The sequence below is a fragment of the Pseudomonas sp. NPDC090208 genome, from assembly GCF_044746785.1.
GTDB lineage: Bacteria > Pseudomonadota > Gammaproteobacteria > Pseudomonadales > Pseudomonadaceae > Aquipseudomonas.
Genome location: NZ_JBIVCU010000023.1, coordinates 1 through 94,960, shown reverse-complemented (window position 1 = coordinate 94,960; position 94,960 = coordinate 1). Strand labels below are relative to the sequence as shown.

Below are 94,960 nucleotides of genomic sequence, written 5' to 3'. Positions count from 1 at the left end.
TAGGCGAGGCACCGTATGGCGGGGATAAGAGCCCTTGGTTACTTGGGGCTTTTCCAAGTAACTCGCCGTCAGGCGAAACAAGGCTGCGTTAGCAGCTACAGCAATCAGTCAGACACACCGCAGGCACAGGTTTTACGACGAGTGCCTCGCCGCTCGCAGGGCAAGCCAGCTCCTACAACAAATGCGTTAGGCACAAAAAATCCCGCCGGCCGAATCATCGGCGGGCGGGATCTTCTGTGGCGTAGCGACTCAGTTCAGACCGAGCTTGCCACGCATCTGCGACAGGTCTTCAGCCAAGGTGTTGACCGGGCCAGTGAGAGCCTTGCGGTCGTTTTCCTTGACCTTGTCATAGGTCTCGAAACCACCATCCTTGGTCTTGTACTTGGCCAGAATCTTGTCCACGGTGGCGAAGTTCTTGTCGACCTTGGCCACGAACGCCTTGTCCGACTTCTCCAACTGCGGCTTGAACAGATCGACGATCTTCTTCGCGCCGTCAACGTTGCCCTGGAAGTCATACAGGTCAGTGTGGCTGTAACGGTCTTCTTCACCGGAAATCTTGGTCGCTGCGACCTCTTCCAGCAGCGCGGCTGCACCGCCAACCACTTTCTCTGGCGGGAAGGTCAGGCCGGCAATGCGGCCCTGCAGGTCTTTGACGTCAGCCATCAGCTTGTCGGCCAGCGCGCCCTGATCCTTGGTGGTGTTCTTTTCGAACAGCGCATGCTCCAGACGGTGGAAGCCGGTGAAGTCTTCGGCATCGACGCCTTGCTCGTGGTCGTCCACGCGGGAGTCGATCGACTTGTCCAGATCGTCGAACAGCTCGGCGATCGGCTCGATGGCCTCATAGGCCACGCGCGTGGTCGGGTACAGCTTCTTGGCAGTCGCCAGGTCGCCCTTCTTGATGGCGTCGGTGAACTTCTGCGTGTCGGCAGCCAGTTTGTCGACGTTTTCAGTGACGTAGATCTTGTAGTCGGAAACCGGGGTCACCAGATCCAGTGGCGCGGTGGTCGCGAACACGGACGGGGTCTGCAACAAGCCAAGGGTAACCAACAGCGCGAGAGGCGACTTTTTCATGGAGCTCTTCCTGTGAGGTAAGGGTTGTCAGGCAGTTTTTGTTTTTACAGCTGATGCAGCGGCCAGCAGCGAACGGCCGATGTAATCGTTGTTGTCCACGACACCCGGCAGGGTGAAGAAGTACCCGCCGCCAATCGGCTTGAGGTATTCCTCCAGCGGCTCGCCATTGAGGCGGGTCTGCACGGTGATAAAGCCTTTTTCCAGGTCGGCCTGGTAGCAGATGAACAGCAGGCCCATGTCCAGCTGGCCGTTCTTGTTGACCCCGTTGGAGTAGTTGAACGGCCGGCGCAGGATCAGGTTCTTCTGGCTGTCCGCCGTGCGCGGGTTGGCCAGGCGGATGTGCGAGTCGAGCTTGGTGATCTTGCCTTCCGGGTCTTTCTTGTAGTCCGGTACGTCGGTCTCGGTCTTGCCGTCCATGGGCGCGCCGGTGGTCTTGACGCGGCCGAAGATCGCTTCCTGTTCCTGCAACGGCGTGCGGTCCCAGCGTTCGACGAAGTTGCGAATGATCCGCACCGCCTGATAGCTGCCGTTGGCCGCCCAGGCCGGCTCATCGCTGCCCGGCTGAACCCAGACCAGCTCGTTCATGGTCTTCTGGTTGTTGGAATCCGGGTTGGCCGAACCGTCGCGGAAACCGAGGAAGTTGCGCGCGCTTTCCGGCTGCTGACCCGGCTTGAGCGGGGCCTGCGCCGGTACGGTGCCTTCCTGTTTCCAGCGCACCAGCAGCAGGTCCGGCAGGTTCTTGACGATGTCACGCAGGGCGTGAATGTTGCTGTCCGGTGCGTTGGAGCAGAACTGGATGCTCAGGTCGCCGTGGCAGCAGTCGGCCTCCAGCGCGTCGTTGGGGAAACCGACCATGCGTTGCAGACGCTTGGGTTTGACGTGCTCCAGGCCGAAGCGCTCGTCGAACAGCGAGTCGCCCACCGACACGGTGATGGTCAGGTTGTCCGGGGTCACCACCGGGCCGAGGATGCCGGAGTCCAGTGGCGGCAGTTTCGGGTCGACCTGAGGCACGGCACCGCCGGTCATCAGGAACGCGATGCGCTCGTTGAGAGTGCGGAACAGACGCTCCAGGTCGTCGCGGTCCTGGGCCAGCACGTCGAACGAAACCATCATGCCGGCGGTCGGGCGAGGGGTGACGATGCCGCTCTGGTGAGTGCCATGGAACTCGTTGTGGTCTTGGGTCTTCTCGCTTTTCGGCGCTTCGGTGACTTGCGCCGGAGCCGTGGCAGCCAGGGCATTGCCGCTCAGGCTGGCGCCGGCAATCGCGGCGCCGGCGGCGCCCAGGCCGAGCAGGACACGGCGACGTTCGGCGGAAATCGGGGCGTTGGACGAATCTTTCATGTGAATACTTTTCTTCGCTCGGGTTTCAAGGCCGGGCGGGCGCAACGGCACCCGCCTGGGCACGCTTACAGGCCGGTGAGGCCCAGGGCCGGATCGATTCCATCGAGTGCTTCGGCCAGTACCTTGGCCTTGTCTGCAATCTGTTTTTTCTGCTCGGCGCCGACCTGGTCATACGGTTTGAAACCGTCGGCGGTCTTGAGCATCAGCAACTGATCGTCGAGTGCGGTGGTCGCGTCGTCGATCTTCTTCAGCACGTCGCCCCAGTTTCTCGCCAGCAGCGGACGCAGCAGTTCGACCACCTTGCGCGTGCCTTCCAGGTTGGCGGCAAAGCCGGCGACATCGACGTGGCTGTAGCGCTCTTCTTCGCCATTGCTGCGGATGTCGGCCAGGCTGCGCATGTTGCGCACGACCATGCTCGCCAGTTGTTCCGGCGCGATGCTCTGGGCCAGCAGTTGCTGTTTCAGGCTGGCGATGTCGGCTTGCAGCTTCTCGGCGACCGGGGCCAGACCGTCCAGCGATTTCTGCGCGAACAGGCCGTATTCGATGCGGTGGAAACCGCCGAATGCCGGGTCCTGCTCGCGCTTTTCGTAGTAGTCGGCGCGGGCGTTGATGGCGTTGTCCAGCTCGGCCAGACGTTGCGCCGCCGGAGCGATCCGCTGATAGGCCGCACGGGCCGGTGCGTAGGCTTGCTGGGCCTTGCTCAGGTCACCGTCGGTGATGGCCTGTTGCAGGTCGGTCATGGCACGGATCAGCGCGCTGCTCTGGGTGCTCAGGTAGACGCGGTATTCCGACAGCGGGCCGATGAAGGCGACCATCGACGGACGCGCCTTGGCAGCGGCTTCGGACTCGGCGGTCGGGGTCACGTGCAGGGTGCCGCGCGGGTTGCTCAGCAGGCCGCAGGTGATCGCGTAGTCGCCCGGTTGCAGGTTGGCGTTGATGATCTGGCTCAGGCCCGGAACGATGTTTTCACGCTCCTCGACCACCAGCACGCCGTCGAGAATTTCCCATTCCACGGCACGCTCGGAGGCGTTGACGATGCGGAAGGCGTTTTTCCCGGCCGGCACGGTGATCGCGTTCGGCTCGCAGTTTTTCGCGTGGATGGTCACCACGGTTTCATTGCCACCGTTGGCGACGCGCTTCTTGTGTGCCGCCTGGGACGCGTAATAGAACAGGCCACCGGCCGCGAGCATCAGAATGACCGAACCGGCGACGGCAAACTGCAGGGCGCGTGGGGGCTTGGCTTTCTGTGGAGGAAGGCCGTTGGGACTGCTGGTCATGGTTGCCCTTACTTGTTCGTAACTGAAGTGGACTGGCCGTGTTCATGGGCCGGGCGGGTGGGCAGGCTCGCCACCCGCGCTTGCGGCTTGAAGAACAGGCACAGTGCGAAAACCAGATAGGCGAGGTACGCCACCAGCACGCTCACCGACGGCGCGTCCTGATAGCCGAACATGCCGGCCAGCACCGAGCCGGTCGGGCCGTCCATCGGCAGGATCGCGCTGATATCGAAGACCACGTCCTGGAAGTAGTTCCACACTCCGGCCTCATGCAGCGAACGTACGGAGTTGGAGAGAATGCCGGCGGCCACCACCAGAATGAACAGCCCGGTGTAGCGGAAGAATCGCGCCAGGTTCAGGCGCAGGCTGCCTTTATAGATGGCGACGCCGATGCACACCGCAATGATCAGGCCAAACAGGGCGCCGAGTGGCCCCGAGGCGCCTTCGCTCTGCTGGAACACGGCGAGCAGGAAGAACACGGTTTCCAGACTTTCCCGGGCGACGGCGAAGAACACCATGGCAATCAGGGCGTAGGTCTGGTTTTTCGAGCCGGCGAGGGCGGCATCGAGGGATTCATGCAGGTCGTGCTTGACCGAACGCGCGACCTTGCGCATCCACACCACCATGGAGCTGAGAATGACCACGGCCAGCAGGCCGACCAGGCCTTCGAACAGTTCCTGTTGCTTCTGCGGGAATTCGGCGCTGACCATTTCCAGGCCACCACCGACGAACAGCGCCAGGGCGGCGGCGAGAAACACGCCGATCCACACCGCAGGCATCCACTCGCCGCGGCCGGTCTGTCTCAGGTAACTGGCGATGATGCCAACGATAAGCGCGGCTTCAATCCCTTCGCGCAACATGATCAAAAAAGGAACGAGCATTTATCACCGGTGTAAATCTGATAAAGTGTGCAGCTTGAAGCGACTTGCAACGCATTCGCATTCAGCCAGTTTGTAACATAATGATACTCATTATTGAATGTTCAAACTTGTTTTTTTCTGAATTCAGGCATTCGAAAAGTCATTCAGGTGGCGTTCAGCCATACGCCGTTCACCCCTGTAGGAGCTGGCTTGTCCTGCGACCGGCTGCGCAGCAGTCGTAAATCCATGCCCATTGGCCATGTCAGGCAAAACTCGTTCACTGGTTTTACGACGACTCCGTCGCCGGTCGCAGGGCAAGCCAGTTCCTACAAGGGGGCGGTGCTTTTCAACATCTCGACAAACCGCTCTGCCGCAGGGCTCAAGCCGAACCCTGTGCGGGTGATCAGGCCGATTTCCCGCTCCACGCCCGCATGTTCAATCCGCACCTGCACCAGATCGTCGCGACCCTCGTCGGCGGATTCCGGCAGCAAGGTCATGCCCAGCCCCTGGCGCACCAGCGCCATCACCGTCGACATGTAATTGGCCTCCAGCCCCGGCGTCAGGGCCAGGCCTTCTTCGGCGAATAGCTGCTCCACGCGCTCGCGCACGCTGCTGTCGCGACCGGTGAGGATGATCGGCTGGCCGGCCAGTTCCCTCAATTGAATGGATCGGCGCTTCGCCAGCGCATGGCCCGCCGGCACGAACAGGCTCAGCCGGTCGACCATGACCACCTGAAAATCCAGGCCATGACCCATGCGCGCCCGGACGCCGAGGCCGAAATCCACGTCACCTTCGCGCACCAGCGCATCGATGCGCTGTGCCACCACGTCACGCAGGCGGATTTCCACGCCGGGGAACTGTTCACGGAAGGCTTTCAGCAGGGGCGGCAGCAGGCTGGAACACAGCGAGGGCAGGGCGGCGACAGTGACCACACCCCGGCGCAGGGCGGCCAGATCGCGGGAGCCACTGACGATGTTGTCGAGGTCCAGCAGCAGCTTTTCCATGGCGCCCAGATTGCTCTGCCCGGCAGCCGTGAGGCTGACCTGGCGCGGGCTGCGTTCGAGCAGGGTGACGCCCAGCCATTCCTCCAGTTGCTGGATCTGCACGGTCAGCGCCGAAGGCGACAGGTTCAGTTCGACGGCGGCCTTGGCGAAGCTGCCGCTGTTGGCCACGGCGAGAAACGCGCGGATGTGCTGGATCGAGTTTTTCATGGGCGTGTTCCTGCAAAGTGTTGGCTCGCCGTCCGTAGGAGCGCGCTTGCCCGCGATGGCGATCTCCCGAGCGTCAATGCCGGCATCGGAACGCCGCCCGACCGGACTGCTACGGGCATACTGTCTTTATTCTGTTTTTCCGAACGCAAGGCGCTGAACATTTCAATTTACAAAGCTTACCCCCGTTTCGATACTCGGCCAAAACAACAACAGCTCGTCCCGCTGGCATCAGACAGGGGCGACAAAAGAGGCCGTCCATGCTCGCCACTCTCGGTGTCATCACCATTCTCTGTTTGCTCGCCGCCGTCATGAGCAAGCGTCTGTCCCCTCTGGTCGCTCTGATCGCCTTGCCGATCATCGCCGCGTTGCTCGGCGGTTTCGGTCTGCAGACCAGCGGCTTCATCATCACCGGTATCAAGAACGTCGCGCCCGTGGTCGGCATGTTTGTCTTTGCCATTCTGTTTTTCGGGGTGATGACCGACGCCGGCATGCTCGACCCGATCATTGACCGCATTCTGCGCACCGTTGGCACGCGACCGACGCGGATCGTGGTCGGCACCGCGCTGCTGGCGTTGCTGGTGCACCTGGACGGTTCCGGCGCGGTGACCTTTCTGGTGACGGTGCCGGCGATGCTGCCGCTGTACACGCGGCTGGGCATCGACCGGCGCATTCTGGCCTGTGTCGCGGCGATGGCGGCGGGGGTGAATTTCCTGCCGTGGACCGGTCCGGTCCTGCGTTCGTCGGCAGCGCTGCATGTGCCGGTCTCGGAGCTGTTCCAGCCGCTGATCCCGGTGCAGGTGGTCGGCCTGGTTTTCGTCTTCGTCAGCGCCTGGTTGTTGGGGCGGCGTGAGGAAAAACGCCTCGGCCTCGGCGCGGGTGTGGCCGTGGACGTGGTGCCGCAACGGGTCTTGAGTGAGCAGGAAGAAGTGCTGCGCCGCCCGCGTCTGTTCTGGCTCAACCTGCTGCTGACCGTGGTGGTGATGGCGGTGATGATCGCCGGCTGGGTCGATCCGGTGGTGATGTTCATGGTCGGCACCGTGCTGGCGCTGTGCATCAACTACCCGAACGTCGACGCCCAGCGGGCGCGCATCGATGCCCACGCCAAGACCGCGCTGACCATGGCCAGCATCCTTCTGGCCGCCGGGGTGTTCACCGGCATCATGCAGGGCACCGGCATGCTCAAGGCCATGGCCGAAGTGGCGGTGGCGCAGATTCCTGCCGGTCACGGCAAGCTGATTCCGATGGTGGTGGGCTTCCTGTCCATGCCGTTGAGCCTGCTGTTCGACCCGGACTCCTTCTATTTCGGTGTGATGCCGGTGATTGCCGAGGTCGGCCGCGCGCTGGGCGTCGACCCGCTGCAAGTGGCCCAGGCTTCGCTGCTTGGCGTACACACCACCGGTTTCCCGGTCAGCCCGCTGACCCCGGCGACCTTCCTGCTGGTGGGCCTGTGCAAGATCGAACTGGCCGATCACCAGCGTTTCACCATTCCGTTTCTGTTCGGCGCATCGGTGCTGATGACCCTGACCGCATTGCTGCTGGGAGTGTTTTGAATGAAGACTTTGCGTATCGGCTCCGGCGCCGGCTATTCCGGCGACCGTATCGAGCCGGCGGTGGAGCTGGCCGATCAGGGCGAGCTGGATTATCTGGTGTTCGAGTGCCTGGCCGAGCGCACCATCGCCCTGGCGCAGCAGGCCCGTTTGAGCGACCCGAATGGCGGCTTCGACCCGCTGCTGGGCGAACGCATGCGCCGTGTGCTGCCGTTTGTGGGCCGGGGGCGGCAGAACGGCCAGCGGCGTCTGCGCATCATCAGCAACATGGGCGCGGCCAATCCGCTGGCGGCGGCGGCCGAAGTGCGGCGCATCGCCGCTGAGCTGGGGCTGCACGGCCTCAAGGTCGCGGCGGTGACCGGGGACGATGTGCTGGCGGCACTGCGCGCCGATCCGTCGCAACGGCTGGACAACGGTTCGACGGTTGCAGCGCTGGGCCAGCGGCTGGTGTCGGCCAATGCGTACATGGGCGTCGACGGCATTGTCGAGGCGCTGCGAGCCGACGCCGATGTGGTGATCACCGGGCGCGTGGCTGATCCGTCGTTGTTCCTGGCTCCGCAGCTGTTCGAGTTCGGCTGGGCGCAGGATGACTGGACGCGACTGGGGCGCGGCACGCTGATCGGCCATCTTCTGGAATGCGCCGGGCAGATTACTGGCGGCTATTTTGCCGATCCGGGGTTCAAGGACGTGACGGATCTGGCGCGCCTGGGCTTTCCGCTGGCCGAGGTCGATTCGGAAGGCCGTGCGCTGATCAGCAAAGTCGCAGGCTCGGGCGGATGCATCGATGTGGCGACCTGCACCGAGCAGATGATTTATGAGGTGCACGACCCGGCGGCGTACCTGACCCCGGATGTCACAGCGGATTTCTCCGGTGTGTCATTTCAGGTGGTGGCGACCGATCAAGTGGCGGCCGAGGGCGCGGCAGGGCGCGAGCGTCCGCACACGCTGAAAGTCTCGGTCGGTTATCTGGATGGCTGGATCGGCGAAGGGCAGATGTCCTACGGCGGCCCGGGCGCACTGGCCCGTGCGCAACTGGCCCGCGAGGTGGTGCTGGAGCGCCTGCGCCTGACCGGCGTGGCTTGCGAGGAAGTGCGAGCCGATCTGATCGGCGTCGACTCGCTGCACGGCGAAGCGCTGGGCGCGCGGGCCAGCGGCGAGCCGTGGGAAGTGCGCCTGCGAGTGGCCGCGCGCTGCGCCGACAAGGCTGAAGCGGTGCGTATCGGCAACGAAGTGGAAACCCTCTATACCAACGGCCCGTATGGCGGCGGCGGGGCGAGCAAGAGCGTGCGGCAGGTAGTGGCGGTGGCCTCGTTGCTGTTGCCGCGCGATGCCGTGCAGGCGCAAGTGCATCTGGAGACGGTGAAATGAGCACGATCAAATTGCGTGAGCTGGCCCATTCGCGGACCGGCGACAAGGGCGACACCTCGAACATCTCGGTGATTGCCTTCAAGGCCGAGGATTACCCGCGCTTGTGTCAGGCGCTGACGGTGGAGCGGGTGACGGCGCATTTTGCCGGTCTGCTGGACCCGGCGGCGGGGCCGTTGCGGCGTTATGAGTTGCCGAATGTACACGCGCTGAATTTCGTCCTGCCCGGCATCCTCAAAGGCGGCGTCACCCGCTCCCTGGCGCTGGACGCCCACGGCAAGGCGCTGGGTGCGGCGTTGCTGGATCTGGAGATCGCGTGAACGCCCCCGTTGATCGGGGAATCGCCTGTTTCGCGGGCGCTGTAGATCAACTGTGGGAGGGAGCTCTGCTCGCGATGACTTCAGGCCAGACACTGCAATATGGACTGATCCACCGCTATCGCGAGCAGAGCTCCCTCCCACATGAGAATTGTGTCGGGAGGCAAACTCGGTCGTGCCGGTGGAACCGTTCACTCACCGCCCATTCTGCAAAAACACCACATACCCACGAAACAACGGGCTGTCTTGCAGAAACCCCGGCGCCTGCCAGTCGCCGCCCTGAATCAGGCCGACCTTGAACGGTACGCCCAGCCGATCGAGGCGCGGCAGGTACGCGGCATAGTCGGCAATGCTGTGACGGCCCTGATAGGTCTGCACCACCACCTCATCGATCACCCCCTTGAGCGCGGCGATGGCCTGCGGGTCGGCGTGGCTGGTCCAGTCCATCAGCCCGGTGATGCTCAGTTTGAGTTCTGCCGGCAGGCGCTGGCGCAGGTCCTTGAGGAAGTCCACGTACCCCTGCAGGTAGCGGGTGCGGGCGTCGAAGTCGATCTGCACACCGACGACCGCGCTGCCGCTTTGCTGCCAGCGACTCAACTGACCGAGCATCTGCGTGTAGACCGCCTCCGGCCAGTGCAGGGTGTGGGCGCGGTAGACAATCCACACCTGCGGCTGCGGCAACCGGGTGACGCCCATGCCCTGGGCGATCAGCGCGACCGCCTGACGATCACGCCGTGGCGCGCTGATCTGGCCTTGCAGCACGTACAGGGTTTTCGCCTGTTTCAGCACCGGCTGCGCGGCAACACCGCTCCACAGCCAGAACGTATCGTGATCTTCGGCGTTGACCGCCGCCAGCGCCGATCCACTGCCCAGCAGGCAGATCAGCCAGGCGGCCAGCAGCCTCGACATCACCAGTAGTACTGCAACGACTGACCCCAAGGGGTGCTGGCGTAGGTGGTTTTCAGCTGCCTGAACCAGCCCTTGCGTACCGCCGGTGCGACGTCTTCGCCGCCGCAACTGTTGTAGCCCGACGGTGCGTAGCAGTTGATCGCGCGGAACAGCGCATAGGCCTTGTCGTCACGCAGGGCCTTGTTGTCGGCGATTACCGTCTTGTAGCCGTTCAGGCGCGAGAACACCTCGCCCTGAAAGCCCGGCGTGCCGCCGCCCAGTTGCCCGGCGCCGCTCGGCTGGTCCAGCGGCATGCTGTCCAGGCCGTTGCGCAGAATGAACTCGCCGAGGCAGATCAGGCCCTTGGCATCCTTGCCGTTGGCTTGCAGCAGCGCGGCGGTGTCGCCGATGTTCGGGCAGGCATAACCGGAGTCGACCTTTTCACCGCTCCAGCGGAACAGTTGCAGGCTCTGACCGTCGCCATAGACGTAACCCAGGCTGGCGCTCAGCTTGTCGGCGGCGGGCTTCTCGGGCAGCGTCTTGAGGTCGTCGGTGAAGGCAGCGTACTGGCTGCGCAGCAGGTCCTTGTACAGCAGGACGAACTGCGCGGTGGCTTTCTCGACCGGGCTGATGCCTTGCTGGATCTGCTGGCGCAGCAACGGCGCATCGGCAACCTTGTTCAGCAGAATCAGACGCACCTGCGCCGACTGGATCGGCGAATCGCCGGCAAAGACGCGGGCCAACTGGCCGCTGCGCTCGTAGTTCATCGCCAGCGCCAGTTCCAGCTGCTCACGTTGCAGCGGCTGCTTCGCCAGCGGGATCAGGCTCAGCCACAGTTTTTCCGCAGTAGCCAGGTCATTGCCGGCTTCCAGCACCAGCCCGCGCAGGGTCTGCTGGCTGAAAGCGAGGTAGTCGAGGTTGGCGGGGGTGTCGTTCGGCAGCAGTTTGAGCGCCTGAGCCGGATCATTGTCGAGGTAGAAGGCGAACACCGCCTGCAAGTAATCGAACAGCGCCGGCTGGCTGGCGAACAGGTCTTTTTGCGCCAGCAAGGCATTGCGGGTCAGCTTCAACTGGGCGTCCGGGCGCATCAGCATCAGGTCGCTGGTGGCGGTCATCAGCGCCGAGGAGGTGGCCTCGGTCATGCCGGTCAGCAGTTTGTTGTCGGTTTCCTGGATCAGCGCATCGGGTGTGCTGTCCCGCTGTTCGGCGGTGGCCTGGGTCAGCTGCCAGGTGTAATCGTCAGCGAGGCTGGCCTGATCGTCGGCCAGCCAGTGGACCCGGCGCATCAGGCCACGGGCGGAAAGGGTGTAGGTGTTGTTCGGGTAGGTGTCGAGGTAAGCCTTGAAGGCCTCGGCGATCTTGCCGGCGATGGCCGGCTCGATGCGTTGCTTGAGGCTGCCGTACTCGTCGAACGCATCCTGCTGCGCGGCGTTGAGGCGGGTGCGCGCGATCATGTACAGCGACACTTCCTTTAGCCACGGCTGGGTGCTGGTGCTGAGCTGAGTGAAGCCGGTTTCGGCCTGCGCGAAGCGGCCGCTGTAGAAGTCCGCCGCAGCCTGCAAGTACGCCAGAAACGCCTGGCCTTCAGGCGATTGAATGCTGCCCGGCAGCAAGGCGGCCTGTTTGTCGCCTTCCCAGGTGCAGCTGTCGAGCAACAGCAGGCGGCTGCGCGCCAGCGCCTGGCGTTCGTTGTCGGGCAAGGCCGCAGTGTCGAGCAACTGGCCGATGAACTGCGCGGCGCTGTCGTCGCGGTTGCTGCGGCAGCGGCTGCCTTCGCCCTGCAGAAAGGCCTGGCCGGCGCTGTCGGTGCTGTCGCGCTTGATGCCGAGCTTGCCCAGCAGATCGCCCAGCGCGGCCTGTCCGGACTCTTCGCTGGCGTCGCCCTCGCTGGCTTCACCGTCGAGCCGGGTCAGGGCAAACGGCACCGGGCCGAAGCCTTCGGCGATTTCATCCTCGCTGAGCGGCGCAGGGTTGAGCGGCAGCGCCTTGCGGTCGGCGAGCAACAGCCGCAGGTTGACCCGGCTGTCGTTGCCGGGGCTCAGGAAGGGCAGGTTGTTGCACGCGTCCAGCGAGCCTTTGGCGATGATCCAGTCGGGGTAGCAGGCTTCGTCGCTGCTGGCCTGGGCCGGGCCGCCGATAAGCGCGCCGATGATCAAGGCCAGAGGGGAAAGAAGGCGGATACGCATGAACAATCCTTGATTTCGCACGTAGGAGGTGGGGCGATGATACAGCGGGTTGCACACCTGTAGGAGCCGGCTTGCTGGCGAACCGGGCGTGTCAGCAACCTCGATGGCGGCTGACACATCGCGTTCGCCAGCAAGCCGGCTCCTACACAGGACGCCATCACCATCCAGCCGTGCACATGACCTGTGGGAGGGAGCCCTGCTCGCGAAGGCGGTGTATCAGACCCCGGTGATGTGGCAGCCCGACCGGTTCGCCAGCAAGCCGGCTCCCACAGAAGCGTGCAAGGTGCAGGACAATCGCCCGGCAGTTTCTCTCGGAAAATTATTTTCAAAAAACAGGTGAGGTAAACCCCGTTGGCCTCCGTGTAGTGAGAATCAGATTCGTTTGGCAACGGATCTCTCACTCACCGCCCGCTCAGGTTTATCCGTTCATGACAGCTCAATCCGGTTCTCGTGTGCCTGTTTTTCCCGCTTTTCGTCCCGCCGCATTGGGCGTGTGTTCGGCCACGGCGCTGCTGTGTTCGCTGGGCATGAGTCCTTTGGTTCAGGCGCAGGAAATGCAACTGGACGCAGTCAATATCGACGCGCAGTCCCAGGCCGATCTCAGCGAAACCGAGCACAGCCGCACCAGTTATCAGGCGCGCAAGGCGTCGGTCGCGACCCGTACCGAAGCGCCGCTGGTGGAAGTGCCGCAGACCGTCAACGTGGTGACCAACCGGGTGCTCGAAGACCGTCAGCCAAGCAGTCTGGACGAGGCGATCAACGCGGTCAGCGGGGTCAAGCAGGGCAACACGCTGGGCGGCACCCAGGACGCGATCCAGAAGCGCGGCTTCGGCACCAACCGTGACAACTCGATCATGCGCGACGGCATGCAGTCGGTGCAGGCGCGCAACTTCACCCCGACCACCGAGCGCATCGAAGTGCTCAAGGGCCCGGCGTCGATGCTGTACGGCGTGCAGGACCCGGGCGGGGTGATCAACGTGGTGACGAAAAAACCGCAACTGGTCGAAGCCCGTTCGGTGTCGGTATTCGGCAGCAGTTTCGGTGGCGGCGGTGAACAGATCGACCTGACCGGGCCGCTGGGCAGCAACGGCTTGGCCTACCGCTTTATCGCCGACAAGCAGAATGTCGACTACTGGCGCAATTTCGGCAGCATCGACCAGTCGGTGATCGCGCCGTCGCTGGCCTGGTATGGCGACGACACCACGGTGTCGGTGGCCTACGAGCACATGGAATATTCGGTGCCGTTCGACCGTGGCACGCAGATCAACACCAAGACCGGCAAGGTGCTGGACATCCCGCGCAACCGGCGTCTGGACGAGCCGTTCAATGTCACCACCGGCCGTTCCGATTCGCTGGATCTGCGCATGGACCATCGCCTTAATGACACCTGGACCCTGCGCACCGGCTACGCTTACAGCCGCAACTACTACAACGACTACCAGTCGCGCTTCATCTCGGCCAATTACAACACGGGTCTGGTCACTCGCCGTGGCGACGCCACCCGCGATGCCGTGCAGTTCGCCCACACCGCGACGGTCAACATGCTCGGCAATCTGTACTGGGGCGACGTACGCCACGAAGTGCTGTTCGGCGCCGATTACATGAAGAACGAGCGCGATCTGGGCGACCTGTTCCGCAGCGCCAACAAGGCCGATTTCAACTACAACGCGCCGGTCTATGGCGTGACGCCGCAACCGAGCACGGTCAGCGCACCGAACAGCGACCAGAGCGACCACTTGCGCACCCATGCGTTCTTCGTGCAGGACGCCATGCACCTGGGCGACCAGTGGATTGTCCAGGCGGGCCTGCGTTACGACGCGTTCGACGAAATCACCGGCAAGGGCCGGCCATTCGTGGTCGGTGCCGACGTCAAGGACAGCAAGGTGGTACCGCGTGTCGGTCTGGTTTACCTGATCCAGCCGGACTGGTCGGTGTACGGCAGCTACACCGAGTCGTTTCGCCCGAACACCTCGATTGCCGCGCCGATTGGCGATTTGCCGCCGGAGGAGGGCAAGGCCTACGAGATCGGCACCAAGTTCCAGAACGACCGTATCACCGCCACCGTGGCCCTGTTCAACATCAACAAGAAAAACGTGCAGACCAGCGAGCCGTGCGGCACCGAGACCTGCACGCGGGTGTCCGGCGAGGTGCGTTCCCGTGGGCTGGAAGCCGACATCACCGGGCAACTGGATGAGTTCTGGAGCGTGACGGCGAGCTATGCCTACACCGACACCAAGGTCCTCGAAGACCCGGTGCTCAAGGGCGAGCCGCTGGACGGCGTGTCGAAACACACCGGCGCGCTGTACCTGACCCGCGACTTCGGCCAGGTCGGCATCGGCAACCTGCGCGCCGGTGCCGGTGCGCGCTTCGCCAGCCGCTGGGGCGTCAACGACGGCGCGGGGACCGAGTACTACCTGCCATCCTCGAAAGTCGCCGACGCCTTCGTCGCCTACAAGATGAAGCTCGACGAGCGTGACCTGACCCTGCAGCTGAACCTGAAAAACATGTTCGACGAGAAGTACTACACCTCCGCCAGCGGTTTGGGTTCGCCAGCGATTTCCATCGGCGAACCACGACAACTCGTGGCGCGGGCGAAGCTGGAGTTTTAAACCCGGCAAACCGGGCGAAAGCGGTGTGTCAGGCCAACCGCTTTCGCGACCCTCGCAAACTCGGATCCCTCCCACAGGGGAACTGTGTTAGCCAGCAGGCAGCGCGGTTGCCCTGAAATCTCGCAGACTATCTAAATCCGGCAGACCACCGAAATCCTGTGGGAGGGAGCCCTGCTCGCGAAGGCGGTGTGTCAGACCCTGGTGATGTCGCAGGCCCAACCGGTTCGCCAGCAAGCCGGCTCCTACACAGGGCACCCTCGCCAACCAGCCGTACACATGACCCGTGGGAGGGAGCCCTGCTCGCGAAGGCGGTGTGTCAGACCCTGGTGATGTGGCAGGCCCGACCGGTTCGCCAGCAAGCCGGCTCCTACAGCGATCTGGCAGACCATCTAAATCCGGAAGACCACCCAAATCCTGTGGGAGGGAGCTCTGCTCGCGATGACGTCAGGCCAGTCACTGCAGCATTGACTGACCCAGCGCTATCGCGAGCAGGGCTCCTTCCACAAAACGATCGGCGGGGGATGCGGCTTACTTCACACTCGCCGGCAATTTCAGCTCTGCACACAACCCGCCGCCCTCGCGGTTGGACAGGGTCAGTGCGCCGCCCAATGCCATTGCCAGTTGCTGGGAAATCGCCAGCCCCAGGCCGGTGCCGCCGGTGTCGCGGTTTCGCGAGCTTTCCACGCGGTAGAACGGTTTGAGCACTTCCGGCAGCTCCGCCTCGGCAATCCCCGGACCACGGTCCAGCACCTGGATCGACAGGCCCTTGTCGGCATTGGGCTGCACCTTGATCTCCGCCGCGCCAGCAAATTTCAGGGCGTTGTCGGTAAGGTTCACCAGCACCCGGCGCAGGGCGTGCGGGCGGGTGTCGATCACCGAGCCGGTCTTGCCGCACAGCTGCACGGCCTTTTCCATGTCCTGGTAGTCGAACACCAGGCTGTCGAGGAACGAATCCACATCGACCCGCCGCGCCGCTTCGGTCGAGGTGTCCATGCTGCGCGCATAGGCCACGCCTTCCTGCACCAGATGCTGCATCTCGCTGAGGTCGTTCCACAGCTTGTCTTTCTCGATGCCTTCATCCATGAACTCGGCGCGCAGTTTCATTCGCGTGATCGGCGTCTGCAGGTCATGGGAAATCGCCGCGAGCAACTGCATGCGCTCCTTGATATAGGTCGAAATGCGCTGCTGCATGGTGTTGAACGCCACCGCCGCATAGGCCACTTCGGTCGGGCCGGTTTCGTCCAGGCGGATGCCGTCGCCGTTCGGGTCGAGATTGTCCACCGCCTCGGACAGCCGGGTCAGCGGACGGATCGCCGTGCGCACCGCCAGCCAGGTGCAACTCACCAGCAGGATCAATTGACCGATCAGCAACACCGGCAGCCACGGCGACAGCGGGGTGATCGCCGGGCGCACGTCGATGGTCAGCGGCATGCCGTCGTGCAGGGTCAGGTGCGCCTGATAGTGCGGGCGGGTATCGGCGATGTCATTGAAGGTCAGCGTGTAGTCGCTGCCGATGGTGGCCTGCATGGACTTCACGGAGACCGGCGAATGGCTCATGTCCATGGCCGTGCCGGGCTGGCCGGTGCCGACCATGTAACTGTAATTCGGCCGGCTGAGGCGCGACGCCCAGGCCTCGCGCTCATCGGCCGGCAGGCGCTCGAGCACAGCGATGGAGTTGCTCAGGTCCTGTTCGAAGTTGCCCAGCATCAGCGTCATCGCGCTCTGATAGCGTTCGTAGAACTGCAAGCCGAACGACATGCCATGGGCCAGCACCAGACTGATCAGGAAGATCAGCGACAGGCGCGATGCCAGCGTGCGTGGCCAGCCAAAGCTGAATTTCATGCGTCGTCCCCAAGGATTTCCACCGGATAGGTGAAGACATAACCCTCGCTGCGCACGGTCTTGATGTAGGCCGGGTCGCGGGCGTCGTCCTGCAGGCGCTGACGCAGGCGGCTGACCAAGAGATCGATGGAACGGTCGAACAGATCGGCGTCACGGCCCTGGGTCAGGTTCAGTAACTGGTCGCGGCTGAGTACCCGCTGCGGGTGATCGAGGAAGGTGCGCAGCAGGCGGTATTCCGCGCCGCTGAGGGCGACCACGGTGCCTTGGGCGTCGAGCAGATGGCGGGCGGTGGTGTCCAGGCGCCATTTGCCGAAGGCCAGCAGACGGCCGGCTTCGCTGACCACCAGATTCGGCGGCAGCATCCGCGTGCGCCGCAGCACGGCGTTGATCCGCGCCAGCAATTCACGGGCGGCGAAGGGCTTGACCAGATAGTCGTCGGCGCCCATTTCCAGGCCGATGATGCGGTCGGTTTCGTCGCTGCGCGCGGTGAGCATCAGCACCGGGGTGTTCTTGTGCTTGCCCGAACGCAGTTCGCGGCACAGCAACAGGCCGTCGTCCCCGGGCATCATGATGTCCAGCACGATCAGATCGACCTGATTGGATTCCAGGAAGGAGCGCATCTGCCGGCCGTCGGCGACCACCGTTGAGCGCAGGCCATTCTTCTTCAGGTAGTTGCCTACCAGCTCCCGAATTTCCCGATCGTCATCGACAATCAAAATGTGATCAACGTGTTCCATCGACTCGACTCCCCGTTCTGTATGACCTGTGGCGCATCTTAACCAGCTCTGGCGTGCTTGCCTGCCGGCCTTTGTATTGCACTGTATCTGTGCGTCGGACAAATACATGCAGATGCAAAAAGCGGATTTTTTCACTGCGAATGTAGGCCGTGTCGTCGGGATGCGCTATGACACACAGGTATTACATGGCCGGGTAAATCCCGGATACGCGCACGTCCGTATCGCCAAACACATCCTGTGGGAGGGAGCTCTGCTCGCGATAGCGCTGGATCAGTCGACATCGTTGTGTCTGCACGGGCGCTATCGCGAGCAGAGCTCCCTCCCACGGGCCGGCGTCGTTCTACGGACCACATACATCGGCATTTACGTGGTATTTGCCCTATCATCTGCCTCCAATGCGTTCCCCGGATGACTGCCCGCCCATGAGTGACACCGCCCCCTTCGCGCCACCGCCGTCCCTGTTTCTGCCGCTCAGCGAAGACGTGGCCAGGGCGCTGGTGGCGGGTGAATCACCGGATGAGTTTTTCGACCGAGCCAGCCGCGCCGAACTGGCCGCGCTGATGCTGCTGCTCAACCTCAAGTCGCTGGTCGCCCACGCCACCCCGGTGGAAAAACTCGAACGCATGCTCGACGACGTCATGCGTGCCGGTCAGTCGATGGAGGAGGCCGGGGGGCGTCTGGCCGACCTGGTGCGCGCGCGCTTCAATGCCGGGCAACTGGCCGAAGGGCTGACGGCGCTGGAGATGGCCGGCATCGGTCTGCTGGAAGATCACGAAGTCGAAGATCGCCACTATCTCGACGAGGAACGGCAGTGGGATTTCGACTTCGGCCGTCGTCAGCGGGAAAAGCTCGAACCGCTGACCCGCGAGGTGCAATTGCCGTCCGGCGAGCGCGTGCGCCTGAGCGACCAGCAGAGCCGAATTTTCGATGAGTTCCGTGGCTGTCAGGACGAGTCGTTTCACCTGCAGGCCTATGCCGGGGTGGGCAAGACCTTTCTGCTGGCGCAGTTCTTCGAAGTGCTGGACCCGCGCACCACGCTGCTGATGGCGACCTTTCCGGCCCAGGTGGCGGCGTTGCGCGCACGGGTTCGCCAGGCCGGCCCGGACATGCCGCTCAACGCCTGTACCTTCGGCCACATGGCCAACCTGCTGCTCAACCGCGACCTGACCTCCCGTGGCTGGCGCAACACCGACATGCAGCGGACCGGTGCCAGCTCGCTGGTGGATGACGGGCAGATCGCGCAATGGCTGAACCTGCCGGCGGTGGGGCCGTTACACCCAAGACAGGTGGCGTGGATATGCCGCAACACCGTGCACAGCTACTGCCTGTCGCCACTGGCCGAAATCTCCAGCCGTCATCTGCCGTCACTCGGCTACAGCGCCAGCCCCGCCGACATTGCCGTGCTGCTGCAATGCAGCCGGCGTCTGTGGGACGAGACGGTGCGCCCGTCGGCGCCGCATATCCGCCTGCCGATCCGCAACAGCCACCGCATCAAGTTTCTGTCGCTGACGTCCGAGGTCATTCCCGAGGACTACCACCACATCATCATCGATGAAAGCCACGAGCTGACCGCGCCGATGGTGCAGATCCTCGACCGCAGCCCGCAGGCGGTGATCACCCTGGGTGATGACTTCCAGCAGCTCAGCGGCCGTGCGCCGCGCCATGGTGGCTTCATTCGTCAGCGTTTCATGACCCAGTCGATCCGCGCCGGCAAACAGATGGCCGAGGTGCTCGATCCGTTGATCCAGAAGCACCCCAGCGATACCAAGGAAGGTTTTGTCGGCCGAGCGCCGTATCCGACGCGGATCATCGGCCATGGCGTAATGCCGATCCCGGACAAGCCGACGACGATTCTGGTTGCCAACGAGTGGGGCCTGTTCGCCTGGTTCCGTCGCCTGAGCGAGGCAGGCACCGGTTTTCAGTTGCCGGCGCGCACGCTGGAGCACCTGACCCTGTTCGTCAAAGGGGTCGACTTGCTGTACCACGAGGATTTGCGTCCGCAGCATCGCCTGATTTTCCGTTACGCCTATTGGGATGCGCTGGCCAGTGCCATGGGTGGCAGTCACGAATTCAAGGCCATTCACGAATGGCTGGGGCAGGGCAATCGCCTGCAGGATTTTCTCGACACCGTGCAGCGGGTCTGTGTGCCGTCCCGTACCGGCATCGTTCTGGCGCGGGTGGAGGACGTGAAAAACCAGGAGTTCGACGCGGTGCTGCTGTCTCGCGACCTGATGCGCCCACCGCGCGAAGGTTCGTCGCACTCGCTGGCCAGTGTCTGTTCGCTGCTCTACACCGCCAGCTCCCGCGCCCGCCACGAACTGCTGCTGCCGGGCAATATGAGTGACTGGTTGCAGGATATCGGGCGCCCGTAGGACCATGCACGATTCCTGTAGGAGCTGGCTTGCCCTGCGACCGGCGACGGAGTCGTCGTAAAACCTGTACATGCGGTGTGTCATTTTGATTGCTGAGTCTGCTAACGCAGCCCTGTTTCGCCTGGCGGCGAGTTACACGGATAACTGTAGGAGCGTGGCTTGCCCGCGATCGGCGACGAAGTCGTCGTAAATCCTGTACATGCGGTGTGTCTGGCTGACCGCTTTAGCTGCTAACGCAGCTTGGTTTCGCCTGGCGGCGAGTTACTTGGAAAAGCCCTAAGTAACCAAGGGCTTTTTACCCCGCCATACGGCACCTCGCTAATGCTCGGCATACCCTCACTCCGGCGATGCTCCGTGGGCCCGCCGCGAATGGGCCATCCATGGCCCACGCGGCTCTCGCGACATCCTGTCGCTCGGCCCACTGCGCATCGCCTGCGTTTGGCCTTCTGGGACGGGGCCCCAAGATCAAAATCAAAATCTCGCCGAGGCGACCGGCCGGTCGGCCTGGCTCTGGATGTGCGCGCTTTGTCTGACAGAGCGCGATTTTCCGTAGGAGCGGGCTCGCCCGCGATGGCGGTGGCTCAGTCGATACGGTGTTGTCTGCGCTGATGCTTTCGCGAGCAGAGCTCCCTCCCACAGATTTGAGGGTGTCTGATGAGTTTCGGTATGACGCAAGATCTGTAGGAGCTGGCTTGCCCTGCGACCGGCGACGAAGTCGTCGTAAATCCTGTGCATGCGGTGTGTCTGGATGATCGCTGTAGCTGCTAACGCAGCTTGGTTTCGCCTGGCGGCGAGTTACTTGGAAAAGCCCCAAGTAACCAAGGGCTTTTTACCCCGCCATACGGCACCTCGCTAATGCTCGGTGTACCCTCACTCCGGCGACGCTCCGTGGGCCCGCCGCGAATGGGCCATCCATGGCCCACGCGGCTCTCGCGACATCCTGTCGCTCGGCCCACTGCGCATCGCCTGCGTTTGGCCTTCTGGGACGGGGCCCCAGATCAAAATCAAAAGCCAGATCAAAGGCCAGATCAAAAGCCGGCGAAACACACACACATTCCCTGTGGGAGCGGGCTCGCCCGCGAAGGCGTCGTCAAGATCGCCACCGCCGGCAAGCCGGACTGCTACGGGTTTTGGCGGTGTACTGATATCTACCAGACACGCTGAAAACTTGTGGGAGCGAATTCATTCGCGAAAGGTCTTCCGGCCGAAACAGATTCATCGTGTGGAACACCGTATCGCGAATGAATTCGCTCCCACCGTTTTCTCGTGGTGTCCGGCAAATGTCGGCATGCCGTCAAACCCAGCGCATGCAAGAGTGCGCGCCAGCCCTACCTTTGTTAAATTCCCCTTCGGCGTGATGTTCTGCGACATCGTGCCTGTCCCCATGCGTTGAATCCGGAACCCTTCATGCCGAAAAAACCAGGCAGAGCCGCCAGTAGCTCGTTGTCCGAGCCGAAAAAGGCCGCCAGTCTTACTCTGATCGATGTTGCCAAGGTCGCGGGCGTGTCGCCGATGACGGTGTCGCGGGCGTTGCATCGTCCGGATCTGGTCAGCGAGGACACCCGCGAGAAGGTGCGCGAAGCGGTGCGCAAGACCGGTTATGTGCCGAACATGATGGCCGGCAGTCTGGCGAGCAACAAAAGCCGTTTGGTGGCGATCTTTTTGCCGACCATCGCCAACTCGATCTTTGCCGATACGGTGCAGGCGTTGATGGACCGTCTGACCCAGGCCGGTTATCAGACGCTGCTGGGCCTGACCGGCTACGACGCCGAGCAGGAAGAGAAACTGCTGGAAGCAGTGCTGGGCCGACGTCCCGACGGCATCGTGCTGACTGGTACGCTGCACACCGAGTCGAGCCGTACGCGGCTGGCTCAGGCGGGGATTCCAGTGGTCGAGGCGTGGGACTTGAGTGAAGAGCCCATCGACATGCTGGTGGGTTTCTCTCATGAAAAAGTCGGCGAGGAAACCGCCCGCCATCTGCTGAGCAAGGGCTACAAACGCTTTTCCGTGGTGGCCATCGGCGACCCGCGTGGTCTGCGTCGGTGCAATAGCCTGATTGCCGAACTCAAAAATCACGGCATCGAAGACGTACCGATGGAAGTGCTGGCGCCGCCGGCAACGCTGCAAGTGGGCCGGGAGGGGCTGGCCGGTCTGCTTGAGCGCGGGGTGTCCACCGACGTGGTGGTGTGCAGCTCCGACACCGTCGCCCAGGGTGTGCTGGCCGAGGCGGCGAGTCGCGGCCTGCGTGTGCCGGAGGATCTGGCGGTGATGGGCTTTGGCGATCTTTCCAGCGCTGCGCAGGTGCATCCGGCGCTGTCGACCGTGCGCGTCGACGGTAGCCGTATCGGCCTGCAGGTCGCCCAGGCGTTGCTGGACCGTTTTCATGAACACACCTCCAGCGCCACCCCCGTGCGGGTCGACACCGGCTTTACTCTGATCGACCGCGCCAGTACCTGATTCCCTACACTGACCACCTGACCCTGTGGGAGCGGGCTTGCCCGCGAAGAGGTCAGTACATCCGCAATATCTCTACCGGCAAACACGAACCCTGTGGGAGGTCTCTCTCCCACATCTCTCATCTGCCCACTTGCCCAGCCGTATCGGCAAACAAGCCATGAAGTCACCGATCGCTTCTGATCGGAATTTCTCGTCAGCCGACAAACGCAGTCTTGAATGATTGCGCAATCAGTGTAAGATCCGTGGCCATGGTGATCGCTTTTTCAGGTCGATCACCTTTTTTAGTGATTCGAATGATTGCGCAATCATGTGCGCGTCGACGGACTTCAGCAAAACAGATCAGGGGCGCCTGCCAATGCTCGAACAACAACAAAACATCACGTCTTCCGATAACGATCGCATTGCCTGGGTCAAGGTGTCGTCGGTCTTTCTGCCACTGGCCAACCCGATCAGTGACGCCAAGGTGCTGACCGGCCGGCAGAAGCCGATGACCGAAATCGCCATCCTGTTCGCCGAGATCGAAACCGTCGATGGTCATCGCGGTCTGGGTTTCAGCTATTCGAAACGCGCCGGCGGCCCCGGTCAGTTTGCCCACGCCAAGGAAATTGCTCCGGCGTTGATCGGCGAGAACCCCAGCGACATCGCCAAGCTCTGGACCAAGCTGTGCTGGGCCGGTGCCTCGGTAGGCCGCAGCGGTCTGTCGACCCAGGCTATCGGCGCTTTCGACGTGGCACTCTGGGATCTCAAGGCCAAGCGCGCCAACCTGTCACTGGCGCGCTTGCTCGGTTCGCACCGTGATTCGGTGCGCTGCTACAACACTTCCGGCGGCTTCCTGCACACGCCGCTGGATCAACTGCTGCACAACACCGACATGTCGCGGGAGAAAGGCATCGGCGGGATCAAGCTGAAAGTCGGCCAGCCAGACTGCGCCGTCGATCTGCACCGCGTCGCCACCGTGCGCAAGCACCTGGGCGAGAACTTCCCGCTGATGGTTGACGCCAACCAGCAATGGGACCGGCCGACCGCGCAGCGCATGTGCCGTCGCTTCGAAGAATTCAACCTGATCTGGATCGAAGAACCGCTGGATTGCTACGACGCCGAAGGCCACGCCGCGCTGGCCCAGCAGTTCGACACGCCGATCGCCACCGGTGAAATGCTCACCAGCGTTGCCGAGCACGCCGAGTTCATCAACCGCCGTGGCGCCGACTTCCTGATGCCGGATGCGCCACGGGTCGGCGGTATCACGCCGTACCTGAAAGTCGCGGCTATGGCCGAACAAGCCGGGCTGATGCTGGCGCCGCATTTCGCCATGGAATTGCACGTACACCTGGCCGCCGCCTATCCGACCGAACCGTGGGTCGAGCATTTCGAGTGGCTGGAGCCGCTGTTCAACGAGCGTCTGGAAACCCGCGACGGCCGCATGCTGGTGCCGACCCGTCCGGGTCTGGGCCTGTCGCTGAGCGAGCAGGTCAAGCCGTGGACCGCACAAGTGGCGGAGGTCGGCACGCGTCCCTGAGCCGCTCCCCGTTTCACGTACATGACTGCAGGCGCCTCCGCCGGGGGCGCTCTGGCTGGCCGATCTATAAAAACAAGATGAGGGCTTTCATGTGGAACACTCCAACACCGCCAGCGCAGCCGCCCCGGCTGCCGCTTCCGCCACCGCCGTACGCAGCAAGGTGCGCTACGGCATCCTCGCCATGCTGTTCATCGTCACCGCGATCAACGTCGGCGACCGCGCCACGCTGTCCATCACCGGTTCCGCACTGACTGAAGTGCTGGGCATCAACTCGGTGACCCTCGGCTACATGTTTTCCGCGTTCGCCTGGGCCTATGTGCTCGGCCAGTTGCCTGGCGGCTGGCTGCTGGACAAGTTCGGTTCGGTGCGGGTCTACGGCCTGTCGCTGTTTCTCTGGTCCACCATCACCGTGGCGCAGGGCATGATCGGCTTCTTCTCGGTGCCGGTGGCCATCGGCACGCTGTTCGTGTTGCGTTTCCTGCTGGGCCTGATCGAGGCGCCGGTGTACCCGGCCAACAGCCGCATCGTCGCGGCCTGGTTTCCGTTGCAGGAACGCGGTCTGGCGACGGTGATCTTCAACTCGTCGATGTACATGTCAGTGGTGCTGTTGGCGCCGGCCATGGGCTTCGTCGCCCACCGTTACGGCTGGGAGCATGTCTACTGGTTCATGGGCGGGCTTGGCATTGTGGTCAGTCTGGTGTGGTTCAAGCTGGTCAAGCCGCCGACCGAACACCCGCTAGTCAACCGCGCCGAGCTGGAACATTTGCGTGAAGGCGGCGCACAGGTCGACATGGACAAACCCAAGGACAAGGGCAGCTTCGTGCCGCGCTTCTCCGACCTGAAAGTGCTGCTGAAAAGCCCGATGATGTGGTCGATCTACCTGGGCAAATACTGCGACACCTCGCTGCAGTATTTCTTCCTGACCTGGTTCCCGGTGTATCTGGTCAAGGGCCGTGGCCTGAACATCATGGAAGCCGGTGCCATTGCTGCGATCCCCGGCATCTGCGGGCTGCTCGGTGCGTTGTGTGGCGGCGCGGTGTGCGATTACCTGATCCGCAAAGGCTTCTCGCTGTCGCTGGCACGCAAGATCCCGCTGGTCTGCGGCATGACCATGGGCGCGACCCTGGTGTTCTGCAACTTCACCGAGTCGATGTGGGTGGTGACGCTGCTGATGTCGCTGGCGATCTTCGGTAAAGGCGTGGTGGCGGTGGACTGGACCCTGGTGTCGGACACCTCGCCGAAGGAAATCACCGGCATGGCCGGCGGGCTGTTCAACATGTTCGGCAACCTGTCCGGCATCTTCACCCCGATCGTGATCGGCTACATCGTGCAGTCGACCGGCTCGTTCGAGGGCGCGATGTACGTGGTCGCCGGGCATGCGCTGCTGGGAGCGCTGGCGTTCCTGAGCATGGGCAGCCTGCGGCGGCTGGAGTTGCAGCGTCGGTAGCCGTCCGGTTTAGCGCTGAACCTGTAGGAGCTGGCTTGTCCTGCGAGCGGCGACGGAGTCGTCGTAAAACCGGTGCACGCGGTGTGTCAGAACTGCATAGTCGTCAGGGTTTACGACTGCTTCGCAGCCGCTCGCAGGACAAGCCAGCTCCTACAGGTGACGGTGGTGGGAAAACAAGATAGGCAAGGCGGTTCAGGGCTGCGCGCTGCGCCACTGCTTCGGACTCAAGCCGAACCAGCGTTTGAACGCCCGGGAAAACGCGCTGGTTTCCGAGTAGCCGAGCAGGGCGGCGAGTTGGGTGACGCTGAGGTTCTGTTGCTTGAGGTGGGCCATGGCCGATTCCTGACGGATCTGGTCCACCAGTTGCGTGAAGCTCAGGCCCTGATCACGCAGTTTGCGTTGCAGCGCCCATTCCGACAGGCCGAGGTTATGGGCGATTTCTTCCAGCACCGGCTCGCCCAGATGCAGGGTCGTGAGGATGGTCTGCCGCGCGCGATCAAGCAGGGTGGCTTCGTTGCCGTTGTCACCCAGCTGGCGAATGGCGTCCTTGATCAGCATCAGCAGGATCGGGTCGCTGCCGGGCATGGTCTTGCCGATGATGTCGCGCTTGGGCACCAGCAGCGAATTGCAGGCCTGACCGAAGCACACGTCGGCCTTGAAGGCGTCACGGTGTTCATGCCAGTCCTGTGGGCGGGTGTGTTCGAAGGCTACCTGACGCGGCGCCCAGTCGGGGCCCAGCACATGGCGTACCAGATTCAGCGCCATGCCCATGGTCAGCTCGGCGTCCTGGCGGCGTTCGCAGATCGCGCCGTGACGCACCTGATAGTCGAAGCGGTAACACTCGCCCTGATCCACCAGTTCGATCAGCGTGCTGTGCTGATGAAAGGGGAACGCCTGGGAAAAGTTGATCAGCGCGTCTTCCAGCGTCGCCGAGCACAGGCCGATGTAGCCCAGCAGGCCGAGCGCCTGGGGCTGAAACTGCTGGCCGTAACGCAGGCCGAAATTGTCGCAACCGGTCTGCCGCGCCGCTTCCTCCAGCACCTTGCAGTAATTGGGCAGCGGCAGACTGAGGGTCGGGTGCAGCAGTTGCTCGGGGTCGATGCCGGAGCGGCCGAACACCTGATCCAGATCGCCACCGTGCTGCAGGATGAAACCGTCCAGCCCGTTGGCGGCAGCCGACAGCACGCCGCGATTGCTGGCGGCGGTTGAGGTCGGTGCGGCGGCGGAGAGGAAATTCTGCAGCATTGAGCGGTCTTCACGGTCTGTATGAATTTCATTCAAGCAAATGTCGTACCTTGTTACATGTACGCGGTCCGTTGCTTGCCATGCGCGGGCTATTTGCGGGCCATTTGTAGGAGCTGGCTTGCCCTGCGACCGGCGACGAAGTCGTCGTAAAACCGGTGAACGCGGTGTGTCAGGTATGCATAGTCGTCAGGATTCACGACTGCTGCGCAGCCGGTCGCAGGGCAAGCCAGCTCCTACAAAAGGGTTGCGTCTGCTCGGCAACTGCTACCCATCGACCCATAAAACTGTGTCGTAGGGTGGCAGCCGCCGTTCATTTTTGACCCGTAATAAGGCACGCAGCCCAATCCGCGCGCCGCCTTGGCGCACCTCGGCAAAACCGCCGGAAAACTTGACAGCACAGGACAAAACCCGCGTTTTGCGGTCAAGCCTTGGCCGTTGCTCTGTGGCTATTCTGGCTGCCGGACACATTCCGTCGCCTGGCTACCGGGGTAAACACACATGACTGCAACTCAACTCAAACCGACATTGGGAACCCTGCACCTGTGGGGTCTGGCCGTGGGCCTGGTGATTTCCGGCGAGTATTTCGGCTGGAGCTACGGCTGGGGCACCGCCGGCACGCTGGGCTTTCTGGTCACCACGCTGATGGTGGCGGTGATGTACACCTGCTTCATTTTCAGCTTCACCGAACTGACCACCGCGATTCCCCATGCGGGCGGCCCGTTCGCCTACAGCCTGCGTGCCTTCGGCGTCACCGGTGGGATGATTGCCGGCCTCGCCACGCTGATCGAATTCGTCTTCGCGCCACCGGCGATTGCCATGGCCATCGGCGCCTATCTCAACGTGCAGTATCCGTCCCTGGACCCGAGAGTGGCGGCCATCGGCGCCTACATCGTGTTCATGACCCTGAACATCCTCGGTGTCAGCATCGCCGCCACCTTCGAACTGGTGGTCACCGTGCTGGCAGTCGCCGAGTTGCTGGTGTTCATGGGCGTGGTCGCGCCGGGCTTCAGCTTCAGCAACTTCGTGCTGGGCGGCTGGGCCGGCTCCGACACCTTCAGCCTGCCGGCGATCAGCGGGATCTTCGCGGCGATTCCGTTCGCCATCTGGTTCTTCCTCGCCATCGAAGGCGCGGCCATGGCCGCGGAAGAAGCCAAAGACCCGAAACGCACCATTCCGCGTGCCTATGTCGGCGGCATTCTGACCCTGGTCGCGCTGGCCATCGGCGTGATGATCTTCGCTGGCGGCGTGGGTGACTGGCGTGCCCTGTCGAACATCAACGACCCACTGCCGCAGGCGATGAAAGCGGTGGTCGGCAACAACTCGACGTGGATGCACATGCTGGTCTGGATCGGCCTGTTCGGTCTGGTCGCCAGCTTCCACGGCATCATCCTCGGCTACTCGCGGCAGTTTTTCGCCCTGGCCCGCGCCGGCTTCCTGCCGCCGAGCCTGGCCAAGCTGTCGCGCTTCCAGACCCCGCACCGCGCCATCATCGCTGGCGGCGTGATCGGTATCGCCGCGATCCTCAGCGACGGTCTGGTCAACCTGCAGGGCATGACCCTGACCGCCGCGATGATCACCATGTCGGTGTTCGGCGCTATCGTGATGTACATCATCAGCATGCTCAGCCTGTTCAAGCTGCGCCGCAGCGAACCGAACCTGGAACGCACCTTCCGGGCGCCGGGCTACCCGATCGTGCCGGGCATCGCGCTGGTGCTGGCGGTGGTCTGCCTGATCGCCATGGTCTGGTTCAACGCGGTAATCTGCGGCATCTTCATCTGCCTGATGGCGGTGGGGGCGCTGTTCTGCAAAGTGGTACGCGGTCGCGACACGGTTGCGGCTGTCGCCGGCTAATCCGTGAATCTGTATCAGTAGAAGGAAGGGTGTCATGAGCTTTTCCCACAGCATCGGTGGCATGGTCTGGCGCTTCGACAGCCTGCGGGAGCTCATGGCCAAGGCCAGCCCCGCACGCTCCGGCGACTACCTGGCGGAAGTTGCCGCCAGCAGCGATGCCGAACGTGCGGCGGCACAGATGGCCCTGGCCAACGTGCCACTCAAGCGCTTCCTCAACGAAGCGCTGATCCCCTACGAGCAAGACGAAGTCACCCGCCTGATCATGGACAGCCATGATCGCGCGGCCTTTGCCCCGGTCAGCCACCTGACCGTCGGCGGCTTCCGCGACTGGCTGCTCGGCGATGACGCTACCGAAGCCAGCCTGCGGGCGCTGGCGCCGGGGCTGACCCCGGAAATGGCCGCCGCCGTGTCGAAGATCATGCGCGTGCAGGATCTGGTGCTGGTGGCGCAGAAAATCCGCGTGGTCACGCGCTTTCGCAACACCGTCGGCCTGCGCGGGCGCATGTCGACCCGCCTGCAACCCAACCACCCGACGGACGATCCGGCCGGCATCGCCGCCAGCGTCCTCGACGGCCTGCTGTACGGCAACGGCGACGCCATGATCGGCATCAACCCGGCCACCGACAGCATCGGTGCCATCAGCGAACTGCTGAAAATGCTCGACGGCGTCATCCGTCACTATGAGATTCCCACCCAGTCCTGCGTGCTGACCCACGTCACCTCGTCGGTGGCGGCCATTGAAAAGGGTGTGCCGCTGGATCTGGTGTTCCAGTCCATCGCTGGCACCGAAGCGGCCAACAGCAGCTTCGGCATCAGCCTGGAGATTCTGCGCGAAGGTTACGAAGCGGGCTTGAGCCTCAAGCGCGGCACCCTGGGCGACAACCTGATGTACTTCGAAACCGGGCAGGGTAGCGCGCTCTCGGCCAACGCCCATCATGGCGTCGACCAACAGACCTGCGAGGCACGCGCCTATGCGGTAGCCCGGCATTTCAAGCCGTTTCTGGTCAACACCGTGGTCGGTTTCATCGGCCCGGAATACCTGTACAACGGCAAGCAGATCATCCGCGCCGGCCTCGAAGACCACTTCTGCGGCAAGCTGCTGGGCGTGCCGATGGGCTGTGACATCTGCTACACCAACCATGCCGAAGCCGATCAGGACGACATGGATGTGCTGCTGACCCTGCTCGGCACTGCCGGGATCAACTTCATCATGGGCATTCCCGGCTCCGACGACGTGATGCTCAACTACCAGACCACCTCGTTCCACGACGCCTTGTATGCACGCAAGACCCTCGGCCTGCGTCCGGCGCCGGAGTTCGAAGCGTGGCTGACGCGCATGGACATCCTGCGTCAGGATGACGGCGGCGTGCGGCTGGGGCAGGGCGTGCCGCCGCTGTTTCGTCAGGCCCTTGCGCAACTCAAATAGGGCGCAACTCAAGCAAGTCGTCATTGAAATAAGGAGTGGCCATGCGTGATGACCACAGCAAGACCCCGGCCCAGGCCGATGCCTGGCAGCAGTTGCGCTCGCTGACCTCGGCGCGGATTGCTCTGGGCCATGCGGGCACCAGTCTGCCGACTGCAGCGCAGCTGGATTTTCAGTTTGCCCACGCCCAGGCGCGGGATGCCGTGCATCTGCCGTTCGATCACGCCGCCGTGAGCGACAAACTGCAGGCCCGTCAGCGCGAGGTGCTGACCGTGCACAGCTCGGCGGCGGACCGCAACATCTACCTGCAACGGCCTGATCTGGGGCGGCGTCTGTCGGCGGACTCGGCCGGGCAATTGCGCAGTTATGCCGAGCAGCATCCTCAAGGTTTTGATCTGGCGCTGGTGGTGGCCGATGGTTTGTCGTCACTGGCGGTGCAGCGTCACAGCCTGCCGATGCTGGAGCGCATCGACGAATTGGCCGCCGCCGAAGGCTGGAGCCTGGCCCCGGTGGTGCTGGTGGAGCAGGGGCGAGTAGCGGTGGCCGACGAGATCGGCGAACTGCTCAAGGCGCGGATGGTGGTGATCCTCATCGGCGAACGCCCCGGCCTCAGCTCGCCGGACAGCCTCGGTCTGTATTTCACCTGGGCGCCCCGGGTCGGCCTCAACGACGCGGCGCGCAACTGCATTTCCAACGTGCGCCTGGAGGGCATGAGCTACGCCATGGCCGCGCACAAGTTGCTGTACCTGATGCGCGAGGCCTGCCGCCGGCAATTGTCCGGGGTCAACCTGAAAGACGAAGCCCAGGTGCCGGTGCTGGAAGCCGGCGAAGGCGCACGGCCGGGGAATTTTTTGATCGGTGGCTGATGTTTTGGCCTACACGAATCTCGTGATTGATGCCGAACCTGTAGGAGCTGGCTTGTCCTGCGACCGGCGAGGCACTCGTCGTAAAACCTATGCACTCGGTTTATCTGGTCTGACGCTTTAGCTGCTAACGCAGCTTGGTTTCGCCTGACGGCGAGTTACTTGGAAAAGCCCCCCTCTCTGTTTCAAGAGCAGCCAAGGGCTCTTCACCCCGCCATACGGCACCTCGCTAATGCTCGGTGTACCCTCACTCCGGCAATGCTCCGTGGGCACGCCGCGAATGGGCCATCCATGGCCCACGCGGCTCTCGCGACATCCTGTCGCTCGACCCACTGCGCATCGCCTGCGTTCGGCCTTCTGGGACGGGGCCCCAAGATCAAAATCAAAAACCAGATCAAAAGCCGGCGAAACACACACTCCCTGTAGGAGCTGGCTTGCCCTGCGACCGGCGACGTAGTCGTCGTAAAACCTGTGCACTCGGTTTGTCTGGCGGATTGCATGGTCTGCTAACGCAGCCTTGTTTCGCCTGGCGGCGAGTTACTTGGAAAAGCCCCAAGTAACCAAAGGCTCTCTATCCCGCCATACGGCACCTCGCTAATGCTCGGCATTCCCGCACTCCGGCAATGCTCCGTGGGCCCGCCGCGAATGGGCCATCCATGGCCCACGCGGCTCTCGCGGCATCCATGCCGCTCGGCCCGCTGCGCATCGCCTGCGTTCGGCCTTCTGGGACGGGGCCCCAAGATCAAAAGCCAGATCAAAAGCCGGCGAAACACAGACTCCCTGTGGGAGCAGGCTCGCCCGCGAAGGCGTCTGGGAAATCGCTACCGCCGGCAAGCCGGACTGCTACGGATATTCCGCATTGTCAGCGCGGCAACACCCAGATCCGCGACAGCACTCATCCCCGTCTACATGACACCCCTGAAAATGCCGGATATCGCTTTCCTGTAGGAGCTGGCTTGCCCTGCGACCGGCTGCGCAGCAGTCGTAAACCCTGACGACTATGCGGTTCTGACACACTGCGTGCACAGGTTTTACGACGGGTTCCCCGCCGGTCGCAGGACAAGCCAGCTCCTACAAGGGGGGTGTCAGGACTGGCGCTGCAACACCCAGATCCGCGACAGCACTCATCCCCGTCCACATGACACCCCTGAAAATGCCGGATATCGCTTTCCTGTAGGAGCTGGCTTGTCCTGCGACCGGCGACGAAGTCGTCGTAAACCCTGACGACTATGCGGTTCTGACACACCGCGTGCACAGGTTTTACGACGGGTTCCCCGCCGGTCGCAGGACAAGCCAGCTCCTACAAGGGGCGTATCAGGACTGGCGCTGCAACACCCAAATCCGCGACAGCAGTTCATCCCGATCCACATAGCAGCCCTGAAAATGCCGCGCACCGCTGGCGGGGTCGAAGGCGTCGCGGGCGTGGAGGGTGCGGCGGTTGTCGAAGCACCATAATTGGCCGGCTTCGAGGCGCTGACGAAACTGGAAGCGCGTCTGCCGGGTCATTTCGATGAACAGCCGATAGGCGCGGTAGAACGGTTGCATCAACGCCGGCTCAAGGTTGAACGGCCCGCGCAGAAAATTCGCCAGCCGCACTTCCGCCACTTCGCCACGGGCGTCCAGGGCAATCACCGGCGCGAGAAAACGGTAGTCGCTGCGACGGTCCTTGTTGCGGAATTCCACCGGCGTCTCGCACAGCAACCGGTACGCCTGCGGGTCTTCCCGCCGCATCACCTCGGCGATGGCAAAACCGTCGACGAAACGGCTGCCACCCCCCACCGCGTCGTTGACCAGGCAATGCAGAAATTGCAGGCCCGGCTGCAACTCGCGAGTCGGCAGGTCGGTGTGCAGCGGCAGGTTGAAGGCGGTGTAGGCGTTGCTGTCGGCGTCGGCCTTGGACTGCACGTTGAACAGCACGCCGAAATTGGTCTGGCGAACGAAGGCAATCCGCTCGGCCACCTGGGTCAGCGAGCCGGGCGCAGTAGGCACGCCACGCACCTGGGTCAGACCGATGTCGCGCACCGCCAGCAGCCAGTCGAGCAAGGCGCGGTCGTCGTGCATGATCGCTTCGAACTCAAACACCGGCAGACTCAGATCGCTCAGCCAGCGTTGTTTTTGTGGCCGCGCCGCCTCTTGTTCCGCCCGCGAGGCGTCGTCATAGGCGTGGGCGCGCAGCCAGCCAGGGTCGAAGCGGCTGTGATGGCCGTCCTGCCAGTGCACCGCCAGTGCACCCTGTTCATCGACCTCGACGCTGACCGCCTGCAGGTCCAGTGCGACATCGGCGATCTCGAACACCTGTTCACGGGTGACGTTGTACACGCACTGCGGGCAGGGGCAGTTGTCGCGCAGCCAGAGAAAATGGAACGGGCTGCGGCGCTGATCGGCCCAGGTCACTTCGATCAGATCCGGTTGCAGGCGGGCGTCGAGCAGCGGGCTGATCAGCGGATAGCGGCGATAGTCGGCGATGGCGTTCACGGGCGATGGCTCCTTGCGGGTATCGATGGGATGAATGGCAGATGGTGATCAAGGGGTGGCGGTGCAGGCCGCACCGTCGCGCTGTGGCCCCAGAATGATCCGCACCGAACAGGCGGTACCGAACAGGATCAGACTCAGGCCGAGGGTTTCGGCGAGGCTCGGCAGGCGACCGTTGAAGGCCAGCCCGAGCACGGTGGCGAAGAACGATTCCAGGGCGATCAACTGCCCGGACAAGACCATCGGCAGCCGCCGCGACGCCAGATTCCACGCCCCTGCGCCAATCACCGAGGACATCAACGCGATCAGCAACGCCCAGCCATACAGGTGCAGAGCGGCGGGCGTGGCGATACCGATGCTTGGCAGGCGCAGCAGGTCCAGATGCCAGGCCAGCGGGGTCAGCAGCACCGCCGAGAGCCCGGCGCCGATCATCATCAGGCAGGTCCAGGCGGCGGTGGCGCCAGTGTGCAGATGCTCCATGGCGGCCTGATTGACCACGCTGAAGGACAGCCAGATCAGCACCGCACCCAGGGAAAATGTCAGGCCGATCCACAGCGAGGCGCCGCTGGCCGGTGGCAGTTGCAGCACTTGCAGGTTGATCAGTACCAGACCCAGACACAGCGCACCAATCGGCAACACCAGTTGTGCCCAGCGCAGCGAGCGTTGGCGGGCGTTGCCGAGCAGGGCCTGGAGCACCGGCACCGCACCGACGAACGCGGCGATCAGCAATGGCCCGCCGTAGATCACGCCGCCGGCGATGCAACTGCTGTAGGCCAGGTAGCCGGTCACGCCAAGGCCCATGCCGGTCAACCACTGACTCACTCGCAGGCCGCGCAGTTGTGCACGGTAGAACGGCAGGATCAGCAGCCCCATCAACCCGGCCATGGCGAAGCGCACCAGCATGAAGTCATGGATGCTGTAGCCCTGCAGCACATACGGCGCGATGAAATTGCAGGCCCAGCTCAACGTGGCGACCACCGCCAGAAGCACGCCTTGCATGAGGGTCGAGCGGGATCGGTCCATAGATTCTCCGGGGGCGCGATGTGGATGCGCTGGCGTGTCGCGATCACATGTAGGAGCTGGCTTGCCCTGCGAGCGGCGAGGAACTCGTCGTAAAACCTGCGCATGCGGTTTGTCTGGCACACCGCGTTTACCGGATTTACGACTGCTGCGGTCGAGCGCGACCCCGGTCCGCTCGCAGGGCAAGCCAGCTCCTACCTGTGTTCGCAGGGCAGGCCAGCATCTATCGGTGGGGGAATCTTGCTGCGGCGCAGGGCTGTGCTACAAATGATGTCTTCGTCTCGATGCATTACGGAAAATTATGAATAGGCTGGGTAAATCGTTGCCGCCACTGGCCAGTCTGCTGCCGTTCGAAGCAGCGGCTCGCTTGCAGAGTTTTTCCCGGGCGGCCGATGAGCTGAACCTGACCCAGGCGGCGGTCAGCCGGCAGATTCGGGCGCTGGAGGAGAACCTCGGCATCCGCCTGTTTCAGCGGCGCAACCGAGCGGTGTTCCTGACCGACGCCGGGCGTGAATTCAGCGTTACCCTGAGTAATGCATTACGCGAGGTCGCCGATACCGCTGACCGCCTGCGCGGCGTGGCCGGGAACAATGAGGTGGTGTTGCTCTGTCAGCCCAGCGAGGCGTTTCACTGGCTGATGCCGCGACTGGCGGATTTTCACCAGCAGTACCCGGAAATCGAACTGAAGATGGTCACCTGGGCCAGTCCGCTGACCGAGTTTCAGGGCTATTTCGACGTGGCGATGCAGAGCAGCAACCGCGACCACGGTCTGCATCCGTTGCTGTTCAGTGCCTCGGACGAAGTCTTCCCGGTGTGCAGCCCGCGTTATCTGCAAGGGCGCGACACGCCGATCGCGCTGGATCAACTGCAGCGACACACGCTGCTGCACCACGACGCGCTGCCGGCCTATCAACTGGAGTGGGACACCTGGCTGGCGACGTTTGCCGTGGAGTTGCCGCAGCGGCACCGACGGCTGGCCTTCGACAGCTATTCACTGATGCTGCACGCGGCGGTCGAGGGCCACGGTCTGGCCATGGGCTGGCGGCGTACGGCGCAACGCATGCTCGACAGCGGCGTGTTGGTCGCGCCCTGTGCCGAAAGCGTGCATCTGCTCGAGGCCCTGTCGGTCTATCGTCGCCACGGGCAGGCCCGCCGGGAGGAGGCGAACCTGCTGATCGCGTGGTTGAAGGCCGAGTTGCTGGGTTAGCCGATCATCAGGTCGAGGTTCTGCACCGCAGCACCGGCGGCGCCTTTGCCGAGGTTGTCGAAGATCGCGGCCAGCAGCACATGGCCGGCGTTCTCGAAGACTATCAGGCGCAGGTTGTCGGTGCCGTTCATGACCCGTGGATCGAGGCCGGCGAGTTCCCGCGCGGCGTCCATCGGCACCACATCGACGTACGGGCTGTCGGCGTAATGCCGGGCCAGGCAGTCGTGCAACTGCGCGCCGCTGACACCGGTCGGGAGCAGGCGCAATTGCAGTGGCACGGTGACCACGATGCCCTGGCGGAACGAACCGTACGACGGCACGAACACCGGCCGCTCGCTCAAACCGCTGAACTGCTGAATCTCTGGCACATGCTTGTGCGCCAGGCCCAGGCCGTAGATTTGGAACGGCGTGGCGTGGGCGGCCTCCGGGCCTTCGAACTCGTCGACGCCGGCACGGCCCTTGCCCGAATAGCCCGACACCGCATTGATGTTGATCGGGTAGTCACGCGGCACCAGCCCGGCATCCAGCAGCGGACGCAGCAGGCCGATAGCGCCGGTCGGGTAGCAGCCGGGATTGCTCACCCGTTTGGCCTGAATGATCGCCTGCTTCTGCTGTTCGCCGATCTGCGCGAAACCGTAGACCCAGTCCGGGTGCGTGCGGTGGGCGGAGCTGGCGTCGATGACCCGCACGTTCGGGTTTTCGATACTGGCCACCGCTTCACGAGCGGCATCGTCCGGCAGACACAGCACGGCAATGTCACAGGCGTTGATGGCGGCGGCGCGCTGACGGGCGTCCTTGCGCTGATGGGCGGGCAGGGTGACCAGTTGCAGATCGGTGCGGCCTTGCAGGCGCTGATGGATCTGCAGGCCGGTGGTGCCCTGGTCGCCGTCGATAAATACAACTGGAAGATTCATGGTCTGCCCTCACGGCATGGTTCATCTGATGGCGATCATCTTCGGCGCGGGCGTAAGATAGGGAAAGTTGAATTTTCTAACAGTGATGTTCATTTTTTCTGAATGTTGATTTTATCTGAACGTGAGGACAGCCCATGCGCGAACTCAGTCTGGACCGCCTGCGCACGCTGGTGATGATTGTCGACTCGGGCTCGTTCGCCGAAGCGGCACGTCTGCTCAACCTGGCGCCGCCGACGGTCAGCCTGCACATTGCCGATCTCGAAGCGCGGGTCGGCGGCAGCCTGCTGACCCGCACCCGTGGTCGGGTGCTGCCCACCGCCATTGGCGAAACCCTGGTCGAACGGGCGCGGCGGCTGCTGGCCGATGTCGAGCAGGCGCTGGAAGACGTCGAGCGGCAGGTGCAGGGGCTGGCCGGGCGTGTGCGGTTGGGCGCGTCCACCGGGGTCATCGCCCAGTTGATTCCGCAGGCGCTGGAAACGTTGGGGCAGGCGCATCCGGGCATCGACGTGCAGGTGGCGGTGCTGACCTCGCAGCAGACCTTGCAGAAACTGCTCGACGGTAGCCTGGATATCGGTGTGATCGCCTTGCCCCAGGCGCCGGTCAAGGGGCTGCACATCAAGCCGTGGCGGCACGACCCGGTGATGGCGTTTCTGCCGGCCCGCTGGGACTGTCCGGACGAGATCAGCCCGGCGTGGCTGGCGACTCAGTCGCTGATCCTCAACGACAACACCACCCGCCTGGCGCGACAGGTCAGCGAGTGGTTTGCCGGTGCTGGCCCGCAACCGACGCCGCGCATCCAGCTCAACTACAACGACGCGATCAAGAGCCTGGTCGCCGCCGGCTACGGTGCCACCCTGTTGCCCCACGAAGCCTCGACCCCTGCGCCCGAGCCACGCATCACCATGCGCCCGCTCAACCCGCCGCTGTGGCGAACCCTCGGCATCGCCCACCGCGACGGCGACATCGAACGCTCGACCGGGCATGTGTTGCAGGTGCTGTGGGGGTTGGAGGCGTTGTAGCGGGGCGCAATCGAACACTGTGGGAGCGAATTCATTCGCGAGACGTCTGTCCGGACGACACGGATTTATCGTCTGGGACATTGCATCGCGAATGAATTCGCTCCCACCGGATCATTTTTTGCGGTGAAATCGGGCTCAAGGCGCGCCGAACACCATCGTCCAGTAAATCCCCAGATCGCTGCGGGTATTGGTTGCATAGGCCGCGCCGACCTGGGTGAACATCGGGTTCATCAGATTGGCGCAGTGGCCCGGACTGGCCAGCCAGCTTTGCATCGCCTGGCTCGGCGAGCCTTGCCCGGCGGCGATGTTCTCGCCGACCTGACGCCCGCGAAAACCGGCGGAGCGGGCGCGGTCGTAGGGCGTGTCACCGTCAGGGTCCTGGTGGGCGAAGTAGTTCTGGTTGGCCATCGCCCGGCTGTGGCCCATGGCGGCGTTGCCCAGCGTTCCGCTCCAACTCAAGGGGCGCGCCGCCGGGAAACGCCGGTAGCCGCACATTCGCGGGGTCGCCCGAGCGGCGTTGACTTGTGCCAGCAGGGTCTTGTCTGCCGTGCGATTGTCCGGCAGGTGCTTGTCCACCAACGGCTGCGCCAGCACCAGCTGCCAGCGGCTGCCCGCGCGGCTGATGCCGATGTCCGCCGCCTGGCTGTCGAGCAGCGAGTCACAGTACTCGCGCTGCAACATCGCGAACGCGGCCGTGGCATCGCCAGCACCGACCAGTTGAATGGCCTCCACGGTCTTGGCCTGGTAGCCCGCCGCCTGCAAGCCCTGGCGCAAGCTGCCGCCGTAGCCTACGGGCAGGGTCACGCTGGACTTCAACGACAATGGCGCCATGGCCGACGCGACCCGGCCCTCGCAACGCTGTGGGTGCGAGCGATAGGCGTTGATCGCCGCCGCCAGTTGGCGTTCGCCGTCGGCATGGGCGGGGGGAGCGATGAGGTAAAGGAGCGAGGCACAGCACAGCGCAGCAAGACGGGACGAGCGAACAGATACACGCATGGGGCGAACGGCTCAGAAGATCGAACGAGAGGGAGAGTGCTTTGAATGCGCCGGGTACGACCGACCGGTTTCGCTCCCTGTGAACCGGACGGACGAGAATCAGGGCGCCGATAGGACTGCGCGATTACAGGCAAGTTGCACGGGGGGATGGAAAAAATCGTCTTGAAACAGAGACATATCCATGCAGCACCGCCTGGCCCCTGTAGGAGCTGGCTTGTCCTGCGACCGGCGGGGAACCCGTCGTAAAATCTGGCGACTATGCATTCCTGACCCACCGCGATTGCCGGATTTACGACTGCTTCGCAGCCGGTCGCAGGGCAAGCCAGCTCCTACAGGGGGCAGCGAACGCTCAGGCAAAAAAAACCGGCCACGATCGTCATCGTGGCCGGCGGCTGTAACGTCGCCTTAAAGATCGTTGGCGAATGGCATCAACGGTCCATCGGTGGTGCGGCGGCCAGTGGCGCCGATCGGCAGGAGCATGATTTCCTGGTCCTTGGCCCGTGGCGTGGTGGAGCTGGCGTCGGTCGGACGGGCTGTCACGTTGTTTTCGTCACCCACTTCACCTTGCGGAATGGTCAGCGAAGGGTGGTCGAACGGTGCGCGTTCCCAGGCAACCCGTGGGTCGGTCAGGCTGACTTCCATGAATTTGACCAGCGAATCGATTTCGCTCGGGGTCAGGTTCAGGTTGGTCATGTCCGGATCGAGGTTGGAGTTGTTGTGCTGGTTGACGCTCGGGTGATCGAAGCCGCTGGTGTTATTGGCGTCTTCACCTCGACGGTCACCGCCACGGTTGTAGAACTCGACCACTTGTTTGAGCGTCGAGCGGCTGCCGTTGTGGAAGTATGGACCGGTCAGCGCGATGTTGCGCAGGGTCGGGGTCTTGAACGCGCCGTCCACCGAGTCGCGGAAGCCGACATTCGGCTTGAGCGTGGCGTCGCACGGAATGGCCGGGCTCAGCGGTTCTTCGAACTTGCACACATCGACTTCGAACGGATCGGGCACATTCTGCCCTTGCAGCATGCTGTTGTACTGACGGGTGAAGGACAGCGGGTTGCCCCACGGGTCGTTGCCACCCACGGCCAGGTCTTCTGCGGTCGGCCGTACGCCGGTGTTGTAGAAGCCGTTGTCGTACAGGGTGATCAGGCCGTCGGCCATGCGCATCCGTTCGATGCGTTCACGCGGTTCCAGACGCAGGCGGGTGGCGGCGTTGGTCAGTTCCGGGCCGGCGTGGCAGGCCACGCATTTGCCCTTGCCGGTGAACAGGTTCATGCCTTCGATCTGCTGCGCGTCCATGGCCTGGGTGTTGCCTTGCAGATAAGCGTCCAGCGGGGTCTGGTCGGAGACCAGGGTGGACTCATACATCTGGATGGCGAGGCCGAAGAACAGCGAGAAGTTGGCTTCGATCTGCGCATAGCTGACGTCGCCCAGGGTCACGGGTTGGGTGGCGTTCCACAGCCGTGGATGGAAGGCCGCCTTGACCAGGTCGCGGTAGGTCGGACGACGCACGGCCATTGCCGACAATACCGAATCGTTGGTGGCGATGCGTTGGTGGCTCAAGACCAGCGAGTCGAGCATGCGCCGGCCAATGTCCGCGAAGGTGCGACCGCCGCAGGACATTTCCACCGGGCTGCCGGGCGGGCCAACGGCCTGAGACGCGGCAGACGCATCGTTGAGCGCCAGTTTGACCTTGCTCGCCACGCCGGCACTGCGCTCGGTGGTGACGAATATGCCGGCGTCGGGGTCGCGGTTGCCGAACGGCGAGAAGCCGTTGAACACGTTGTTGGCCCGGCCGTCCCAGAAGTTGCGCACGTTGAACGCGGCGTTGATCACGGTCGGTGCGTTACGCCCGGTGCTGCGCCGCACGGCGATCTTGTTGATCATGAACAGCGGGTCGGTCTGCGGTGTGCAGCGGTCGAAACGCGATTGCCGCGGCCGCACGTAGTTGGCATCGAACACGCCCTGTGAGCCGACCACGTCGTCGGTGGAATAGACGATCGCCGAGTTGCGGTCCAGCGGATCGGCCAGCACGTGGGTCGGGAAGTCGGTTTTCTTCAGGGTGTAGTTCGGGCCGCCCTTGCCACCGGACAGCGTGGCGTAGGAGGGCACATCGCCCGGGATGTTCGGCGCAATGAACGGCTTGTTGAACAGTGTGGTGGCGTTGGCATTGGTGTTGGCCGCGCCGGGGTTGAGCTGGTTGGTGATGCGGTGATCGACCCCGGCATGGTAGTGGCAGGTGGCACAGGCGGTGAGGCCGTCACTGCCGATGTCCTGGTCCCAGAACAGGGCCTTGCCCAGGCGGATGGCGGCGTCGCGGTTGAGCACGAAGTCGCCCATCAGGTCGACCTTGCGGCCGCCTTCGGTGCCGGACGGGTCGGGCGGCACCACGCCGCGCAGGGTGGCCAGGGTGGGAATGTCGGCGGCGGCGGGGTCTACGACCTCCACCGGAGTGGCGGCGCCGGCAAACGGTGCGCACATCAGGCTGGCCGAAAGGGCGCAGCTCAAACGCAGGATTCGAAAGCTGATCAGGTTGTTCATGATAACGGCACTCTGAATGAGGGGTTACCGGCGTTGTTCTTGTGGTTGTAAAACTTGGCGCAATAAAACCCCGTCCGCGTAAAGACACGTTGGCTGTAACAGGCGGGTGGGTGGCGGGTGGCATATATCGACTGTTTACGTGTCGGTACTGCGCCTGGCAAAAAGACAGGGGGCCGCTGAGAGTGAATGTAGCGCCGCCAGAAAAAAATGGAAGATATATTTGGTAATATTTTTTTCAGTGCCGATGATCGGTTGAAAAGTGCGTAAAACACTCGTTTTTGGTGGTGCTCCCCCCACAGTTGGGTGGGTGTTTTTATGGATTTCAGTGATGCGTTTGGAATTTTTTATCAAGCATAATCAACAGGTTATGCGATTTTTTGATGAGCGTCTAAGGGTTGGCAATGAAATTGCTATGTACAGGAGAACGGATGTCTACAGGTAGGGTGTTGTATGTAGCGTTTATTGGATGAGCGGTCAGGGTTTATCAGGCTCGGTGTCGAGAGTTTGAGGATCTGTTTATCTTGAAGTTGTAGGTGGTGCGTGTAAGCGCAGCGCCAATTTTGTATTTGGTCGGATATTGTTATTCAAGTTTGTCGTGCTAGTAAGTGGATAGCTTGATAAGTAACGCTGATAACTTTTCCAGTTGAAAATAACCACGCCGTCTCTGACTTGATGCTGCCCCTCTGTGGCAGTTCGGCTTGCCGGCGTCAGCGTTTCAAGGAGGCCACCGCTGGCAAGCCAGCCTGCTGCGGGGTCGGTATTGGCCGTTGTGGGGAACCCATGACGCCCCCGTCACGAATCGCTGCTTTACTGGAAGGCTCGATGTCGGAGCCATCGCCGGTGCTTCGACACGCCGAAACCGTCGAAGAGGAAAGCGCCCATGACCCGCCTGACTGCCAAGGATTTCTCCCCCGAGTTGCTCGAACTGTACGACTTCTATGTACACGGCAGGATCAACCGCCGGGAGTTTCTCGACCGTGCCGCCGTGTTCGCCCTCGGCAGCATGACCGCCACCTCGATCCTGGCGTCGCTGAGCCCGGACTACGCGCTGGCCGAGCAGGTGCAATTCACCGACCCGGACATCGTTGCCGAGTACATCACCTACGATTCGCCCAAGGGCAACGGCACGGTGCGCGGTTATCTGGTGCGTCCGGCCAAGGCCAGCGGCAAGGTGCCGACGGTGCTGGTGGTACACGAGAACCGTGGTCTGAATCCCTACATCGAAGACGTGGCCCGGCGCCTGGCCAAGGCCGGTTTTGTCGCCCTGGCACCGGATGGGCTGTCATCGGTCGGCGGCTATCCGGGCAACGATGACAAGGGCCGCGAACTGCAGCAAAAGGTCGATCCGGAAAAACTGATGAACGACTTTTTCGCCGGCATCGAATGGCTGATCGCCCATCCGGCTTCTACCGGCAAGGTCGGCATCACCGGCTTCTGCTACGGCGGCGGAGTGTCCAATGCTGCTGCCGTGGCCTATCCGGAACTGGCCGCCGCCGTGCCGTTCTACGGACGTCAGCCGAAAGCCGAAGACGTTGCGCGGATCAAGGCGCCGCTGCTGTTGCACTACGCCGAACTGGACAAGCCGATCACCGACGGCTGGCCCGCTTATGAACAGGCGTTGAAGGCGGCGGGCAAGACCTATCAGGCTTACATCTACCCCGGTGTGAATCACGGTTTTCACAACGATTCGACGCCGCGTTACGACGATGCGGCAGCGCGCCTGGCGTGGGACAGGACGCTGGAATGGTTCCACCGTTATTTGGCGTGACAGCGAGTGTTGTCTGACGACAGGGTTGCGTCATCGGTCGATATCGGGGAGTCTGCCCGGTCCTCGAACATGGGTGATGCGTGACATGACGAAAGCGGTTTTGGGCAGCAAGCGCGGTTTCTTCCGGGGCGTTGCGGTGGTCGGGCTGGGGCTGGTGGCGGTGGCCGGGTTCTTCGGCTGGCAGCATTTCTATCCGGTCCAGGCCACCAGCGGCTGGGATTACCGGGTGGCTTACAGCGACATTCGCAAGGCCGCCGCGCTGGGTATCGACGAGCACGGCAACATTCTGGTCAGCGAAGAATTGCGCAACAGTCAGGGCACGCTGTGGCGCATCGCCCCGGACGGCCAGCGCACGCTGCTGGTCGACAAGCTGACCAAACCCGACGGCCTGACCCCGTTCCTCGGCGGCCATGCCTTCAGCCAGGAAACCGCCAATGCGCCGGTGTCGCTGCTCAAGGACGGCAAGGTCACGCCGTTGTTCATCGGCCAGGACGTGCAGGGGCTCAAGGCCGACGGGCCGCTGCTCTACGCCATCGAAGACCGCAAGGGCGATGGCCGGCTACTGCGCTATGACTCGCGTACCCAGGCGCTGGAAGTGGTGCGCAGCGGTTTGAGCGAATCCGAATCGGTCGAACTGTGCGGCGACAAGATGCTCTACACGGTCAAGGAGCAGGGCGTGGTTCGGCAGGTGTCGGCCAACGGCGATGACCCGGTACACGTCGAAGGGCTCAAGGAACCGACCTTTCTGCTGTGCGACGAGCGCGGCCTGTGGATCACCGAAGACCAGACTCACCAGGCCCGTCTGTGGCTGCTGGACAACAGCGGCAAGCTGCGGGTGATCCTCTCCAACCTGCGCGCACCGCAAGAGTTGCTGCGCACCGGCGATGGTCAATATCTGCTGGCTGAAGGTGGCCGTGACCGGGTGCTGGAATTGAAGGTGCAGCCGTAGGTTTCGTAGGAGCGCGCTTGCCCGCGATGGCGGTGTGTCAGACCCGGAGATATCGACTGACACACTGTCATCGCGGGCAAGCGCGCTCCTACGGATACGTGCGATTAAGCTCCTACAGATACATGCGATTAACCTGTGGGAGCGAATTCATTCGCGATGGCCTGTCCATTCAATATCAAGTGTCTGACTGCAACAGTGCGCCCCAAACGAATACCCTCGCGCTTCGATGAACTTGCTTAAACCCGACTACACTTTGTCCTGTCACCGAAGTTAAATAATTCACTGAATTTTCGCGACAGCAAAAGCTGCCGATAAGTTCAATCCTTTACATTTGCTCGCGACGAAAGCACACTCTGGCTCACTCCATGGCGTCGAGCATCATCCCCTCCGTACACGACAAAACCCTTGATTGACCGTGATTTTCGGCGAAAGTTTAAACTCGAAAAACTTGTACAAGTTGTTGTAAAACCTTTTGCATCACGGTTTTTATCTGCTAATAATTTTTGCTGTTTCGGGTGCATGGAGTGCTCTCTCGTCACAGTGAAGTGAACATCGTGAAGTGAATAGCCACGTTACGTTGCGATTTCTGCCCGTTGATAAAAACAACCTGCCAGTGATTCGAATGCTTGTAATTCGAAGACTCTGTAGTGCGGCGCATGTCAGATGCGCGGGAGGGAATGAATGGGTAGTGAACGTTCAAGGCTTAAAGTCCTTTCGATTTTTGGTACGCGTCCGGAAGCCATCAAGATGGCACCGCTGGTCAAGGCACTGGCGGCAGAACCGGACATCGACTCGCAGGTCTGCATCACCGGACAGCACCAGAGCATGCTCACGCAGGTGCTGGACATGTTCGACATCCGCGCCGATTACCGCCTCGATGTGATGACGCCGGGGCAGAGTCTCAACACCCTGACCGCCGCCCTGTACGCGGCCATCGACCCGGTGCTGGAACAGGCGCAACCCGACCGCGTGCTGGTGCACGGCGACACCACGTCGGCCATGGTCGCGGCGATGTCGGCGTTTCACCGGCGCATTCCGGTGGCCCACGTCGAAGCCGGGCTGCGCACCGGCGACATCCATCAGCCGTGGCCGGAAGAGATGAACCGGCGCAGCATCGATCTGGTCGCCGAGCACCTGTTCACACCGACCGCGCAGTCGCGCTTCAACGTGCTGGGTGAGCGCCTGCAGGGCAAGTCCATCGTCACCGGCAACACCGTCATCGATGCCCTGCAGATGACCGCCGAGCGCATCGAACGCAATCGCCAGCTGCGTGCGGCGCTGGACCGCCAGTTCGGCTTTCTCGATCCGCAACGCAAGCTGCTGCTGGTCACCGGCCATCGCCGGGAGAATTTCGGCGACGGCTTCCTCGACATCTGCAAGGCCCTGCGTACCCTGGCCAGCCGCGACGATCTGCAGATCGTCTACCCCGTACACCTCAACCCCAATGTGCTGGGGCCGGTCACCGAGCATCTCGGCGAGCTGCCCAACGTACACCTGATCAAGCCGCTGGATTACCTGTCGTTCGTGCGCCTGATGCAGCGCGCCCATGTGGTGCTCACCGACTCCGGCGGCGTGCAGGAGGAAGCGCCATCGCTGGGCAAACCGGTGCTGGTCATGCGCGATGTCACCGAGCGCCCGGAAGCGGTGGCCGCTGGCACCGTGCGCCTGGTCGGCACCGATCCGGACAGCATCGTGCGCGGCGTGTGCGCGTTGTTCGACGACGAGCAACTGTGGCGGCGCACCTCGCAGATTGCCAACCCCTACGGCGACGGCAAGGCCTGCGGACGCATCGTCGATGCGCTGCTCGGGCGCCCGGTGCAGGAGTTCGTTGCCGAGCTGCCGAACGGCTTCAGCGAGGAAGGCCAGCAGCGCCCGGTACAACTGCGTTCGGTGTCCAGTCTGCATTAGCGACGGCACGAAATGCCCGCCATGCAGCCTGAGCTGCGTGAGCCGCCGAATGCCTGCCCTGTGGAAGCGGACTCATCCGCGATGACGCGCTCCCGGGCCGCCACAACCGATTCGCCTTGATCGAGAACCGACCGAATGACGTCTACCGTTTCCGTGCCTGCGGGCGCGTTGCATGCCCTTGCCTGTGGCGTTTGCCTGCTGGCCGCCACGCCCGCCGTGCTGGCCGCCGAAAGCCCGTTGAGCCAGGCGATCAGCCGCCTGAATGCCGATACCCGCCAGCAACGGGTGATCGAGCTGAAGGACCTGGGCATCGACCGCCCGATCATCCTCAATGCCAGCGACAGCCGCCGCGAGCTGTACCTGCCGGTGCCCGCCGATGTGCCGCTGACCGACGCCACGCTGTATTTCGACGCCAGTTACCTGAACGGCGAAGCCGGGCGCAATACGCTGCTGTTGTCGCTGGACGGTTATCCGGTGCGGGCGTTGGGCCTCAGTCAGGCCGAGGGCGATGCCAGCGCGGTGCTGGGCGTCGACAAGTCGCCACGGGAAACCGGCTCGCTGCGCCTGGGCATCGGTTGGTCGTCGATCGTCTCGCGCCTGCAGTGTGAAGACGAGCGCACCATCGGCAACGTGCTGCGCATCGATCCGCACAGCCGGCTGAGCTACAGCTACGACGCCAGCCAGTTGCAGGACGTCGGCGCGGCGTGGAATGCGCTGCCGGGCAAACCGGGCATTCTGGTGGCGCCGGGCAGCCTGTCGACAGCCAGTTACGACGCCGCATGGCGGCTCGGTGTGGCGCTGGAGCGCATCGGCAAACAGGCGCGGATCCTGCCGCTGCCAGCGGTCGGCAGCAGTCTCGATTTGAACGGGCTGAACATTCCCGCCGAACTGAAAGCCATTCCGGCATTTGCCAGCCTCGACGGCAAGGGCCTGCACACCCTCGACGATCCGGCGCAGATCGGCGCCTTGCTGATGCTCGGTCAGGCACCGGGTTTCGACGCCGATCTGGCGGTCAGCGATCCAGCCTTGCTCAAGGCCGTCAACGACGCCTTCGACGCCCTGCAACGGCAGATTCAGGGGCTCGACGCCGGTGCCGGCAACGCCTTTGCGCAATGGCGCCAGCGCCATGCCGGTGCAGCGCTGCAAGGCTCTGACAATGTGCGCCTGGCGTTGCTCGGCAATCGCCCGCTGCTGATGATCGATCAGAACGCCGCGCCCCAGGCCATCGGCCTGTTCAGCGCCGCCTGGAACAAGTTGGCGCGAACCCGGCAATTGACCGTAGGCGAGGAGGGCAACCTGCCGCTCAGCGACGACGGTCGCGTGGCGCTGAGTCGGCTGGGCGGTAAACCCGGCAGTATCGACGTGCTGGCGAAGACCGACTGGAGCGCCAGTTTCCCCCTCGGCAGCATCGCCTACGACGGCCGCACCCCGGTCAACGCGACCATCGACCTGGCCGCGGCGCCCGGCGCGTCCGGCACGCCACCGGTGGCCAGCGTGTTCTTCAACGATTACCTGATCGGCGCCGCGCAACTCAACGCCGATGGCGAGAAAGAACGCATCGAGGCACGTATTCCGCGTTATGCGCTGGCCGCGCAGAACACCTTGCGCGTGTCGTTCCAGCGTCAGCCGGTCAGCGACCTGTGCCGAGAAACCCCGCAGGCGTTCCCGGTAGCGGTGTTGCCGAGCAGCCATGTAACCCTTGAAAAACGCGCGCTGGACGATGACTTCTCCGGCATGGCGGCACGCTTCGCCAGCGGCGCGCAGGTGCTGGTGCCCCAGGGCTATCTGCAACGCCCGGCGAGCAGCCTGGCGCAGGTGATTCGCGTCGCCAGCGCCAGCGGCGTGTCGCCGTTGCGGGCCGAACTCAAGGTCAGCGAAGACGGCAGCGCAGTGTCGGCGGACAAGGCGTTTCTGGCTTTCGAGCTGCCGGTCAAGGGCAGTGACGATGCGCTGCAGGTCGATGCCGACGGCCATCTGCTGATCCGCCACCAGCAACAGAACCTGCTGGACGTCAAATCGCTGAACCACCTGGCGGCCTTGCAGGTGGTCGAATCCGGCAGCCAGCACGGCATGCTCTATCGCACCCTCGGCGGGCAGGCCCCGGACTTCACCCGGCCGCTGCTGCTGCTGGAGCGCGGCAACGTGACGGTTCTGGCCGGCAACGGCCCGCTGACCACTTTCGACGCCAAAGACCCCAGCGGCAGCCAGATGATCGACGACGAGGAGCCCAAGGGCTTCGATGCCTGGCGCACGCCGTCGGCGCTGTGGCTGATTCCGGCCGGGGTGATCGCCTTCCTCGTGCTGTTGCTGGCCGGCCGTCGCGCCCGCCGCAACCGTCAGTGACGGGCGCCGCGATGACCGCGCTTTATTGGCCCTACTGGCTGGCCCATTACTACAGCGGCCTGGAAATCGCGACCATCGTGGTGGCCGCGATCATTCTGGTGTCGAGCCTGGACGATCTGCTCATCGACCTGTGGTACTGGGCGCGGCGGCTGTATCGCAAGTTCACCGCCGAGCGCCGTTACCGGCCGTTGACCGCCGACCAGTTGATCGCCCGCGACGAGCAGCCGCTGGCGATCATGGTCCCGGCGTGGCTGGAGTACGACGTCATCGCGCCGATGATCGAGAACATGGTCTCGACCCTGGACTACCAGAACTACATGGTCTTCGTCGGCACCTACGTCAACGACCAGCGCACCATCGATGAAGTCGAGCGCATGCGTCGGCGCTACAAGCAGTTGCACCGGGTCGAAGTGCCCCATGCCGGGCCGACCTGCAAGGCCGACTGCCTGAACTGGGTGATCCAGGCGATTTTCCTGCACGAGCAGACCCACGGCGTGACCTTCGCCGGGGTGGTGCTGCACGACAGCGAAGACGTGCTGCACCCGCTTGAGCTGCGCCTGTTCAACTACCTGCTGCCGCGCAAGGACATGATCCAGCTGCCGGTGGTGTCGCTGGAGCGCAACTGGTACGAGTGGGTCGCCGGCACCTACATGGACGAGTTCGCCGAGTGGCACGGCAAGGATCTGGTGGTGCGCGAAAGCATGAGCGACAGCGTGCCCTCGGCCGGCGTCGGCACCTGCTTCTCGCGGCGAGCATTGCAGGTGCTGGCCGATGAAACCCGGAACCAGCCGTTCAACACCGACAGCCTGACCGAGGACTACGACGTCGGCGCGCGGCTGGCCCGTTACGGCATGAGCGCGATCTTCGTGCGCTTCCCGGTGCAGTACCGCATCCTGCGCAAATCCTGGTTCCGCCCGCCTTACGAATCGACCCTGGAAATGCCGCTGTGCGTGCGCGAGTTCTTCCCCGACACCTTTCGCACCGCGTTCCGCCAGAAAGCCCGCTGGACCCTCGGCATCGGCCTGCAAGGCTGGGAACAGATGGGCTGGAGCGGCTCGTTGGCCAACCGTTATCTGCTGTTTCGCGACCGCAAGGGCGTGGTCACCTCGTTCGTCAGCATCATCGCCTACGTGATCCTCGCCCAGTTGCTGGCATTGATCGTGCTGCGCGCCAGCGGCCTGTGGAACACCAGCTTTCCGACGCCGTTCGACACTGATGGCCTGGTCGGCGACCTGCTGATCGCCAACGGCATCGCCTTGCTCTGGCGCATGGCCCACCGTTGCTACTTCACCACGGCGATCTATGGCTGGCAGCACGGCTTGCTGTCGATGCCGCGCATGGTGGTCGGCAACTTCGTCAATTTCATGGCCGCGGCCCGCGCCTGGCGCCTGTTCCTGCTGGGCAAGCTGCTCAACCGCAAGCTGGTGTGGGACAAGACCATGCACGACTTTCCGTCCACCGACCTGGTGGCGCGGGCGCCGCGCAAGCTGGGCAGCGTGCTGGTGTCGTGGCAGGCGATCAACGACGAAAAACTCGAAGCGGCGCTGGCCGAACAGCAGACCCGGCAGGTGCCGCTGGGGCGCATCCTGCTCAGCCATGGCTGGCTCGACGACGAAACCCTGGCCGAAGCCATCGCCTTTCAGAACGACCTGCCGCGGGTGTTCAACGTGGCGGACAAAGTGCAGAGCGCATCACGTCTGGCCGACGAGTTCTGCCTGCGCTGGCGCGTGGTGCCGCTGGCGCTGGACATCCAGGGTCGCCCGGAAATCGCCGTGGCCAGCCCGCTGCCGGAGGAGGGTCTGCGCCAGCTCACTGAACAGCTGGGCGTCGAGCCGGTGCAACTGATCGCCCGCGAAAGCGAAATCGTCGCGCAACTGCGCAGGCTTGATGCGGTGGCCGGTCAGTCGTTGCCGGTGGCGACGCCGTTGCTCGGCGATCTGCTGATCGAACAGGGCTGGCTCGACCGGCAGACCTTCGACCGCGCCATGCTCGACTACCGCCCCCATGTACACGGGCGCATCGGCGACTACCTGGTCGACAGCGGCGTGCTCTCACGGGACACCATCGAACAGGCGGTGGCGCGGCAGCAGCGCCCTGCATCAACGGACGATCAGACGGAGCAGCCTTCATGAAACGACGGATACTGTTGGGCCTGAGTGTCCTGCCGGCGTTGTGTCAGGCCGAGTTCAGCAGCAGCACGCAGCCGCAGATCCTGCCGCTGGCGTTGACCGGCCCGGCCTATGAAATCGCCAATCAGGCCTATGCCGCCTACAACGCCAGAGACTACGATCTGGCGATTGCCAGAGCCCAGGAGGCGCTGCGTCAGCGCAGTGATGTCGACCGCCTGCGCAAGCTGATCCTGCTCGCCGAGCGCGACAAGGACCGCCGTGATCACCCCGAGCGCTACCCCGATGCCCGGCGCAAACCGGGCTATCTGAGTGGCGATCGCTCGCTGCGTGCCTACGCCAACGGCGACTACGACCGCGCTGCCGAGTTCGCGCGCAAGGCCATCAGCGAATCACCGAAGAACCCGGATTACCGGATGATGCTGATCGAAGCGCTGCAGCGGCAGCAGCATCTGCAAGAGGCAGAACGGGCAGTCAACGATGCCGTGGCGGTGCTCGGACCGCTGCCGCAGCTGACCCGACGGCTGGATTCGATTCACGAACAGCAGGCGGTCAACGTCGCCGCTGCCGGTTACGCGGCGCTGGCCCGGGGCGACAACGACGAGGCGGTAAGTTACGCCCGCGACGTGGTACGGCGCTTCCCGCAGGAGATCGCTTACCGGCGCTTGTTGGTCAGCGCCTTGATCGCCCAGGAGCAATACGCCGAGGCCCGTTCGGCGGCGACCGAAGCCTTGGCGCTGAAGGGCAATGACCCGACGCTGTTGGCCCAGCGCGGGCAGATGCGCATGCGCCTGGGTGACAAACGCGGTGCGCAGCAGGACTTCGCCCAGGCCCTGGCCGTCGGCACCTTGCCGCTGCGTGAGCAGGCCTCGCTGCACGCCGCGCTCGGGCATCCCAAGGAAGCGCTGGCGCTGATGCAACAGGCGCGGGCCAAAGGTCAGTTGAAGACGGGCGACGAGGTGCAGATTGCCTATTTCCTCAGCCAGGCCGGAGACGATAAAGCCGCCATGGAGGAGTTCCGCCGCGTCGACCGCAGCAGCGGTCTTTCGCCCAAAGAGACCCAGGACGCCGCCTACAGCGCCATGCGCGCACCGGACGACGTGCAGGCCATCGCCTGGTTCCACCGGGTGCTGGATTACCAGCAGACCGGCGACCTGCACATGCCTGATCAACAGGTGTTCGACACCCGCCGCGCGGTGTCCGACCTGTCCCGCGAATGGGGCGTGACCAACACCACGACGTACCGGGGCGCCAGCACCAGCAGCGGTTTGAGCGGCGCGCCGAACCGCAGCAACGACAGCGTGCAGAACAGCACCGAGGTGTTCTGGCGGCCCGAGGGCTATCGCGATGCGCGTTTCGTCGAGCTGTACGGCCGCGTCACCGACACCCTGTGGAACAAGGAAAGCGGCAACGACAAAGGCCTGGATGCCTTGCAGGGTGCGGTCGGCGTGCGCATCAAGCCGTTCACCGAATACAACGTGATGGCCGCGTTCGAGCGCACCTTTCCGCTGGCCGGTTCCAATGTCGACGGCGACTGGCTGGTGCGGCTGGGGTACGGATCGAGCATCGGCACCGATCTGCGGGTCGATGTGCCGAGCTGGTGGACCTCGCAGTTCTACGCCGAAGGCGGGCGCTACCTGCGTGACAAGCGCAACTACTTCAACAGCGAGTGGCAACTGGGCCGCAGCATCCGCCTGGACAGCATCAGCCCGCGGCTGGTGATCTTTCCCCATGTGGTCGCAGCGGCCGATTACGACTCGAAGATGCACAGCGAGGTCGACAGCTTCGGACGTAGCCGCACCTCGTCGGACAAGGCTGGCGGCGCCGGGGTCGGCATTGGCGTGCGTTACTGGTTCCGTGAAACCCGGCACAAGGCGCCGCAGTCGTACATTGACCTGTCCGTGCAATACCGGGAGAAAGTCTTTGGCGACGACAGCGCCCAAGGGGTGTTCGCCCGGTTGACCTATTCATGGTGAGGCCGCTGTGAAAGATTTTTCCCGCGTGCTGCAAGCGACCGTCGCTGCCTTGTTGATCGGCAGCCTCGGTGTGGCCGTCTATGCGCTGTATGAGTTGGGCCAGCGCGTGCGCCCGGACATCGCCGGTATTGTCTGGCAGCCGGACAACGCCACGGTCGGCATTCAGGGGGAGTGGGACAAGCTCGGTGCGCACGAATTGCTGGTGCAGTGGACGGCGGTGGACGGGCAGGCGTTCGTGCCTGGCTCCGGACTGCCGGAGGTGCCGGTGCTGCCCGACTGGCAACGGATCGCCCGTGAGCCGTGGGCGCGGGAGGTGATCGTCGGGTTGGCCGGATTCTTCAGCGAAAATCGTTCGCGGGACAATATCGAAGAGCTGGCGACATTGTCCGAGCGCATGGCTCAGGTGAAGACGCCGTTGAACGTGACGGGCTGGTATTTCCCCGCCGAAGTCGACCCCAGCTGGAGCCGCGCCCGCGAACTGCCGGCGCTGCTGGCGAAGTTGCCGAGGCCCTTGTGGATCAGCGTCTACGACGGCGCCAACATCGGCCCGCAGGCGACGGCCGAGTGGCTGGCCGAGTGGCTGCCCGGTGACATCGGCGTGTTCTTTCAGGACGGCGTCGGCGTCTACGCCCGCACCGCGCCAGTGGCCCGCACCTACGCCGACGCTCTGCGTGAACGGCTCGGCAGCCAGCGCGTGAAAATTATCGCCGAAGCCTTCCGCCCGCAAGTCGGCGGCGGCTTCCGTCCGGCGACCCTGGAAGAACTCAAACCGCAACTCAACGCCTACGCCGGCTACCCCATCTACCTGTTCGACGGCCCGCACTACGTCACCCCGGAGCTGGTGCATGGCTTGGCACCCTAGCAGTCCGGCTTGCCGACGGTAGCGACCTCAAGTACGCCGCCGCTGGCAAGCCATGCTGCTACCGGTTGAGGGGCATGGCGATTTTCATCAGACACCACATTACCTGTGGGAGGGAGCTCTGCTCGCGATGGCGTCAATCCAAACAATGTTGTGCTGGCTGACACACCGCAATCGCGAGCAGAGCTCCCTCCCACTGGACTGCGGCGCAAGCAGAATCCCGGCACGACGCCATTCCCGTAGGAGCGCGCTTGCCCGCGATAGCGTCAGACCAGGCACATCAATGGCGACTGATCTGACGCCTTCGCGAGCAGGGCTCCCTCCCACAGAAACTGCGGTGCCTGCAGAATCCCGGCACGACGCCGAACCCGTAGCAGTCCGGCTTGCCGGCGACAGCGACCTCAAGCACGCCGCCGCTGGCAAGCCATGCTGCTACGGTCTTGAGGTGTTCATCGGAGATGCGGCACATGCAAATCCTGTGGGAGCGGGCTTGCCCGCGAAAGCGGTGTGTCAGGCAGGCCTGTAGCGTCGGAGCTGGCGTATCGCGGGCAAGCCACGCTCCCACAAAACTCCTGCCGTCGGCCAGAATCAAAATGACGCAGGCAAGGCACCAAAACCTTGCGCCCATGCTTCATTTGCGGGCATCGACTACCCGCCACATCCCCGATGCCCCCCGGTTTTCAGGGCCTTCACCGGTATGGTCCGACCTTTGCTTTGTGTGAATCCAAACTTGGATACAAGATGGAATCCCGCAATGCACAACGCCCAACACCCTTGCCTTGGCTGGACCGTTAACGAATGGCTCAGCGCCTATCAGTCCGCTGAACTGACCCCGGATGTGCTGCTGACGCTGCTGGCCCAATACCCGCAAAACGACCCTGCATGGATCGTCCGGGTCAGCCCGGCGCAACTGTTGGCCCAACTGGCGCAACTGCAAGAACGCCTGACCGCCGCCAATGGCGATATCGGCAAGCTGCCGCTGTACGGCGTGCCGTTCGCGATCAAGGACAACATCGACGCTGCCGGCTGGCCGACTACTGCTGCCTGCCCGGAATTTGCGTACACCGCCGAGTCCGACGCCACCGTGGTCGCGCAACTGCGTGCCGCCGGGGCGATTCTGATGGGCAAGACCAACCTCGATCAGTTCGCCACCGGTCTGGTCGGCACCCGTTCGCCCTACGGCGCGGTGCCCAACAGCTTCAACGCCGACTACGTCAGCGGCGGCTCCAGCTCCGGTTCGGCCTCGGTGGTCGCCCGCGGTCTGGTGGCGTTTTCCTTGGGCACCGACACCGCCGGCTCCGGGCGCGTACCGGCCGGTTTCAACAACATCGTCGGCCTGAAACCAAGCAAGGGCCGCCTGTCCAATACCGGTCTGGTGCCAGCCTGCCGCACCCTGGATTGCATTTCGATCTTCGCCCTCACCGTGGCGGACGCCGAAGCCGTGGCCGCCGTCGCCGAAGGGTATGACGCCAGCGACGCCTATTCTCGGCGCAACCCCGGCACCGCGCCGGTGGGCTTCCGTCAGGCGATCAAACTGGCCGTGCCGAGTCAGCCGGAATTCTTCGGCGACGTGCAGAATCAGGCCGTCTACGAGCAGGCCCTGCGCGCGCTGAAGGAAATGGGCGCCGACATCGTCCCTATCGACTTCGCACCGTTTCAAGCCCTGGCCGAGCAGCTGTACTACGGCTCCTGGGTCGCCGAACGCACGGTGGCACTGGCGCCGATGTTCGACAACAACGCGCAGGCCATCGAGCCGGTGGTGCGCGGTATCGTCGAAAAAGGCTTTGGCTACAGCGCCTGCGATGCCTATCGCGCCGAGTACCTGCGGGCGACGTTGAGCCGACAGATCAACGACGCGTTGGCTGGTTTCGACGCGCTGGTGGTACCGACCTCGGCGACCATTCGCACCCTTGCCGAGATGGCCGAAGAGCCGGTGCTCTACAACTCGCAGTTCGGCCTCTACACCAACTTCACCAACCTCGCCGATCTGTCGGCGTTGGCGCTGCCTGCCGGCCTGCGTGAAGACGGCCTGCCTGCCGGTATCACCCTGATTGCCCCCGCCTGGCACGATGCCGCGCTGGCGAGCTTCGGCAAGCGCTGGCAGGCGCAACTGGATTTGCCGCTGGGCGCAACCGGTCGTGGACTGCCCACCGTTCAAGCGGACAGACAACCGCACAACAGCGTACGGGTCGCCGTGGTCGGCGCGCACCTGACCGGCATGCCGCTGAACTTCCAGCTGACCAGCCGCGACGCGGTGTTCGTCGAACAGACCCTGACCGCCGCCGATTATCGCCTGTACGCCTTGCCCGGCACGGTGCCGCCGAAACCCGGTCTGGCCCGCAGCGCAGGCGGCGAATCGATCATCGTCGAGCTGTGGGACGTGCCGCTGGCGCACTTCGGCGAGTTCGTCGCGGAGATTCCGGCGCCGCTGGGCATCGGCAATCTGCAACTGGTCGATGGCCGCAGCGTCAAGGGCTTCATCTGCGAGCCCTGGGCACTGGCCGAAGCGACGGAGATCACCGCGTTCGGCGGCTGGCGTTCCTACATTGCCAGCCTGAAAAAAGCCTGAACCGGGAGCGCACCATGCAGATCGCCCATTCGCCGAAAAGCACCGAGCGCCCGGACAACCTCGTCGAGCGCATCTACCAACGGCTCAAGGACGACATCTTCGAATTTCGCCTGTTGCCGGGCGACCGCTTCAGCGAAAGCGAAGTCGCCGAGCGGGTCCAGGCCAGTCGCACGCCGGTGCGTCAGGCGCTGTACCGGCTGGAGCGCGAGGGCTATCTGCTGGTGCATTTTCGCAGCGGCTGGCAGGTGCGCGCCTTCGACTTCGAGTATTTCGAAGAGCTCTACGACCTGCGCATCGTGCTGGAGAGCGCGGCGCTGGAGCGGCTGGCGCAGATGGACCTCGATGCCAGCCCGGTAATGCAGGCGCTCAAGGCCACCTGGCAAATCGAGCCTGCGTACTGGCTGGAGGATGCGCAGCAGGTGTCGGCGCTGGATGAGCGTTTCCACTGCGCGCTGCTGGAGGCGGCGGGCAACGGTGAAATGGCGCGGGTGCACGGTGAGATCACCGAGAAGATCCGCATCATCCGCCGTCTGGATTTCACCGAGGCGCCGCGTATCGAAGCGACCTATCGCGAACACGCCGAAATACTGGACGCGATCTTTCAGCGACGCAGCGAACACGCCCGGCAATTGCTGAAAAGCCACATCGAACTGAGCAAGCAGGCGGTGCGCAGCATCACCTTGCACCGCTTGCATGTGGCTCGCCAGCGGCTGCAGCAGGGTAGCTGAACAGCAGCAGTTGAACTCGGCAGCGCTCAGTCGACGGCTTCGATCAGCGGCGTTTCGCTTGCAGCGCCTGTCTGGGCGGGTTTCATCGCCTTGAGCAGGCGCCGTGCGTTGTCGGCGCAGCCCATGCCTTCGGGGCGGTTCTCGATGCTGTCGATGGTCGCCAGCAACTGCGCCTTGCTCTGCTGCAGGCGCGTTTGCAACTCCTCGATTTCCGCCACTTTGCGCTTGAGCGCATCGAGCAACTGATCGTGCTGCCAGTCGTCCAGATCGGTCGGCAGCAGGTGGCGGATTTCTTCCAGGGTGAAACCGGCTTTTTGCGCCCGCAGAATGAGGATCAGGCTCAGCTCGGCCTGCTCCGAATACTCGCGATAGCCGTTGCCGCTGCGCTTGACGGCGCTGATCAGCCCTTCGGTTTCATAAAAGCGGATACGCGAGGCGGCAAGGCCGGTGCGTTTCGCCAGTTCTCCAATTCTCACGATTCACCTCTTGAAGGGGGCTTGACCTTAAAGTTGACTTTAAGCTTAGGGTGGCAGCCAGGTCAATTTGAGAGGTTGCGATGAACATTTTCGAATCGTTGGTGTTGCCCGGTGGCTCGCGCATCGGCAACCGTATCGCCAAGGCGGCGATGGAAGAAAACATGGCCGATGCCGATCAGGCGCCGTCCGCCGAGCTGTTGCGGTTGTATCAGGCCTGGGCGGATGGCGGCGCCGGTTTGCTGATTTCAGGCAACGTGATGATCGACGGCCGCGCCATGACCGGCCCCGGCGGCGTGGTGCTGGAAGATGATCATCATCTGCAACGTTTCCAGCAATGGGCCCGGGTTGGCCGCTCGCGGGGCGCGCAGTTCTGGTTGCAGATCAACCATCCTGGCCGGCAGATGCAGGCCAATCTCGGTCAGCCGACCTGGGCGCCGTCGGCGGTGCCGATGGCATTGGGCTCGATGTCGAAAATGTTCGATACGCCACGGGAAATGACCGAGGAGGTCATCCTGGAGGTGATCCGCCGTTTCGCCCACACTGCGCAACTGGCCGAGCAGGCCGGTTTCAGCGGCGTGCAGATCCACGCGGCCCACGGCTACCTGCTCAGCCAGTTCCTCTCGCCACTGAGCAACAAACGCAACGACGCCTGGGGCGGTCCGCTGGAAAACCGTGCCCGTCTGTTGCTGGAGGTGATCAAGGCCGTGCGCGCCGTGGTGTCGCCGCAATTCGTGGTGGCGGTCAAGCTCAACTCGGCCGACTTCCAGCGTGGCGGCTTCAGCCCGGACGAAGCGAAACAGGTGGTGCTGTGGCTCAACGAGCAGGCGGTGGACTTGGTCGAACTGTCCGGCGGCAGCTACGAAGCGCCGGCCATGCAGGGCCAGTCCCGCGACGACCGCACACTGGCGCGGGAAGCCTATTTCCTCGAATTCGCCCGTGAGATCCGCCAAGTGGCGAAGATGCCGCTGATGCTCACCGGCGGTATTCGCCGACGCAGCGTCGCCGAACAGGTGGTTGCCGAAGGCGTCGACATGGTCGGCATGGGCACCGCGTTGGCCCTCGAACCGGACCTGCCTCGGCACTGGCGCGAAGCCCGGCCACAAGTGCCGGAACTGCCGCCGATCACCTGGAAAAACAAGGCGCTGGCCTCGGTGGCGAACATGGCAGTGGTCAAGTACCAGCTGCGCCGGCTGAGCAAGGGGCGGACGTCGATACCGTCGGTGTCACCGTTCAAGGCGCTGCTGCTGCAACAGCTGGCGATGGCTGTGCGCACGCGCCGTTATCGTCGTTGGGTCAGCGCCCGCAAGGCGGCGTGACGATCAGCCGTTCTGGTTGTGGCAGTTGTCTTCGGCGGTCAGGTAGTCGAGCACGTGGCGCTCGCCTTTGGCGTCCAGGTAGGTGAGGTGATTGCTGACCAGGCCGCAGACGTCGGTCGCTTCGTGGCTGGACGACAGCACTTTCTGGATGTCCGGCTGCGCGGCTTCGGCGCGGGCGGCGAAGGTGCAGACGTTCAGGGCGGCGAACAGCAGGGCGGCGAAAGTCAGTTTCGAGTTCATGTCAGGCTCCTCAAGGTTGGGCAAAGATGGTCTTCGGTGGAGGCGTCTGTGTGTTGCCTCGATGGAAGCCATTTGAACCTTGCGAGGTATCCCTGATGTGTCGGCGCAACCCCCCGGCTGCATCGCTACGTGTCGCTGTCGGGTGCAGATACACAGCGATACATATCCCCGCGAAATGGCCATCGGCGAGGGTGCGGGTGAAAGCTGCCAGTACTTTGTAAGCCACTGTATCGACGACGCTTTCTGCTACATCCAGACGCAAAACCGGGCGTCGCCGGACATCGCGCAGATACATCGGTTTTCCACCATCCCGCGACAGGGGTCGTATCCGGCCCGTTATCCACGGGAGAGGTTATGAAAGCCGTAGTGATGCGTTCGTTTGGAGGGCCAGAGGTCATGGCCGTGGAAGATGTCCGGCTGGCCGAACCAGGGCCGGGGGAGGCGCTGGTGCAGGTGATGGCGGCCGGGGTGAACTTCATGGACACCGGTGTGCGCCGGGGAATCCCGGGTCAGCCCACCTTGCCGATGACACCCGGCGTTGAAGGGGCAGGGGTGGTACAGGCGGTCGGCGCCGGCGTGGTGGACGTGCGCCCCGGTGACCGGGTGGCCTGGTATTACATCGGCGGCAGCTACGCGAAACAGCTGGTGGCGCCGGTCAGCCAACTGGTGCCGCTGCCCGAGCCGATCAGCTTCGACCAGGCTGCCAGCCTGATGATGCAGGGTTTGACGGCGAGCAATCTGGTCTCCGACGTTTACGCGATCAAACCCGGTGACGTTGCGCTGGTGCATGCCGCGGCCGGCGGGGTGGGGTTACTGCTGGTGCAGATGATCAAACGCCTCGGCGGCAAGGTGATCGGACGGGTGTCCCATGCCGACAAGGTCGACGTGGTGCTACAGGCTGGCGCCGATTATGCGGTCATCGGCCGCGCCGGCAACATCGCCGGGCAGGTCCTGCGCCTGACCGAAGGACGCCTGCTGGACGTGGTTTACGACGGCACCGGGGCTGAAGGGTTTGAAGAATCGGTGCGCCTGCTCGAACACTTCGGCACGCTGGCGCTGTACGGCCCGCTGATGGACCCGATTGCCCCTGTCGACATTTTCAGCCTGCCGCGCAGCATCAAACTGACCTACCCGGTGGTCATGCACCACGTCCGCACCCGCGAAGCGCTGCTCGAACGCTCCCGCCAACTGTTCGACGCCGTGACCGCCGGCCAACTGCGCACCACCATAGGCAAACGCTACCCCCTGTCCCAAGCCGCCCAGGCCCACCGCGACCTGGAATCGCGCAACAGCACTGGCAAACTGATCATTCGCCCGCAGGCGGATGAGCGTGTGGTGGTTTGAAGCCATGCCGGTGTTTGGGCGTGAGTGTGGTGCGTCAGACGGCACGGCGCTGTCCGGGCTGACGCCTTCGCGAGCAGGGCTCCCTCCCACGGATGTGTGGTGTTTGGTGAGTCTTGGTCAGCCATCACAATCTGCAAAGCCAACACAAAACCCTGTGGGAGGGATCCGAGGTTACGAGGGTCGCGAAGGCGGTCTGCCTGATCCACCGCATTCGTCGGCAGCCAACTCCCACGGCCTTTGGCCAGAAGCAGGAGCGCAGGTGTTCGCCGATCCGTAGCAGCCCGGCTTGCCGGCGGTAGCGATCCCAAGGACATACCGCCGGCAAGCCGGACTGCTACGGAGGGTGTGAAACACAAGGCGGGGATTACCACACATCTATGTGGGAGGGAGCTCTGCTCGCGATAGCGGTGGGTCAGTCAGCACAGCATTGGCAGCGCTGACGCCATCGCGAGCAGAGCTCCCTCCCACGGATGTGTGGTGTTTGTGGTATCTCGGCACGGCAGTGCAATCTGCAGAGCAGCCGCCAAATCCTGTGGGAGGGATCCGAGGTTACGAGGGTCGCGAAGGCGATTTGCCTGATCCACCGCATTCGTCGGCAAGCCAACTCCCACGGCCTTTGGCCAGAATCAAAAGCGCTGATGTTCGCCGATTCGTAGCAGTCCGGCTTGCCGGCGGTGGCGATTTCAAGAGCGCCTTCGCGGGCGAGCCCGCTCCCACAGGGAGTGTGTGTTTCGCCAGCTTTTGATCTGGCTTTTGATTTGGCTTTTGATTTTTGGGGCCCCGTCCCAGAAGGCCGAACGCAGGTGATGCGCAGTGGGCCGAGCGACAGGATGTCGCGAGAGCCGCGTGGGCCATGGATGGCCCATTCGCGGCGGGCCCACGGAGCATTGCCGGAGTGCGGGTATGCCGAGCCTAGGCGAGGCACCGTATGGCGGGGATAAGAGCCCTTGGTTACTTGGGGCTTTTCCAAGTAACTCGCCGCCAGGCGAAACAGGCTGCGTTAGCAGACTCGGCGGAATAACAGAAACACCGCGTGCGCGGGTTTTACGACGACTTTGTCGCCGGTCGCAGGACAAGCCAGCTCCTACAAGAGTCCGCGTAACTCGCCGTCAGGCGAAACAAGGCTGCGTTAGCAGCTAAAGCGTCAGGCCAGACACACCGCGTGCGCAGGTTTTACGACGACTTCGTCGCCGCTCGCAGGGCAAGCCAGCTCCTACAATCAGCAGCCAAGGCGATCACCCCACCGCCACCTGCCGATACGCCTCCCGCGCCGGCTTGAGCAGCGGGGTGATGCACAGCATCAACACCAGCACCGCAAACAACATTTCATACGCTGGCGCATAACTCCCGCTGACATCCCGCAAGGCACCAAAACCGAGTGGGCCGAGCGCCGCGACCAGGTAGCCGACGAACAGCGTGAACACCGTCCACGCCCCGGCCTGTTCAGGCGAGCCGGCATTGTCCAGCGGCAGCGTCATGCTCAAGGTAAAGCTCATGCCCAGACCCACCGCAGCCAACACTACATACACAATCGGCGCCACGAACGGCGCGAACGCCAGCCCGGCAATGCCCAGCGTTGCCAAGGCGGTGGACACCGCCAACAGACCGCGACGGTCATCCGCCTTGCCGGGCAGCATGCCTGCCCCGACGCTGGCTACCGCGAACACCGCCGTGAACAGCCCCAGCAGAATCCCCGGCGGCAAGGTACTCATCGCCGTTTCGATGGCCGACGGCGCGAGCCAGGCAAACAACGCATAGACCACGAACTGACTGGCGCCGAAGTTGATCGCCACCAGCCATGCCTGCGGGTTGCCCCACGGCAGCGCAGCGCGAGGTGCCGCGGCCTTCGCCGGGGTGGTCGTTCTGGCAAAGCGGCGGGCCATCCACAGCCAGCTGACGATGGCCGTCACGCACAGCACCGCCCAGATCCCGGCACCGACGCGCCAGTCCTGGGTCAGCTCGGTAATCGGTGCGGTAAACACCGCCGCCAGGGTCGCACCGCCACTCAGGCCGGCGGCATAGATGCCCATGAAAAACGCCGCCTTGTGCGGGAAGTGCGCCTTGATCCAGCCGCCGATCAGCGCCCCGGCAATGGCGATGCCGACGCTGACCAGAAAAGTGCTGCCCAGCAGAAACAACGGCCCCTGGGACAGCGCCCGCAGCAGCGTTGCCACGCCCAGCAGGCTCAATGCCGCCACCACGCAACGGTCGGTGCCGAAGCGTCGGGTCAGGTTCGGCGCCAGCAGGGCCAGCACACCCATGCAGACGTCCGGAATCGACGTCAGCAGCGCCGCCTGGGTGAAGCTCAGTTGGAAGTGCTGTTGAATCAGTAACAGGATCGGCCCGATGGAGACGATGGCCGGACGCAAGGCGATGGAAAGGACCAGCAGGCCGATCACGGCGGCCACGCTGTGTTTGCTGTCGAGCGCAATACGGGAGTCAGTCATGGGGCAAGCCCTCGGTGAGTGAACGAATTGAGGGCGATGCTAACAACGCGTCAGAAATGGCAAATGCCAGATTTTGTCGAGAAAGTGACAAATCTGCTTGACGGCCCGCGCCAATCACGGCGACATGGCAACTGCCGCCCGCCCGACGCCGGATTGCCCATGAGCCGAACCCATAAAGCCGCAGCCGACCCACAGACGGCCCGTAGCATCGATTACCAGGATTATCAGAGCGTGCAGCGCCTGATGACCGTGCTGGTGCGTGATCAGCAGACCGGCGAATACAACGAACCGCACACCCACCGTCACGGCCAACTGCTGTACGCCGCCAGTGGGGTGATGCGCGCCGCCACGCCGCAAGGACTATGGCTGTTGCCGCCACGGCGGGGTCTGTGGATACCGCCGGGGGTGGTGCATGACCAGTTGATGCTCAGCCCGGTGCAGATGCGTTCGGTGTATGTCGAGCCCGAGGCGGCGAGCGCCATGGGCGACAGCTGCAAGGTGGTGGAGGTATCGGTGCTGCTGCGCGAGCTGATCCTGGCGCTGGCCGGGCAGCCCATCGAATACGCCGCAGAAGGGCGCAACGCGCACATCGTCGCGTTGCTGCTCAGCGAGCTGGAAGCCTCGCGTACCTTGCCCCTGCAGATTCCCTGGCCCACCGACCGACGCTTGCTGGGCGTCTGCGAGGCGATTCTGCAGATCCCGGAAAACGCCCGTACCGTCGAGTTCTGGGCCGATCACATCGGCGCCAGCTCGCGCACGTTCATTCGCCTGTTCATCAAGGAAACCGGGCTGACCTTTCGCCACTGGGTGCAGCAGGTGCGGCTGGCCACGGCCATCGATCGACTGGAACAGGGGCAGGCGGTGGGGCGCATCGCCCGTGAACTGGGGTATGCCAGCCAGAGCGCATTCAGCGCAATGTTCCGGCGGGTGATGGGCGAGTCGCCGAGGGACTTTTTGCAGCACAAGTAGGTGTCGACTCAAACACGCGTCGGCCCACGTCGGCAGCAGCACAGATAATGCCTGCCGTGGTTGGGATTTTTGTATGCCAACGTATCCACTCCCGGCAACGCTACACAACGATGCAAATCGGCCGCTTTTCGAGACACCGGCGATACATGGCCTGCTTAACGTGGAGGCTCATTCCGCCGCTATCAGAAAAGGAGGCCGCTCATGCAGTGGGCCCGTACCGGTTTACTTGCCACCCTGATCAGTACCGCCGCACTGGGTGGCGCTGCCGCCGTGTTTGCCGATGAGGCACCTTCCAAAGCGTCGCCGATCTATGGCGTGACCATCCCCGACGGTTACCGTCAGTGGCAGTTCATCGCCCCGGCCACCGAAGGCGCGCCGCTCAACGAGATCCGCGCGGTACTGGGCAACGACATCGCGATCAAGGCTTACAAGGAAGGCACGCTGCCGTTTCCCGACGGCACCATCCTGACCAAGCTGGCGTGGAAGCACGTACAGTCGCCGGAATTCGATCCGGCGGGGATTCCGGGCGCGGCCACCACCGTGCAGTTCATGGTCAAGGATTCGGTCAAGTACAAGGACTCCGGCGGCTGGGGCTTCGGTCGTTTCGTCAACGGCCAGCCGGTCGACGAGAAGCAGCACCAGACCTGCCTTGGCTGCCATTCGGCGCGGGTGAAGGACCACGACCTGGTGTTCACTCGCTGGGCGCCGTGAAGCAGGTCTGCTCCGTAAAAATAAAGCGCATCTGATCGGCGACGCCTGCAAGCGGGCGGCGCAGGATCGGGTGCACACTGTCTTCAATCTTCCATACAGAGCAACGCCCATGTCCGATAACAAAACGAAGGGTGGTATCCAGTGGTTCCGGCAGATCGCGCGCCTGATGGTGGGCATGCCGGACTACGAAAATTACGTGGCCCTGCGCAAGGCCAACCATCCTGACGAACCGGTGATGAGCTATCAGGAATTCTTCCGCGAGCGGCAAGAGGCGCGCTACGGCAAGCGCCAGTGCAATACGCGCTGCTGCTGAACGCGTCATGGAAAAAAGCCCGGCGAACATGCCGGGCTTTTTTTGCTGCCAAGTCCCTGTAGGAGCGCGCTTGCCCGCGATCGGCGAGGGACTCGTCGTAAAACCTGCGCATGCGGTCTGTCTGATTCACCGCTATGTCTGCTAACGCAGCCGTTGTTTCGCCTTCGGCGAGTTACTTGGAAAAGCCCCCCTTTCTGTTTCAAAAGGCAGCCAAAGGCCTTTGCTCCTGGTTGGGCCCGACTGCGTCGGGTTCCCGCACTCCGACGACGCTCCGTGGGCCCGCCGTGAAGGGCCATCCATGACCCAGCACGGCTCTCGCGGCATCTATGCCGCTCGACCCACTCCACGTCGCCTGCGTTTGGCCTGCACCCAAGTCGCGATTTGTGTCGCCTGGGAAATCGCGCAGGAAAATCAACGGCAGAAACGATGCACGCGGTCCCCTGTAGGAGCTGGCTTGTCCTGCGACCGACGAGGGACTCGTCGTAAAACCTGTGCATGCGGTCTGTCTGACTCACTGCGTTCGCCGGATTTGCTGCCGCTTCGCGGCAGGTCGCAGGACAAGCCAGCTCCTACAGGTGCGTGGTGTGTCCGCAATGTCATGACCACACCAAATCCGTGGGAGATGTGATGTTTGCAGGCAACTTCGCAGCGTCTGGCTCGCCGCGGCTCTGTAGCAGTCCGGCTTGCCGGCGGTAGCGATCTCAATGATGCCAACGCCGGCAAGCCGGACTGCTACACAGATCACAGCGTTAAAGCAATTTCGCCAGCAACCGGATCAACTGCTCGCGCGCCTGATCGTCGATCGGCAGCACCGGCAGGCGTGGCTCGCCCACCTCCAGCCCGGTCAGGCCCAGGCCGGCCTTGATCGTCGCTGGCAGCCCGCCCTTGAGGATGAAATCCAGCACCGGCAACTGCCGATAGAACGACTCGCGGGCACCGGCCAGGTCGCCTTCCAGCACCGCGTGGTACAGGTCCAGGTTAAGTGCCGGAATCAGGTTCGGCGCCGCCGTGCACCAGCCTTTCGCCCCGGCGACGAACGCCTCCAGCGCCAGCGGGTTGCAGCCGTTGTAGAACGGCACTTGACCTTCGCCCTGCAGATACAGCTTGTGCATGCGCTGAATGTCGCCGGTACTTTCCTTGACCATGGTCACGTTGTCGACGCCGCGCACGATCTTCAGGATCAATTCCACCGACATGTCGATGCCGCTGGTGGCAGGGTTGTTGTAGAGCATGACCGGCGTGCCGATGCTGTCGCCGATGGTCTGGTAATGCTGGAAGATTTCCTTCTCGTTGAGCTTCCAGTACGACGCCGGCAGCAGCATCACCGCATCGGCGCCACGGGCTTCGGCAAAACGCGCGCGTTGCACGGCCTTGGCGGTGGTCAGGTCGGAGACGCTGACGATCACCGGCACGCGTTTGTTGACGTAAGCGGTGCTGAACTCGGCCACTTCCTGCCATTCGCTGTCGCTCAGGTAGGCGCCTTCGCCGGTACTGCCCAGCGGCGCGATGGCGTGTACGCCGCCGTCGATCAGGCGGTCGATGGATTTGCCCAGTGCAGCCAGATCGAGGCCTTTGCCGTCGGCGCTGAACGGGGTGATGGTGTAGCCGATGATGCCGTGGATTTCGGTGGACATGGGGCGTTCTCCAGAGACGGTGGGCGGGTCAGGCGAGGCAGTCGACGTGCTCGCGCAGGGTGCGGCGCACGTAATAGTTGAAGGCGGCCGCGTGGCGCTTTGGCCGGGAAATCCAGTCGTGGGCTTCGCTGCCGAGCTGCGGCGGAATCGGTTTGATTTCGCCGGCGGACATGGCCAGCAACTGCAACTTGGCGGCGCGTTCGATCAACACCGAAATCACGCAGGCTTCTTCCACGGTGCTGCCGGTGGACAGCTGGCCATGGTGGGAAAGCAGCACGGCACGCTTGTCGCCCAGCGCGGCGGAAATGATTTCGCCTTCCTCGTTGCCGACCGGCACGCCCGGCCAGTCCTTGAGAAACGCGCAGTCGTCATACAGCGGGCAGAGGTCCATGTGCGACACCGCCAGCGGTACTTCGAGCATCGACAGCGCGGCGATGTTCAGCGGGTGCGTGTGGATGATGCACTGCACGTCCGGGCGGGCGCGGTACACCCAAGTGTGGAAACGGTTGGCCGGATTGGGCATGCCATGGCCTTCCAGCACCTCAAGGTCTTCGTTGACCAGCAGCAGGTTGCTGGCGGTGATCTCGTCGAAGCCCAGGCCCAGTTGCTGGGTGTAGAAGGTGCCCGGTTGTTCGCCGCGCGCGGTGGTCTGCCCGGCCAGGCCCGAGTCATGGCCGTTGTCGAAGAGGATGCGGCAGGTCAGCGCCAGCTTTTGTCGACGGGTCCAGGTGTTGTCTTTTAACGTAGTATCCATCTGCGCGTTGGAGCGCGAGATCAGGTGGTCTTTCGAGAGTTCCAGTGTCGTGGCCATTGCAGGGTCCTCGGCAGAGTCGTTCAGTGGCAATCGTGCAGGTCGTGAGCTGACCTGCGGGGTTGTCTATGACACAAAACAATCCTAATGACACAAAGTGTCATTGGCAATGCATAATTTCGCCGTCTGACGGAAACGTTTTTATCCATGTCCATTCGTTTGAAGCTGCTGCGCAAGAAAATGGGGGTCACGCTCGAAGCGCTGGCCGAGCGTTCAGGGATGACCAAGAGCTACCTGTCCAAGGTCGAACGTGGTCTCAACACGCCGTCGATTGCCGCCGCCCTGAAACTGGCCAAGGCGCTGCACGTCAACGTCGAAGAGCTGTTCAGCGAAACCGAGGCGAACCTCGACAGCTACAGCCTGGTACGCCAGGACCAGCGTCATCTGCTGACCAACAGCGAGCAGGGTTCCAGCTACGCAGTGCTGGCCCATCAGGTCAGCGATCGCAATCTCTTGCCGTTCATGCTGTTTCCTCCGGCCGAATTCGCCGGCACCACGTTCAAGGAGCACGTCGGCGAAGAGTTTCTGTTCGTTCACGAAGGCCGGGTCGAGGTCGACTTCATGAACGAGCGGGTCATTCTGGAAAAGGGTGATGCGCTGCACTTCAACGCGCAGAAGCCCCACCGCTTGCGTTCGGTAGGCGAGGTGCAGGCGCAACTGCTGGTGGTCGTACACAGCGAACAGGATGCCGAGCACGACCACTGAGCACGATCGCTGAGTACGGCGCTTATCGGCGGTTGAGGCGCTCGGCGACTTCCGCCAGCACCGCCAGGTCCATGTCGCCCTCACCGTGGTCGACGGCCTCTTGCAGGTTGGCGCGGATCAGGTCGGCGCTGGGCATCTGCACCTCGACCTGCTGCGCGGCGGCGAGAATCAGGTCGACGTCCTTGAGCCCGAGCACGGCCTTGAACGCAGCGGGTTCATAGCGTCGTTCGCCGATCAGTGCGCCGTAACCGGAGTAGACGGGGCCGGTGAAGATGGTCGAGGACACCAGGTCCACCAGATCGGCGGACTTGAGTCCGTGGCGGGTGACCAGCACGGCCGCTTCGCTCATGGCTTCCACTGCTGACACCAGCAGGAAGTTGGTGGCCAGTTTCATGGCGTTGGCGGCCGAGGCTTTTTCGCCCAGGCGCCAGGTCTTGCGGCCGATCAGGTCGAGCAGCGGCTGGACCTTGTCGAGAGCTGCCTGCGGGCCGGCGGCGAGAATATTCAACTGCGCGGCGGCGGCGACGTTGGGGCGGCCCATGACCGGCGCGGCGATGTAGTCGATGCCCTGGGCCCGATGCAAGGCGGCCAGTTCATCGGCAAAAGTCACGGCGATGGTCGCCAGGTTGACGTGAATCAGCGGCGCCTTCAGTTGCCCGAGCAGGCCGGAATCCAGCAGCACCGCGCGCAGCGCCTTGTCGTCGGCGAGCATGCTGAACACCACATCGGCGGCGAAGGCCTGCGCCGGTTCGCTGACTGCGGTGGCACCCAGTTCGACCAGCGGCACGGTGGCCTGTGGCGAGCGGTTCCACACCAGCAGCTCGTGGTTGCCTTTCAACAGATTGCCGGCAATGGCCTGCCCCATGGCGCCAAGACCTAAAAAGCCGATTTTCATGCGGATGTTCTCCTGTGCCGATGAGGGTTGCGTGGCTACTCTAGCACCGTGATTCTTCAGTGGCGGTTGTACCAAGGTGTCAGCCGGGTGCAGCGCCTTTGCAGGAGCGCGCTTGCCCGTGATGGCGCCAACTCTGCCGACACGGATGTGCCTGAGCCACCGCCATCGCGAGCAGAGCTCACTCCTACAGTGAATTTGCGCCTGTAGCAGTCCGGCTTGCCGGCGGCAGCGGTTTCAGGATCGCTACCGTCAGCCAGCCATGCCGCTGCCACAAGGATTGCTGCAATCAATAACGCTGGTACTGCGAACCGAATTCGGAGCGTACTTCGGCCACGGCGTTGGTGGTCTTGAAGTCGATGACCTGGGCGGTGCGGTAGGCCTTCAGGTAGTCGGCGCCGTCGGACGCCAGGCGGTTCTGGCCGACGTGTTCCGAGCCGTTCTCTGCGACCTGATACTGTTTCAGGTGTTCGGCGCCATCGGCGGCGAAGACGTTGCCGGCGAGGATCGAGAAGGCGACGCTCAGAAGGATCTTGGTTTTCATGCTGTTTGACTCCTGCGGTAATGACTTGGGCTTTAGGGTTTGGGCAGCACCGCCGTTGGTGGTGGGCTGCGCTGTTCGACGTGCCTAGTAGACCCCGCAGGTGTATCTCGTCTGTGTCGCTAGCGGCCGTGTTTGCCAGTGGATGTATCGTCGGCGCCGCTGTACACAGAGCGATACAAAACGCCTGGCTTGCAGAAGCGCCAACAGTGGCCGAACGGATCGGCGACAGAATAGAGAAAAAGGCATTACTCATTTAACGCTCTGCCGGTTACTACAGTTCATACCCCATGTAACAAATGCCCTTTGATCAAGCGCTGTGGGCGCCGGGCGGATTAGTGCGTGTTTTGAAAAAACTGTTTATCCAAAACTTCGCTGTTTGCCCTGTAACCCCTCACCTAGGCTTGCCACCCCGCGCGCAATGCCGGGCAGGGCGTGCGCTGCCGATCACCCTTGGTCGGTTGTTCCGGCGTCCTGACGTTTCCGCACTAGTGTTTGACCAGTATTAAAAAGCACACCGCTGTACCTAAAAAAATAATCTCGGTTGTATCTGCTGCAAGTAGCACTATCAGAGCGAAGAAAATAATGAACAAGCAAACCAGAGTTCCCGCCCGCTTGATGCTGACCACTGTGGCGCTGGGAGCGGCGCAAGTGGCCAATGCCGGCTTTGTCGAAGACAGCAAGCTGACCGTCAACGCGCGCAACTACTACTACAACGTCGATAACCACGAAGGCGGCAACGATCAGCGGGAGTGGGCGCAAGCCTTCAAGATCGATTACCTGTCGGGCTTCACCGAAGGCACCGTGGGCTTCGGTCTCGATTTGCAGGGCCTGGTCGGTATCCATCTGGACGGCGGCAAGGGCCATCACCCGGACAACAATACCTTCACCCCGAGCGACAGCGACGGTTCGGCGCCTCACGAATGGAGCAGCGGCGGCGCCACCGCCAAGATGCGTTTCTCCAAGACCGAACTGCGCTACGGCAACACCCTGTCGCCGAACCTGCCAATTCTGGTGGCCAACGAAAGCCGCCTGCTGCCGCAGACTTTCGGCGGCTTCATGTTCACCTCGAAGGAAATCGACAATCTGACCCTCAACGGCGGGCAGATCGAAAGCGCACGCGGCCGCGCCTCGACCAACAGCTCGGGCCTGTCGGTGGCCGGCGCAACGCGTGACAGCAACAAGTTCCGCTTTGTCGGCGGTGACTGGAAAGCCACCAAGAACCTGACCTTGCAGTACTACTACGCCAACCTGGAAGACTTCTACAAACAGCACTTCTTCGGTCTGCAACACGTCTTGCCGATCAGCGAAGGGCAGAGCTTCAAGACCGACCTGCGCTACTTCAAAAGCACCTCGGACGGCGCCAACGGTGATGTCGGTTACCGCTTCAACAACAACGGCGGCTACGCGAAGAACCCGGGCGAGGTGGACAACGACACCGGCATCGCCACCTTCACCTATACTCTCGGCGGTCACAGCGTGAGCCTGGGTTATCAGCACGTGTCCAGTGACGGCGGTTTCGTCTGGGCCAACCAGGCCAACGTGGTCGACGGCCGTGGCCGCAACGATGGCGAGGGCGGGGCGTCTTTCTATTCGTGGACGGACGCGGTGGTCGGCAACTTCTCCCGTGCCGGCGAAAACACCAGCATGGCGCAGTACGCGTATGACTTCTCCACGGCAGGCGTGCCGGGTCTGAAGACCTCGGTGATCTACCTGCGCGGTGAAGACGCCAAGGCCGCCAATGGCATCGGGCCTGATACCCATGAGTGGGAAACCGACATGCGCGTGGATTACGTCGTGCCGTCCGGTCCGCTGAAGGGCTTTGGCACCACCCTGCGTCACGGCATCTACCGTGGCGGCGGCAGCCCGATCGTCGACACCAACCAGACCCGTCTGATCTTCAACTACACCTACGCGTTTTTCTGATCGCTGAGTCGAGCACAAAGAGGCCCCGCATCTGCGGGGCCTTTGTGTTTGTGGCGAATCACAGTGGTTCGTCGCTGCCGAAGGTGTAGACGCAGGTCCAGACCGCCACCAGCACCGGCACCGCCAGACACCACAAACCGATCGCCAGATACAGCAGCGCTGCGCCAATACAACCGACGGTGAAGCCCAGCAGGTTCAGTGCCACCGGCTTGAGCCGCTGTTTGATCGCCGCCCGTTGTTCGGCATCGCGCAGGCCGATCAGGGTGAACACGTCGATGGCGCCCTGAGTGACGTTGCCGGTCATCAGAGTGGTCGGCGGTGCGCCCTTGAGGTGCTGGCGGGAAATGGTGTTCTGGATTGCCATGGCCGCAACGCCGGTCATGCCGGTGAGCAGGGCCGTGGCGCTGTCACCATCGGTGAACGGCCCGAGCCAGATGGCAAACACGCCGAACACGGCCAGCAGCACGGTGTGCAGGATCAGCAGCGGACGCAGCGGCACCAGGCCGCGACGATTGATCGACACCGCCGCCAGGTGGCTCAGCCCGACCACGATGGCAAACACCGGCAAGGCCAGCAGCTTCGCCAGTGCACCGGATGTGCCATGCACGATGCTCACGCCGAGGGTGACAAAGTTGCCGGTGACGTGGGCGGTGAACAGCCCCTGCAGGGCGAGAAAGCCGATGGTGTCGACGAAACCGCCGTTGAAACTCAGGGCTGGCGCGGTGGAGCGGTGGATGGTGGACATGGGAAATTCCTTCTGAACAGGCCATGTAACTCAGGACATCTGTAGGAGCGTGGCTTGTCCCGCGACCGGCGGGGAACCCGTCATAAACCCGGTGAACGCGGTTTGCCTGAAACTCCGCGTTTACCGGATCTACTGCCGCTTCGCGCCAGGTCGCGGGACAAGACACGCTCCTACAGAAAGGAGCGTGTTATCGCTTCATCAGACTCAGTTCAAATGCGCCTTCAGTTCACCGGCCGCCTGACGCATCGCTGCCTTCACTTCCGGAATGTTGCTCAGCGGGTTGAGCAGACCGTAGTCGTGGACCATGCCGTTGTAGCGCACCGCGGTCACATCCACCCCGGCCGCGTCCAGCTTGCGGGCATAGGCTTCGCCTTCGTCACGCAGCACGTCGAGGGCGGCGGTCTGTACCAGGGCTGGCGGCAGGCCTTTCAACTGCTCGGTGGTAGCCCGCAACGGCGAAGCATAGATCTCGGCGCGCTGGTTGGCGTCGGTGGTGTAGCTGTCCCAGAACCACTTCATCATGTTCTTGGTCAGGAAGTGCCCTTCGGCGTACTGGTCATACGAGCCGGTATCGAAGTTGGCATCGGTCACCGGCCACAGCAGCAACTGGAAGCGCAGTTTCGGCGTGCCTTGTTCCTTGGCTTTCAGGGCGACCACCGCCGCCATGTTGCCGCCGACGCTGTTGCCGGCCACCGCCAGGCGTTTGCTGTCGACGTTGATGTCCTTGCCATGCTCGGCGACCCATTGGGTCGCGGCGTAGGCCTGGTTGATCGCAGTCGGGTAGTGCGCTTCAGGCGACGGCGTGTAATCGACATAGACCGCCACCGCACCGGAGCCGACCACCAGGTCGCGGATCAGACGGGCGTGGGTCGGGTAGTCGCCGAGCACCCAGCCGCCACCGTGGAAGTACATGAACACCGGCAGTTCACCCTTGACCCCGGCGGGGCGCACGATGGTCAGCTTGATGTTCTGGCCATCGGCCTGGATGGTCTTCTCGCTGACGGCGATGCCGGACATGTCGACCTTCACCGAGTTCTGCGCACCGGTCAGCACCGCACGGGCGTCTTTCGGGCTCAGTTGCTCCAGCGGACGACCACCACCGGCCGCCAAGGCATTGAGGAACGCTTGAGTCTGATGTTCCGGTGCGTTGTTGTCGGCGGCGAAAGCGCTGCCGATGGACAGGGCGAGGAGGGTGGCGGTCAGGGCTTTTTTGAAGGTTTTCATGGTCTGCTCTCTTAATCCGTTGTTTGCGTAATGGTCTTGAATGAGTCGCCGCTGGAGCTCGTCGTAGAGCTGTTTGTGTGTGGCTTGGGAGTAACTTTACGGATTGAGTGAGGGTGGGACAATTAGGCTAAATCGAGACTCATTGTTTCTGATTTAGGGACGCTGGATGCGCCGCGCTCACTTGTAGGAGCTGGCTTGCCCTGCGACCTGTCGCGAAGCGGCAGCAAATCCTGAGAACGCGGTGCCTCAGACAAACCGAGTGTGCTGAATTTACTGCCGGTTCCCGGCAGGTCGCAGGGCAAGCCAGCTCCTACAAGGGGCGCAATGATGGTTACAATCCCCCCGGCAAAAACCTCAGCCTTCCAGCCCCTCGACGCGTTGCCCTTCATGACTGCCTTCTACCTCAAGCTACTCATCACTCCGTTGCTCATGCTCTCCATCTCCCTGGCCGCCAAGCGCTGGGGCACCGCCATCGGCGGTTTGCTCTCCGGGCTGCCGGTCACCTCGGCGTCGGTGATGCTGTTTCTCAGCCTCGAACAAGGCCCCGGTTTTGCCGTGCAGGCGGTGCCTGGCGCGCTGGCCGGGGTGGCGGCGATTCAGGCGACCTACCTGTTTTATTTCGTCGTGACCCGCAAGCTGTCGGCGCTGCCCGGCTGCATCACGGCATTGTTGTTCTACGCAGTCGCTGCGGCGTTGATGAGCGGGCTGGGCTCGATGTCGCTGTCGATCCTCGCGACGCTGTGCCTGATCACGGCCATCGTCATTGCCACTTCGAAAAAAACCGACACCGACACGGCCGGTTATGTGCCGGTGCCGCGCTGGATCATCCCGATGCGCATGCTCACCGCCACGCTTCTGCTGCTGGCGATCACTGCCGGCGCCGAATGGCTGGGGCCGGTGGCCAGCGGTTTTCTGGCGCCGATCCCGGTGATCGCCTGGCCGCTGGCGGTGTTCGCCCACGTTCACGGTGGTCGCTCCGAGCTCGGCGCCATCGTGCGTGGCAATGCGATTGGTGCGGTGGGGGTGGTGGGCTTCTACCTCACCCTCAAATACATGGCGCTGCAATGGGGAATTGCCGCGACGATCACCGCAGGCGTGCTGCTGGCGGTGGTGTTGACCGCCGGGTTGGCGGCGCTGTTGAAGCCGAAAGCAACGTCTTGAACGAGACCGGTGATCACTTGGATCTGTGGGAGGGAGCCCTGCTCGCGACAGCGGTGGGGCCGTCACCACAGCATCGCCTGAACTGACGCCTTCGCGAGCAGGGCTCCCTCCCACAGGGAAGGTGTTCATTGCATGACATCGGTGTTTCTTTTGCTGCAACGGTCCATTGAAGGTCTTGCGGGTTCTCGGCAGTGCAGTCAGGGCGGAACATGGGCACATACACGTCGTCCCATCTGCCTGACCGGAGAGCACCGCCTTGACCAGCGCCATCGATTACTACTACTGGCCGACCCCCAACGGTCAGAAGATCGCCATCCTGCTTGAAGAACTGGACCTGCCGTACACCGCGCACCCGGTCAATATCAGCAAGGGCGAGCAGTTCACGCCCGAGTTCACCCGGCTGTCGCCGAACCAGCGCATTCCGGCGCTTGTCGACCACGATGCAGGCCTTTCGGTGTTCGAGTCCGGGGCGATTCTGCAATACCTGGCGCAGCGTCAGGGCCGCTTCCTGCCCGCCGATCTCAAGGGTGCCACCGAGGTGCGTCAGTGGCTGTTCTGGCAGGCCGCAAGCTTCGGGCCGATCCTGGGGCAAACCGTCTACTTCCGCAATTTCGCTCCGGAGCCAGTGCCGGCCGCCATCGAACGCTTCAGCAAGGAGACCGCGCGTCTGTACGGCGTGCTGGAGCGGCAGTTGAGCGAGCACGCCTTCGTGGCGGGGGAGTATTCGATTGCCGACATGGCGATCTACCCGTGGATCGGCCTTCACGAAAAACAGGGCATGAACCTCGCCGACTTCCCGCACATCGCCGCCTGGCAAACGAAGATCAGCCAGCGCCCGGCGGTGATCCGCGCCTATGCCAAAGGCGAAGTGATCCGGCCCACCGGCCAGTCGGACGATGACCGCAAGCGGTTGTACAAAATGGCCCAGGCATGACGGCGCGGGCATGAACCCGTAGCAGTCCGGCTTGCCGGCGGCAGCGAGTTCAAGTGCGCCACCGCCGGCAAGCCGTGCTGCTACGGGGCGCAGCGCGGCTGCAGGTTCTGCGTTACTCTACGCGCTCATTTTCCGGTCGAAAGAATCAGCATGAGCGAAGAACATCTCCCGTCCCCCGAAGGCCAGTCGATGCTGCCGGCGCAGCGCCGGGAGATGATCATTCGCCGTCTGCGTCGCGAGCAGACCCTGAGCGTCACGCAGCTGACGGAGATCTTCAATTGTTCGCACATGACCGTGCGCCGTGACATCGCCGTGCTGGAGCAGGAAGGCCTGGTGTTTTCCGTGCCCGGTGGTGTGCGTCTGGCCAGCCAGTCGTACAGCGAACCCAATCACCACAGCCGGGTGATCGTCGATGCCGAGCAGAAGCAGCGCATGGCGGTGCTGGCCGCGCAGATGCTCAAGCCGGGCATGGTGGTCTACCTCGACGCCGGCACCACGACATTGTGTCTGGTGCCGCACATCATCGCCCTCAGCGACATGACCGTGATCACCAACGACTTCAGCATCGTCATGGCGCTGGCCGAAGCCAGGCACGTGAAAACCATTCACACCGGCGGCGTGCTCGACCACGACAACATCACCGCGATCGGCACCCTGGCGGCCGACACCCTGCGCAATCTGGCCACCGACATCGCGTTCATTTCCAGCAGTTCCTGGGATCTGCAGCGCGGCATCACCACCTTTTCCGAGGCCAAGGTCGAGGTCAAGAAAGCCGCCATGGCCGGTGCCTCGCGGGTGGTGCTGATGGCCACCAGCTCCAAGTACGGCACCTTCGCCATGTACCGCATCGCCGGGCTGGAACGCTTCGACCCGATCATTTCCGACAGCGGCCTCACCAGTGATTCCGCTGCAGGCATCCGCCGCTCCGGAATCGAACTGGTCCTGGCCTGACTGCCTTCCCGAGCCGTCAGCGACTGCCATCCGCCGCTGTGCTGGCGCCCAGCCAGGCGAAGCGACCGTCGCGAATCATCAGCACCTGATCCTGGGGAATTTCCAACAGCGGCACGGCTTCAGGCGCGACATCGGTCAGCAGCGCCAGACAACTGCGCAACACTCCGGCGTGGGCGACCAGCACCGTGTCGCGCTGCAGCGACGTCAGCAGGCTGCCGACCCGTTCGAACACGTGAGGGTAGTTCTCGCCGCCTTCGGGAATGAAATTCAGCGGGTCGGCCTGGCGTGCCGCGAAACGCTCCGGCTGGCGCTCGGCGATCTGTTGCCAGTCCAGGCCTTCCCATTCGCCAAAGTGAATTTCCACCAGACGCTCGTCGGTGCGGTAATCGAGTGCATCGAGGCCCAGTTGCTGGCGGACGATTTCCATGGTCTGGCGTGTGCGGCCCAGCGGGCTGGCGATGAAGTCCACCCCGGCCGTCCGCGGCAGCAGCCAGTTCAGGCAGGTGCCGGACACCACCGCCTGACCCCGTCCGACGGCATTCAGCGGAATGTCGCGCCGCCCCTGCAACAGCTTGCTGGCGTTCCAGTCGGTCTGCCCGTGGCGGATCAGGTACAGGGTCTTTGCGTGCTGCTCATCGATATCCATCAGAAATCCCGGTTGTGAAAACGTGTGAATGCTGCTGTTAAATCTTAACGCAGATTGCTTGACAATGTGAAAAAATAACAAATACTGATAAACAGTCACATGACCACCACAGCGTCGCTCATGACAGAGCGCAAGCCGGACGGCCTGCCACGGACGTTCAGCCCGCTTTGCCTACCCCAATAACAATAACGGAGGCAGCTTCATGTCCACACTTGACGGCACCCTGGCCGGCGGCTCCGCCAGCCCTGACACCGAACCCTCGGCACCCGGCGTGCATGCCGGCGCACAGCCCACCGCACATCAGTTGAAACAGCGGCGGCGGGCGTCGGTGGGCAGCCTGATCGGCACCACCATCGAGTGGTACGAGTATTACATCTACGGGGCGACGGCCGCGTTGGTGTTTCCACTGTTATTTTTTCCCACTCACGACCGCCTCGTTTCGCTGATGCTGTCGTTCGCCTCGTTCGCGATTGCCTTCGCCATCCGCCCCATCGGCGCGGCGGTGTTCGGCCATTTCGGCGACCGGGTAGGGCGCAAGACCACGCTGATCGTCACGCTGGTGATGACCGGGCTGGCGACCTTCCTCATCGGTTTTCTGCCGACCTACGAGAGCATCGGCCTGTGGGCCCCGGCGATCCTGATTCTGTTGCGTCTGGTCCAGGGCTTTGGCGTCGGCGGTGAGTGGGGCGGCGCAGCCTTGATGTCGCTGGAATGGGGCGACCAGAAGAAGCGCGGCGCTGCCGGTGCGTGGCCGCAACTGGGCACGTCCATCGGCCTGATTCTTTCGACTTCGGCGGTGATGGGCTCCAGCTATTTCACCGGTGAGCACTTCCTCGACTGGGGCTGGCGCATCCCGTTCCTGCTGTCCGGGATTCTCGTGGTGGTCGGTCTGGTGGTGCGGCTGGCGATTGAAGAAACGCCGTCGTTCGCCGCGAAAAAACAGAAACAGCAGATCGAGAAAAGCCCGCTCAAATTCGTCGTCCGCAACTACTGGCGCGAGATCGTCAAAGTGGCGTTCCTGCGCATGTCCGAGCAGATGCCGTTCTACATCTTCACCGCGTTCATCCTCGACTACGCCACCCAGCACGCCCACGTCTCGCGCACCTTCGTGCTGCTGGGCACCCTGGCGGCTGCGGTGCTCGACCTGATCCCCCTGCCGATCTTCTCCAACCTCGCCGACCGCGTGGGCCGCCGCAACATGTACTACTTCGGCTGCGCGGTGCTGATCGCCATGGCCTTCCCGTATTTCTGGGTGCTCGAATCCGGCAATGAAACCCTGATCTTCATCGCCATCACCCTGTCGCTGGTGCCCCACGCGATTCAGTACGGCGCCCAGGCTTCGCTGATCTCCGAGCAGTTCCCGGTGCACGTGCGCTACACCGGCGCCGGGGTCGGCTATCAGATGTCGTCGCTGGTCGCTGGCGGCCCTGCGCCGCTGATCGCCTCGTTCCTGCTGGTCAGCTTCGGCAGCGGCTATGCAGTGGCAGCGTATCTGGCCGCCGGGGGCGTGATTGCCGCGCTGGCCCTTTCCAGTCTCAAGGACCGCAGTGATCAGCAGCTCTGATCCGTGTGTCGTTCATCTTCAAGCCGGGAGTACGGTATGAGCATCAAGAAAATTGCAGTAGTCGGTTCGGGTTACATGGGCGGCGGCATCGCCCAGGTGTTGGCGCTCGGCGGTGCCGATGTGGTGTTGGGCGATGTCTCCGGCAGCATTGCCAAAGAGAGTCTGGCGCGCTTGCTGAAACAGGCGCAGGCGTTTGCCGAGGCCGGGCTGTTTCCGGTGGACGCCCCGGCGCGGCTGGCGGCGAGGTTGAGCGCGGCCGGTTCCATCGAAGAAGCGGTGGAAGGCGTGGACTACGTTACCGAAGCGGTGCCTGAGTCGCTGGACATCAAGCGCGACGTGCTGCAGCGCGTCTCGGCGGCCTGCGCGGCCGACACCCTGATCGGCAGCAACACCTCGGCGATTCCGATTGGTGAACTGGCGAAGTTCGTCAGCCATCCCGAGCGTTTTCTCGGCGTGCACTGGATGAACCCGGCGCCGTTCATTCCGGGGGTCGAACTGATCGCCAGCGAACACACCTTGCCTGAGCACATGGACACGCTGGAAGCGCTGATCCGTGCGGTCGGCAAGGTGCCGGCACGGGTCGCTGATACCCCCGGTTTCGTTGCCAATCGTCTGCAATTCGCGCTGTACAAAGAGGCAGTGAAAGTGGTCGAAGAAGGCCTGGCGACACCGGAGCAGGTCGACCTGGTGGTGAGCAATGCTTTCGGCTTCCGCCTGGCGCTGTTTGGTCCGTTCGCCATCGGCGACATGGCCGGGCTCGACGTCTATGCCTCGTCTTACAAGACTCTGGCCGGGACCTACGGTGAACGTCTGGCCGCGCCGAAAGCCCTGAGCGAACTGGTGGACAGCGGCAACTACGGCCTCAAGTCCGGCCACGGCTTCCTGCAGATCGACCCGGAAAAACGTGCCGAACTGCTGGCCTACCGCGACAAGGCCTACGCGGCCCTGAGCAAGCTGCGCGCCGAGCTGGGCGCGGCGCCCGGTCTGGTGAGCTGATCGGCAACGATGTGATTGAAGAAGCCCCGGCAATGTCCGGGGCTTTTTTGTGTGGGTTGTGTGGAATGTTCCGTGGTCGAACCGTTGATAGAGCACCCCTTGTGGGAGCGGATTCATTCGCGATGGGTTCTGTCAGACCATGGATTTCTAGTGGCCTGACGAGCCTCTCGCGAATGAATTCGCTCCCACAGTGTTTACGCGGCGGGCTCACTCGCCGCGCACAAACGCCTCGAACGCTTCCTTGTAATCGCCATGCCAGCGCGACAGCGGCGGGCGGTTTTCGGTGATGTCTCCGGCGGCCCAGAGAATGCGCCGCTCGTCGAGAGCGCGAGGCACGTCGTTGTCCGGGCAGAGGATGTAGAAGTCGCCAGCTTCCAGGCGCTCCAGCATGAAGTCGACGGTCTGTTCCGAGGTCCAGGCGGCGTCGGGTTTTTCCGTGCGGCCACGGGCAGTCAGGCCGGTGTAGACGTAACCGGGGATCAGCAGGTGGGAAGTGACCGCGCAGCCGGCGGTGTTGCGCAGTTCGTGTTGCAGGGATTCGCTGAAGACTTTCACCGCGGCTTTGGAGACGTTGTAGGCCGGGTCGCCCGGTGGTGCGGTGATGCCCTGTTTGGAGCCGACGTTGATGATCAGGCCGGGCCGGCCCTGTTTGATCATGCTCGGGACGAAGGCCTGGGTACCGCGAATCACGCCCCACAGGTTGACCTCAATCACCTGCTGCCAGTTGGCGGGATCGAGCAGGCTGCTGCCGGGCTGGATCGCGGCGTTGTTCATCAGCACGTCGATGCTGCCGAAGCGTTCGAGTACGGCGTTGCGCAGGGTGGCGAGGTCGGCGTCGCGGCTGATGTCGGCTTCGATGGCCAGAACATCGGCTTCGCCGGAAGCGGTGTGGGCGGCGATGTCTTTGCCGGCCTGCAAGAGTTTTTGCGCGCCCAGATCGGCGATGCACACGCGCATGCCCAGGGCGGCAAAGCGTTTGGCCGCGGCCAGGCCGATACCGGAAGCACCGCCGGTGATCACCGCGACCGCGCCGGGTTGGAGTACGGGATGGGGCATGACGACTCTCCTGTCTGAGACCTGTGGGACTTGCCAGCATAGGCGCGGATGGCGCGCGTGTCAGATCCGACGTCATCGCGCATCCCCTAGAACCCCGTAGCAGTCCGGCTTACCGGCGGTGGCGTCTGCAATACGCTACCGCCGGCAAGCCGGACTGCTACGGGGAATGGGGTCATGCCTGAATAAATCGGGCACCGTAAAACCTGTGGGAGGGAGCTCTGCTCGCGAATGCGGTGGTTCAGCCAGCACAGCATCGACTGACCTGACGCCATCGCGAGCAGAGCTCCCTCCCACAGGTTTCGTGGTGCCGAATATATTTGGGCATGACAGCAAACCTCGTGGGAGCGAATTCATTCGCGAGACGGCAGCACAAACAGCATCTCTGTGTCGGCCTTACGCCCACATCGCGAATGAATTCCCTCCCACAGGCTCAGCGCAATCTCCTGTGGGAGGGATCCGAGGTTACGAGGGTCGCGAAAGCGCCGGGTCAGACGGTGCGGCGTTGCCTGACCTGACGCCATCGCGAGCAGGGCTCCCTCCCACGGCCTTCGGCCAGAAACCAAAGCGGACCGCACTCGCAGCTACGAGGAATGGGGTCATGCCTGAATCAACCGGGCACCGCAAAACCTGTGGGAGGGAGCTCTGCTCGCGAAGGCGGTGGTTCAGCCAACACAGCATCGACTGACCTGACGCCATCGCGAGCAGAGCTCCCTCCCACAGGTTTCGTGGTGCCGAATATATTTGGGCATGACAGCAAACCTTGTGGGAGCGAATTCATTCGCGAGACGGCAGCACAAACAGCATCCCTGTGTCGGCCTTACGCCCACATCGCGAATGAATTCACTCCCACAGGCTCAGCGCAATAACCTGTGGGAGGGATCCGAGGTTACGAGGGTCGCGAAAGCGCCGGGTCAGACGGTGCGGCGTTGCCTGGACTGACGCCATCGCGAGCAGGGCTCCTCCCACGGCCTTCGGCCAGAAGCAAAAGCGGACCGCACTCGCAGCTACGGGGAATGGGGTCATGCCTGAATCAACCGGGCACCGCAAAACCTGTGGGAGGGAGCTCTGCTCGCGAATGCGGTGGTTCAGCCAACACAGCATCGACTGACCTGACGCTATCGCGAGCAGAGCTCCCTCCCACAGGTTTCGTGGTGTCGAATATATTTGGGCATGACAGCAAACCTTGTGGGAGCGAATTCATTCGCGAGACGGCAGCACAAACAGCATCCCTGTGTCGGCCTTACGCCCACATCGCGAATGAATTCACTCCCACAGGCTCAGCGCAATCTCCTGTGGGAGGGATCCGAGGTTACGAGGGTCGCGAAAGCGCCGGGTCAGACGGTGCGGCGTTGCCTGGACTGACGCCATCGCGAGCAGAGCTCCCTCCCACGGCCTTCGCCAGAAACCAAAGCGGACCGCACTCGCAGATCTTTAGCAGTCCGGCTTGCCGGCGGTAGCGATTTTGCAGGCGCCACCGCCAGCAAACCGGACTGCTACGGACGAGCGCGCGGGTCAGGGCTGGGCGATGTCCAGCACGTTGGCGCCGATGCATGGGTCGACGCCGCGTTCCAGGCGTTTGGGGTGGACGATGACGGTGATTTCCATCGAGCCGGTGGTCACTTCGAAATCGAGAATGTGTCCGCCGTAAGCCTGAAACGAAGCATCGCCGGCCACGCCGTGCATGTGGATGGAGGGTTGGTCGTTTTTCCAGGCGAGGGAGCCGGTGATGCTGGCCATTTCGACGTTGCTGAAGGTCTTCGCGTCGAAGTCCTTTTTGTCCTTGTTCCAGAACCCGAACTTGACGTTGCCGAAGCCGATGCCGCTGATCGAGGCGCTGGGGATCTTCTCGCTGACCATCAGCCGACTCAGTTGCTGGAAGGCGTTGTCGCCCTGGCGCAGGACCATCAGAAACCCGGTCGGGGTCTTGGTGTAGCGCGGGGTGGTTTCGCTGGCGCATTGCATCGGTGGGTGGGTTCCAGAAGTGGCAGGGCTTGGCGAGTTGTCGGCAAAAGCGAGGGTCGAGGTCAGCAGCAGAGCAGCACTGAGCGCGAACAGAGGCAGTGGGCGATTGAGCACGGGATAGCTTCCTTTTTCTTGTTGTGATGGACGGTGACAGCGGTTTTGCAGGCGAACGACGCCAGCACCTGTCATGCAACAGGCGCGGGCGGGTTCGATGGGGTTAAAAGATCGGGTCGGTTACAGCGCTGCGCGGCTGGCGACGCCGTCCACCAGCCGGTTGATGCCCAGCGGGTTGGCGTTTTTCAGGGCATCCGGCAGCAGCGCATCCGGGCAGTTCTGATAGCAGACCGGGCGCAGGAAACGGTCGATGGCCAGGGTGCCGACCGAAGTGCCGCGCGCGTCCGAAGTGGCCGGGTAAGGCCCGCCATGGACCATCGCGTCACTGACTTCGACACCGGTCGGATAACCGTTGAACAGCACCCGGCCGACTTTCTGCTCCAGCAGGGCCAGTACGTCACTCAGGCCATTCAGCTCGGTGGCTTCGACGATCAGCGTTGCCGTCAATTGGCCGCGCAGGCCATGCAGGGCACGGATCAGCTCGGCCTTGTCCGCCACTTCGACGACGATGGTGGTCGGGCCGAACACTTCTTCCTGCATCAGTTCGTCGCCATTGAGCAGCAGGCTGACATCGGCCTTGAACAACTGCGCCCGCGCCTGATTGCCTTGTTGAGCGACACCGGCCAGGTGGGTCACGCCGGGATGCGCGCTCAGGTGCTCAAGGCCGTGGCAATAGTTTTTCAGGGCGCCACTGTTGAGCATGGTTTGCGGCGCCTGATCCTGCAGACGCTGCGCCAGTTGTTGCTGCAGCGCGCTGAACTCGGGCGAGCGAATGCCCAGCACCAGCCCCGGATTGGTACAGAACTGTCCGGCGCCGAGCACCACCGATGCCGCCAGTTCCTGGGCGATCTGCTCGCCGCGTGCCTTCAGCGCTTCAGGCATCAGCAGCACCGGATTGATGCTGCTCATCTCGGCAAACACCGGGATTGGCTGCGGGCGCGCCGCCGCCATGTCGCACAGTGCGCGACCGCCGCGCAGCGAGCCGGTGAAGCCGACCGCCTGAATCACCGGGTGCTTGACCAGCGCTTCACCGACACTGCCGTAGAGCAGGCTGAACACGCCCTGAGGGATGCCGGTCTTTTCGGCAGCGCGGACGATGGCGGCGGCGACGTAATCGGCGGTCGCCATGTGCCCGCTGTGGGCCTTGAACAGCACCGGGCAACCGGCGGCGAAGGCGGCTGCGGTGTCGCCGCCGGCGGTGGAGAACGCCAGCGGAAAGTTGCTGGCACCGAACACCGCCACTGGCCCCAGGCCCATGCGGTACTGACGCAGATCGACCCGTGGCAGCGGCTTGCGCTCGGGCTGCGCACGGTCGATGCGTGCGCCGTAGAAATCACCGCGACGCAGGGTTTTGGCGAACAGGCGCATCTGCCCGCTGGTGCGTGCCCGTTCACCCTGAATGCGCGCCGCCGGCAATGCCGTTTCGCGGCACACGGTGGCGATGAAGTCGTCGTCCAGCCCGTCGAGTTCATCGGCGATGGCATCGAGGAATTGCGCACGACGTTCGGCGGACAGCGCGCGGAAAACCGGGTATGCCGTCGCTGCTGCTTCGGCGGCCGCGTTCACTTCTTCCGTGGTGGCGGCGTGAAAGGCGTAGGGCAGGGCCTCGCCGCTGCTGGCGTCATGGCTGAGCAGAGTCTGCGAGCCTTTGGCCGAGCGGGTGCCGGCGATGTAGTTGTGACCTGAAACTTCAAACATAAACACTCCTTCAATAAGGGGGAGGCAGAGTCAGGCCAGGCGATACAGGCGCCTGGCGTTGTCGTGAAACAGGGACAGCCGTTCGGCGACAGAGCGCTCGCCGACGATGGCCTTGAAGCCGTCAAAGATCTCGCCGAGGCCATTCACCACGCCGTCCACCGGGTAGTTGCTGGCGAAGGCGCAACGGCTGACGTCGAAGATCGCGATGGCGTCGTTGACGATGGTTCGATTGGCCTCCAGCGGCCAGGGTTGGCCGGGGATGCAGATGCCGGAAATCTTCAGCGCGACGTTGGGTTCGCGGGCGAAGAGCGCCAGCGCCTTGCGCCAGCCGGCCAGGCCTTCGGCGGAGCGGTCTGCTGGCAGACCGGTGTGGTTGAGCAGTATCGGCACGTCGGGAAAGTCCCGGGCCAGTTCCGCCGCCTCCGGTAAATGCCACCACGGCACCTGAAGCTCGAAATGCAGCCCGTGTTCGGCCAGCAGCCCGTAGCCGTCGCGCCAGCGCGGATCGCGCATGGAGCCAGGCACCGCGAAGTCTTCGCGCCAGTCGTGACGTTCACAGGCGGTCGGTTTGTGGCGCACGCCGCGCAGCAGCGGGTGAGCGCCGTACTCACGCAACACCTCGGGTGCGTCTTCGCGGTCCAGCCAGACTTGGCCGACCATGGCGCCGATGCTTGGCTCCTGTGCGGCGAGGGACTCGACGAAGCGCACTTCGGCGGCTGGCGTCGCCGGGTCCCATTCGCCTTCGATGACCACGGTCTGCACGATGCGATGGCGACCGCGCTGTGCGTGGTAGTCCTGCGGCAGGAAATTGCGGCAGATGGCGCTGTAGTCGCCGTAGCGGAACGGCCGCAGCGGCCGGTCGTTGAGCCACGGGTAGTAATGCCGTTCGACGTCGAAGTAATGCTGATGGACGTCAATCATCGGCAGGTCGTCGTCGGCGCCGCTGGCGAGAAAACGCGCGCGCCAGTCGATGGAAGGTTCGCTCATGACGCGGCTCCGTCATTCAGATCCAGTCGATAAAAGCGCCGGGCATTGCCGGCGAACACGGCCTCCTGTGCGGCTCGGCCCAGCGGTTCCAGCATCTTCGCCACGCCATCGGCAACGGTGTCGTAGGACGCGCGCAGGCCGGCGACCGGGAAGTTGCTGGCGAACATGCAGCGCTCGACGCCGAAGATCTCCACGGCGGTGGCGACCACCACGCGGTTGTCCTCGTAGCGCCAGGGTTGATCCTTGAGACCGAACTCGGACAGTTTGATGTGCACGTTGGGCTGAGCCGCCAGCGCCTCCAGGCCTTCACGCCAGCGGCGCATGCCGGACGCGCTGCGGTCCCAGGCAAAACCGGTGTGGTTGAGGGCGATGGGCGTGCGCGGGAACAGCGCCGCCACCTCGGCAGCTTCCTTTAGATGCCACGGCGGCACGCGCAAATCCCAGGACAGGCTGTGCTTTTCCAGCAGGGCAAAGCCCTCCAGCCATTTCGGGTCCTGCATCGTGCCGGGGGCGCCGGCCACGCTGATCTCGGGCGAGGCCGAGGTCACGGGTTTGGAGCGAATACCACGCACCAGCGGACGCGCCGCCTGGGACGCCAGCTGTTCGGCGCTGTCGTCGCGGTCGAACCAGGCGTGGGCGACGATGGCGTTGGGAAAGCCGAAGCGGGCGTGAACCTGCTCCAGCCACAGGGTTTCCGCCAGTTGCTGGTCGCGGGCGCGTTCGGCTTCGACATGCACCGTGCCGATCAGGCGCTGACGCTGGGTCAGGGCAAGAAACTGTTCGGGCAGAAAATCCTGGCACAGGGCGCGGTAGTCACCGAGAAAAAAGCCCTGGTGATAGTCGTCCTGCAACCAGGGGTAATGGCCGCTGGCGAGGTCCCACAAATGGTGATGGGCATCGACCACGGGCAGGGCGTCGGTGGCAGCCAGGTTCGGCAGGCCGTTGCGTTCATGCAAGCTGATCATGGCGGGCGTTCCTGGCTTCACCGGGACGCGGCCAGACGCGCCGTGCTCAGCAGGCTGTCTTCGCTATGCCCGGCCAGCGCCGACGCCGCCTTGGCCTGCACCCGGCTGCGCAGCTTGGCGACGTTGATCACCACGCGGGTGTGGGCGGCGGTCGCCACCAGTTCCACCTCGTCGCGGACCTCGACATTGAAGGTCACGCTGCGGCCTTCGATGCGGGTCACGCTGGCGAGGATGGTCACCGACATGCCCTCCAGGGTGGCGCCGACATGGCGGATGTCCACCGCCGCGCCGACGCTGTTTTCGCCCTCGCCGAGGAAGGTCAGGAGGAAATCCAGGCACGCCTGTTCGATGTCATCCACCAGCCGGGGCGTCGCATAGATGCGCAGGTCGTCGCCGAGAAACGAGATGGTGCGTTCGCGGTCGACGGTCAGGTGACGCTCGAAATACGCGTCGCTGTTGAGGGTGGAAAAATTCATGGGTTACCTCGACATCATGGACAGGAAAAAAGAACGACCGGGCGTTAAAGCGCAGGCAAAAAGCCGATGGAAATCCACGGCACGGCGATGAGTACGGCCAGGGCCACCACCAGTGCGCCCAGATACGGCCAGACCCGGCGCATGGCCCCGGTCGGGTCGACCTTGGCGATGGCGCAGGCGGCGTAGAAACCGACGCCGAACGGTGGCGCGAACAAACCCAGGCCCATGGCGAAGATCGCGACCATGGCGTAATGCACGTCGTTGACGCCCATGGCCCGGGCAATCGGAAACAGCAGCGGACCGAACAGGACGATGGCCGGAATGCCTTCGAGGAAACTGCCCAGCAGCACGAAGGCCACTGCCGAAATGATCAGGAAGCCCAGCGCGCCGCCCGGCACCGCCGCCATCAGCTGCGCCAACTGGTGCGAAAAACCCGACTGGGTCAGGGCCCAGGCCATGGCCGTGGCGCTGCCGATGATGATCAGGATCGCGCCGGACAACGACGCGGTGCCGACCAGGATCGGGTACAGCCGGCGCCAGTCGAAACAGCGGTAGCAGGCCAGGCCGATGACGAAGGTGTAAGCCACGCCGATGGCGGCGACTTCGGTGGCGGTGGCGATGCCTTCGACCACCGCCGTGCGGATCACGAACGGCAACGCCAGCGCCGGCAGGGCGACCAGCAGCGCATGGCCGATCTGCCGGGCGCTGGCGCGTTTGACTTCGCTGGCGGCGCGCTTGCGGTTTTTCCACCAGACCACCACGGCCATCGCCAGCGCACCGACCACCGCCGGCATGAATCCGCCGGTGAACAGTGCCGAGATCGACACGCCGGTCACCGAGCCGATGGTGATCAGCACCAGGCTGGGCGGGATGGTTTCCGACATGGCGCCGGTGGCGTTGAGCATCGCCACCAGTTCGTTTTCGTCTTCGCCACGTTTCTTCATTTCCGGAAACAGCGCCGGGGCGATGGCCGCCATGTCGGCGGCCTTGGAGCCGGAGATTCCGGAAATCAGGTAGATCGCGCCGATCAGCACGTAGGACAGACCGCCGCGCACGTGGCCGATCAGCGAGCAGAGAAAGGCGATCATCGCCCGCGCCATGCCCATGGCTTCGATCAGCGCGCCGAGGAACACGAACAGCGGAATCGCCAGCAGGATCAGGCTGGCCATGCCTTCGTCCATGCGCCCGACCACCAGGGTCAGCGGCGTGCTGGTCAGGCTCGACAGGTAGGTCACGGTGGCGAGGCCAAAGGCGACCATGATCGGTACACCGAGGACGATCATCGCCATCACCCCGACCATGAAGAAAATGATCAGGTTCCAGTTACCCATCGCCAGCATCACGCTTTCGCCGCTCCACAACAGCGCAGCGATGGAACCGAGCAGCGCCACCGACACGGCAACGTCGGTCAGGCGCGCGCTGGTCAGCAGCCGCGCCACACAGGTCAGCAGCATCAGACTCAGGCCCACGGCAATCGCCGAGACGCGCAAGGCATTGGGAATCTCCAGTGCAGCGGTGGTGATGATCCACTCGTCGCTGACGTACTCCCACGCAGGCGAAAACAGCATGACCACGAAGGTGATGACGATCACCGAACCGAGGGTGTCGACAAAGGCCCGGCGCCGGGCGGGCAGGTGGGCGATGAACGAGGTCAGGCGCATGTGCTCGCCGCGCCGCATCGCCACCACCGAACCGAGCATCGCCAGCCACAGGAACAGCAGCGAGGCCAGTTCGTCGCCCCAGACAATCGGCTGGTTGAGCACGTAGCGCGAGAACACGCTGCAGAACAGCAACGCCACCTCGATCACCACCAGCAACGCCGCGCCGCCTTCGGTGCCCCAGCGCAGAGCCGCATCCAGGCCGTGGCCGATGCGTAACAGCGGGTTGCGCGAGGGTGCCGATGGTGCGCTCAGCGGCGGTGTGGTCATGGACATCTCGGTCACGGGGAGTTCGTTTTTCATGGCTGTGTCTCCGCTCACGACAGTTGACCGGCGTACTGCTCAAGCAGGGCCCAGGCTTCGTCGCCGTACTTTTTCTTCCATTGCGCGTAGAAGCCTTTCTGTTGCAGATCGGCGCGGAACTGCGCGCGGTCGACCTTGTTGAAGGTCACGCCCTTGGCGGTCAGGGTCGGTTCGAGGCTGGCGTTGAGGTCGATCACCTGCTGACGCTGCACCAGGGCTGCGGCGTTGATCTGCCGGGCGACCACCTCTTGCACATCGGCCGGCAGCTTCGGCCAGGTCTTGCCGGAAGCCAGCATCCAGAAGCCGCCCCAGATGTGGTCGGTCAGCGAGCAATATTTCTGCACTTCGTAGAAGCGTGCCGACTCGACCACCACCAGTGGGTTTTCCTGGCCATCGACCACGCGGGTCTGCAGCGCCGAGTAGGTTTCGTTGATGCTGATGCCGGTCGGCGCCGCGCCCAGAGCGCTGAACATCGAGGTCCACAGCGGGCTGACCAGCACCCGCAGCTTGAAGCCGGCCAGGTCCTGTGGTGTCTGGATCGGCCGCGTCGAACTGGTGATCTGGCGGAAGCCGTTGTTCCACACCTTGTCCATCGGGATCAGCCCTGCCTTGGCGGTCTGCGCCCGCACGTAATCGCCGAGCTTGCCGTCCAGCGCGGCCCACACGCTGTCGTAGTCCTTGAAGGCGAACGGCATGCTTTCGATGGACATCGCCGGCACCAGCGTGGAGAGGATCGCGCCGGGCAGCGGGATGAAGTCCACGGCGCCGGCGCGCACCTGGGACAGCATGTCGGTGTCGCCGCCCATGGACGCGTTGGCGTACACCTGCAGGTCCACCGCGCCATTGGTTTCGGTACGGATGGCGTCGGCGGCGGCTTTCATCTGCCGGTTCAGCGGGTGGCTGTCGGGCAGGCTGCTGGTGTAGCGCAGCACGATCGGCTTGCTGGCCGCGAAGGCCCACGACGGCAACAGACTGGCCGCCGCCACGCCACCGGCGGCAGCACCGGCAGACAGCAGAAAGGAACGGCGGCTCAGGCCTTCAGTCAGGATGCGACTCATGATGTTCACCTTGTTGTTCTTGTTGTGGGGATGGCTTGAAAACTCAAGGATGCGGCGCTCAGGCGCGCGCCGCATGGCTTGTGACGCAGGGCTCAGGACGCGCGCGCCAGCACCGCCTGGCTGCTGATCAGCTCGTCGATTTCGTCTTCGCCGTAACCGCTTTCGCGCAGCACTTCACGGGTGTGTTCGCCGAGCAGCGGGGCTGGGCGGCTGGCGGGTTTTTCGTTGTTATCCATGTCGGAAAAATGAATAGGCAGGCCGACACCGCGTACCCGGCCTTCGGTCGGGTGTTCGGTTTCCACGACCATGCCGCGCGCCTGGGTCTGCGGATGGGCGAGGGCGGCGGCGATGTCCAGTACCGGACCCGCCGGCAGACCGAGGCCGTCGAACAGCACCATCCACTCGGCGGTGGTGCGCGCCACCAGCACTTCGTTGAGGATTTCCACCAGCGCCGGGCGATGTTGCAGGCGCAGCGCGTTGCTGGCGAAACGCGGGTCGGCCTTGAGTTGCGGCACGGCCAGCGCTTCGACCAGACGCTCGTAGTTGGCCTGGTTGGCGGCGCCGATGTTGATCCAGCCGTCGGCAGTGCGGAACACCTGATACGGCGCGCTGGTGGAGTTGGCCGAACCCATCTTCGGCAGGATGGTACCGTCGGCGAAATACGAGGCCGCCGGCCAGTACATCTGTTGCAGGCCGGCCTCGAACAGCGAGGTGTCGACCATCTGCCCCAGCCCCGTGCGCTGCTTGTTGGTGTAGGCGGCGCAGATGCCCAGCGCAGCGAGGATGCCGGAGTTGATGTCGGCCACCGGCGAGCCGGCCTTGACCGGTTCGCGCCCGGCTTCACCGGTCATGCTCATCATGCCGCTCATGCCTTGGGCGATCAGGTCGAAGCCGCCCTTGTCGCCGAACGGGCCGCTGCGGCCGTAGCCGGAAATCGCGCAGTAGATCAGGCCCGGATTGAGGGTCTTCAGGGTGTCGTAACCCAGGCCGAATTTCTCCATGGTCCCTGCCCGGTAGTTTTCTGTGACCACGTCGGCGTCCAGCAACAGGCGGCGCAGCACGTCGCGGCCACCGTCGGTCTTCAGGTTCAGGCCAATGCCGCGCTTGTTGCGGTTGACCACCATGAACGCTGCCGATTCGCCGCTGGCCATGATCGGCGAGAAGCGCCGCGAATCATCGCCATCCGGGACTTTTTCCACCTTCACCACGTCGGCGCCCATGTCGGCCAGCATCATTCCGCACACCGGCCCGGACATGATGTGAGCCAGCTCCACGACGCGCATGCCTGTCAGCGGTCCCATGTCATTTCCCCTTGAACTGTGGCCGGGCTTTGTCGATGAAAGCGCCGAGGCCGATGTGAAAGTCTTCGCTGTCGTAGCAGAAGTAGCTGTGGCCGATCTGTGCGGCGGTCGGCGCGATGCCGGCTTCCAATTGCCGCGCGGCCTGGCGGTGCCAGCGTGCGACCAGAGGCGCACCGGCGCAGATGCGGCGGGCGGTGGCCAGGGTTTCGGCTTCGACCTGAGCGTCGGCGACGACGCGGGTTACCAGCTGTTTGGTGTAGGCGTCGGCGGCGTCGAGAATCCGTCCTTCGAGGAGGATTTCCAGGGTCGTCGAGCGCCCGGCGAGGGCCACCAGACCGGCCATTTCGTCGTAGGACATGACCAGGCCGAGCTTGCCGACCGGGGCACCGAAACGGCTGGACTCACCGCAGATGCGCAGGTCGCAGAGGGCGGCGATTTCCAGCCCGCCGCCGACGCAGACGCCGTGAATCTGCGCGACCACAGGGTGTGGGCAATCGGCGATGGTGCGCATCGCTGCCGAGGTGATCTCGGCGTAATGCCGGGCCTGTTCGGCGTTGGCGCGTACGGTGGGAAACTCGCTGACGTCGGCGCCAGCGGCGAAAGCGTGTTCACCGGCACCGCGCAGGATCACGCAACGCAGGTCGAGGTCGGCGGAGAGTTCGGCCATGACGTTGCGCAGGTCCTGCCACATGGACAGGGTCAGGGCGTTCATCTTGCCGGGGTTGTCGAGGGTGACGATGGCAAGCTGGTCTTGCCGTTCGATAAGCACACTGGGCTTCATGATGATTCGGCCGGCGCCGCGCGGCACAAGGCCGGCGCGACGTGGGTCATGCCTCCGGTTTTATTGTTGTGATCGGGCCTGCGTGGCGCGAGCCCGGGAATGGCGTGGGCCTACAGCGACTGCGCGAGCATCGAGCGGTAGTCGGCAGCCGAGGCTTCACGCGGGTTGGTCTTGTGGCTGTGGTCGTGCAGCGCGCCTTCGACGATGCCGGCGAATAGGCTTTCGTCGACACCGATCTCGCTCAGCCGCGTCGGCAGGCCCAGACGGCGGGTCATGGCTTCGATGGCCGCGCCGATGTCGGCATCGCTTTCAAGGCCCATGGCCTGGCGCAGGCGTTCGAGCTTGCGTTCGTCGCGCACACTCGGGGCGTCGGCGTTGAACTGCACCACCGCTGGCAAAAAGATCGCGTTGAGGGTGCCGTGGTGCAGCTTCGGATTGATCCCGCCCAGGGCGTGGGACAGGCTGTGGACGCAGCCCAGGCCCTTCTGGAACGCCAACGCGCCCTGCATCGACGCGCTCATCATGTTCAGCCGCGCTTCGCGGTTGCCCGGTTCGGCGGTGGCTCGTTCGATGTGCTGCCAGGCGCGCCACAGGCCGTCCAGAGCAATGCCGTCGGCGGCGGGGTTGAAGGCCGGCGCCATGAAGGTTTCGATGCAGTGGGCGATGGCGTCCATGCCGGTGGCCGCGGTCAGCATCGACGGCAGGCCAAGGGTCAGTTCCGGGTCGCAGATCGCCACGCGCGGAATCACATGGGGCGAGATCACCCCGACCTTGCGGCCGTCGTCGAGGATCAGGATCGCGCCGCGTCCGACCTCGCTGCCGGTGCCGGCCGTGGTCGGGATGGCAATCAGCGGCGCGGTGGCGGCGGTGATGCGTTCCAGGCCGCCTTCGATCACGGCAAAGCTGTGCAGCGGGCCTTCATGGGTGGCGCAGACCGCCGTGCCCTTGGCGAGGTCGATGGACGAGCCGCCGCCGACCGCGATGATGCCGTCGCATTCGGCGCTGCGGTACAGATCCACGGCTGCGCGCACGGCGCTCTCGTTGGGGTTGGGTGGGGTGGCATCGAAGATCGCCGGTTGCACACCGCCGAGGGCGGCGACGACCTTGTCGACGATACCGGCGCGGCGCACGCCGGTGTCGGTGACGATCAGCGGGCGGCGAATGCCGGCGCGTTCGGCTTCGCTGGCGAGGGTGTCGAGGCTGTCATAGCCGAACTGGATCTTGGTGACGTAATTGATCAGGGACATGCTTCACCACAAGTTATACAGGATTGTTATTGTCATAAGCGGTGTCTGCATTGCGGACGCTGTCCGTTGGCGCAAACCCGTTGCATTGCCTGGTTGTGGGGCGGACTATAGGTCCGCATCGCGCTGCTCCGGTACTGACGACTTTCGATACCCCTATAACTTTTATTCAATCCTCATGACGCCATCCCTGAACTCCATGATGTCCCGCCTGCACCTCAAACAGTTGCGTCTGCTGATCGCGCTGGACGAGCACAGGTCCCTGCTCGGCGCGGCCGGGCAGGTCGCGCTGACCCAGCCGGGCGCGAGCAAGGCGCTGCAAGAAATCGAAACCACCTTTGGCACGCCATTGTTCACCCGCACCCATCGCGGCCTGGAGCCGAACGACGCAGGGCGCTCGGTGATCCGCTACGCGCGGCTGGTGCAGACTGACCTTGCGCACCTGCGCGAGGAGATCATCGGCATCACCAGCGGCCAGGGCGGGCGCGTGTCGGTGGGCACCATCATGGGCGCGGTGCCGCTGCTGACCACGGCGATCAGCCGGATCATTACCGACAACCCGCAGATGTCGGTGGAGATCGTCGAAGACACCAGCGCCGCGCTGCTGGCGCAGGTGGATTCCGGGCGGCTGGACATGGCGATCTGTCGCACCACGGTGAGCAACACGCCGGAGCTGTACGACAGCGCGGTGCTGGTCGATGAAACACTGGCGGTGATCGCCAGCAACAAGCACCCGTTCGCCTATGCGCGCCACCTGACGCTCAAGGATCTGGCCGATTACCGCTGGGTGGTGTACCGCGCCAACATGCCGATGCGCGTGCTGCTGGAGCGCGAATTTCACGAGGCCGACCTGCGTTTTCCGCTGCACCTGCTGGAGACCACTTCGGCCTTGGCGACGCTGTCGCTGCTGCAGCAGAACCCGACGCTGGTGGCGCTGGTCTCAACCGATGTCGCGCGCTTCTGCGCCACCTATGGCTTCACCACCACGCTGGCGTTGCCGATCCATTCGCGCAGCGAACCCTATGAACTGGTGTCGCGCCGGGGCATGCCCGATTCGCCGGTGGCGCGGCTGCTGCGCGAGGCGTTGCTGCATCCTGCGGTGAGCTGAGCGTTCGACGGATTCGTGCCGCGCAGGCAAATATCATTTGTGTCCGTTGCGCTGTTTGCAGCGATGACGGGTGAGGATACTGGCGCCGCTGTTATCCCCATAACAGGCCCATGGAAGGCCGATGCGAGGTGAAAATGAACAAGCTGCTGCCCCCGTTTGCTGTGTTGATGACCGCTGCCGCGTTGCTCGCGGGTTGTGGCGAGTCGTCGAAGTTGCCGTTTCAGGCCGGCGTCGGCCCGTCGCCGCAGTTGCCCGAACCCACCAGCTCGCTGATCCCGACCCTGAAAGTGTCGAAGGCAGTCGGCTGGCAAGGCAGCGATGCGCCGAAGGCGCCTGACGGTTTCAAGGTCACCGCACTGGCCGACAATCTCGATCACCCGCGCTGGCTGTATCGGCTGCCCAATGGCGATGTACTGGTCGCCGAAAGCAACCACCCGCCGATGCCGGAAGGCGCCACCGATGGCGGCAGCGGTCCGGTGGCGTGGATCAAGCGCACGGCGACCAACTTCGTCATGAGCCGGGTCGGCGCCGATGCCCCGAGCGCCAACCGCATCACCCTGCTGCGCGATGCCGACGGCGACGGTCGTGCCGAGGTGCGCAAGGTGTTCATCAGCGGCCTGAGTTCGCCGTTCGGCATGGTGCTGGTCGGCAACGAGTTGTTCATCGCCAACGCCGATGCCGTGGTCAAGGTGCCGTACAGCGAAGGCCAGACCGAGATCAGCGCCACGCCAGTGAAAGTCACCGACCTGCCGGCGGGGATCAACCACCACTGGACCAAGAACGTCATCGCCAGCCGCGACGGCAGCAAGCTGTACGTGACGGTGGGCTCCAACAGCAACGTCGGCGAGAACGGTCTGGACGCCGAAGAGGGGCGCGCAGCGGTCTGGGAAGTGGACGTGAAAAGCGGCCAGAAGCGCCTGTTCGCCAGCGGCCTGCGCAACCCCAACGGCCTGGCCTGGAAACCGGGCAGCGACGAGTTGTGGACAGTGGTCAACGAGCGCGACGAAATCGGCAGCGACCTGGTGCCGGACTACCTGACCTCGGTCAAGGACGGTGCGTTCTACGGCTGGCCGTGGAGCTATTACGGCCAGCACGTCGACGTCCGCGTGCAACCGCCACGCCCGGACCGCGTGGCCGCCGCCATCGCTCCCGACTATGCGCTGGGTACTCACGTTGCACCGCTGGGCCTGACCTTCTCCGACTCGCGCGGCATGCCGGAAGCCTTCGCCAACGGCGTGTTCATCGGCGAGCACGGCTCGTGGAACCGCAACCCGCAGGCCGGTTACAAAGTGGTGTTCATCGGCTTCAAGGATGGCAAACCGAGCGGCACCCCGGTGGACTTCCTGACCGGCTTCCTCAATGCAGAAGGCGAAGCCCAGGGCCGCCCGGTGGGCGTGATGCTCGACAGCCAGGGCGCGCTGCTGGTGGCCGATGACGTGGGCAACAAAGTGTGGCGGGTGAGCCGACAGTAGCGTCCGCATGATCGCTGCCGCCGGCAAGCCGGACTGCTGCCGGTTTTGGGGCATCCGTTAGAGCTGCGGCAAACACCGATCCCCTGTAGGAGTGAGCTTGCTCGCGATGGTGGCGGGTCAGTCAATACGGCTTTGTCTGGACTGACGCTTTCGCGAGCAGAGCTCCCTCCCACGGCCTTCGGCCAGAAGCAAAATCGGCGGTGTTCGCTGGCCCGTAGCAGTCCGGCTTGCCGACGGTGACGTCCGCATGATCGCTGCCGCCGGCAAGCCGGACTGCTACGGGTTTTGGGTCATCTGTTGGAGAGGCGGCAAACATACAGATCCAGTGGGAGGGAGCCAACTGTCTTAAGCCTCCCACCCGACTAACGGCTGGCAGGCGAGTCTTGCCATGGTTTTCCATCCCGAACCATGGCATTCAGC

General features: G+C 63.6%; 72 protein-coding genes. 36 read left to right on the top strand and 36 right to left on the bottom strand.

The features are described from left to right. Positions 1-249 precede the first annotated feature (249 nt). The 5 genes from efeO (ACIPL0_RS27950) to ACIPL0_RS27930 form a co-directional block, all read right to left on the bottom strand. Positions 250-1,071 carry an iron uptake system protein EfeO gene (gene efeO, locus ACIPL0_RS27950; RefSeq protein WP_400599471.1) on the bottom strand — a complete coding sequence of 274 codons (822 nt, stop codon included), beginning with the start codon at positions 1,069-1,071 and terminating at the stop codon, positions 250-252. Positions 1,072-1,098: 27 nt separating this feature from the next. Beyond that, positions 1,099-2,412, bottom strand: coding sequence for an iron uptake transporter deferrochelatase/peroxidase subunit (gene efeB, locus ACIPL0_RS27945; RefSeq protein ID WP_400599470.1), 1,314 nt, complete (start codon positions 2,410-2,412; stop codon positions 1,099-1,101). 65 nt (positions 2,413-2,477) lie between these two features. Then, a complete protein-coding gene (gene efeO, locus ACIPL0_RS27940; protein ID WP_400599469.1) occupies positions 2,478-3,689 on the bottom strand; it encodes an iron uptake system protein EfeO in 1,212 nt (403 codons plus the stop codon). 8 nt (positions 3,690-3,697) lie between these two features. Next, entirely contained in the window at positions 3,698-4,567 is an 870-nt protein-coding gene (gene efeU, locus ACIPL0_RS27935; protein WP_400599468.1) for an iron uptake transporter permease EfeU, read from the bottom strand. A gap of 305 nt (positions 4,568-4,872) precedes the next feature. Further along, entirely contained in the window at positions 4,873-5,757 is an 885-nt protein-coding gene (locus tag ACIPL0_RS27930; protein ID WP_400599467.1) for a LysR family transcriptional regulator, read from the bottom strand. Positions 5,758-6,014: 257 nt separating this feature from the next. Between ACIPL0_RS27930 and ACIPL0_RS27925 the strand changes: the two genes are divergently transcribed. The 3 genes from ACIPL0_RS27925 to ACIPL0_RS27915 are packed head-to-tail and all read left to right on the top strand — an operon-like array spanning position 6,015 to position 8,989. Next, positions 6,015-7,307, top strand: coding sequence for a CitMHS family transporter (locus ACIPL0_RS27925; protein WP_400599466.1), 1,293 nt, complete (start codon positions 6,015-6,017; stop codon positions 7,305-7,307). Further along, positions 7,308-8,672 (top strand): acyclic terpene utilization AtuA family protein, encoded by a 1,365-nt coding sequence (locus tag ACIPL0_RS27920; RefSeq protein WP_400599465.1) that lies wholly within the window; start codon positions 7,308-7,310, stop codon positions 8,670-8,672. 5 nt (positions 8,673-8,677) lie between these two features. Beyond that, positions 8,678-8,989, top strand: coding sequence for a hypothetical protein (locus tag ACIPL0_RS27915; protein ID WP_400599609.1), 312 nt, complete (start codon positions 8,678-8,680; stop codon positions 8,987-8,989). A 192-nt stretch (positions 8,990-9,181) separates the two neighbouring features. Here the strand turns inward: ACIPL0_RS27915 and ACIPL0_RS27910 are convergent, their stop codons facing one another. Beyond that, the gene (locus ACIPL0_RS27910; RefSeq protein ID WP_400599464.1) at positions 9,182-9,895 is read right to left on the bottom strand and encodes a DUF3142 domain-containing protein; all 714 of its coding nucleotides are present in this window, start codon (positions 9,893-9,895) and stop codon (positions 9,182-9,184) included. Further along, positions 9,895-12,060, bottom strand: coding sequence for an outer membrane assembly lipoprotein YfiO (locus ACIPL0_RS27905; protein WP_400599463.1), 2,166 nt, complete (start codon positions 12,058-12,060; stop codon positions 9,895-9,897). Before ACIPL0_RS27905 ends, ACIPL0_RS27910 begins: the two co-directional genes overlap by 1 nt. Before the next feature lie 428 nt (positions 12,061-12,488). On the opposite strand from ACIPL0_RS27905, the gene ACIPL0_RS27900 reads away from it, so the two are divergent. Beyond that, positions 12,489-14,669 carry a TonB-dependent siderophore receptor gene (locus tag ACIPL0_RS27900; RefSeq protein ID WP_400731634.1) on the top strand — a complete coding sequence of 727 codons (2,181 nt, stop codon included), beginning with the start codon at positions 12,489-12,491 and terminating at the stop codon, positions 14,667-14,669. Positions 14,670-15,197: 528 nt separating this feature from the next. Here the strand turns inward: ACIPL0_RS27900 and ACIPL0_RS27895 are convergent. Together ACIPL0_RS27895 and ACIPL0_RS27890 are read right to left on the bottom strand one after the other, a co-directional pair. Continuing rightward, positions 15,198-16,511 carry an ATP-binding protein gene (locus tag ACIPL0_RS27895; RefSeq protein WP_400599460.1) on the bottom strand — a complete coding sequence of 438 codons (1,314 nt, stop codon included), beginning with the start codon at positions 16,509-16,511 and terminating at the stop codon, positions 15,198-15,200. Beyond that, a complete protein-coding gene (locus tag ACIPL0_RS27890) occupies positions 16,508-17,248 on the bottom strand; it encodes a response regulator (protein ID WP_400599458.1) in 741 nt (246 codons plus the stop codon). The genes ACIPL0_RS27895 and ACIPL0_RS27890 overlap by 4 nt, the downstream gene beginning before the upstream one ends. A gap of 422 nt (positions 17,249-17,670) precedes the next feature. On the opposite strand from ACIPL0_RS27890, the gene ACIPL0_RS27885 reads away from it, so the two are divergent. From ACIPL0_RS27885 to ACIPL0_RS27870, 4 genes are all read left to right on the top strand, one after another. Beyond that, entirely contained in the window at positions 17,671-19,620 is a 1,950-nt protein-coding gene (locus tag ACIPL0_RS27885; protein ID WP_400599457.1) for a hypothetical protein, read from the top strand. A gap of 1,407 nt (positions 19,621-21,027) precedes the next feature. After that, a complete protein-coding gene (locus ACIPL0_RS27880; RefSeq protein ID WP_400599456.1) occupies positions 21,028-22,077 on the top strand; it encodes a LacI family DNA-binding transcriptional regulator in 1,050 nt (349 codons plus the stop codon). A gap of 355 nt (positions 22,078-22,432) precedes the next feature. After that, positions 22,433-23,593: a mandelate racemase/muconate lactonizing enzyme family protein gene (locus tag ACIPL0_RS27875; protein ID WP_400599455.1), complete on the top strand. Its 1,161-nt coding sequence runs from the start codon at positions 22,433-22,435 to the stop codon at positions 23,591-23,593. A 181-nt stretch (positions 23,594-23,774) separates the two neighbouring features. Next, positions 23,775-25,040 carry an MFS transporter gene (locus ACIPL0_RS27870; protein ID WP_400599608.1) on the top strand — a complete coding sequence of 422 codons (1,266 nt, stop codon included), beginning with the start codon at positions 23,775-23,777 and terminating at the stop codon, positions 25,038-25,040. 192 nt (positions 25,041-25,232) lie between these two features. Here ACIPL0_RS27870 and ACIPL0_RS27865 read toward each other — a convergent pair whose 3' ends face one another. Then, a complete protein-coding gene (locus ACIPL0_RS27865) occupies positions 25,233-26,285 on the bottom strand; it encodes an AraC family transcriptional regulator (RefSeq protein WP_400599454.1) in 1,053 nt (350 codons plus the stop codon). A gap of 498 nt (positions 26,286-26,783) precedes the next feature. On the opposite strand from ACIPL0_RS27865, the gene eat reads away from it, so the two are divergent. The 3 genes from eat to eutC are packed head-to-tail and all read left to right on the top strand — an operon-like array spanning position 26,784 to position 30,425. Continuing rightward, the gene (gene eat, locus ACIPL0_RS27860) at positions 26,784-28,136 is read left to right on the top strand and encodes an ethanolamine permease (RefSeq protein ID WP_400599453.1); all 1,353 of its coding nucleotides are present in this window, start codon (positions 26,784-26,786) and stop codon (positions 28,134-28,136) included. Between the two features lie 34 nt (positions 28,137-28,170). Next, on the top strand, positions 28,171-29,562 hold the full coding sequence (locus tag ACIPL0_RS27855; RefSeq protein ID WP_400599452.1) for an ethanolamine ammonia-lyase subunit EutB: 1,392 nt from the start codon (positions 28,171-28,173) through the stop codon (positions 29,560-29,562). 41 nt (positions 29,563-29,603) lie between these two features. Next, the gene (gene eutC / locus ACIPL0_RS27850; protein ID WP_400599451.1) at positions 29,604-30,425 is read left to right on the top strand and encodes an ethanolamine ammonia-lyase subunit EutC; all 822 of its coding nucleotides are present in this window, start codon (positions 29,604-29,606) and stop codon (positions 30,423-30,425) included. Positions 30,426-31,736: 1,311 nt separating this feature from the next. On the opposite strand, the gene ACIPL0_RS27845 is transcribed toward eutC, so the two are convergent. Continuing rightward, positions 31,737-32,897, bottom strand: coding sequence for a gamma-butyrobetaine dioxygenase (locus ACIPL0_RS27845; protein WP_400599450.1), 1,161 nt, complete (start codon positions 32,895-32,897; stop codon positions 31,737-31,739). 48 nt (positions 32,898-32,945) lie between these two features. Beyond that, positions 32,946-33,917, bottom strand: coding sequence for a DMT family transporter (locus ACIPL0_RS27840; protein WP_400599449.1), 972 nt, complete (start codon positions 33,915-33,917; stop codon positions 32,946-32,948). Positions 33,918-34,215: 298 nt separating this feature from the next. Here ACIPL0_RS27840 and ACIPL0_RS27835 point away from each other — a divergent pair, with 298 nt between their 5' ends. Then, on the top strand, positions 34,216-35,121 hold the full coding sequence (locus ACIPL0_RS27835) for a LysR substrate-binding domain-containing protein (RefSeq protein ID WP_400599448.1): 906 nt from the start codon (positions 34,216-34,218) through the stop codon (positions 35,119-35,121). Here ACIPL0_RS27835 and argC read toward each other — a convergent pair. Continuing rightward, positions 35,118-36,035, bottom strand: a complete 918-nt coding sequence (argC, locus tag ACIPL0_RS27830) for an N-acetyl-gamma-glutamyl-phosphate reductase (RefSeq protein ID WP_400599447.1) — start codon at positions 36,033-36,035, stop codon at positions 35,118-35,120. The genes ACIPL0_RS27835 and argC overlap by 4 nt on opposite strands. Positions 36,036-36,169: 134 nt before the next feature. On the opposite strand from argC, the gene ACIPL0_RS27825 reads away from it, so the two are divergent. Then, a complete protein-coding gene (locus ACIPL0_RS27825) occupies positions 36,170-37,054 on the top strand; it encodes a LysR family transcriptional regulator (RefSeq protein WP_400599446.1) in 885 nt (294 codons plus the stop codon). A 135-nt stretch (positions 37,055-37,189) separates the two neighbouring features. Here the strand turns inward: ACIPL0_RS27825 and ACIPL0_RS27820 are convergent, their stop codons facing one another. Together ACIPL0_RS27820 and ACIPL0_RS27815 are read right to left on the bottom strand one after the other, a co-directional pair. Continuing rightward, positions 37,190-38,050: a CAP domain-containing protein gene (locus tag ACIPL0_RS27820; RefSeq protein WP_400599445.1), complete on the bottom strand. Its 861-nt coding sequence runs from the start codon at positions 38,048-38,050 to the stop codon at positions 37,190-37,192. Positions 38,051-38,455: 405 nt separating this feature from the next. Continuing rightward, on the bottom strand, positions 38,456-40,525 hold the full coding sequence (locus tag ACIPL0_RS27815; protein ID WP_400599607.1) for a cytochrome-c peroxidase: 2,070 nt from the start codon (positions 40,523-40,525) through the stop codon (positions 38,456-38,458). Positions 40,526-41,465: 940 nt separating this feature from the next. Between ACIPL0_RS27815 and yghX the strand changes: the two genes are divergently transcribed. The 9 genes from yghX (at position 41,466) to ACIPL0_RS27770 (ending at position 55,811) form a co-directional block, all read left to right on the top strand. Further along, positions 41,466-42,353 carry a YghX family hydrolase gene (gene yghX / locus ACIPL0_RS27810; protein WP_400599443.1) on the top strand — a complete coding sequence of 296 codons (888 nt, stop codon included), beginning with the start codon at positions 41,466-41,468 and terminating at the stop codon, positions 42,351-42,353. 85 nt (positions 42,354-42,438) lie between these two features. Beyond that, positions 42,439-43,302 carry a hypothetical protein gene (locus tag ACIPL0_RS27805; RefSeq protein WP_400599441.1) on the top strand — a complete coding sequence of 288 codons (864 nt, stop codon included), beginning with the start codon at positions 42,439-42,441 and terminating at the stop codon, positions 43,300-43,302. Positions 43,303-43,983: 681 nt separating this feature from the next. After that, the gene (gene wecB / locus ACIPL0_RS27800; protein ID WP_400599440.1) at positions 43,984-45,210 is read left to right on the top strand and encodes a non-hydrolyzing UDP-N-acetylglucosamine 2-epimerase; all 1,227 of its coding nucleotides are present in this window, start codon (positions 43,984-43,986) and stop codon (positions 45,208-45,210) included. Positions 45,211-45,345: 135 nt separating this feature from the next. Further along, positions 45,346-47,553, top strand: a complete 2,208-nt coding sequence (locus ACIPL0_RS27795) for a hypothetical protein (RefSeq protein ID WP_400599439.1) — start codon at positions 45,346-45,348, stop codon at positions 47,551-47,553. A gap of 11 nt (positions 47,554-47,564) precedes the next feature. Continuing rightward, positions 47,565-49,685, top strand: coding sequence for a glycosyl transferase family protein (locus ACIPL0_RS27790; RefSeq protein WP_400731633.1), 2,121 nt, complete (start codon positions 47,565-47,567; stop codon positions 49,683-49,685). Next, entirely contained in the window at positions 49,682-51,655 is a 1,974-nt protein-coding gene (locus ACIPL0_RS27785; protein WP_400599437.1) for a tetratricopeptide repeat protein, read from the top strand. The genes ACIPL0_RS27790 and ACIPL0_RS27785 overlap by 4 nt, the downstream gene beginning before the upstream one ends. Beyond that, positions 51,645-52,517: a DUF4434 domain-containing protein gene (locus tag ACIPL0_RS27780; protein WP_400599606.1), complete on the top strand. Its 873-nt coding sequence runs from the start codon at positions 51,645-51,647 to the stop codon at positions 52,515-52,517. Before ACIPL0_RS27785 ends, ACIPL0_RS27780 begins: the two co-directional genes overlap by 11 nt. Before the next feature lie 751 nt (positions 52,518-53,268). Next, positions 53,269-55,083, top strand: coding sequence for an allophanate hydrolase (gene atzF / locus ACIPL0_RS27775; RefSeq protein WP_400599436.1), 1,815 nt, complete (start codon positions 53,269-53,271; stop codon positions 55,081-55,083). Positions 55,084-55,097: 14 nt separating this feature from the next. Beyond that, a complete protein-coding gene (locus tag ACIPL0_RS27770; RefSeq protein WP_400599434.1) occupies positions 55,098-55,811 on the top strand; it encodes a GntR family transcriptional regulator in 714 nt (237 codons plus the stop codon). A 26-nt stretch (positions 55,812-55,837) separates the two neighbouring features. Here ACIPL0_RS27770 and ACIPL0_RS27765 read toward each other — a convergent pair whose 3' ends face one another. Continuing rightward, positions 55,838-56,287: a MerR family transcriptional regulator gene (locus ACIPL0_RS27765; protein ID WP_400599433.1), complete on the bottom strand. Its 450-nt coding sequence runs from the start codon at positions 56,285-56,287 to the stop codon at positions 55,838-55,840. A gap of 80 nt (positions 56,288-56,367) precedes the next feature. Between ACIPL0_RS27765 and ACIPL0_RS27760 the strand changes: the two genes are divergently transcribed. After that, on the top strand, positions 56,368-57,603 hold the full coding sequence (locus tag ACIPL0_RS27760) for an NADH:flavin oxidoreductase/NADH oxidase family protein (RefSeq protein ID WP_400599432.1): 1,236 nt from the start codon (positions 56,368-56,370) through the stop codon (positions 57,601-57,603). Between the two features lie 3 nt (positions 57,604-57,606). Here ACIPL0_RS27760 and ACIPL0_RS27755 read toward each other — a convergent pair whose 3' ends face one another. Beyond that, positions 57,607-57,843: a DUF2790 domain-containing protein gene (locus ACIPL0_RS27755; RefSeq protein WP_400599430.1), complete on the bottom strand. Its 237-nt coding sequence runs from the start codon at positions 57,841-57,843 to the stop codon at positions 57,607-57,609. A 354-nt stretch (positions 57,844-58,197) separates the two neighbouring features. Between ACIPL0_RS27755 and ACIPL0_RS27750 the strand changes: the two genes are divergently transcribed. Further along, entirely contained in the window at positions 58,198-59,187 is a 990-nt protein-coding gene (locus ACIPL0_RS27750) for a quinone oxidoreductase family protein (RefSeq protein WP_400599428.1), read from the top strand. Positions 59,188-60,422: 1,235 nt separating this feature from the next. Here the strand turns inward: ACIPL0_RS27750 and ACIPL0_RS27745 are convergent. Continuing rightward, positions 60,423-61,634: a CynX/NimT family MFS transporter gene (locus ACIPL0_RS27745; protein WP_400602897.1), complete on the bottom strand. Its 1,212-nt coding sequence runs from the start codon at positions 61,632-61,634 to the stop codon at positions 60,423-60,425. Positions 61,635-61,793: 159 nt separating this feature from the next. Between ACIPL0_RS27745 and ACIPL0_RS27740 the strand changes: the two genes are divergently transcribed. The 3 genes from ACIPL0_RS27740 (at position 61,794) to ACIPL0_RS27730 (ending at position 63,627) form a co-directional block, all read left to right on the top strand. Then, entirely contained in the window at positions 61,794-62,603 is an 810-nt protein-coding gene (locus tag ACIPL0_RS27740; RefSeq protein WP_400602899.1) for an AraC family transcriptional regulator, read from the top strand. 201 nt (positions 62,604-62,804) lie between these two features. Continuing rightward, a complete protein-coding gene (locus ACIPL0_RS27735) occupies positions 62,805-63,314 on the top strand; it encodes a cytochrome P460 family protein (RefSeq protein WP_400602901.1) in 510 nt (169 codons plus the stop codon). A gap of 109 nt (positions 63,315-63,423) precedes the next feature. Continuing rightward, positions 63,424-63,627, top strand: coding sequence for a YbdD/YjiX family protein (locus ACIPL0_RS27730; RefSeq protein WP_400602903.1), 204 nt, complete (start codon positions 63,424-63,426; stop codon positions 63,625-63,627). 749 nt (positions 63,628-64,376) lie between these two features. Here the strand turns inward: ACIPL0_RS27730 and ACIPL0_RS27725 are convergent. Both ACIPL0_RS27725 and ACIPL0_RS27720 read right to left on the bottom strand, forming a co-directional pair. After that, positions 64,377-65,261 (bottom strand): dihydrodipicolinate synthase family protein, encoded by an 885-nt coding sequence (locus ACIPL0_RS27725; protein ID WP_400602904.1) that lies wholly within the window; start codon positions 65,259-65,261, stop codon positions 64,377-64,379. Positions 65,262-65,289: 28 nt separating this feature from the next. Then, positions 65,290-66,072 (bottom strand): aldolase, encoded by a 783-nt coding sequence (locus ACIPL0_RS27720; RefSeq protein WP_400731632.1) that lies wholly within the window; start codon positions 66,070-66,072, stop codon positions 65,290-65,292. Positions 66,073-66,219: 147 nt separating this feature from the next. On the opposite strand from ACIPL0_RS27720, the gene ACIPL0_RS27715 reads away from it, so the two are divergent. Then, positions 66,220-66,777 carry a helix-turn-helix domain-containing protein gene (locus ACIPL0_RS27715; protein ID WP_400602908.1) on the top strand — a complete coding sequence of 186 codons (558 nt, stop codon included), beginning with the start codon at positions 66,220-66,222 and terminating at the stop codon, positions 66,775-66,777. 22 nt (positions 66,778-66,799) lie between these two features. On the opposite strand, the gene ACIPL0_RS27710 is transcribed toward ACIPL0_RS27715, so the two are convergent. Together ACIPL0_RS27710 and ACIPL0_RS27705 are read right to left on the bottom strand one after the other, a co-directional pair. Beyond that, positions 66,800-67,747: an NAD(P)-dependent oxidoreductase gene (locus tag ACIPL0_RS27710; protein WP_400602910.1), complete on the bottom strand. Its 948-nt coding sequence runs from the start codon at positions 67,745-67,747 to the stop codon at positions 66,800-66,802. Positions 67,748-67,958: 211 nt separating this feature from the next. Next, positions 67,959-68,213: a hypothetical protein gene (locus ACIPL0_RS27705; RefSeq protein WP_400602912.1), complete on the bottom strand. Its 255-nt coding sequence runs from the start codon at positions 68,211-68,213 to the stop codon at positions 67,959-67,961. A gap of 582 nt (positions 68,214-68,795) precedes the next feature. Between ACIPL0_RS27705 and ACIPL0_RS27700 the strand changes: the two genes are divergently transcribed. Then, a complete protein-coding gene (locus tag ACIPL0_RS27700) occupies positions 68,796-70,136 on the top strand; it encodes an OprD family porin (RefSeq protein ID WP_400602913.1) in 1,341 nt (446 codons plus the stop codon). A 58-nt stretch (positions 70,137-70,194) separates the two neighbouring features. On the opposite strand, the gene ACIPL0_RS27695 is transcribed toward ACIPL0_RS27700, so the two are convergent. After that, positions 70,195-70,881: a YoaK family protein gene (locus ACIPL0_RS27695; RefSeq protein WP_400602915.1), complete on the bottom strand. Its 687-nt coding sequence runs from the start codon at positions 70,879-70,881 to the stop codon at positions 70,195-70,197. A gap of 204 nt (positions 70,882-71,085) precedes the next feature. After that, positions 71,086-72,105, bottom strand: coding sequence for an alpha/beta hydrolase (locus ACIPL0_RS27690; protein WP_400602916.1), 1,020 nt, complete (start codon positions 72,103-72,105; stop codon positions 71,086-71,088). A 387-nt stretch (positions 72,106-72,492) separates the two neighbouring features. On the opposite strand from ACIPL0_RS27690, the gene ACIPL0_RS27685 reads away from it, so the two are divergent. From ACIPL0_RS27685 to ACIPL0_RS27675, 3 genes are all read left to right on the top strand, one after another. Beyond that, positions 72,493-73,266, top strand: coding sequence for a hypothetical protein (locus tag ACIPL0_RS27685; RefSeq protein WP_400602917.1), 774 nt, complete (start codon positions 72,493-72,495; stop codon positions 73,264-73,266). Between the two features lie 256 nt (positions 73,267-73,522). Beyond that, positions 73,523-74,200, top strand: a complete 678-nt coding sequence (locus ACIPL0_RS27680; RefSeq protein WP_400602918.1) for a glutathione S-transferase family protein — start codon at positions 73,523-73,525, stop codon at positions 74,198-74,200. Positions 74,201-74,350: 150 nt separating this feature from the next. Then, positions 74,351-75,151, top strand: a complete 801-nt coding sequence (locus ACIPL0_RS27675) for a DeoR/GlpR family DNA-binding transcription regulator (protein WP_400602919.1) — start codon at positions 74,351-74,353, stop codon at positions 75,149-75,151. Positions 75,152-75,167: 16 nt separating this feature from the next. Here ACIPL0_RS27675 and ACIPL0_RS27670 read toward each other — a convergent pair whose 3' ends face one another. Beyond that, positions 75,168-75,797 (bottom strand): histidine phosphatase family protein, encoded by a 630-nt coding sequence (locus ACIPL0_RS27670; RefSeq protein ID WP_400602920.1) that lies wholly within the window; start codon positions 75,795-75,797, stop codon positions 75,168-75,170. Between the two features lie 202 nt (positions 75,798-75,999). Here ACIPL0_RS27670 and ACIPL0_RS27665 point away from each other — a divergent pair, with 202 nt between their 5' ends. Next, entirely contained in the window at positions 76,000-77,361 is a 1,362-nt protein-coding gene (locus ACIPL0_RS27665; protein WP_400731631.1) for an MFS transporter, read from the top strand. 36 nt (positions 77,362-77,397) lie between these two features. Beyond that, positions 77,398-78,357, top strand: coding sequence for a 3-hydroxyacyl-CoA dehydrogenase family protein (locus ACIPL0_RS27660; RefSeq protein WP_400602922.1), 960 nt, complete (start codon positions 77,398-77,400; stop codon positions 78,355-78,357). A gap of 207 nt (positions 78,358-78,564) precedes the next feature. Here ACIPL0_RS27660 and ACIPL0_RS27655 read toward each other — a convergent pair whose 3' ends face one another. The 11 genes from ACIPL0_RS27655 to ACIPL0_RS27605 form a co-directional block, all read right to left on the bottom strand. Beyond that, a complete protein-coding gene (locus ACIPL0_RS27655; protein ID WP_400602923.1) occupies positions 78,565-79,413 on the bottom strand; it encodes an SDR family NAD(P)-dependent oxidoreductase in 849 nt (282 codons plus the stop codon). Between the two features lie 1,512 nt (positions 79,414-80,925). Then, positions 80,926-81,489 carry a PPC domain-containing DNA-binding protein gene (locus tag ACIPL0_RS27650; RefSeq protein WP_400602924.1) on the bottom strand — a complete coding sequence of 188 codons (564 nt, stop codon included), beginning with the start codon at positions 81,487-81,489 and terminating at the stop codon, positions 80,926-80,928. A gap of 120 nt (positions 81,490-81,609) precedes the next feature. After that, positions 81,610-83,187, bottom strand: a complete 1,578-nt coding sequence (locus ACIPL0_RS27645) for an aldehyde dehydrogenase (NADP(+)) (RefSeq protein ID WP_400602925.1) — start codon at positions 83,185-83,187, stop codon at positions 81,610-81,612. A 30-nt stretch (positions 83,188-83,217) separates the two neighbouring features. After that, positions 83,218-84,174 carry an amidohydrolase family protein gene (locus ACIPL0_RS27640; RefSeq protein WP_400602926.1) on the bottom strand — a complete coding sequence of 319 codons (957 nt, stop codon included), beginning with the start codon at positions 84,172-84,174 and terminating at the stop codon, positions 83,218-83,220. Then, positions 84,171-85,139 carry an amidohydrolase family protein gene (locus ACIPL0_RS27635; RefSeq protein ID WP_400602927.1) on the bottom strand — a complete coding sequence of 323 codons (969 nt, stop codon included), beginning with the start codon at positions 85,137-85,139 and terminating at the stop codon, positions 84,171-84,173. Before ACIPL0_RS27635 ends, ACIPL0_RS27640 begins: the two co-directional genes overlap by 4 nt. A 17-nt stretch (positions 85,140-85,156) precedes the next feature. After that, positions 85,157-85,615 (bottom strand): thioesterase family protein, encoded by a 459-nt coding sequence (locus tag ACIPL0_RS27630; RefSeq protein ID WP_400602928.1) that lies wholly within the window; start codon positions 85,613-85,615, stop codon positions 85,157-85,159. Positions 85,616-85,659: 44 nt separating this feature from the next. Further along, positions 85,660-87,576 (bottom strand): TRAP transporter large permease subunit, encoded by a 1,917-nt coding sequence (locus ACIPL0_RS27625; RefSeq protein ID WP_400602929.1) that lies wholly within the window; start codon positions 87,574-87,576, stop codon positions 85,660-85,662. 14 nt (positions 87,577-87,590) lie between these two features. Continuing rightward, complete coding sequence (locus tag ACIPL0_RS27620) at positions 87,591-88,634, bottom strand: TRAP transporter substrate-binding protein (RefSeq protein ID WP_400602930.1); 1,044 nt, start codon at positions 88,632-88,634, stop codon at positions 87,591-87,593. 92 nt (positions 88,635-88,726) lie between these two features. Then, complete coding sequence (locus tag ACIPL0_RS27615; protein ID WP_400602931.1) at positions 88,727-89,935, bottom strand: CaiB/BaiF CoA transferase family protein; 1,209 nt, start codon at positions 89,933-89,935, stop codon at positions 88,727-88,729. 1 nt (position 89,936) lies between these two features. Then, positions 89,937-90,716: an enoyl-CoA hydratase-related protein gene (locus tag ACIPL0_RS27610; protein WP_400602932.1), complete on the bottom strand. Its 780-nt coding sequence runs from the start codon at positions 90,714-90,716 to the stop codon at positions 89,937-89,939. A gap of 110 nt (positions 90,717-90,826) precedes the next feature. Further along, a complete protein-coding gene (locus ACIPL0_RS27605; protein ID WP_400602933.1) occupies positions 90,827-91,963 on the bottom strand; it encodes an iron-containing alcohol dehydrogenase in 1,137 nt (378 codons plus the stop codon). 175 nt (positions 91,964-92,138) lie between these two features. Between ACIPL0_RS27605 and ACIPL0_RS27600 the strand changes: the two genes are divergently transcribed. Together ACIPL0_RS27600 and ACIPL0_RS27595 are read left to right on the top strand one after the other, a co-directional pair. Continuing rightward, positions 92,139-93,068, top strand: coding sequence for a LysR family transcriptional regulator (locus tag ACIPL0_RS27600; RefSeq protein ID WP_400602934.1), 930 nt, complete (start codon positions 92,139-92,141; stop codon positions 93,066-93,068). A 134-nt stretch (positions 93,069-93,202) separates the two neighbouring features. Next, positions 93,203-94,540, top strand: coding sequence for a PQQ-dependent sugar dehydrogenase (locus tag ACIPL0_RS27595; RefSeq protein ID WP_400602935.1), 1,338 nt, complete (start codon positions 93,203-93,205; stop codon positions 94,538-94,540). Positions 94,541-94,960 lie beyond the last annotated feature (420 nt).

Excerpts from the sequence above, each read along its gene's own strand:
- efeO (WP_400599471.1), bottom strand. The coding sequence starts at position 1,071 with ATGAAAAAGTCGCCTCTCGCGCTGTTGGTTACCCTTGGCTTGTTGCAG.
- efeB (WP_400599470.1), bottom strand. The coding sequence starts at position 2,412 with ATGAAAGATTCGTCCAACGCCCCGATTTCCGCCGAACGTCGCCGTGTC.
- efeO (WP_400599469.1), bottom strand. The coding sequence starts at position 3,689 with ATGACCAGCAGTCCCAACGGCCTTCCTCCACAGAAAGCCAAGCCCCCA.
- efeU (WP_400599468.1), bottom strand. The coding sequence starts at position 4,567 with ATGCTCGTTCCTTTTTTGATCATGTTGCGCGAAGGGATTGAAGCCGCG.
- ACIPL0_RS27930 (WP_400599467.1), bottom strand. The coding sequence starts at position 5,757 with ATGAAAAACTCGATCCAGCACATCCGCGCGTTTCTCGCCGTGGCCAAC.
- ACIPL0_RS27925 (WP_400599466.1), top strand. The coding sequence starts at position 6,015 with ATGCTCGCCACTCTCGGTGTCATCACCATTCTCTGTTTGCTCGCCGCC.
- ACIPL0_RS27920 (WP_400599465.1), top strand. The coding sequence starts at position 7,308 with ATGAAGACTTTGCGTATCGGCTCCGGCGCCGGCTATTCCGGCGACCGT.
- ACIPL0_RS27910 (WP_400599464.1), bottom strand. The coding sequence starts at position 9,895 with ATGTCGAGGCTGCTGGCCGCCTGGCTGATCTGCCTGCTGGGCAGTGGA.
- ACIPL0_RS27905 (WP_400599463.1), bottom strand. The coding sequence starts at position 12,060 with ATGCGTATCCGCCTTCTTTCCCCTCTGGCCTTGATCATCGGCGCGCTT.
- ACIPL0_RS27900 (WP_400731634.1), top strand. The coding sequence starts at position 12,489 with ATGACAGCTCAATCCGGTTCTCGTGTGCCTGTTTTTCCCGCTTTTCGT.
- ACIPL0_RS27895 (WP_400599460.1), bottom strand. The coding sequence starts at position 16,511 with ATGAAATTCAGCTTTGGCTGGCCACGCACGCTGGCATCGCGCCTGTCG.
- ACIPL0_RS27890 (WP_400599458.1), bottom strand. The coding sequence starts at position 17,248 with ATGGAACACGTTGATCACATTTTGATTGTCGATGACGATCGGGAAATT.
- ACIPL0_RS27885 (WP_400599457.1), top strand. The coding sequence starts at position 17,671 with ATGAGTGACACCGCCCCCTTCGCGCCACCGCCGTCCCTGTTTCTGCCG.
- ACIPL0_RS27880 (WP_400599456.1), top strand. The coding sequence starts at position 21,028 with ATGCCGAAAAAACCAGGCAGAGCCGCCAGTAGCTCGTTGTCCGAGCCG.
- ACIPL0_RS27875 (WP_400599455.1), top strand. The coding sequence starts at position 22,433 with ATGCTCGAACAACAACAAAACATCACGTCTTCCGATAACGATCGCATT.
- ACIPL0_RS27870 (WP_400599608.1), top strand. The coding sequence starts at position 23,775 with ATGCTGTTCATCGTCACCGCGATCAACGTCGGCGACCGCGCCACGCTG.
- ACIPL0_RS27865 (WP_400599454.1), bottom strand. The coding sequence starts at position 26,285 with ATGCTGCAGAATTTCCTCTCCGCCGCCGCACCGACCTCAACCGCCGCC.
- eat (WP_400599453.1), top strand. The coding sequence starts at position 26,784 with ATGACTGCAACTCAACTCAAACCGACATTGGGAACCCTGCACCTGTGG.
- ACIPL0_RS27855 (WP_400599452.1), top strand. The coding sequence starts at position 28,171 with ATGAGCTTTTCCCACAGCATCGGTGGCATGGTCTGGCGCTTCGACAGC.
- eutC (WP_400599451.1), top strand. The coding sequence starts at position 29,604 with ATGCGTGATGACCACAGCAAGACCCCGGCCCAGGCCGATGCCTGGCAG.
- ACIPL0_RS27840 (WP_400599449.1), bottom strand. The coding sequence starts at position 33,917 with ATGGACCGATCCCGCTCGACCCTCATGCAAGGCGTGCTTCTGGCGGTG.
- ACIPL0_RS27835 (WP_400599448.1), top strand. The coding sequence starts at position 34,216 with ATGAATAGGCTGGGTAAATCGTTGCCGCCACTGGCCAGTCTGCTGCCG.
- argC (WP_400599447.1), bottom strand. The coding sequence starts at position 36,035 with ATGAATCTTCCAGTTGTATTTATCGACGGCGACCAGGGCACCACCGGC.
- ACIPL0_RS27825 (WP_400599446.1), top strand. The coding sequence starts at position 36,170 with ATGCGCGAACTCAGTCTGGACCGCCTGCGCACGCTGGTGATGATTGTC.
- ACIPL0_RS27820 (WP_400599445.1), bottom strand. The coding sequence starts at position 38,050 with ATGCGTGTATCTGTTCGCTCGTCCCGTCTTGCTGCGCTGTGCTGTGCC.
- ACIPL0_RS27815 (WP_400599607.1), bottom strand. The coding sequence starts at position 40,525 with ATGTGCGCACCGTTTGCCGGCGCCGCCACTCCGGTGGAGGTCGTAGAC.
- yghX (WP_400599443.1), top strand. The coding sequence starts at position 41,466 with ATGACCCGCCTGACTGCCAAGGATTTCTCCCCCGAGTTGCTCGAACTG.
- ACIPL0_RS27805 (WP_400599441.1), top strand. The coding sequence starts at position 42,439 with ATGACGAAAGCGGTTTTGGGCAGCAAGCGCGGTTTCTTCCGGGGCGTT.
- wecB (WP_400599440.1), top strand. The coding sequence starts at position 43,984 with ATGGGTAGTGAACGTTCAAGGCTTAAAGTCCTTTCGATTTTTGGTACG.
- ACIPL0_RS27795 (WP_400599439.1), top strand. The coding sequence starts at position 45,346 with ATGACGTCTACCGTTTCCGTGCCTGCGGGCGCGTTGCATGCCCTTGCC.
- ACIPL0_RS27790 (WP_400731633.1), top strand. The coding sequence starts at position 47,565 with ATGACCGCGCTTTATTGGCCCTACTGGCTGGCCCATTACTACAGCGGC.
- ACIPL0_RS27785 (WP_400599437.1), top strand. The coding sequence starts at position 49,682 with ATGAAACGACGGATACTGTTGGGCCTGAGTGTCCTGCCGGCGTTGTGT.
- atzF (WP_400599436.1), top strand. The coding sequence starts at position 53,269 with ATGCACAACGCCCAACACCCTTGCCTTGGCTGGACCGTTAACGAATGG.
- ACIPL0_RS27770 (WP_400599434.1), top strand. The coding sequence starts at position 55,098 with ATGCAGATCGCCCATTCGCCGAAAAGCACCGAGCGCCCGGACAACCTC.
- ACIPL0_RS27760 (WP_400599432.1), top strand. The coding sequence starts at position 56,368 with ATGAACATTTTCGAATCGTTGGTGTTGCCCGGTGGCTCGCGCATCGGC.
- ACIPL0_RS27755 (WP_400599430.1), bottom strand. The coding sequence starts at position 57,843 with ATGAACTCGAAACTGACTTTCGCCGCCCTGCTGTTCGCCGCCCTGAAC.
- ACIPL0_RS27750 (WP_400599428.1), top strand. The coding sequence starts at position 58,198 with ATGAAAGCCGTAGTGATGCGTTCGTTTGGAGGGCCAGAGGTCATGGCC.
- ACIPL0_RS27745 (WP_400602897.1), bottom strand. The coding sequence starts at position 61,634 with ATGACTGACTCCCGTATTGCGCTCGACAGCAAACACAGCGTGGCCGCC.
- ACIPL0_RS27740 (WP_400602899.1), top strand. The coding sequence starts at position 61,794 with ATGAGCCGAACCCATAAAGCCGCAGCCGACCCACAGACGGCCCGTAGC.
- ACIPL0_RS27735 (WP_400602901.1), top strand. The coding sequence starts at position 62,805 with ATGCAGTGGGCCCGTACCGGTTTACTTGCCACCCTGATCAGTACCGCC.
- ACIPL0_RS27730 (WP_400602903.1), top strand. The coding sequence starts at position 63,424 with ATGTCCGATAACAAAACGAAGGGTGGTATCCAGTGGTTCCGGCAGATC.
- ACIPL0_RS27725 (WP_400602904.1), bottom strand. The coding sequence starts at position 65,261 with ATGTCCACCGAAATCCACGGCATCATCGGCTACACCATCACCCCGTTC.
- ACIPL0_RS27720 (WP_400731632.1), bottom strand. The coding sequence starts at position 66,072 with ATGGCCACGACACTGGAACTCTCGAAAGACCACCTGATCTCGCGCTCC.
- ACIPL0_RS27715 (WP_400602908.1), top strand. The coding sequence starts at position 66,220 with ATGTCCATTCGTTTGAAGCTGCTGCGCAAGAAAATGGGGGTCACGCTC.
- ACIPL0_RS27705 (WP_400602912.1), bottom strand. The coding sequence starts at position 68,213 with ATGAAAACCAAGATCCTTCTGAGCGTCGCCTTCTCGATCCTCGCCGGC.
- ACIPL0_RS27700 (WP_400602913.1), top strand. The coding sequence starts at position 68,796 with ATGAACAAGCAAACCAGAGTTCCCGCCCGCTTGATGCTGACCACTGTG.
- ACIPL0_RS27695 (WP_400602915.1), bottom strand. The coding sequence starts at position 70,881 with ATGTCCACCATCCACCGCTCCACCGCGCCAGCCCTGAGTTTCAACGGC.
- ACIPL0_RS27690 (WP_400602916.1), bottom strand. The coding sequence starts at position 72,105 with ATGAAAACCTTCAAAAAAGCCCTGACCGCCACCCTCCTCGCCCTGTCC.
- ACIPL0_RS27685 (WP_400602917.1), top strand. The coding sequence starts at position 72,493 with ATGACTGCCTTCTACCTCAAGCTACTCATCACTCCGTTGCTCATGCTC.
- ACIPL0_RS27675 (WP_400602919.1), top strand. The coding sequence starts at position 74,351 with ATGAGCGAAGAACATCTCCCGTCCCCCGAAGGCCAGTCGATGCTGCCG.
- ACIPL0_RS27670 (WP_400602920.1), bottom strand. The coding sequence starts at position 75,797 with ATGGATATCGATGAGCAGCACGCAAAGACCCTGTACCTGATCCGCCAC.
- ACIPL0_RS27665 (WP_400731631.1), top strand. The coding sequence starts at position 76,000 with ATGTCCACACTTGACGGCACCCTGGCCGGCGGCTCCGCCAGCCCTGAC.
- ACIPL0_RS27660 (WP_400602922.1), top strand. The coding sequence starts at position 77,398 with ATGAGCATCAAGAAAATTGCAGTAGTCGGTTCGGGTTACATGGGCGGC.
- ACIPL0_RS27655 (WP_400602923.1), bottom strand. The coding sequence starts at position 79,413 with ATGCCCCATCCCGTACTCCAACCCGGCGCGGTCGCGGTGATCACCGGC.
- ACIPL0_RS27645 (WP_400602925.1), bottom strand. The coding sequence starts at position 83,187 with ATGTTTGAAGTTTCAGGTCACAACTACATCGCCGGCACCCGCTCGGCC.
- ACIPL0_RS27640 (WP_400602926.1), bottom strand. The coding sequence starts at position 84,174 with ATGAGCGAACCTTCCATCGACTGGCGCGCGCGTTTTCTCGCCAGCGGC.
- ACIPL0_RS27635 (WP_400602927.1), bottom strand. The coding sequence starts at position 85,139 with ATGATCAGCTTGCATGAACGCAACGGCCTGCCGAACCTGGCTGCCACC.
- ACIPL0_RS27630 (WP_400602928.1), bottom strand. The coding sequence starts at position 85,615 with ATGAATTTTTCCACCCTCAACAGCGACGCGTATTTCGAGCGTCACCTG.
- ACIPL0_RS27625 (WP_400602929.1), bottom strand. The coding sequence starts at position 87,576 with ATGAAAAACGAACTCCCCGTGACCGAGATGTCCATGACCACACCGCCG.
- ACIPL0_RS27620 (WP_400602930.1), bottom strand. The coding sequence starts at position 88,634 with ATGAGTCGCATCCTGACTGAAGGCCTGAGCCGCCGTTCCTTTCTGCTG.
- ACIPL0_RS27615 (WP_400602931.1), bottom strand. The coding sequence starts at position 89,935 with ATGGGACCGCTGACAGGCATGCGCGTCGTGGAGCTGGCTCACATCATG.
- ACIPL0_RS27610 (WP_400602932.1), bottom strand. The coding sequence starts at position 90,716 with ATGAAGCCCAGTGTGCTTATCGAACGGCAAGACCAGCTTGCCATCGTC.
- ACIPL0_RS27605 (WP_400602933.1), bottom strand. The coding sequence starts at position 91,963 with ATGTCCCTGATCAATTACGTCACCAAGATCCAGTTCGGCTATGACAGC.
- ACIPL0_RS27600 (WP_400602934.1), top strand. The coding sequence starts at position 92,139 with ATGACGCCATCCCTGAACTCCATGATGTCCCGCCTGCACCTCAAACAG.
- ACIPL0_RS27595 (WP_400602935.1), top strand. The coding sequence starts at position 93,203 with ATGAACAAGCTGCTGCCCCCGTTTGCTGTGTTGATGACCGCTGCCGCG.